The organism is Listeria aquatica, from assembly GCF_014223975.1.
Lineage (GTDB): Bacteria > Bacillota > Bacilli > Lactobacillales > Listeriaceae > Listeria > Listeria aquatica.
Genome location: NZ_JAARRM010000003.1, coordinates 57,247 through 172,589, shown reverse-complemented (window position 1 = coordinate 172,589; position 115,343 = coordinate 57,247). Strand labels below are relative to the sequence as shown.

107 protein-coding genes and 1 tRNA gene (2 of these 108 only partly in view) are annotated in these 115,343 nt (G+C 39.9%); 100 read left to right on the top strand and 8 right to left on the bottom strand.

Annotated elements, in window-relative coordinates:
* The 35 genes from fba to HB912_RS09320 form a co-directional block, all read left to right on the top strand.
* Positions 1-102, top strand: partial view of a class II fructose-1,6-bisphosphate aldolase gene (fba, locus tag HB912_RS09490; protein WP_036073218.1) — the 3' portion only. 753 nt of this gene lie to the left of the window's left edge; the window shows 102 of its 855 coding nt (coding positions 754-855); its start codon lies off the left edge, out of view; its stop codon occupies positions 100-102.
* A 327-nt stretch (positions 103-429) separates the two neighbouring features.
* Positions 430-1,707 (top strand): glycosyltransferase family 4 protein, encoded by a 1,278-nt coding sequence (locus HB912_RS09485; protein ID WP_036073216.1) that lies wholly within the window; start codon positions 430-432, stop codon positions 1,705-1,707.
* Complete coding sequence (locus HB912_RS09480) at positions 1,700-2,722, top strand: glycosyltransferase (protein WP_185374077.1); 1,023 nt, start codon at positions 1,700-1,702, stop codon at positions 2,720-2,722. The genes HB912_RS09485 and HB912_RS09480 overlap by 8 nt, the downstream gene beginning before the upstream one ends.
* Before the next feature lie 8 nt (positions 2,723-2,730).
* Positions 2,731-3,795: a lysylphosphatidylglycerol synthase transmembrane domain-containing protein gene (locus tag HB912_RS09475; protein WP_185374075.1), complete on the top strand. Its 1,065-nt coding sequence runs from the start codon at positions 2,731-2,733 to the stop codon at positions 3,793-3,795.
* Positions 3,796-3,887: 92 nt separating this feature from the next.
* Positions 3,888-5,159 (top strand): UDP-N-acetylglucosamine 1-carboxyvinyltransferase, encoded by a 1,272-nt coding sequence (locus HB912_RS09470; RefSeq protein ID WP_185374073.1) that lies wholly within the window; start codon positions 3,888-3,890, stop codon positions 5,157-5,159.
* A gap of 62 nt (positions 5,160-5,221) precedes the next feature.
* On the top strand, positions 5,222-6,493 hold the full coding sequence (gene rho, locus HB912_RS09465; protein ID WP_036073213.1) for a transcription termination factor Rho: 1,272 nt from the start codon (positions 5,222-5,224) through the stop codon (positions 6,491-6,493).
* Between the two features lie 103 nt (positions 6,494-6,596).
* The gene (locus tag HB912_RS09460; RefSeq protein ID WP_036073211.1) at positions 6,597-6,839 is read left to right on the top strand and encodes a type B 50S ribosomal protein L31; all 243 of its coding nucleotides are present in this window, start codon (positions 6,597-6,599) and stop codon (positions 6,837-6,839) included.
* Between the two features lie 196 nt (positions 6,840-7,035).
* Positions 7,036-8,322, top strand: coding sequence for a homoserine dehydrogenase (locus tag HB912_RS09455; protein WP_185374071.1), 1,287 nt, complete (start codon positions 7,036-7,038; stop codon positions 8,320-8,322).
* Between the two features lie 2 nt (positions 8,323-8,324).
* Complete coding sequence (gene thrC, locus HB912_RS09450; protein ID WP_185374069.1) at positions 8,325-9,380, top strand: threonine synthase; 1,056 nt, start codon at positions 8,325-8,327, stop codon at positions 9,378-9,380.
* Positions 9,380-10,246, top strand: a complete 867-nt coding sequence (gene thrB / locus HB912_RS09445; RefSeq protein ID WP_185374067.1) for a homoserine kinase — start codon at positions 9,380-9,382, stop codon at positions 10,244-10,246. Before thrC ends, thrB begins: the two co-directional genes overlap by 1 nt.
* A 142-nt stretch (positions 10,247-10,388) precedes the next feature.
* Entirely contained in the window at positions 10,389-10,967 is a 579-nt protein-coding gene (locus HB912_RS09440) for a thymidine kinase (protein WP_036073204.1), read from the top strand.
* A 19-nt stretch (positions 10,968-10,986) separates the two neighbouring features.
* Positions 10,987-12,063 carry a peptide chain release factor 1 gene (gene prfA, locus HB912_RS09435; protein ID WP_185374065.1) on the top strand — a complete coding sequence of 359 codons (1,077 nt, stop codon included), beginning with the start codon at positions 10,987-10,989 and terminating at the stop codon, positions 12,061-12,063.
* Positions 12,053-12,913: a peptide chain release factor N(5)-glutamine methyltransferase gene (gene prmC, locus HB912_RS09430; protein ID WP_185374063.1), complete on the top strand. Its 861-nt coding sequence runs from the start codon at positions 12,053-12,055 to the stop codon at positions 12,911-12,913. The genes prfA and prmC overlap by 11 nt, the downstream gene beginning before the upstream one ends.
* 276 nt (positions 12,914-13,189) lie before the next feature.
* A complete protein-coding gene (locus tag HB912_RS09425) occupies positions 13,190-14,236 on the top strand; it encodes an L-threonylcarbamoyladenylate synthase (protein WP_185374061.1) in 1,047 nt (348 codons plus the stop codon).
* Complete coding sequence (locus HB912_RS09420; RefSeq protein ID WP_185374059.1) at positions 14,233-14,640, top strand: arsenate reductase/protein-tyrosine-phosphatase family protein; 408 nt, start codon at positions 14,233-14,235, stop codon at positions 14,638-14,640. Before HB912_RS09425 ends, HB912_RS09420 begins: the two co-directional genes overlap by 4 nt.
* 133 nt (positions 14,641-14,773) lie before the next feature.
* Entirely contained in the window at positions 14,774-16,015 is a 1,242-nt protein-coding gene (glyA, locus tag HB912_RS09415; protein ID WP_185374057.1) for a serine hydroxymethyltransferase, read from the top strand.
* A 133-nt stretch (positions 16,016-16,148) separates the two neighbouring features.
* Positions 16,149-16,778, top strand: a complete 630-nt coding sequence (gene upp, locus HB912_RS09410) for a uracil phosphoribosyltransferase (RefSeq protein WP_036073198.1) — start codon at positions 16,149-16,151, stop codon at positions 16,776-16,778.
* A 15-nt stretch (positions 16,779-16,793) separates the two neighbouring features.
* A complete protein-coding gene (gene wecB / locus HB912_RS09405; RefSeq protein WP_185374055.1) occupies positions 16,794-17,936 on the top strand; it encodes a non-hydrolyzing UDP-N-acetylglucosamine 2-epimerase in 1,143 nt (380 codons plus the stop codon).
* Positions 17,937-18,704: 768 nt separating this feature from the next.
* Positions 18,705-19,103, top strand: coding sequence for an ATP synthase subunit I (locus HB912_RS09400; protein ID WP_036073192.1), 399 nt, complete (start codon positions 18,705-18,707; stop codon positions 19,101-19,103).
* Between the two features lie 6 nt (positions 19,104-19,109).
* Entirely contained in the window at positions 19,110-19,826 is a 717-nt protein-coding gene (gene atpB, locus HB912_RS09395) for a F0F1 ATP synthase subunit A (RefSeq protein ID WP_036073190.1), read from the top strand.
* Between the two features lie 52 nt (positions 19,827-19,878).
* Positions 19,879-20,097 (top strand): F0F1 ATP synthase subunit C, encoded by a 219-nt coding sequence (atpE, locus tag HB912_RS09390; RefSeq protein ID WP_003723467.1) that lies wholly within the window; start codon positions 19,879-19,881, stop codon positions 20,095-20,097.
* 94 nt (positions 20,098-20,191) lie between these two features.
* Positions 20,192-20,704, top strand: coding sequence for a F0F1 ATP synthase subunit B (atpF, locus tag HB912_RS09385; protein ID WP_185374053.1), 513 nt, complete (start codon positions 20,192-20,194; stop codon positions 20,702-20,704).
* Positions 20,701-21,240 (top strand): F0F1 ATP synthase subunit delta, encoded by a 540-nt coding sequence (locus HB912_RS09380; RefSeq protein ID WP_185374051.1) that lies wholly within the window; start codon positions 20,701-20,703, stop codon positions 21,238-21,240. Before atpF ends, HB912_RS09380 begins: the two co-directional genes overlap by 4 nt.
* A 27-nt stretch (positions 21,241-21,267) precedes the next feature.
* On the top strand, positions 21,268-22,782 hold the full coding sequence (atpA, locus tag HB912_RS09375; protein ID WP_185374049.1) for a F0F1 ATP synthase subunit alpha: 1,515 nt from the start codon (positions 21,268-21,270) through the stop codon (positions 22,780-22,782).
* A 40-nt stretch (positions 22,783-22,822) separates the two neighbouring features.
* Positions 22,823-23,695: a F0F1 ATP synthase subunit gamma gene (locus HB912_RS09370; protein ID WP_185374047.1), complete on the top strand. Its 873-nt coding sequence runs from the start codon at positions 22,823-22,825 to the stop codon at positions 23,693-23,695.
* Positions 23,696-23,770: 75 nt separating this feature from the next.
* Positions 23,771-25,192, top strand: a complete 1,422-nt coding sequence (atpD, locus tag HB912_RS09365; RefSeq protein WP_185374045.1) for a F0F1 ATP synthase subunit beta — start codon at positions 23,771-23,773, stop codon at positions 25,190-25,192.
* Between the two features lie 21 nt (positions 25,193-25,213).
* Positions 25,214-25,615, top strand: a complete 402-nt coding sequence (locus tag HB912_RS09360; protein ID WP_185374043.1) for a F0F1 ATP synthase subunit epsilon — start codon at positions 25,214-25,216, stop codon at positions 25,613-25,615.
* 114 nt (positions 25,616-25,729) lie between these two features.
* On the top strand, positions 25,730-25,957 hold the full coding sequence (locus tag HB912_RS09355) for a DUF1146 family protein (RefSeq protein ID WP_036073178.1): 228 nt from the start codon (positions 25,730-25,732) through the stop codon (positions 25,955-25,957).
* A 218-nt stretch (positions 25,958-26,175) separates the two neighbouring features.
* Positions 26,176-27,477: a UDP-N-acetylglucosamine 1-carboxyvinyltransferase gene (murA, locus tag HB912_RS09350; protein ID WP_036073176.1), complete on the top strand. Its 1,302-nt coding sequence runs from the start codon at positions 26,176-26,178 to the stop codon at positions 27,475-27,477.
* A gap of 157 nt (positions 27,478-27,634) precedes the next feature.
* Positions 27,635-28,630 carry a rod shape-determining protein MreB gene (mreB, locus tag HB912_RS09345; protein WP_185374041.1) on the top strand — a complete coding sequence of 332 codons (996 nt, stop codon included), beginning with the start codon at positions 27,635-27,637 and terminating at the stop codon, positions 28,628-28,630.
* A gap of 25 nt (positions 28,631-28,655) precedes the next feature.
* Positions 28,656-29,087, top strand: a complete 432-nt coding sequence (fabZ, locus tag HB912_RS09340; protein WP_185374039.1) for a 3-hydroxyacyl-ACP dehydratase FabZ — start codon at positions 28,656-28,658, stop codon at positions 29,085-29,087.
* Positions 29,088-29,330: 243 nt separating this feature from the next.
* Positions 29,331-29,729, top strand: a complete 399-nt coding sequence (locus HB912_RS09335) for a single-stranded DNA-binding protein (RefSeq protein WP_185374037.1) — start codon at positions 29,331-29,333, stop codon at positions 29,727-29,729.
* Between the two features lie 95 nt (positions 29,730-29,824).
* On the top strand, positions 29,825-30,574 hold the full coding sequence (locus tag HB912_RS09330) for a WecB/TagA/CpsF family glycosyltransferase (RefSeq protein WP_185374035.1): 750 nt from the start codon (positions 29,825-29,827) through the stop codon (positions 30,572-30,574).
* Complete coding sequence (gene menC / locus HB912_RS09325; RefSeq protein ID WP_185374033.1) at positions 30,571-31,686, top strand: o-succinylbenzoate synthase; 1,116 nt, start codon at positions 30,571-30,573, stop codon at positions 31,684-31,686. Before HB912_RS09330 ends, menC begins: the two co-directional genes overlap by 4 nt.
* A 20-nt stretch (positions 31,687-31,706) precedes the next feature.
* Positions 31,707-32,756: a glycosyltransferase family 4 protein gene (locus HB912_RS09320; protein ID WP_185374031.1), complete on the top strand. Its 1,050-nt coding sequence runs from the start codon at positions 31,707-31,709 to the stop codon at positions 32,754-32,756.
* A 46-nt stretch (positions 32,757-32,802) separates the two neighbouring features.
* Here HB912_RS09320 and HB912_RS09315 read toward each other — a convergent pair whose 3' ends face one another.
* The 3 genes from HB912_RS09315 to HB912_RS09305 form a co-directional block, all read right to left on the bottom strand.
* Complete coding sequence (locus HB912_RS09315; RefSeq protein ID WP_185374029.1) at positions 32,803-33,858, bottom strand: LCP family protein; 1,056 nt, start codon at positions 33,856-33,858, stop codon at positions 32,803-32,805.
* 218 nt (positions 33,859-34,076) lie between these two features.
* On the bottom strand, positions 34,077-34,628 hold the full coding sequence (locus HB912_RS09310; protein WP_185374027.1) for a GNAT family N-acetyltransferase: 552 nt from the start codon (positions 34,626-34,628) through the stop codon (positions 34,077-34,079).
* Positions 34,625-35,263, bottom strand: a complete 639-nt coding sequence (locus tag HB912_RS09305) for a YigZ family protein (RefSeq protein WP_185374025.1) — start codon at positions 35,261-35,263, stop codon at positions 34,625-34,627. Before HB912_RS09305 ends, HB912_RS09310 begins: the two co-directional genes overlap by 4 nt.
* A gap of 350 nt (positions 35,264-35,613) precedes the next feature.
* On the opposite strand from HB912_RS09305, the gene HB912_RS09300 reads away from it, so the two are divergent.
* The 48 genes from HB912_RS09300 (at position 35,614) to namA (ending at position 88,497) form a co-directional block, all read left to right on the top strand.
* Positions 35,614-36,300, top strand: a complete 687-nt coding sequence (locus HB912_RS09300; RefSeq protein ID WP_036073168.1) for a response regulator transcription factor — start codon at positions 35,614-35,616, stop codon at positions 36,298-36,300.
* A 19-nt stretch (positions 36,301-36,319) separates the two neighbouring features.
* On the top strand, positions 36,320-37,174 hold the full coding sequence (locus HB912_RS09295) for a DegV family protein (RefSeq protein ID WP_185374023.1): 855 nt from the start codon (positions 36,320-36,322) through the stop codon (positions 37,172-37,174).
* A gap of 164 nt (positions 37,175-37,338) precedes the next feature.
* Entirely contained in the window at positions 37,339-38,652 is a 1,314-nt protein-coding gene (locus tag HB912_RS09290; protein ID WP_185374021.1) for an ATP-dependent helicase ComFA, read from the top strand.
* Positions 38,645-39,121, top strand: coding sequence for a hypothetical protein (locus tag HB912_RS09285; protein ID WP_185374019.1), 477 nt, complete (start codon positions 38,645-38,647; stop codon positions 39,119-39,121). Before HB912_RS09290 ends, HB912_RS09285 begins: the two co-directional genes overlap by 8 nt.
* 184 nt (positions 39,122-39,305) lie before the next feature.
* Positions 39,306-39,860 carry a ribosome hibernation-promoting factor, HPF/YfiA family gene (gene hpf, locus HB912_RS09280; RefSeq protein ID WP_185374017.1) on the top strand — a complete coding sequence of 185 codons (555 nt, stop codon included), beginning with the start codon at positions 39,306-39,308 and terminating at the stop codon, positions 39,858-39,860.
* Positions 39,861-40,124: 264 nt separating this feature from the next.
* The gene (gene secA / locus HB912_RS09275; RefSeq protein WP_185374016.1) at positions 40,125-42,638 is read left to right on the top strand and encodes a preprotein translocase subunit SecA; all 2,514 of its coding nucleotides are present in this window, start codon (positions 40,125-40,127) and stop codon (positions 42,636-42,638) included.
* A 114-nt stretch (positions 42,639-42,752) separates the two neighbouring features.
* Positions 42,753-43,854 (top strand): peptide chain release factor 2 gene (gene prfB, locus HB912_RS09270; RefSeq protein WP_185374014.1). Its coding sequence is split into 2 segments (ribosomal slippage): positions 42,753-42,824 and positions 42,826-43,854, totalling 1,101 coding nucleotides; the frame shifts between segments, so codons are not numbered across the junction.
* Positions 43,855-43,868: 14 nt separating this feature from the next.
* The gene (locus HB912_RS09265) at positions 43,869-44,720 is read left to right on the top strand and encodes a YitT family protein (RefSeq protein WP_185374012.1); all 852 of its coding nucleotides are present in this window, start codon (positions 43,869-43,871) and stop codon (positions 44,718-44,720) included.
* A gap of 485 nt (positions 44,721-45,205) precedes the next feature.
* Complete coding sequence (gene ftsE, locus HB912_RS09260) at positions 45,206-45,892, top strand: cell division ATP-binding protein FtsE (protein ID WP_036073158.1); 687 nt, start codon at positions 45,206-45,208, stop codon at positions 45,890-45,892.
* Entirely contained in the window at positions 45,882-46,766 is an 885-nt protein-coding gene (gene ftsX / locus HB912_RS09255; RefSeq protein ID WP_036073156.1) for a permease-like cell division protein FtsX, read from the top strand. The genes ftsE and ftsX overlap by 11 nt, the downstream gene beginning before the upstream one ends.
* An 89-nt stretch (positions 46,767-46,855) precedes the next feature.
* A complete protein-coding gene (locus HB912_RS09250; RefSeq protein ID WP_185374010.1) occupies positions 46,856-48,142 on the top strand; it encodes an NlpC/P60 family protein in 1,287 nt (428 codons plus the stop codon).
* A 131-nt stretch (positions 48,143-48,273) separates the two neighbouring features.
* Entirely contained in the window at positions 48,274-49,632 is a 1,359-nt protein-coding gene (locus tag HB912_RS09245; RefSeq protein ID WP_185374008.1) for a murein hydrolase activator EnvC family protein, read from the top strand.
* 122 nt (positions 49,633-49,754) lie between these two features.
* Positions 49,755-51,203, top strand: coding sequence for a cardiolipin synthase (cls, locus tag HB912_RS09240; protein ID WP_185374006.1), 1,449 nt, complete (start codon positions 49,755-49,757; stop codon positions 51,201-51,203).
* A gap of 35 nt (positions 51,204-51,238) precedes the next feature.
* Positions 51,239-52,414: a PDZ domain-containing protein gene (locus HB912_RS09235; RefSeq protein ID WP_185374004.1), complete on the top strand. Its 1,176-nt coding sequence runs from the start codon at positions 51,239-51,241 to the stop codon at positions 52,412-52,414.
* Positions 52,415-52,556: 142 nt separating this feature from the next.
* Positions 52,557-53,273, top strand: a complete 717-nt coding sequence (locus HB912_RS09230) for a response regulator transcription factor (protein ID WP_036073289.1) — start codon at positions 52,557-52,559, stop codon at positions 53,271-53,273.
* A gap of 4 nt (positions 53,274-53,277) precedes the next feature.
* A complete protein-coding gene (pnpS, locus tag HB912_RS09225) occupies positions 53,278-55,053 on the top strand; it encodes a two-component system histidine kinase PnpS (protein ID WP_185374002.1) in 1,776 nt (591 codons plus the stop codon).
* Between the two features lie 261 nt (positions 55,054-55,314).
* On the top strand, positions 55,315-56,208 hold the full coding sequence (locus tag HB912_RS09220) for a phosphate ABC transporter substrate-binding protein (RefSeq protein WP_185374000.1): 894 nt from the start codon (positions 55,315-55,317) through the stop codon (positions 56,206-56,208).
* A 104-nt stretch (positions 56,209-56,312) separates the two neighbouring features.
* Positions 56,313-57,227: a phosphate ABC transporter permease subunit PstC gene (pstC, locus tag HB912_RS09215; protein WP_425324772.1), complete on the top strand. Its 915-nt coding sequence runs from the start codon at positions 56,313-56,315 to the stop codon at positions 57,225-57,227.
* Positions 57,224-58,111, top strand: coding sequence for a phosphate ABC transporter permease PstA (pstA, locus tag HB912_RS09210; protein ID WP_185373996.1), 888 nt, complete (start codon positions 57,224-57,226; stop codon positions 58,109-58,111). The genes pstC and pstA overlap by 4 nt, the downstream gene beginning before the upstream one ends.
* 123 nt (positions 58,112-58,234) lie before the next feature.
* On the top strand, positions 58,235-58,978 hold the full coding sequence (gene pstB, locus HB912_RS09205; RefSeq protein ID WP_221635699.1) for a phosphate ABC transporter ATP-binding protein PstB: 744 nt from the start codon (positions 58,235-58,237) through the stop codon (positions 58,976-58,978).
* A 21-nt stretch (positions 58,979-58,999) separates the two neighbouring features.
* On the top strand, positions 59,000-59,770 hold the full coding sequence (gene pstB, locus HB912_RS09200) for a phosphate ABC transporter ATP-binding protein PstB (RefSeq protein WP_185374148.1): 771 nt from the start codon (positions 59,000-59,002) through the stop codon (positions 59,768-59,770).
* A gap of 14 nt (positions 59,771-59,784) precedes the next feature.
* Positions 59,785-60,444 (top strand): phosphate signaling complex protein PhoU, encoded by a 660-nt coding sequence (phoU, locus tag HB912_RS09195; protein ID WP_185373994.1) that lies wholly within the window; start codon positions 59,785-59,787, stop codon positions 60,442-60,444.
* 307 nt (positions 60,445-60,751) lie between these two features.
* A complete protein-coding gene (locus HB912_RS09190; protein WP_036073138.1) occupies positions 60,752-61,054 on the top strand; it encodes an ArsR/SmtB family transcription factor in 303 nt (100 codons plus the stop codon).
* 32 nt (positions 61,055-61,086) lie between these two features.
* Entirely contained in the window at positions 61,087-63,189 is a 2,103-nt protein-coding gene (locus HB912_RS09185; RefSeq protein ID WP_185373992.1) for a heavy metal translocating P-type ATPase, read from the top strand.
* Positions 63,190-63,351: 162 nt separating this feature from the next.
* Positions 63,352-63,687 carry a hypothetical protein gene (locus HB912_RS09180; RefSeq protein ID WP_052008549.1) on the top strand — a complete coding sequence of 112 codons (336 nt, stop codon included), beginning with the start codon at positions 63,352-63,354 and terminating at the stop codon, positions 63,685-63,687.
* Between the two features lie 18 nt (positions 63,688-63,705).
* Positions 63,706-64,359: an HD domain-containing protein gene (locus tag HB912_RS09175; protein WP_036073130.1), complete on the top strand. Its 654-nt coding sequence runs from the start codon at positions 63,706-63,708 to the stop codon at positions 64,357-64,359.
* Between the two features lie 17 nt (positions 64,360-64,376).
* On the top strand, positions 64,377-64,622 hold the full coding sequence (locus HB912_RS09170) for a CsbA family protein (protein WP_036073285.1): 246 nt from the start codon (positions 64,377-64,379) through the stop codon (positions 64,620-64,622).
* A gap of 186 nt (positions 64,623-64,808) precedes the next feature.
* Positions 64,809-66,782, top strand: a complete 1,974-nt coding sequence (gene uvrB / locus HB912_RS09165) for an excinuclease ABC subunit UvrB (RefSeq protein ID WP_185373990.1) — start codon at positions 64,809-64,811, stop codon at positions 66,780-66,782.
* A gap of 7 nt (positions 66,783-66,789) precedes the next feature.
* Positions 66,790-69,654 (top strand): excinuclease ABC subunit UvrA, encoded by a 2,865-nt coding sequence (gene uvrA / locus HB912_RS09160; protein ID WP_185373988.1) that lies wholly within the window; start codon positions 66,790-66,792, stop codon positions 69,652-69,654.
* A 189-nt stretch (positions 69,655-69,843) separates the two neighbouring features.
* Complete coding sequence (locus tag HB912_RS09155; RefSeq protein WP_185373986.1) at positions 69,844-71,100, top strand: DUF4097 family beta strand repeat-containing protein; 1,257 nt, start codon at positions 69,844-69,846, stop codon at positions 71,098-71,100.
* A 75-nt stretch (positions 71,101-71,175) separates the two neighbouring features.
* The gene (locus HB912_RS09150; protein WP_185373984.1) at positions 71,176-72,417 is read left to right on the top strand and encodes a PspC domain-containing protein; all 1,242 of its coding nucleotides are present in this window, start codon (positions 71,176-71,178) and stop codon (positions 72,415-72,417) included.
* Positions 72,418-72,443: 26 nt separating this feature from the next.
* Complete coding sequence (locus HB912_RS09145) at positions 72,444-72,641, top strand: PspC domain-containing protein (protein WP_185373982.1); 198 nt, start codon at positions 72,444-72,446, stop codon at positions 72,639-72,641.
* 10 nt (positions 72,642-72,651) lie between these two features.
* A complete protein-coding gene (locus tag HB912_RS09140; RefSeq protein ID WP_036073117.1) occupies positions 72,652-73,002 on the top strand; it encodes a phage holin family protein in 351 nt (116 codons plus the stop codon).
* Between the two features lie 130 nt (positions 73,003-73,132).
* Positions 73,133-74,068 carry an HPr(Ser) kinase/phosphatase gene (gene hprK / locus HB912_RS09135; protein ID WP_036073113.1) on the top strand — a complete coding sequence of 312 codons (936 nt, stop codon included), beginning with the start codon at positions 73,133-73,135 and terminating at the stop codon, positions 74,066-74,068.
* A gap of 117 nt (positions 74,069-74,185) precedes the next feature.
* Positions 74,186-75,019, top strand: a complete 834-nt coding sequence (gene lgt, locus HB912_RS09130; protein ID WP_185373980.1) for a prolipoprotein diacylglyceryl transferase — start codon at positions 74,186-74,188, stop codon at positions 75,017-75,019.
* Between the two features lie 24 nt (positions 75,020-75,043).
* Positions 75,044-75,700 carry a pyrophosphatase PpaX gene (gene ppaX / locus HB912_RS09125; protein WP_185373978.1) on the top strand — a complete coding sequence of 219 codons (657 nt, stop codon included), beginning with the start codon at positions 75,044-75,046 and terminating at the stop codon, positions 75,698-75,700.
* 2 nt (positions 75,701-75,702) lie between these two features.
* Positions 75,703-76,209, top strand: coding sequence for an acyltransferase (locus tag HB912_RS09120; RefSeq protein WP_185373976.1), 507 nt, complete (start codon positions 75,703-75,705; stop codon positions 76,207-76,209).
* A 110-nt stretch (positions 76,210-76,319) separates the two neighbouring features.
* A complete protein-coding gene (locus HB912_RS09115) occupies positions 76,320-77,780 on the top strand; it encodes a tetratricopeptide repeat protein (RefSeq protein ID WP_185373974.1) in 1,461 nt (486 codons plus the stop codon).
* An 84-nt stretch (positions 77,781-77,864) separates the two neighbouring features.
* Positions 77,865-78,827, top strand: a complete 963-nt coding sequence (gene trxB, locus HB912_RS09110; protein ID WP_185373972.1) for a thioredoxin-disulfide reductase — start codon at positions 77,865-77,867, stop codon at positions 78,825-78,827.
* A gap of 219 nt (positions 78,828-79,046) precedes the next feature.
* A complete protein-coding gene (locus tag HB912_RS09105) occupies positions 79,047-80,309 on the top strand; it encodes a M20/M25/M40 family metallo-hydrolase (protein WP_185373970.1) in 1,263 nt (420 codons plus the stop codon).
* 12 nt (positions 80,310-80,321) lie between these two features.
* Positions 80,322-81,122, top strand: a complete 801-nt coding sequence (locus HB912_RS09100) for a DUF3100 domain-containing protein (RefSeq protein ID WP_185373968.1) — start codon at positions 80,322-80,324, stop codon at positions 81,120-81,122.
* A complete protein-coding gene (locus tag HB912_RS09095) occupies positions 81,115-81,609 on the top strand; it encodes a hypothetical protein (protein ID WP_036073103.1) in 495 nt (164 codons plus the stop codon). Before HB912_RS09100 ends, HB912_RS09095 begins: the two co-directional genes overlap by 8 nt.
* A gap of 172 nt (positions 81,610-81,781) precedes the next feature.
* The gene (gene galE / locus HB912_RS09090) at positions 81,782-82,783 is read left to right on the top strand and encodes a UDP-glucose 4-epimerase GalE (protein ID WP_185373966.1); all 1,002 of its coding nucleotides are present in this window, start codon (positions 81,782-81,784) and stop codon (positions 82,781-82,783) included.
* Positions 82,784-82,810: 27 nt separating this feature from the next.
* On the top strand, positions 82,811-84,538 hold the full coding sequence (locus tag HB912_RS09085) for a phospho-sugar mutase (protein ID WP_185373964.1): 1,728 nt from the start codon (positions 82,811-82,813) through the stop codon (positions 84,536-84,538).
* Positions 84,539-84,640: 102 nt separating this feature from the next.
* A complete protein-coding gene (rapZ, locus tag HB912_RS09080; RefSeq protein WP_185373962.1) occupies positions 84,641-85,516 on the top strand; it encodes an RNase adapter RapZ in 876 nt (291 codons plus the stop codon).
* Position 85,517: 1 nt separating this feature from the next.
* Positions 85,518-86,483, top strand: coding sequence for a YvcK family protein (locus HB912_RS09075; RefSeq protein WP_185373960.1), 966 nt, complete (start codon positions 85,518-85,520; stop codon positions 86,481-86,483).
* A 5-nt stretch (positions 86,484-86,488) separates the two neighbouring features.
* Positions 86,489-87,460: a DNA-binding protein WhiA gene (gene whiA / locus HB912_RS09070; RefSeq protein WP_185373958.1), complete on the top strand. Its 972-nt coding sequence runs from the start codon at positions 86,489-86,491 to the stop codon at positions 87,458-87,460.
* 26 nt (positions 87,461-87,486) lie between these two features.
* The gene (namA, locus tag HB912_RS09065; RefSeq protein ID WP_185373956.1) at positions 87,487-88,497 is read left to right on the top strand and encodes an NADPH dehydrogenase NamA; all 1,011 of its coding nucleotides are present in this window, start codon (positions 87,487-87,489) and stop codon (positions 88,495-88,497) included.
* A gap of 41 nt (positions 88,498-88,538) precedes the next feature.
* On the opposite strand, the gene HB912_RS09060 is transcribed toward namA, so the two are convergent.
* From HB912_RS09060 to clpP, 3 genes are all read right to left on the bottom strand, one after another.
* Positions 88,539-89,720, bottom strand: coding sequence for a metal-dependent hydrolase family protein (locus HB912_RS09060; protein ID WP_185373955.1), 1,182 nt, complete (start codon positions 89,718-89,720; stop codon positions 88,539-88,541).
* Between the two features lie 15 nt (positions 89,721-89,735).
* On the bottom strand, positions 89,736-90,911 hold the full coding sequence (locus HB912_RS09055; RefSeq protein WP_185373953.1) for a hypothetical protein: 1,176 nt from the start codon (positions 90,909-90,911) through the stop codon (positions 89,736-89,738).
* A gap of 182 nt (positions 90,912-91,093) precedes the next feature.
* Entirely contained in the window at positions 91,094-91,687 is a 594-nt protein-coding gene (gene clpP / locus HB912_RS09050; RefSeq protein WP_036073092.1) for an ATP-dependent Clp endopeptidase proteolytic subunit ClpP, read from the bottom strand.
* 177 nt (positions 91,688-91,864) lie between these two features.
* Between clpP and HB912_RS09045 the strand changes: the two genes are divergently transcribed.
* From HB912_RS09045 to HB912_RS09035, 3 genes are all read left to right on the top strand, one after another.
* A tRNA-Arg gene (locus HB912_RS09045) sits at positions 91,865-91,936 on the top strand.
* A 1,351-nt stretch (positions 91,937-93,287) separates the two neighbouring features.
* A complete protein-coding gene (locus tag HB912_RS09040) occupies positions 93,288-93,851 on the top strand; it encodes a hypothetical protein (RefSeq protein WP_185373951.1) in 564 nt (187 codons plus the stop codon).
* A gap of 12 nt (positions 93,852-93,863) precedes the next feature.
* Positions 93,864-94,064: a hypothetical protein gene (locus HB912_RS09035; RefSeq protein WP_185373949.1), complete on the top strand. Its 201-nt coding sequence runs from the start codon at positions 93,864-93,866 to the stop codon at positions 94,062-94,064.
* A gap of 371 nt (positions 94,065-94,435) precedes the next feature.
* Here the strand turns inward: HB912_RS09035 and HB912_RS09030 are convergent, their stop codons facing one another.
* The gene (locus HB912_RS09030) at positions 94,436-95,320 is read right to left on the bottom strand and encodes an ROK family protein (protein WP_185373947.1); all 885 of its coding nucleotides are present in this window, start codon (positions 95,318-95,320) and stop codon (positions 94,436-94,438) included.
* A gap of 179 nt (positions 95,321-95,499) precedes the next feature.
* Here HB912_RS09030 and celB point away from each other — a divergent pair, with 179 nt between their 5' ends.
* Entirely contained in the window at positions 95,500-96,768 is a 1,269-nt protein-coding gene (celB, locus tag HB912_RS09025; RefSeq protein WP_185373945.1) for a PTS cellobiose transporter subunit IIC, read from the top strand.
* A gap of 55 nt (positions 96,769-96,823) precedes the next feature.
* Here celB and HB912_RS09020 read toward each other — a convergent pair whose 3' ends face one another.
* Positions 96,824-97,720, bottom strand: a complete 897-nt coding sequence (locus HB912_RS09020; RefSeq protein ID WP_185373943.1) for a tyrosine-protein phosphatase — start codon at positions 97,718-97,720, stop codon at positions 96,824-96,826.
* 199 nt (positions 97,721-97,919) lie between these two features.
* Here HB912_RS09020 and HB912_RS09015 point away from each other — a divergent pair, with 199 nt between their 5' ends.
* The 13 genes from HB912_RS09015 to HB912_RS08955 all read left to right on the top strand — a co-directional run.
* Complete coding sequence (locus HB912_RS09015; RefSeq protein ID WP_185373941.1) at positions 97,920-98,639, top strand: UTRA domain-containing protein; 720 nt, start codon at positions 97,920-97,922, stop codon at positions 98,637-98,639.
* 58 nt (positions 98,640-98,697) lie between these two features.
* Positions 98,698-99,099: a hypothetical protein gene (locus HB912_RS09010; protein ID WP_036073082.1), complete on the top strand. Its 402-nt coding sequence runs from the start codon at positions 98,698-98,700 to the stop codon at positions 99,097-99,099.
* A gap of 11 nt (positions 99,100-99,110) precedes the next feature.
* Positions 99,111-100,022, top strand: coding sequence for a dipeptidase (locus tag HB912_RS09005; protein ID WP_221635697.1), 912 nt, complete (start codon positions 99,111-99,113; stop codon positions 100,020-100,022).
* 407 nt (positions 100,023-100,429) lie between these two features.
* Positions 100,430-103,222 carry a CDP-glycerol glycerophosphotransferase family protein gene (locus HB912_RS13370; protein ID WP_185373937.1) on the top strand — a complete coding sequence of 931 codons (2,793 nt, stop codon included), beginning with the start codon at positions 100,430-100,432 and terminating at the stop codon, positions 103,220-103,222.
* 264 nt (positions 103,223-103,486) lie between these two features.
* On the top strand, positions 103,487-104,830 hold the full coding sequence (gene rpoN / locus HB912_RS08995) for an RNA polymerase factor sigma-54 (protein WP_185373935.1): 1,344 nt from the start codon (positions 103,487-103,489) through the stop codon (positions 104,828-104,830).
* 398 nt (positions 104,831-105,228) lie between these two features.
* A complete protein-coding gene (locus HB912_RS08990; protein ID WP_185373933.1) occupies positions 105,229-106,275 on the top strand; it encodes a sugar-binding transcriptional regulator in 1,047 nt (348 codons plus the stop codon).
* A gap of 37 nt (positions 106,276-106,312) precedes the next feature.
* Positions 106,313-107,323, top strand: a complete 1,011-nt coding sequence (gene gap, locus HB912_RS08985) for a type I glyceraldehyde-3-phosphate dehydrogenase (RefSeq protein WP_036073070.1) — start codon at positions 106,313-106,315, stop codon at positions 107,321-107,323.
* A 111-nt stretch (positions 107,324-107,434) separates the two neighbouring features.
* Positions 107,435-108,625 carry a phosphoglycerate kinase gene (locus HB912_RS08980; RefSeq protein ID WP_036073067.1) on the top strand — a complete coding sequence of 397 codons (1,191 nt, stop codon included), beginning with the start codon at positions 107,435-107,437 and terminating at the stop codon, positions 108,623-108,625.
* A 29-nt stretch (positions 108,626-108,654) separates the two neighbouring features.
* Positions 108,655-109,410: a triose-phosphate isomerase gene (gene tpiA / locus HB912_RS08975; RefSeq protein ID WP_185373931.1), complete on the top strand. Its 756-nt coding sequence runs from the start codon at positions 108,655-108,657 to the stop codon at positions 109,408-109,410.
* Complete coding sequence (gene gpmI / locus HB912_RS08970; RefSeq protein WP_185373929.1) at positions 109,411-110,943, top strand: 2,3-bisphosphoglycerate-independent phosphoglycerate mutase; 1,533 nt, start codon at positions 109,411-109,413, stop codon at positions 110,941-110,943.
* Positions 110,944-111,355: 412 nt separating this feature from the next.
* Positions 111,356-112,648 (top strand): phosphopyruvate hydratase, encoded by a 1,293-nt coding sequence (gene eno / locus HB912_RS08965; RefSeq protein ID WP_185373927.1) that lies wholly within the window; start codon positions 111,356-111,358, stop codon positions 112,646-112,648.
* 212 nt (positions 112,649-112,860) lie between these two features.
* Entirely contained in the window at positions 112,861-115,014 is a 2,154-nt protein-coding gene (locus tag HB912_RS08960) for a glycosyltransferase family 39 protein (protein ID WP_185373925.1), read from the top strand.
* A gap of 233 nt (positions 115,015-115,247) precedes the next feature.
* Positions 115,248-115,343, top strand: partial view of an alpha/beta hydrolase gene (locus HB912_RS08955; RefSeq protein WP_185373923.1) — the 5' end (the start) only. The gene runs 648 nt beyond the window's last position; the window shows 96 of its 744 coding nt (coding positions 1-96); it begins with the start codon at positions 115,248-115,250; its stop codon lies beyond the right edge, outside the window.

The following is a 115,343-nucleotide window of genomic DNA, read 5'->3' as shown; positions in this document are numbered from 1 at the left end:
GATGTTTATGATCCACGTAAAGTTATCGGCCCTGGTGTCGATGCGATCATTAAAACAGTTACAGAAAAAATTCAAGAATTCGGTTCTAACGGAAAAGCGTAAGAACAATTTTAAATTTTTTAGGGAGAGGCGTTTGTACGTCTCTCCTTTTTTGTTTGCCTTGATTTAGGGAATTGTTTAACGGCCTGGAATAATGGTTATTGTGTTATATCGAAAAGGGTTGTAAAATAAAGCAGTTGGAAAAAAGTGATAGACACTTTAATTAAAGATTTAGATAAAAATCATTCTGAGGGCGTATGAAAAAGTGAGGATATGGCTTCATAATAGAGATATCCGAACAATAGGCTTTGGGATACATATATCGTGAATTATGCTATAATAATGAAACAGATATCCAGAGAACCAACATGGAGAGAGTAGGCGATAGTAATGAATATAGGGATCTTTACCGATACCTACAGTCCGCAAATCAGTGGGGTAGCGACTTCAATTGCCACCTTGGAAGAAGAGCTGAGACGAAGAGGACACAACGTATATATTTTTACGACGACCGATCCTAATGCTGATAGAGCAAGCGAAGAGGGACGTGTATTTCGTTTGCCAAGCATTCCTTTTGTGTTCTTTCCAGAGCGAAGAATCGCTATTGCAGGCATGAGTAAGTTTATTCGTCTTGTCGGAGAATTGAATTTAGATATTATTCATACACATACTGAATTTTCGCTAGGACTTTTAGGTAAAAAAATTGCGAAGAAATATTCGATTCCAATCATTCATACCTACCACACGATGTATGTGGATTATCTGCATTACATTGCTAAAGGCAAAATCTTAAAGCCAAATATGGTAAAGAGAATGACACGTTCTTTTTGTGAAAGTTATCAGGCACTCATTGCGCCAACGCAAAAGGTGCGTCATCATTTGGAAGATTGTGGTTTAAATAAATTAATTTACACAATTCCAACGGGTACAGATTTGCATTCGTTCGAACGTGCAGACGATGAAACCTTAGATGCGATCCGTTCTGAACTTGGCATTTCAAAAGAAGATCCGGTTATTTTGTCGCTAGGTCGTGTCGCTTATGAGAAAAATATTGATGCAATTCTAGAAGCTTTCCCGAAGGTTTTACAAGAGATTCCTAACGCGAAACTGGTGATTGTAGGAGATGGACCAATTAAGGCGGAACTCGAAGAAAAATCTGTAGAACTTGGGTTAGCCGATTCTGTGATTTTTACGGGTGCTGTTGAGTGGACCAAAGTTGGGAATTATTACCAGCTAGGCCATTTGTTTGTCAGTGCTTCGACAAGTGAAACACAAGGTTTGACTTATATCGAAGCTATGGCTTCAGGACTTCCAGTTGTTGCTAAACGTGATGAGAGCATTGAAGATTTTCTAATAGATGAAAAAACAGGCTTTTTATTTGATTCTGATGAAGAGTTAGCGCCCCGTTTACTGTTTGTTTTGAAAAACCCGGGAAGGGCCAAACAAATTGCTCAAAATGGACGGAGCGAAGTCCTATGTTATTCGGCAGAGAACTTTGGTAAAACGGTTGAAGCTGCCTATATGGAAGTGATTGCGACCTACCAGTCGACAGAGAGAAAGCCAATTGATTTGAAGCCGACCCTTTTAAGAAGTAAGATGGCTTCGCAGGTTTTCTCATTAACATCAAACCCACACATCAGGAAAGGTAGGTCTAGTAGACGTGATTAAACTAACTATGCTGTCGTCTGCGGAAAAAGTTAAGGGACAAGGAGTTGCCTCTGCCTATCGTGAGCTAGTTAACCTTGTGTCCGAACACTTAAATGATAAGTTTGATCTTTCAATTAATACCTTTCATAAAAGCGACATTACGCATTACCATACGGTAGATTTTCATTTCTATCTTTCGACATTTTTCAAGAAAAAGCGCGGAGTTCGGGTTGGCTATGTCCACTTTCTGCCAGAAACTTTGGAAGGAAGTTTAAAGCTACCTAAAATTGCCCGCGCTGTTTTTTATAAATATTTGATTTCTTTTTATAATCGAATGGATCAAATTGTAGTGGTCAATTCGTCGTTTATACCGAAGCTTGAACAACACGGGATTGCTCGCGAAAAAATTCATTATATCCCTAATTTTGTCTCCAAAAAAACATTTTATCCAATGAAGAGCGAAGCGAAACAAGAAATTAGGAAAAAATATCAGATTGCCCCTGACAAATTTGTTGTGCTTGGAGTTGGACAAGTGCAGCATCGAAAGGGCGTACTAGATTTCATCGAAGTCGCACGTGCGCTCCCTGAAATTGAATTTGTTTGGGCAGGAGGATTTTCTTTCGGGAAAATCACGGCTGGTTACGAGGAACTCAAAGAAATTTATGACCATCCTCCAAAGAATGTAAAGTTTATTGGAATTGTCGATCGAACAGAAATGAATGATTGCTTTAACATGGCAGATGTCTTTTTCATGCCTTCTTATAATGAACTTTTCCCGATGGCGATACTCGAAGCGATGAGCGCGGATGTTCCAGTGCTTGTTCGGGATCTTGACTTATATAAGGATATTTTAACGGGATATTATGATGCTGCAAGTGACAATCAGGGATTCATTCAAAAACTGAGTGAATTAAAAGAGAATCGTTCTGATTATGACCGGCTTGTTCAAATGGCGAGAGCAGGTGCTGAATACTATTCAGAGGAGAGGTTGACTAAAATTTGGGATGACTTTTACCATCAATTAGTGAAGGAGTGAAAAGAGGCATGAGCAAAACTGCAAAACGAAACTGGCTCAATATTTTTTTGATTCTTGTGATTAGCATTGGTTTTTTAGTTTGGCAGTTTCGCGATGTCGATTTGAGAAAATTCTTCGAAGAGATGGATCGAGTTAACTTATGGTGGATTTTAGTAGCGTTCTTATTCATGTTTTTGTATTGGCTATTCGAGGGCGTCGTTCTCCATAAAAGTGTAAAACCAAGTTTTAAGAAACAAAAATTTTTTTCGTCTTTTCGTATTACAATGATCGGGCAATTTTTCAATACCATTACACCTATGCAGGCGGGCGGTCAGCCTGCACAGCTATACGCGCTGATCAAAAAAGGCATGGATATTGGATCTGCAAGCTCAGTTTTGCTATTTAAATTTATTATCTATCAAGCGATGATAGTTGTTAACTTTTTACTGGTTTTGATTTTTGGTTTTCACTATTTGATGACTGGAGCAGTTCCGCAAGTGAAATATCTTGTAGTAGTAGGTTTTTTGGTTCATCTTTTAGTGATCATCGCTTTAGTTCTTGTCAGCAAGAGTCGTGGCTTTACGACCAGATTGGTACATACACTTTTAAAGCCGGTCGGTTGGTTTTTGAAAAAAGAGCGGATGCTTAAAATAGAGGAAAGCATCGATGAAAAAATTGATACATTTCATGAAGAAAGTGGTCGAATCAGTAAGGATTGGCGACTCATATTATCAGCTAGTTTTTATACAACATTACAGTTATGGGTATATTTTGCGATTCCTTACTTTGTAATGCTAGGGTTAGGTGTTACAACTATGGGACTCTATATGGTGATTACATTTCATGCTTTCATCATGATGTTTGCAACAGTGATGCCAACCCCTGGCGGAAGTGGTGGAGCGGAATACACGTTTACGCTTTTGTTTGCTCCGTTTCTTGGATCCGCTAAGTTACTTGCAGCTCTGATCTTATGGCGTATTGTCACGTATTATAGTTGTATCGTATTTGGGGCGGTTGCGTTAATGGTTCGAGATAAGCGGCCTGAAACGAAAAAAAAAACGGCGAGCGTTCAATTTAAAGAAAAGCTGTCCTAGAGGAGGATGGCTTTTTTACGGAGCAGAGTCTTGCATAAAAAACGGGTTTCAGCGATAATGAAGGAAGAAATTGAAAAGAAAGAAGGTTAGTCATGGCGAATCGATTGGTGATACAAGGCGGCAAAAAGCTTTCAGGGACTGTAACGATTGACGGGGCTAAAAATAGTGCTGTCGCTTTAATCCCAGCTGCAATCATGGCAGACTCAGAAGTTGTACTAGAGGGATTGCCAAATATTTCAGATGTTCATACACTCTATCAAATTATAGGGGAACTCGGTGGAAACGTTCGATATGATGAAAATCAAGCAATTATCGATCCAAGTGAGATTGTCGATATGCCACTTCCAAATGGCAATGTAAAAAAACTTCGTGCTTCTTATTATTTAATGGGGGCACTTCTTGGTAAATTTAAAAAAGCAGTAGTGGGACTTCCAGGCGGTTGTTATCTTGGCCCTCGTCCAATTGACCAGCATATTAAAGGTTTTGAAGCACTTGGCGCAACAGTAACAAATGAACAAGGTGCTATTTATTTGCGAGCAGAAAAGCTTCGCGGAGCAAGAATTTATTTGGATGTCGTTAGCGTCGGGGCGACGATTAATATTATGCTCGCGGCAGTTTTAGCTGAAGGAAAAACGGTGATTGAAAATGCGGCAAAAGAGCCAGAAATTATTGATGTTGCCACTCTTTTGAATAATATGGGTGCAAATATCAAAGGAGCTGGGACAGATACAATTCGCATTCAAGGTGTCGAAAAGCTTTCGGGTTGCAAACACGCGATTATCCCAGACCGGATTGAAGCTGGGACATATATGATTGTTGCGGCAGCTGCTGGAAGTGGAGTTAAAATTCAAAACGTTATTCCAGACCACTTAGAAGGGATTACAGCCAAATTAAGTGAAATGGGGGTACCCATTGACGTTTCGGATGATTCTATTTATATTGGTGAAGCTAAGCAGTTGAGCAAGGTTGATGTGAAGACGTATGCGTATCCAGGATTTGCGACAGATTTGCAACAACCGATGACGGCGCTCCTTACCCAAGCAGAAGGAAGCGGTATCGTGACGGATACGGTTTATTCTGATCGCTTTAAGCAAATCGCTGAGTTGGAACGAATGGGTGGTAAATTTAAGCAAAGTGGTCGAAGTGTTGTGATTTATGGAAAAACACCACTAAAAGGGACAAAAGTGACAGCGACAGACTTACGCGCGGGAGCAGCTCTAATTATTGCGGGCCTTGTTGCAGAAGGAACGACAGAGATCCTTGAAATCGAACATATTGAACGCGGATATGGTAATATCGTTGAAAAATTGACAGCACTTGGTGCAGATATTCGTAAAGAATCGGGCGAGCCATCTATTTCTTGATAAATAAACGTTCGAGTCATCGACTTCTTGTGAACTATTTTAAACATAAAGGTGGTTAATTAATGGCAAATTTGTCCATGTCTTATCTAGAGAGTTTAACGATCAAAGAGATTTATGCGCTCGCTAAAGAACATAAAATTGCATATTACAGCAAACTGACTAAAAAAGAACTAAGTTTTGCATTGCTTAAATCAAATGCAGAAAAAGAAGGGTTCTTTTTCATGGAAGGTGTGCTGGATATTATTCCGCAAGAAGGCTTTGGCTTTTTGCGACCAATCAACTATTCTGCTAGTTCAGAAGATATTTACATTTCTGCTTCGCAAATTCGACGATTTGACTTGCGCACGGGGGATAAAGTTTCTGGAAAGGTGAGACCACCTAAAGAAAATGAACGCTACTTTGGTCTGCTACATGTGGAAGCAGTAAATGGCGAGAACCCTGAGGTGGCAAAAGAACGAGTTCATTTCCCTGGGCTCACGCCACTTTATCCGAACCGACAAATTGATTTGGAAACTGGTCAGTACCCGCTTTCTATGCGAATGGTGGATATGATTTCTCCCATTGGATTTGGGCAACGTGGGCTGATCGTAGCTCCTCCAAAAGCTGGGAAGACGATTTTACTAAAAGAAATTGCCAATTCCATCACGGAAAATCATCCAGAAGCAGAATTGATTGTACTCTTAATTGATGAACGACCTGAAGAAGTAACAGACATTGAACGTTCAGTTTCTGCGGATGTGGCAAGTTCAACATTTGATGAAGTACCTGAAAATCATATTAAAGTGGCAGAACTTGTTTTGGAACGGGCGATGCGGCTTGCTGAACAAAAACGAGACGTCATTATTTTGATGGATAGCATTACTCGGCTTGCGAGAGCGTATAATCTTGTGATTCCTCCAAGTGGACGGACGCTTTCTGGTGGGATCGATCCAGCTGCTTTTCATAGACCTAAACGTTTCTTTGGCGCGGCGCGAAACATCGAAGAAGGCGGGAGCTTAACGATTCTTGCTACAGCGTTGATCGATACGGGTTCAAGAATGGATGATGTGATATACGAAGAATTTAAAGGCACAGGAAACATGGAACTACATCTTGATCGTACACTTGCTGAAAGAAGATTGTTCCCGGCGATTGATATTAGACGTTCTGGAACACGAAAAGAAGAATTACTGCTTGCAAAAGAACGACTAGATCAACTTTGGAAAATCCGGAAAGTTTTGCCTGTGCAAGGCGATGCACTTGATATGTCAGAACGATTCATTCGCTATATGAAAAAGACGAAAACCAATCAAGAATTTCATGAATTATTGAATGAAGAAATGTTTAAAAAATAACTATTGCTTGTTTGCGCATCAGTTGTTATAATTATCATACTGTGTGTTTCTTGCAGTGAATTTCTCTGTTTCAGATGATTCAGGGCGAAGGAGTTGAAAAGAAATGAAGACTGGAATTCATCCTGATTACCGTCCAGTTGTTTTCGTTGATACTAGTACTGATTTTAAATTTTTGTCGGGTTCTACAAAACCGTCAAATGACACAATCACTTGGGAAGATGGTAACGAATATCCGTTACTACGTGTCGAAATCTCTTCTGATTCGCACCCTTTCTATACTGGTAAACAAAAACATGCGACTGCAGACGGCCGTGTGGACCGCTTCAACAAAAAGTACGGACTCTAAAAAGTTCGCGCAAACGAAGCCTAATCATGAAGGAACAAATACATCTCTTCTTAGAGGTGTATTTTTTTTGATGTTTTAAAGCAGAATAGTCAGTAAAGTGGAAGAAATGTGAAGGTTCGAATAAGAGGGTTTACATCCTTGAATAATCGTGCGTATAATAAAGAAGAGATCAATACTTTTCAAAGGAGGTTTTCATGTGAAAGCAAAATTACAAGTAGGTGTGTTAGGATTTGGTACCGTGGGAAGCGGCGTTATTCGTATTCTAAAAGAACACCAAGAAAAAATCAGCCAAGTGACGGGCTATGATATCACCGTAAAGAAAGTACTTGTACGCGATTTAGAAAAGAATCGCCGTTACGAGGCAGAAGGTTTTACCTTAACAACCGAACCAAAAGACGTGCTAGATGATCCAGAAATCGCTGTTATTGTAGAAGTAATGGGCAGCATTACAACCGCACATCATTACATTTTGCATGCACTGAAAGCAGGGAAAAGTGTTGTAACCGCAAATAAAGATTTAATTGCTATTCACGGAGATGAACTCGTAGCAGTGGCGCAAGAAAACCACTGCGATTTATTTTATGAAGCTAGTGTAGCAGGTGGGATCCCCATTTTGAGGACGATTGTGAATAGCCTAGCTGCGGATAGAATTAAAAAAGTTTTAGGGATCGTAAACGGGACGACAAACTACATGTTAACGCAAATGACAGCCTCCAATAAAAGTTATGAGGAAGCTTTGCAAGAAGCGCAGGATCTGGGTTTTGCTGAGTCTGATCCAACGAGTGACGTAGACGGAATTGATGCGGCCCGCAAGATGGTTATTTTAACGAGACTAGCCTTTGGAATGAATGTAAACCTGGACGATGTGAAAACTAAAGGGATTCGTGGCATTTCCCAAAAAGACATTGCAATCGCTTCGCAGCTTGGCTATAGAGTGAAATTAGTTGGACAAGCCGAGGAAATTGATAATACAGTTGATGTTGCGGTCGGTCCAGTACTTCTTCCAAAGGCGCACCCACTTTCTGGCGTAAGTGATGAAAATAATGCCGTTTTTGTAACTGGAGCAGCTGTTGGAGAAACAATGTTTTATGGGCCCGGGGCTGGCGAAATGCCAACTGCAACGAGTGTCGTAAGCGATTTAATCACAGTGGCTAAAAATACCAAACTTGGAACGATCGGGAACGTGTTTAATCGTTTTGTCCATGAAACAAAGTATACACCGGCAGAGAAAGTTTTTTCGAAATATTACTTCCGGATGCAAATGAATGATAAAACAGGGACATTTTTAAAGTTAACGAAAATATTTGTTGATGCAGGTGTTAGCTTTGATAAAATCTTGCAGGAACCAAATGATAAACATACGGCAACGGTAGTGATTATTAGTCATGCTGCAAGCCGCAATCAAATTGACGAAGCTGTACGCGGCGTGAATGCGGAACCTGAGATGCGCCTTATTACACAGTACGCGGTCGTGGAGGGATAAAGATGTACAAAGGTTTACTAGAGACATATAAAGATAATCTGCCAATTACAGAAGCGACACCTCTCCTCTCGCTATCAGAGGGAAATACGCCTCTCATTCCACTTCTTCACTTGTCAGAAGAGCTGGGCGTTGAACTTTACGGCAAATTTGAAGGGCTGAATCCGACCGGCTCGTTTAAAGATCGGGGAATGGTAATGGCTGTTGCAAAAGCGAAAGAAGCGGGAGCAGAAGCAGTTATTTGCGCATCGACAGGAAACACATCGGCTTCTGCTGCAGCTTATGCGGCACGTGCAGGCATGAAAGCTTATATTGTAATTCCAGACGGCAAAGTAGCTCTTGGAAAATTAGCACAAGCTGTCATGTATGGTGCAGATATTATTGCGATTGCAGGAAACTTCGATCAAGCCTTAGACGCCGTGCGAGAACTTGCGGAAACAGAAGCTGTTACCCTTGTCAATTCAGTAAACCCATTCCGTCTTGAAGGGCAAAAAACGGCGGCTTTTGAAATTTGTGAAGATCTGGGAAAAGCCCCTGACATACTTGCTATCCCAGTAGGTAATGCTGGAAATATTTCCGCTTACTGGAAAGGCTTCAAAGAATGGAATGACAAACATGGAACTGGTCTTCCAGAAATGCACGGCTTTGAAGCAGAAGGAGCAGCGGCCATCGTGAAAGGTGAGCGAATCGAAGCGCCTGAAACGATCGCAACGGCCATCCGGATTGGGAATCCGGCCAGCTGGAAGCTGGCCGAGGCGGCACGTGATGAATCGGGTGGCGCCATCACGGCTGTTTCGGATGAAGAAATTATTGAGGCATACAAGCTTGCGGCCGCACGCGATGGTGTCTTCATTGAACCGGGATCGGCCGCTTCACTTGCAGGTGTTATCAAGAGTTTGAAGGAAGGGCGCATCAAGCAGGGCTCGAAAGTGGTTTGTGTCTTCACTGGGAATGGCTTGAAAGATCCAGATACAGCTATGAATGTGCATGCTTTTGATATTGCGCATATCGAAACAATTGATGCGATGCGAGATCATTTGCGAAACGGAGTGAGAGTCTAATGCGCATCCGAGTCCCAGCAACAACAGCGAATCTTGGACCTGGTTTTGATTCTTGCGGACTTGCGCTTGATTTATATTTGACGCTTATTGTTGGTGAAGAAAGTAAAGCTTGGCGGATTGAGCACCAACTTCCGGATGAAATTCCGACAGATGAAACCAATATGGTCATTCAAGTGGCTAAAAAGGTGGCACCTAATCTTAAGCCTCACAACTTGATTATGGAATCGGATATCCCGCCAGCAAGGGGGCTTGGCAGCAGTTCAGCTGCAATTGTTGCTGGAATTGAGCTGGCTAATCAACTTGCAAAACTTGGTCTTTCGAGTGAAGCAAAAGTGAGGCTTGCTGCAGAATTTGAAGGTCATCCTGATAATGTTGTCCCCGCTATTTTGGGAGGGCTCGTCGTTTGTAGCAAGCAGCCAGATCGAGATTATTATGTGCAGCATGCTTTTCCAGATGCGGCGATCTTGGTTGTTATCCCAAAAGTAGCTTTGCTTACAAGTGAAAGTCGCGCGGTGCTACCACGCGTGCTTTCGTATGCGAATGCGGTTCGAGCGAGTAGTGTAGCTAATGTGATGGTTGCAGCTCTTATGGCAGGCGATTTACGACTTGCTGGTAAAATGATGGAACGCGACTCGTTTCATGAGAAATACCGGGAGAAGCTTGTCCCACACTTAAGTGTGATTCGGAGTAAAGTAGCCGAGTTTCATGGATATGCGGCGGTTCTTAGTGGGGCGGGACCAACTGTGCTCGTGCTTGCGCCACATGATGTGAGTGAAACGCTAAGGCGAGAACTGCGCGAGCTTGATTTGGAAGCGGAAGTGGAGGCGCTTCGCACGGAGCATAATGGGGTGCGCGTTTTTGAGTGAAATAAAGTGATAAAGGAAGCCCGGCCAAAAGTAGCCGAGCTTCTTTCTTTAAGCAAAATCGAAATTTCTTGCTTCCCTATCCAATTTTTTTAGGGACTGTGGTAGAATAGGAAAAGAGTTTTAGAAAAGAGGGTATGGATTTATGGCACAGTTATTTTTTCGTTATGGTGTGATGAACAGTGGGAAAACGATTGAAATTTTGAAAGTAGCACATAATTATGAGGAACAAAATAAGCCGGTTGTGATTTTTACGTCTGGTATTGATAATCGTGACCAGGTGGGTGTTGTTTCAAGTCGAATTGGCTTAAAACGGGATGCGATTCCGGTTTTTTCTGATACGAATATTTTTGAACAGGTAAAGGCAATTGAACCACGCCCTAGTTGTGTTCTGCTAGATGAATCACAATTTCTTGAGAAACACCATGTCTTTCAACTTGCGCATATTGTGGATGAGCTTGGGATTCCTGTTATTGCTTATGGGCTAAAAAATGATTTCAGGAATGAGTTGTTTGAAGGATCGAAATATCTGTTGCTGTATGCAGATAAAATTGAAGAAATGAAGACTATTTGTTGGTTTTGCGCGAAAAAAGCAACAATGGTTTTGCGTGTTGATGAAGAAGGAAAGCCTGTCTATACAGGAGAACAAATTTTAATTGGCGGAAATGACCAGTATTATCCGGTTTGCAGAAAGTGTCATGCGCATCCGCCAATCGATCAATGAAAGGTGAGGGATGAAATCAATGTATGATCGTTTGCAAGCGGTTGAAAACCGCTATGATGAACTAAATGAGTTATTAAGTGACCCGGAAGTAGTTGCGGATGCAAAAAAATTGCGTGATTTATCAAAAGAACAATCTAGTATTGCAGAAACAGTGGAAACGTATCGTCACTATAAAGAAGTAACCTCTGGTATTGACGAAACGAAGGAGCTTTTGTCTGAAAAACTGGATGATGAGATGCGTGAACTTGCGAAAGAAGAGCTAAGTGGTCTGCAAGAAGAAAAAGCGGAGCTGGAAGAAAAATTAAAATTGCTTCTTGTACCGAAAGATCCCAATGATGATAAAAATGTTATCATGGAAATTCGTGGTGCAGCAGGCGGCGATGAAGCCGCTCTTTTTGCGGGAGATTTGTTCCGGATGTACAGTCGATATGCAGAGTCACGTGGCTGGAAGGTTGATGTGATGGATGCGAGCCCAACGGGAATCGGTGGTTACAAAGAAATTATCGTGATGATAAATGGAGCGGGGGCGTTTTCGCGCTTGAAATATGAGAATGGAGCTCACCGTGTGCAGCGGGTTCCAGAAACGGAATCGGGCGGACGGATTCACACGTCTACGGCAACGGTTGCTATTTTGCCAGAAGCAGAAGATGTAGAAGTGGATTTACAGGATAAAGATATTCGTGTGGATACTTTTGCTTCAACTGGTGCTGGCGGACAAAGTGTTAATACGACGATGTCGGCTGTAAGGCTTACGCACATTCCAACGGGGATTGTTGTCTCGATGCAAGATGAGCGTTCCCAAATCAAGAATAAAGAAAAAGCGATGAAAGTCTTGCGTGCTCGGGTTTATGATAAATTTGAGACAGAAGCACGCGAAGAGTATGATGCAAACCGGAAATCGGCAGTTGGGACGGGTGACCGTTCTGAGCGAATTCGGACATACAACTATCCTCAAAACCGAGTGACCGATCACCGGATTGGTTTGACGATTCAAAAACTCGATCAAATTATGGAAGGCAAGTTGGATGAAATCATCGATGCGCTTATTTTAGAAGATCAGACAAGTAAATTGGAGCACTTAAACGATGCCGAATAAGCAAACAATTGGTTCAATTCTTCATGAAGCGGCTCAAATTTTAAAAGCGCGGAACTTGGATTTGAATGCAGCAGAGATTTTACTTGAAACAAGGCTCGGGCTAAAAAGAACAGAACTTTGGTCGAGCTTTGACCGCATTTTAGAGGAAAAGCATGAGCTTCAGTTTAAGGCAGACTTTGATCGTTACTTAAATGGCGAACCTGTGCAGTACATTTTGAACATTGCCCCGTTTTATGGGTACGACTTTTATGTGGATCAAAATGTATTAATCCCGCGACCTGAAACAGAGGAACTTGTCTTGCTGTGCGAGCAGTTTCTAAAGAAAAATAAACAAAAAACAGTACTTGATGTTTGCACAGGAAGTGGCATCATTGCGATTTCTTTAAAGAAACTTTTTCCAGAGCTGGAGGTTTTTGCTTCGGACATTTCAGCTGGCGCACTGGCTGTTGCACGAAAAAACAGTTTAGCACTTGATGCCCCGGTGACTTTGGTTGAGACTGATTTGCTGGATGCTTTTAAGCACGAGGGACAAACTTTTGATATCGTTGTCGCGAATCCCCCTTATATTGCTGAACGCGAGAAACAAGAGATGTCGGCTTACGTTCTTGCGAACGAACCAGAGCTAGCTCTCTTTGCGGAAAAAAATGGCTTAGCAATTTATGAGCGCCTTATAAAGGACTTGCCTCATGTGCTGAATGATAGATTCTTAGTGGCGGTTGAAATTGGTTATACGCAAGGGGAAGCGGTGCAAGCCTTATTTACATCGACCTTTCCAGAAGCGAAGACCTATATTCACCGAGATATCAATCAAAAAGATCGCATTGTAGTTTGTTCGAATTTGTTAAATTGAGACATTGACTGAGGAGTCGTGTCTTTTTTTGTAGCGTACCACGCATCAGTTTGTGGATAACTTCTTGGGGAAAGGGGTTCAAAAATGTAAATTATTCTTTGTTAAGGCAGTCTGAAACAGGGTTTGGGACAGATATCCACAAATCCACATTAAGTTATCCCCAGGGAACAAGTTATTATCCACAATCTGGGGATAACTTTTTAGCCACAAAAGATTGTAAAACGAGTGGGAAAGAAGTTAGAATAAGACAAGAAGGCGAAAAAAGGAGTATAAAAGATGGAAACAAAACTTTGGAATATTGATCAAGGAAAAGAAATCTATCAGGAAGCAGCAGAATTGCTTCGTTCTGGAGAGACAGTGGCCTTTCCAACAGAAACAGTTTACGGTCTTGGTGCTGATGCGACAAATCCAGATGCGGTCAAGCAAATTTATGAAGCGAAAGGTCGTCCATCCGATAATCCATTAATTGTTCATATTGCGGATGCTAAGCAAATGCAGGAGTTTATCGCCGAGGTTCCTGAAAAGGCGGAGAAACTAATGGAAGCCTTTTGGCCAGGACCGCTTACGCTGATTTTACCAATTAAACCCGGAGTGCTTGCAGAAAGTGTCACGGCGGGCCTAAAGACAGTTGGGGTTCGGATGCCCGTTCATCCTGTTGGCTTGGAGCTACTACGGATTACGAATCGGCCGGTTGCTGCTCCCAGTGCCAATCGCTCCGGACGTCCAAGTCCGACAACTGCTCGACACGTAGAAGAAGATTTGAGTGGACGAATTTCGGCGATCATTGATGGAGGAAGCACTGGTGTTGGTCTCGAATCAACTGTGCTAGATGTGACTTCTGATACACCAGTGATTTTGCGGCCAGGTGGTGTTTCAACGGAGCAAATTGAGGAAGTTATTGGAGAAGTTCGTTCTGCTCGAAACATCCCGCAAAAAGAAGAAGTTCCGAAGGCGCCGGGAATGAAATATACACATTATGCACCTCTTGCGCCGGTTTATCTCGTTGAAGGGGGAGCTGCCTTTTGGGATAAACAAATCAAGCGTGGTCTTGACCGAGGCGAAAAAGTAGGATTGCTACTTTCGGATGAGCTCGCGGCGGAAATTCGAGAGCCGGTAATGAAAATTAAAATTGGGAGCCGGGCTCAGATGGACGAAATCGCAAGGCGTTTGTATGATGGATTGCGATTGTTTGACCACACAGATACGACTTTGATACTCGCAGAAACGTTCTCAAAAGATGGAATTGGGGATGCGGTGATGAACCGACTTGAGAAAGCCGCGGGAAATAAATATTTAAATGAAACAAGTGAATTACCGCGATGAATGTGTTGCTAATTTGTACGGGGAATACTTGTCGCAGTCCAATGGCAGAAGGAATTCTTCGAGCGGCTAGGCCAGATATCTTGGTTCGTTCGAGAGGACTGAGTGCGGAAGAAGGAGCTCCGCTTTCAACTGGAGCGAGGCAAATTTTACAGGATAAGGGGCTTTTGTTTTCTCATGAAGCCCATTTACTTCACCAAGAAGACTTAATGTGGGCGGACAAAATTTTTGTGATGACTTCGGCTCAGTTAGCCTTACTTCGGTCGATTTTTCCTGCAGAAGAAAAGAAAATGGCGCTTATTTCACCAGATGGCGTGGATGTTTTTGACCCGTTTTCTGGTGGAGTAGCGGAGTACCGAGCTGCTTTTAATGCCTTAGAAACGGCTATTTCCGAACGCTTTCTATAAGTGAAAGTGTTCACTTTCTAAATTTACTAAAAAGTCTTACAAAACGCTTGCTTTTTATTTTTTTTTGCGTAATGATAGAGATAATTGAAATGAAGAATTCGACAAAAAACAAAAAAATAGGAGGTTGGGTGTATTGGTTTATCTGCAAAAAGGAGATACTGAGGTTTTTAATGCAATTCACTTGGAACTCGGAAGACAAAGAAATAACATTGAGCTAATCGCATCGGAAAACTTTGTAAGTGAACAAGTTCTTGCAGCTATGGGATCTGTCTTGACCAACAAATATGCGGAAGGGTATCCGGGACGGCGATATTATGGCGGGTGCGAATATGTTGATATTGTTGAAAACTTGGCAAGGGACCGAGCAAAAGAGCTTTTTCATGCGGATTATGCCAATGTTCAGCCTCACTCAGGAGCGCAAGCTAATATGGCTGTTTATCAGGCGGTGCTTTCGCCTGGGGATAAAGTTCTCGGCATGAATTTAGCGCATGGAGGGCATTTGACGCACGGGAGTCCTGTGAATTTTAGCGGTGTGCTATATCATTTTGAGGAATATGGCGTTGACCCTGAATCGAAGCAAATTGATTATGATGAAGTTCGGAAAGTAGCGCTTCAAACGAAGCCAAAATTAATTGTAGCGGGAGCAAGTGCTTATCCACGGGCAATTGATTTTGCGAAGTTTCGCGAAATTGCTGATGAGGTGGGTGCGCTTTTCATGGTTGATATGGCTCATATTGCCGGACTTGTTGCTGCGGGTCTTCATCAAAACCCTGTAGAGTACGCAGATTTTGTCACAACGACAACGCATAAAACGCTTCGAGGTCCTCGAGGCGGAATGATTCTTGCGAAAGAAAAATGGGGACAAAAAATTGATAAAGCTGTCTTTCCGGGAATCCAAGGTGGACCACTCATGCACATTATTGCGGCAAAAGCAGTAGCCTTTGGTGAAGCCTTACAACCTGAATTCAAGGAATATCAAGCTCAAATTATTAAAAATGCGAAACAGTTAGCTGCGACTTTACAAGAAAATGGGGTTGATGTGTTAACGAATGGAACAGATAATCATTTGCTATTGATTGATTTAAAAGCGTTAGGCATTACGGGGAAAGATGCAGAAATAGCGCTTGATTCTGTTGGTATTACAGTGAACAAGAATTCTATTCCGTTTGAAACGGAAAGTCCGTTTGTAACAAGTGGGATTCGTGTTGGGACAGCGGCCGTAACAACACGAGGATTCGACGAGGAAGCAATGGTTAAGGTTGGGGAACTTATTGCTAAAGTGCTGCATCATTTGAATGAGCAAGCTATTTTAGATGAGGTACAAGCAGAAGTGATAAGCTTTATGCAAAATTATCCGTTATATGAAGATATGTAAAAAGAGAAACAAGGTAGAGAAGTTTATTTTCTATCTTGTTTTTCTATGAAGACGATTTTTTCTGTTGCACTTGAGCTGTCTTCTGATACAATTAAGAAGAGAAATTTCGATATGAAAAAGGAGCGGAACGGAAATGTCAGAAGTACATGTAACAAGTCATCCATTAATTCAACACAAGCTAACTATTCTTCGCGATAAAGAAACAGGGACGAAAGCATTTCGTGAACTTGTCGATGAAGTGGCCACTTTAATGGCGTATGAAATTACTCGTGATATGGAACTCGAAGAAACAATGGTCGAAACACCTATTCAAAAAACAAAAGCGAAGTCACTTGCAGGGAAAAAGGTCGGTGTTGTTCCTATTTTGCGTGCAGGTCTTGGAATGACAGACGGAATCTTAAAATTGATTCCTGCGGCAAAAGTTGGACATGTTGGGTTATACCGAGATCATGAAACGCTTGAACCTGTCGAGTACTTTGTGAAACTTCCTTCTGACGTTGAAGAAAGACTTTTCATTGTTGTTGACCCCATGCTTGCAACGGGTGGTTCAGCAATTATGGCGATCGATTCACTTAAAAAACGCGGTGCGAAAAATATGAAATTTATGTGCCTAGTAGCGGCTCCAGAAGGTGTTAAAGCCCTTCAAGAAGCACATCCAGATGTAGATATTTATATTGCAGCGCTTGATGAAAAACTAAACGAAGACGGATATATTATCCCCGGCTTGGGAGATGCGGGCGATCGTTTATTCGGAACAAAATAGAAGAGGTTGAGGGATATGGCAAAAATTAAAGTGATGAGTGTTTTTGGGACAAGGCCTGAAGCAATTAAAATGGCACCACTCGTCCATGCACTTAAGGAAAATTCGGATCGGTTCGAGTCGGTTGTAGTCGTAACGGCGCAGCATCGAGAAATGCTTGATCAGGTTATGCAGATTTTTAATATCGAAGCAGATGTAGATTTAGATATTATGAAAGCGGGTCAAACGCTAAGTGATATAACATCACGAGTTTTATCTGGTCTAGTCGAAACAATCAAGCAGGAACAACCTGACATTGTGCTTGTCCATGGAGATACGACAACAAGCTTTGCTGCTGGTTTAGCTTCGTTTTATGAACAAACAGCAATCGGGCATGTGGAAGCAGGGCTAAGAACATGGAATAAGTACTCACCGTTTCCTGAAGAAATGAACCGCGAACTTACAGGGGTTTTAGCTGATCTGCACTTTGCACCAACGGATACGGCAAAAGAAAATTTACTGCGTGAAAATAAGAAGGCGGAGACCGTTTTTGTAACGGGAAATACAGCAATTGATGCATTAAAAACAACAGTACAGGAAGACTATTCACATCCGATTTTAGATGCCTTGGGGGATCATCGTTTGATTTTAATGACAGCTCACAGACGGGAAAACCTCGGCGAACCGATGCAAGGAATGTTCGAAGGTGTGCGTAAGATTGTTGAAGAGCGCCCGGATGTTGAACTCGTTTACCCGATGCATAAAAATCCTGCTGTAAGAGAAAAGGCTCTCAGCATTCTTGGCGGACACGATCGAATTCATTTGATTGAGCCATTAGATGCGATTGACTTCCATAATTTCTTGAAAAAATCTTACTTAGTTTTTACCGATTCAGGCGGTGTACAAGAAGAAGCGCCAGGAATGGGGGTTCCGGTCTTGGTTTTACGTGACACAACTGAACGGCCGGAAGGTGTGGAAGCTGGGACGTTAAAATTAATTGGTACTCAAAAAGAAGCTCTAATTAGCGAAGCTTTATTGCTACTTGATAACCCAGCAGAGCATCAGAAAATGAGTCAAGCAAGTAACCCATATGGAGACGGAGAAGCGTCTAAGCGAATCCTTGAAGCGATTTCTTCTTATTTTAACGATACAGAACGACCAGCGGATTTTAAAACAAATTGATGTAAACAGGCAGTTATCCAGTAAGGAGACTGTCTGTTTCTTTTTCGGTTAAATGAAAACGCCTTATTATTACATGTTTATTACATAAGGGATTAAGGGTAGAGCTTTTTTGTAACATGTGATAATATGTTCAATGTTATCAATCAAATGGACCTAGAAACGTACTTTCATTCATCAAGGGATAGAGCGCTGCAATGCATTCTTTTATTCCCGCCGGCAAAAATTGCTGACAGAAATAGAGTTGCGGCTTTGAAGGGGACTATCAATCGGGGAGTGAAAGAACTGCTTTTGTGTTCTTTTTCAGTAGAAAAGTGCTTTCAAATTCTCGATTTTAAAGAAATGAGAGCCTTTTACAATTGTGAAAGGCTTTTTATTTTCTTAAGTTTGTGAAATCATATACTTGTTTTTTGAGTAGGCTTTTCTAAGTATCGGAGGTGTTTATGGAAACGAACTTGAGCTATGGATTTCATGCGATAAGCCTTTACAAAAAAGTAAACAAAAAAACAATCAAATGTTTTCTGAACACCTGAGAAATGTGATACTATAAGAACGTAGGCGCAGAATGAAATGTGGTACGATATTGACTTTTATCTTTTCACTGTTGTATTCTAGAAAGGACACGGTGTTAAGGCTTTCATTAGTGGAAGAAGAGGGATAGAAGGTTCTAGGTGTGTCGTATTTCACAAAGTTTAGCTGCTCACTCCGATTAAGTTTGCAATTTTGCAAGTGAGACGATTGACATGCATGAAAAAGAAAGGACGGCATCAAATGTTAGAGTCGCTAATAGGAATGTATCATCGCCATCAAAAGTATCTCATGGTATTTATTGGAGTTTGTCTTGTAGGCTGGTTTCTTACGCCATATGTACATATCTTCTTAGGTCTGAAACTTGGTCTAATCGTAGGCTGGTTTAATTACTGGCTACTTATGAGACGAACGCAAGCGATGACAAAGGCTCTTGCAGAAAACCGAAACTTTTACGGTATCGGGACTGTTGCAAGAATGGGAAGTGTCCTACTTGCGACAATTATTGCCACTCAGCTCCCTGAGTACTTTCATGTTTACAGTATGCTTACTGGCTTAGGAATTGCTTATGCTGTTATTTTCTTGGACTTTATACTGTATTCCTTATATCGGAGAAAAAAGTTAACAAAAAGAGAGGGGTGAACCAAATTGGAAGAAAACTTTCCCATAGTCCATTTTCTAGGCTTGGATTTTAACCTTTCCAATCTAGTGATGATTACTGTTACATGTGTGATCGTACTTTTGATCGCTATTCTTTGTACCCGCAATTTAAAACGCCGCCCGGCTGGGAAGCAAAATTTTATTGAATGGGTCATGGACTTTGTTCGAGGTATCATTGGTAGTAATATGGACTGGAAAACTGGAGGAAGATTTCATGTTTTAGGGATTACGCTAATTATGTATATTTTCGTAGCGAACATGCTCGGTGTTGTTACATCTGTTGCAGTTCACGATGAAGTTTGGTGGCGTTCACCCACAGCGGATCCGATTGTAACATTAACACTTGCCATTATGATACTTGCGCTTACTCATTATTATGGTGTCAAGATGCGCGGATTCAAACATTATTTCATGGGCACATATTTGAGTCCAATGAAATTCTTATTCCCGTTAAAAGTAGTTGAGGAGTTTGCTAATACGCTAACACTTGGCTTACGGCTTTACGGAAACATCTTTGCTGGTGAAGTTTTACTTTCTATTATTGCGACTCAGCTTGCACACATCAACATTTTTACAGGTGTACTCGCAATCATTCCAGCACTCTTATGGCAAGGGTTCTCCGTATTCATCGGTGCTATCCAAGCATATATTTTTACCATGTTGACAATGGTTTATATGTCACACAAAGTTAGTGATGAACATTAAGCTTTAATAAATGAAACAAATTAAACAGGAATTTTAAGGAGGATATTAAATTATGTCTTTAGGTGTTATTGCAGCTGCAATCGCAGTAGGATTAGGTGCACTTGGTGCAGGTATTGGTAATGGTCTTATTGTTTCAAAAACTGTTGAAGGTGTTGCTCGTCAACCAGAAGCTCGTTCGATGCTACAAACGATTATGTTTATTGGTATTGGTTTAGTTGAAGCCCTTCCAATCATCGCTGTTGTTATCGCGTTCATGGTTCTAAATAAGTAATTAAAACCACGAATCGCGAAGTGATCGGGGTTTTTCCCCGTTTCTTGAAATATAATTTAGTTTTAGCGAATGTTTGGAAAGGAGTGAAACAGGCGTGTTACAACCACATTTAGTAGTAGGTTCTGCTTTTACAATAGGCGATAGTCTATTTACACTCTTTACTTTCGCGCTTTTATTAGTACTGATCCGCATTTTTGCTTGGAAGCCACTAATGAATGTTATGAAAGAACGTGAAGAGCATATTGCTTCTGAAATTGATTCGGCTGAAGAAAGCCGTTCACAAGCTGAAAAACTTCTTGATGAACAACGTGAAGTTTTGAAACAAGCTCGTGTAGAAGCACAAACAATGATTGAAAATGCTAAACAGCTTGGTGAAAAAGAGCGTGAAGAAATTATTAAACAAGCACGTTCCGAATCAGAACGCCAAAAAGAAGAAGCGAAAAACGAGATTGTTCGCGAAAAAGAAGAAGCTATTTCGGCTCTTCGCGAGCAAGTCGGCTCCTTATCTGTTCTGATTGCCTCTAAAGTAATCGAAAAAAATCTGGATGAAAAAGCACAAAACGATCTCATTCAAGATTATATCGAAAGGCTAGGCGATGAAAAATGAGTAAAGATTTAGAAGTCGCAAGCCGTTACGCTACAGCCATTTTCCAAGTGGCTGAGGAGAAAAACCAAATTCATGAATTTGGTGAAGAACTCTCCGCAATTAAACAAGCTTTAATTGAAAATGAGGATTTTGTAAAACTACTTGAAAATCCAACTCTTACAACAGAGCAAAAAAAGAATCTTGCTGGTTCTGTGTTTAAAGATGTAAATGAAACGCTTCGGGACTTTATCTTCTTACTGATTGACCGCGGGCGTGAAGATTACTTGATAGCTATTGCTGATCTTTATAAAGAACGAGTGAATGATTTGGAAGGAATTGCTGAGGCAGATGTTTACTCAGTTATTCCACTTTCAGATCAAGAAAAAGAATCGCTTTCTGCTGTATTTGCCAAGAAGTTGGACAAGAAGAAGCTTCATATTCACAATCATGTCGATAAATCGCTTATTGGCGGAGTTCGTGTCGTGATTGGGACTCGCATTTACGATGACAGTTTAAAAACGAAATTAAAGAACATGGAACGGCAAATTAAAGCTTAGTTCCCGTTTTTTCAAGGGGTGAAATTGATGAGCATTAAGGCTGAAGAAATCAGTTCCATTATAAAGCAGCAGATCGAAAACTATCAAAGCGATTTGGAAGTAAGTGAAGTAGGTACAGTTACTTATATCGGTGATGGGATCGCGCGTGCACATGGACTTGATAATGCAATGGCCGGAGAATTGTTAGAGTTCTCAAATGGTGTAATGGGAATGGCACAAAACCTAGAAACAAATGATGTAGGTATCATCATCTTAGGCCCTTACACGGAAATTCGTGAAGGCGATGAAGTTCGTCGTACTGGAAAAATTATGGAAGTACCTGTTGGTGACGCGCTTATCGGACGTGTTGTTGATCCACTTGGTCGACCAGTTGACGGTCTGGGCTCAGTTGAAACAACTAAAACGCGCCCTATTGAAGCAGTGGCGCCTGGCGTAATGCAACGGCAATCTGTTTCTGAACCGTTACAAACAGGAATTAAGGCAATTGATGCTTTAGTACCAATTGGTCGTGGACAACGTGAGTTGATCATTGGAGACCGGCAAACAGGTAAAACATCTGTTGCGATTGATACAATTTTGAATCAAGCTGACCAAGATATGATTTGTATTTATGTTGCGATCGGCCAAAAAGAATCAACCGTTCGTACAGCAGTTGAAACGCTCCGTAAATATGGTGCGCTGGATTATACAATCGTTGTAACAGCAGCAGCTTCACAGCCAGCACCTCTACTTTATCTTGCACCATATGCTGGTGTAGCAATGGGCGAAGAATTTATGTATAACGGAAAACACGTTTTAATCGTTTATGATGATCTATCGAAACAAGCGGCTGCATACCGCGAACTTTCCTTGCTTCTTCGTCGTCCTCCAGGTCGTGAAGCTTATCCGGGGGATGTTTTCTACTTGCATTCGCGTCTTTTAGAACGTGCTGCCAAACTAAGTGATGCACTTGGCGGGGGATCGATTACAGCACTTCCATTTGTTGAAACACAAGCAGGCGATATCTCTGCTTATATCCCAACAAATGTAATCTCCATAACTGACGGACAGATTTTCTTACAGTCTGATTTGTTCTTCTCTGGGGTTCGTCCAGCGATTAATGCTGGTTTATCTGTATCACGTGTTGGTGGTTCTGCGCAAATCAAAGCAATGAAGAAAGTGGCTGGTACACTACGGCTTGATCTTGCTGCATATCGTGAACTTGAATCATTCTCACAATTTGGATCTGATTTAGACGCGGCGACACGTGCAAAACTCGAAAGAGGGAAACGCACGGTTGAAGTGTTAAAACAAGATTTACACAAACCTTTAAAAGTTGAAAAACAAGTACTCATTCTTTATGCGCTTGTTCACAACTATTTAGATGACATCCCAGTTCATGATGTCTTACGCTTTGAATCTGAAATGAATACGTGGTTTGATCATAATCATGCAGAATTACTAGACGAAATTCGGACTACAAAATCTCTTCCAGATGAAGCAAAATTGAACAGCGCACTGGATGAATTCAAAAATACTTTTGTTCCTAGTGAGGAAAAATAATTTCTTCTAAGGGTTGCAAGAAATAAGGTGGTGAAAATCTGTGGCATCTTTAATTGATATTAAACAGCGAATTACTTCGACAAGGAAAACCAGTCAGATCACAAAAGCCATGCAGATGGTTTCTGCGTCTAAACTGGGGCGTGCTGAAGCGAATGCAAAAGCTTACGCACCTTATGTTTCGAAGATTCGTGATGTCGTTACGAATGTTGCGGCAACAGGGAATAGCTCAGATCACCCAATGCTCGTTTCGAGACCTGTAAAACGGACAGGTTATATCGTGATTACTTCTGACACTGGACTTGCTGGTTCATATAACAGCTCTGTCATTAAAGAAGTTTATCAGGATATCACAACGAAGCATAATTCAAGTGATGAGTATGCACTCATTGTTGTAGGGCGAACTGCACGAGATTTTTTCAAAGCTCGTGGTATGAATATTGTTCTAGAAATTGAAGGGCTTTCTGATCACCCGGCTTTCGCCGAAATTAAAGACATTGCGAGCAATGCTGTGCAAATGTTTGAAGATGGTGTTTATGATGAGTTGTTCATTCATTACATTCATCATATCAACTCGATTTCAAATGAACTTCGAAATGAACAGCTTCTTCCGCTTACAGAGTTTCATGAAGCGGGGGAAGAAAACGAGCATGATATGACTGTGTATGAATTTGAACCATCCGAACAAGAAATTTTAGAAGTTTTACTTCCGCAATATGTGGAAAGCTTAATTTTTGGTGCGTTATTAGATGCCAAAGCTGCTGAACATGCTGCCCGAATGACAGCGATGCGTAGCGCGACAGATAATGCATCTGATTTAATTAGTGACTTATCGCTTCAATATAACCGTGCTCGCCAAGCGGCGATCACGCAAGAAATTACCGAAATCGTTGGTGGTGCGGCCGCACTCGAATAGCCTATTGGTGCTATTTGAAGCAGACTTCAGCCCATGCGAACCCTTTTGGGAAGGTAAGTGAGGAGGAATAATCGCATGACGAAAGGACGAGTAATCCAAGTAATGGGACCAGTAGTCGATGTGAAATTTGATGGCGGCGATCTGCCTGAAATTTACAATGCCCTTACTGTGGAGTATCCAGCTCAGTCAGAAGAAAAAACTACAAGAAGTCTTACCTTAGAAGTAGCTATTCAGTTGGGTGATGATGTTGTTCGTACAATTGCGATGGCATCCACTGATGGTGTACAAAGAGGTATGGATGTAATTGATACAGGAAGTCCAATAACAGTTCCTGTTGGACAAGTGACACTTGGACGTGTATTTAACGTTTTAGGTGATACTATTGATTTAGATGCACCAATTGAAGGTGACGTGAAACGAAATAAAATCCACCGTTCCGCTCCTACATTTGATGAGCTATCGACAACAACTGAAATTCTAGAAACGGGTATTAAAGTCGTTGATTTGCTAGCACCATATGTTAAAGGTGGTAAAATTGGTCTATTTGGTGGTGCGGGTGTAGGAAAAACCGTCCTTATTCAAGAACTGATCAATAATATTGCACAAGAACACGGCGGGATTTCTGTATTTGCTGGTGTTGGTGAACGTACACGTGAAGGTAATGACCTTTATTTTGAAATGAAAGAATCTGGTGTTATTGAAAAAACGGCGATGGTGTTTGGTCAAATGAATGAGCCGCCAGGTGCTCGGATGCGTGTAGCGCTAACTGGTTTGACTATTGCAGAATATTTCCGTGATGTAGAGCATCAAGATGTACTACTTTTCATTGATAACATTTTCCGGTTTACTCAAGCTGGTTCAGAAGTATCTGCCTTACTTGGCCGTATGCCTTCTGCCGTTGGTTACCAACCAACGCTTGCAACAGAAATGGGACAATTGCAAGAACGGATTACATCGACAAATGTTGGTTCTGTTACATCTATTCAAGCAATTTATGTGCCTGCCGATGACTATACGGATCCGGCTCCAGCCACTACGTTTGCTCACTTGGATGCAACGACTAACCTTGAACGTAAATTGACAGAACAAGGGATTTATCCAGCGGTTGATCCGCTAGCGTCTACTTCTCGTGCACTTTCCCCTGAAATTGTGGGAGAAGAACACTATGAAGTCGCTACACAGGTGCAACAATTATTGCAACGTTATCGTGAGCTACAAGATATTATTGCTATCCTAGGTATGGATGAACTTTCTGATGATGACAAACAAGCTGTTGCACGTGCACGTCGCGTACAGTTCTTCTTGTCACAGAATTTCCACGTAGCTGAACAATTTACTGGACAACCTGGTTCTTATGTCCCTGTTAAAGAAACAATTAAAGGGTTTAAAGACATTCTAGCTGGTAAATATGACCATATTCCAGAGGATACTTTCCGTTCTGTAGGTCGTATTGAAGAAGTCCTAGAAAAAGCAAAAAGCCAAGGAATCGAAGTCTGATAAAAACAGGAGGAGATACGTATGAGCGAATTAAAAGTAAGTGTCGTTACTCCAGATGGCCCTGTTTTTGAAGGTAATGCAAATATGGTGATTGCCAGAACAAAAGCTGGCGAGCTTGGTATCTTGCATGGACACGTTCCGCTTGTAGCTCCGCTTAAAATTGATATTGTTCGTTTGAAACAAGATTCAGGAGAAGAGTGGATTGCTGTAAATGGAGGATTCATGGAAGTAAACGGTGAAGAAGTAAATATTTTGGCGGATACAGCTGAGCGTGAGCAAGATATTGATATTGACCGCGCTGAGCGTGCGAAAGAACATGCTGAACAACGATTGAAAGAAGCCAAAGAGCAGAAGGTTGATGCCATTACGGCACAAGTTGCTCTTCAAAAAGCAATCAATCGAATTCACACAAAAAATCATTAAAACAGACAAACTCTCAACCACAAAGGTTGAGAGTTTTTTTCAGGACAAGAAAATGTATTTCCAATTCTTTTTTTGATAGAATGGAAAAGAACGTTTTGAGGAGAGTGAATAGATTTGTACAATATCGTTATGGAACAGCCTCTTACAGTAATTCTTTCACATTTAATTTTTATAATAATCACGTTTTGGGCACTTCAATCAATTAACTATGAAAAATTTTTACGAAAAAACCACGTGATACAAGCAAGACTGCTTTTCGCAATTCTTGCTATAGTAATCGGTTATTTTTTGAGTAGCTTTTTCATTGATTTTTTAGCCGTTTTTAGACAATTGTTACATTAATTTTTAATTAATGTGTTTAAAAAAAGCGTTTTCCGTGAATAATTATAAAGATAAATATTTAATATAATTTGAAAGGCTAATTGTCCGGGAAAAGAAAGTTGAATGTAATACGTAATGATGGTAAAATAATCAAGGTGCTTATATTTTACGAAATGATGACAAAGATAAATAGTTGACATAAAAATTATTAGAAGTTTGAGTAGTACGGAGGGATAACGTTGGAAAAGATAATAGTTCGTGGCGGAAAACAGTTGAACGGCAGCGTGAAGATTGAAGGAGCAAAGAATGCGGTTTTACCTGTGATTGCTGCTACGCTTTTAGCAAGCAAAGGAACGAGTGTACTTAGTAATGTACCAAGATTATCAGATGTCTATACGATCAATGAAGTGCTAAAATACTTGCAAGCTGATGTTCATTTTAAGGATGATATTGTAACAGTGGATGCAACGGGTGAAATTTCATCGGATGCGCCTTTTGAATATGTTCGAAAAATGAGAGCTTCAATTGTAGTAATGGGACCATTACTAGCTCGTACTGGTAAAGCTCGCGTTGCTCTTCCTGGTGGATGCGCGATTGGTTCAAGACCCGTTGATTTACACTTAAAAGGTTTTGAAGCAATGGGGGCAACAGTCAAAATAGAAAATGGTTATATTGAAGCTACGGCTGAAAAACTGCAAGGAGCAAAAATTTATCTTGATTTCCCAAGCGTTGGTGCTACTCAAAATATTATGATGGCTGCGACTCTTGCTGAAGGAACGACTGTCATCGAAAACGTTGCACGTGAACCTGAAATAGTTGATTTAGCAAACTTCTTAAACCAAATGGGCGCGCGCGTCATTGGTGCAGGAACGGAAGTTATTCGAATTGAAGGTGTGAAGGAACTAACAGCTACAGAACATTCTATCATTCCAGACCGCATCGAAGCTGGTACTTTTATGATTGCAGCTGCTATCACAAAAGGAAATGTTCTCGTAGAAGATGCTGTTCCTGAACATATAAGCTCACTAATTGCAAAATTAGAAGAAATGGGTGTTCAAATTATTGAAGAAGCAAACGGACTACGTGTCATCGGTCCTGATAAGCTAAAACCGGTAGATGTAAAAACCATGCCGCACCCAGGATTTCCAACTGATATGCAATCTCAAATGATGGTTATTCAGATGCTTAGTGAGGGCACAAGTGTAATGACGGAAACAGTTTTTGAAAATCGTTTCATGCATGTAGAGGAAATGCGACGTATGAATGCGGATATGAAAATTGAAGGAAATTCTGTTATTATTAATGGTCCTGCTAAACTGCAAGGAGCTGAAGTAGCTGCAACTGACTTGCGTGCAGCAGCGGCTCTGATTCTTGCAGGATTAGAAGCAGATGGATATACACAGGTTACCGAATTGAAATACTTAGATCGTGGTTATACAGATTTCCATTTAAAACTTAGAGCGCTTGGTGCTGATATTGAACGTGTAGATGATCAAGTAGTCAAAGAAAAAGGTCTTGAAGCTGTTTTTGAAATGAAATAATAAGTTGGTTTTTAGTTTGAAAGAGTGCCTTGTTTTAAGGCCTCTTTTTTTGTAGCTAAATTAAGTCAAGAAAAGCATTTCAGCGAGATATAAATTGTGCTATAATTCAAAATGAGATGTGAAGAAAGATCGAATCACCGAAGAAAGGGGAATAATTTTGGCAAAAGACGTAGGGATTGACTTAGGAACAGCAAATGTATTAATTCATGTAAAAGGACAAGGAATTGTCGTAAATGAACCCTCAGTTGTTGCAATTAATAATAAAACAGGACGTGTGCTAGCTGTTGGTGAAGAAGCATACAATATGGTCGGAAGAACTCCAGGAGATATAACAGCGATTCGGCCAATGAAAGATGGGGTTATTGCTGATTTTGATATGGTTCAAGAAATGCTTCATTTTTTCTTACAGAAATTGAACTTGAGAACATTTTTCTCGCGACCTCGAGTATTAATTTGTTGCCCAACAAATATTACTTCTGTGGAGCAAAAAGCAATTCGCGAAGTAGCTGAGAAAAGTGGAGGAAAGCAAATTTTTTTAGAAGAAGAACCAAAAGTTGCTGCAATTGGTGCCGGGATGGAAATTTTTGAGCCGAGTGGTAATATGGTGATCGATATTGGAGGTGGAACGGCAGATATTGCTGTTTTATCCATGGGTGAAATTGTAACTAGCCAATCTGTTAAAGTTGCTGGTACACAGTGGGATCAAGACATTTTACAATACATAAAGAGAAAGTATAAACTTCTAATTGGTGAACGTACAGCTGAAACATTGAAAATGACGATTGGAACCGCCGTTACAGGATTTAGAACGGAAACAATGGAAATTCGTGGACGTGATTTAGTAAGCGGACTACCTAAAACGATCACAATCTCTAGTGACGAAATTGAAGAAGCGCTTCATGAGTCGTTAGAAAATATTGTACATTCAGCTCGACAAGTGTTGGAAAAAACACCTCCTGAACTTTCAGCTGATATCATTGACCGAGGAATTATTATGACTGGTGGTGGTTCGCTTCTTCATGGACTTACAGATTTGATGGCTGAGCGATTGAAAGTACCCGTGCTAATCACTGAACGCCCACTTGATGTGGTGGCTTTAGGGACTGGTGTTTTACTAGAGTCGCTTGGAAGTAAAAAACGAAGCTGGCTTTAATTTCTAAATGAAGTGAGGGATAGATTTGTTAGATATCAAACAAATTAAAGAGCTGTTGCCGCATCGATATCCATTTTTATTGGTTGATCGAGTAATTGAACTAGAGGAAGGAAAACGTGTTGTAGCTATTAAAAATGTGACTGCCAATGAACCGTTTTTTAATGGACACTTTCCAGAATATCCAGTTATGCCAGGAGTTTTGGTTGTAGAAGCGCTGGCGCAGGCATGTGGATTAGCAGTGGTTCAAGATCCAGCAAATCAAGGAAAAATTGGACTTTTTGCAGGGATTGATAAATGTCGGTTTAAAAGACAAGTAGTTCCAGGAGATCAACTTCGTCTAGAAGCTGAAATTACAAGATTTAGAGCTTCAATTGCAAAAGCAAATGTAAAAGCAACTGTTGATGGTGAAACGGTTTGCGAAGCAGAGATAATGGTTGCTTTAAGTGAAGCTGAATAGAATGTCAAAACTCGATTCAATACTGGATCGAGTTTTTGTATAGTACCATGCTCTTGTAACTTGTTCAATATACTAAAAAAAGTTTTTGGACCAGTTTATGAATAGAAAAAACAAATTTTATTCAGGCGGAAAATAATTTTTTGACGAGGGATAAGTCTGCTGAAAAGAAATTTTCAGCTTTTTACAAAGGAATAAATTATAGCTAAACTAGCATCTAAAACTAAGAAAGAGGTGCTAGAAATTATGATTAATCAAGTAACTTTAGTTGGAAGGCTCACCAAAGATCCTGAATTACAATTTACTGCTGATGATAAGACAGTACTAAACTTTACACTAGCGTTAAATCGCTTTGGGAAAGCTAAACGACACGAACAAGATGCAGACTTTATCCCTTGTGTTACTTGGGGAAAGCGAGCTGAAGAAATGTCTCATTACTGTGATAAAGGAACGCTTATAGGAGTTGTGGGAGAACTACAAACAAGAAGTTATCTTAATAAAGAAGAAAAACGTGTATTTGTAGTAGAAGTTCTGGTGAGGAAAATCCGCTATCTGAGCTCAAATAGAGGGAATTTAAAAGAAAAAGAATCCAGTATGCAAGGAAATAATGAGGATGAGACGAATGAAACTACAAATGATTTATGATGATCCGATTTTCTAGTGGTTTTTATTGAACTTGGAATAGGAAGCTGATTACTTTTATGATAAACTGGATATATAGATTTTTTTAGGAGTTAATTATGGAAAAGAAAACAGTGGAAATCCTAGGAGTTCCGTTTTATCGTACTACACAGCAGCAATTTATTGATGAGTTGCTCCAAAAAGCGGAAAATCAGGAAAAAAAATTTGTAGTAACGGCAAACCCTGAAATCGTGATGAGTGCGAAAAAAAATTCTCAATTTAAAGAAACGATTTTGCAAGCGGATTATATTACTGCTGATGGAATTGGAATTATATTAGCTGCAGAAAAATTTGGGCTTCCGCTGAATGAACGTGTGACAGGATTTGACACGATGGTTGGAATTTTGGAACATGCTGCTCAGAAAAATTTAAAAATCTTTTTTCTTGGGGCTAAGCCGGAAGTCAGCCAAGCTCTCCAATTAGTACTGAAAGAAAATTATCCGCAACTTCAAGTTGCAGGTTGCAGGCATGGCTACTTTTCTGACGGAGAAAGTGAACAGATTGTTCAAGAGATTCAGAAATGCGAACCGGACTTTATATTTGTTGCATTAGGCTCGCCTGCTCAAGAAAATTGGATTGTTTCACATTACCGCTCTTTCTCGAAAGGAATATTTATGGGAGTTGGCGGTTCATTTGATATCTTATCAGGGACAGCGAAGCGCGCGCCAAAGATCATGATCAAGATGCGTCTTGAATGGTTATATCGAATCGCAACGAATCCAACAAGGTGGCGCAGGTTTTTAGCACTCCCACAATTTCTACATGTGGTTAATCGAGAAAGAAAAAGGAAAGAAAGTGTAAATAAATGAAGCTAAATAAAGCTTATTTATACAAAGTGCATCTGCCACTTGTGAGCCCGTTTCGAACTAGCTACGGGATATTGCATCAAAAGAGTTTTTACTTGATTGGACTAGAGGACGAGTTGGGAAATATTGGTTACGGGGAACTTGAAGCTTTCCCGTTACCTGATTATACAGAAGAGACACTTGAGGGGGCTAAGCAGGTAGTTACAGATTTCCTGCTAGAAGAACTTAGTGGGAAAGAGATTGAACAGCCGGAACAAGTTAGCCAAATATTCGCTTGGATTAGAGGGAATGAGATGGCTAAGGCTTCCGTCGAATCTGCTTGTTACGATTTATTTGCTAAAAGGCAAAAAACAAGCTTAGCTCATTTTATCGGGGCAAAGAAAAAGGAAATTTCTGTAGGCGTTAGTATTGGAATTCAGAAAAATAAACGATCACTTGTAGAGAAAGTTCGTTCTTATGTTTCAGCAGGGTATGGCAGAGTAAAAGTTAAAATTCAACCAGGTGCAGATTTTTCTTATCTTAAAGCGGTTCGTGATGAATTTCCTGAATTACCACTTTTAGCGGATGCTAATTCTGCTTATAAAGAAGAGGATTTAAACGATCTTTTGAGGTTGGATCAATTAAATATCACGATGCTTGAGCAGCCTTTTGGTGTGCGAGACTTGTGGCTTCATGCTGAGTTACAAAAAAGATTAGAAAGAATGGCTGTTTGTCTAGATGAAAACATACGAAGCTTAGAAGATGTTAAACAAGCGTTTGCGTTTGGAAGCTGTCGGGCAATTAATTTGAAAATGGCTAGAGTTGGGGGCTTGCATGAAGCTCTTCGGATTGCGGAGTTTTGCAAGCAAAGAGAAATGATCGTTTGGTGTGGTGGAATGCTTGAGGCTGGGGTTGGTAGAGCGTATAATGTTGCGCTTGCTGCACGAAACGAATTTCAGTTTCCAGGTGATATTTCTGCAACTGATCGATATTTTGAACAGGATATAATTAAACAGAATTTTGAACTGATAAATGGAAAAATTTATGTGCCAGAAGGATTAGGAATCGGTGTTGAAATTGATGAACAAGCGTTAAGTCGTTTTGCAGAGTCATTTGAAACCATTTTGCTAGATTAAAGATCGGAGCTGAAATCAGTTTGTATATTTGGATCATTTTGGCGTTTGGGCTTGGAGTTCTTCTTATTCCTATCGTTCGAAGATTTGCGAATGCTGTAGGTGCCGTGGACGCCCCTCGTGAACGACACAATCATAAACGGATTACACCAACGCTTGGTGGACTAGCCATATTTATTAGTTTTTCTGTAGCCTTTTTTTTGGCTCCAATTGACCGAACGGGTTTTATTCCTGTGTATATTGGAGCTTTGATTGTGGTTGCGACAGGGGTAGTCGATGACATTATCGAACTGTCGCCTAAAATTAAACTGATTGGACAAATTGTAGCGGCGCTTTGTGTGACGGTTTGGGGGCATGTGACTATTGAATTTATTAATGTCCCGTTTTATGGGCAGCTTGATTTTGGTTTGTTGTCTATTCCGTTATCCATTATTTGGATTACTGCTATTATCAATGCTGTGAATTTGATTGATGGTCTAGACGGATTAGCTGGTGGCGTGTCAATCATTGCACTTACAACGATTGCTGGTATGGCATTGCTTTTGAAGGATGCTTTTGTTGCTCCTGTGGCCATTCTTTTAGTGGCTTCTGTTTTTGCTTTTTTAATCTTTAACTTTCCGCCAGCTTCTATTTTTATGGGGGACACGGGATCACTATTTCTTGGGTATATGATAGCAATCCTCTCGCTGATGGGCTTTAAGAATGTCACGTTTATATCGTTGCTTGTTCCGCTTATTATCCTTGGAGTCCCGGTGTCAGATACATTTTTTGCGATCGTCCGTCGTTTGAAAAAGAAAATGCCGATTTCTTCAGCTGATCGTTCTCATATTCATCATCGTTTGATGGCGCTTGGGTTCACTGAAAGGCAAACTGTGCTGTTAATTTATAGTATGGCATTATTGTTTTCCTTAACAGCATTTGTATTCTCTGTTTCAACTGCTTGGGGATCCATCATATTGCTTCTTTTGATGATTATCTGTGTTGAGGTGATTGTTGAATTTATTGGGCTTGTGGGAGAAGATTATCGTCCGATTTTGAATGTTTTACAGAAGATTCATCGAAAACGAAAATAGAGTAATCTAAAAAGCGAGTCAACCTTCGAAGGTTGACTCGCTTTTTTTATTCAGAATCTGCGGTTGATGAAGATTTAGAATCTTCATATGGTAAGGCATTTGGGAAGGGCTTCGAGATATTCAGCTCGGAAGCAAATTTGTTTGCCACGCTTTCAACTGAATTTTCATCAAGTTGATAGTAATAGACTCCATTTTGTGGAGCGTCACTCCCTTTTAAGCTGAGTGATTTCATTTTAATATCATTGGTCATTGAAAATTTAGCAATTGAGATCATCTGATTGAAAGACAAGTTTGTTTTCATATTATCTCCAACAGCATCAATAATACTAGAGTACTTATTGATAGAAGTGATTTTAGTCGCCTCATCAACAATGGCTTTAATGATAAGTTGCTGTCTTTTACCACGTTCAATATCATTATCAATATGTCTGGTTCGTGCAAGAGCTAGAGCTTCTTCTGCATCCAGTCGCTGTTTCCCTTTTTTCAAGCTGATAGCATCTGCTTCGTCTTTAGAATTTTGCTCTGTAAAAGAAACAGGAACATCAACGTCAATCCCATCTAGCGCGTTTACAATTTTTAAGAACGCATCAAAATCGAAACGAACGTAATAATCAATCGGGATTTGGAATTTTTCTTCCACAGTTTTCATGGTTAGTTCTGGACCACCATAAGCATGAGCGGCATTGATCTTCGTATAAGTATCTATATTTTTTTTCGGGTAATCAATATGAACGTATGAATCTCGTGGGATGCTTGTCATTTCGACACGAGCGTCTTTCACGTTGAATGTGGCTAAAATTAATGAGTCACTACGTGGTCTCCCGTCAGACGAGCGTTTTTCACTCGTATCTACACCGATAACTAAAACAGAAAAACTATCTTTAATGGGTTCAATATCCTTGGTTCTAAGCGTTGAAGCTTGGCCATTTCGTACGTCGTCAAAAGAGTTATCAGCCGCAAGCTTTGTCTTGCTGAAAAGATAGGTTCCATAACCCACTCCTACAAGAATTAAAAGTAAAAACGGAATTAAAATCCAGTAAAGAATTCTGCGGCGGCGTTTATATTTGGACGCTCGATTTCGTCCATTAAAGCCATTTTCCATATAATATTTTCTCCTTAATTGTCGTTTTCGATTTGCTAACAACAAACACAACAAGGTTAATTGTATCATTTTACACGGAACTTTTTGTTACGTGAAAATTACGATTTCTTTAATTTTGTAAGGGAATCATCATCAGGTAATACAATAGCCATCTTTTCATTATACTCGAAACTTATTAAAAAGAAATAAAAAACTGGCAACCTTTCAAAATTGTAACCTTAAAACGTAGAAGCTTTTTCGAAACTGTGCTCGAAAATCAGTACCTTGCTTAGTTGTTTGTTGTCTTGATCCCATTCGTGTGCTTCGCCAGATATTTCAAAACCAAGTTTTTTCAGCAGAATAGTAGAAGCTGTGTTTTCAGGAATTACTTTAGCATAAACACCAGAAAGATGGAGTTTGTCTTGTAGAAAAGGTAAAAAATCACGAAGAAGCTCGGTCATGATTCCTTTACGCCAATACTTTTGTGCGAGTTCATAACCAATTTCAGCAGTATTATTGGCCACATTGACTTCATTAATTCCAAAAGATCCAATCACTTGTTCTTGGCTAAAGATCGTATATCGAATAGCATCAGGCTCGGCTGTGATCGCTTTAATCATTTCTTCAGCCTGGTAAACGGAAGAAAATTTTTCGATATTCATAAATTCAGCGACCGCGCTGTCCGACCAAATTTGAAAAAGCGGGAAGGCATCTTGGAGTGTCGTTTTTTTGAGTACAAATCGACTAGTTGTTAGTTCGTCGGGCAAAGCGCTTAAAAAATGAGCATTCATTGTGATACATCCCTTTCATAGTATTTTTTTTCACCAAGTGTGCAGTGAATCTGACCATTTGAAACTTCTGTCATCCATGCGAGAAAGGGATCAATGTCGTCTTCATCAACAAACACGGAAAGAGTTACAACGTCAGTGAATTGTTTATCTGCAATGCTGTAATTTTTTTGAGCAAGTGCGTTTTCGAATTTCCCAAGTTGACTGTAACTTACAGTAAATGAGACCAGTGTAGCTAAAATTCGCTCCACAATGCCGATTTCGTGACAAGCTTCACTTACAGCACTTCCATAAGCACGAATTAGTCCACCAGCTCCGAGCTTTGTACCACCAAAATAACGTGTAACAAGAACCACGATGTTTTGCAAATTCTTCTTTTTTAAAACTTCAAGCATCGGGATTCCAGCTGTACCAATCGGTTCGCCGTCGTCGCTTGCTTTTTGAAATTCTGAACGGTCGCCAATTAAATAGGCTGAACAATTATGAGTAGCGTTCCAGTATTCCTTTTTTATTTTAGCAATAAAGCTCTGGGCTTCTTCTTCCGAGTAAGCACGAGCAATTGTGCAGATGAACCGTGATTTTTGAACATTAATTTCATGCTGACCCTCTTCGCGGATTGTTAAATAATGATCTAGCATAGTAGCCTCCTCAGTTGAAAAGCTAAGTTATGCTTCTATTTTAGCGGAAATTACTGGGGATGTATATATAAGATTTTTTAAAGACACTTCCGTTCTAAGTGAAGTAGGAGCAAATTCATGTTATAATGAAAATTACTATTACTTTAGATAGATAAAAAAACATCTCTACTCTTTTATATAGGCAAAATGAATTATATTTTTTCGCTTATTTGGTTTAATTTTAAGAGAACAGGTAATAGTTTGGGGAAGAGTAAAAAAGGTATGAAATTGCCGAATAAAGGGACGGCAAATTGCTACTTTGAAAATACAAAAAATTAAGAAGGAAACTTATACGAGGAGGAATCGTTAGTATGACTCTCAAAATTATGATTGTTGATGATCATCAACTATTCCGTGAAGGAATTAAGCGGATTTTAGAACTTGAAGATTCATTTGATGTAGTAGCTGAAGCAGAAAATGGAAAAAATATTGTTGCAAAAGTTAGGGAATACAAGCCCGATATTGTTTTGATGGACATTAATATGCCTACTGTAAATGGTTTGGATGCAACGGAAATGTTAGTCCGTCAATTCCCAAGCATTAAAGTGGTTATCTTGACGATTCATGATTCAGACGAATATGTAACGGAAGCGCTTCGTTCCGGTGCAGTTGGGTTCTTATTGAAAGAAATGGACGCAAAAGAACTCGTTGGTGCAATCAAGATTGTTGATGAAGGGGGAGCTTACATTCATCCAAAAGCGGCGATTAAGTTGATTCGCGAATATCGTCATCTTGCAAGCACGAATACCGCACAAGGAGCTTATGGTTACCAACAGCCAGAGGTGAAAATGCCGTTACACATTTTAACTCATAGAGAGTGTGAAGTGTTGCAACTCTTAACAGATGGAAAAAGCAATCGTGGAATCGGAGAAACTTTATTTATTAGTGAAAAAACAGTAAAGAATCATGTTAGTAGCATTTTACAAAAAATGAAAGTAAACGACCGAACTCAGGCAGTTGTAACAGCGATTAAGAACGGTTGGGTGTATATTCGCTAAGGGGTGTAGGGAGAATAAAATGGTTGAAGAAAAAATTGCAGTTGTTGTAGATAGTACGGCTTATTTGCCGCAGGAGGCCATCAACAAGTATAAAATTCGCGTGGTTCCGCTCTCGGTCATTATTGATGGAAAGTCTTATAAAGAAGAAGTGGATCTTTCGACAGACGATTTTTATAAAAAAATCAAAGAAAGTAAAGATTTTCCAACTTCTTCGCAACCAGCACCTGGAGATTTTGTTCAAATATTTGAAGAGCTCAAGCAAGAAGGGTTTAATACAGTCGTTTCCGTTCATTTAACAAGCGGAATCAGTGGAACATTTCAAAATGCTGTTTCTGCAGGAGAAATGGTAGAGGATTTGAACGTTTTTGCTGTGGATTCTGGGCTTGCTTGTATGGCGCAAGGATCACTTGCTTTAAAAGCAGCGATGCTTGTAGAAGAGGGAAAGAATGTCGATGAAATAGTAGCATACTTAGAAAAAATGAAGCAAAATATGGATGCTTATTTTGTGGTGGATGATTTAAATAACCTGCAACGTGGCGGGCGACTAACAGGTGCGCAAGCGATGATTGGAAGTTTGCTTCAAATTAAACCGATTCTCCATTTTGAAGATAAACATATCGTTCTTTTCGAAAAAGTTCGCACGCAGAAAAAAGCTCTAAAGCGAATTGAAGAAATCCTTGATCAAGCCGTGCAAAACGGTGAGGCGGAGCAGGCTTATGTGATTCATGGCAACGTTCCGGCAAGAGGGCAAGCGTGGCTAGACGAATTAAAAGCGAAGTTTCCTGCAGTTGAGTTTCACCTTAGCTATTTTGGACCAGTTATCGGTACCCATCTTGGAGAAGGTGCATTAGGACTAACTTGGTCGATTAAATAAAAAAAGCATAAAATAGTGGATTACCTAAATAAAACGTGATTTTCGGAATCGAAAATCACGTTTTTCTTATGGGGATTTTCCTAGTTTTTGAATCACAAAACAGTATTTTTGCTTCTGCAAAAAAATATAAAATCAGGTATAACTAAATCAGACGAGGTGAAGAAATGTATCCGGGAATTTTATATTTAGATGGTGAACAAAGTACATGTCCGGACAGGGTGCAAAGTAGGCAAGCGATTGCGGGGGATGAGAAAAAGCCATTTTGCTTTCGCTGTGGGAACAACACTCCCTATTTATTCGCAAAAACTTTCAGTGGAATTCTTTATTGCCGGAATTGTCTTATGATGAAACGAGTGGAGAAGTCGGCGTGTCTCCATTATTTAGAAGCTAGGGAAGATGATCGGATTTTCTTTACTCGACCTCTAAAATGGGCGGGAAAGCTTTCGGTGGCGCAGCGAAAGGGTTCGGATGCTGTAGTTTCGGCAGTTGAGCGGCTAGAGCCTTTACTTCTTTGGGCGGTAGCAGGTTCTGGGAAAACGGAGATGACATTTCGAGGTCTTGAAGTGGCTTTTGAGCACGGAATGCGGGTTTGTTTTGCTTCGCCGCGTGTGGATGTCTGCATCGAGCTATTGCCAAGGTTTCAAGAAGTTTTTCCAGATGTGCCGCTTGTTTGCTTATACGGAGATTCAGAGGATAGGTTTCAAGGTGAGCAATTTGTGGTTGCAACGACACACCAATTGATCCGCTTTTATCACTATTTTGATGTGATTTTTATTGATGAAGTGGATGCTTTTCCTTACGCAAAAGATCCTTTTTTGGAATATGCTGTTCGAAAAGCAAAGACGGAAAATGGGACAGAGATTTATATCACTGCAACACCAGAGAAGGCCTGGCAAGATGAGTGTATGAAAGGGATCAGGCAACACGTGAAGATTCCGGCGCGTTATCACGGGCATAAATTGCCAGTTCCAGAGGCTGTTTGGATTGGGGACTGGGCAAAGCGACTGAAGAAAAAACAAATTTGTAAAAAAGTGCTCAACTGGATTCAGAAGCATCGACAAAATGATAAACCTATCTTGCTGTTTTTCCCAAAAATTGAAGTTATGTATGAAGTGAAAGAGGCACTTGAACAAGCCGGTTATTTGAAGATAGAAACTGTGCATTCGGCTGATAAGGAACGGAAAGAAAAGGTGGAACGATTTCGAGCGCGCGAAACATCGATTTTGCTTTCTACGACCATTTTAGAGCGAGGGGTGACTTTTACGGATGTTCAAGTGGCAGTTTTCGGGAGCGAAGGAGTTGTTTTTACAGAAGCTGCTCTTGTCCAAATTGCCGGACGTGCTGGAAGAAAAGCTACACATCCAACAGGCGAAGTCACTTTTTTTCATTACGGTCAAACACGGGAAATGAAACGCGCTACTAGGCATATCAAAATGATGAACGCGCTTGGTTTGAAAGAAGGATTGCTAAGTGAATAACTGTTTATTGTGCGGAAATCAAATTCGAATTCCGATTCATTTTACGAACCTTTTTGGTGCTACAACAGAGTCGCGGCTTTGTACATTATGCAGGTCAGGCTTTTTGAGCGTGGAAGGCGAGCGAAATGAGCGAAGAGAGGCGATTTTTAAATGGAATGAGCAAGCGGAGAACTTTGTGGATCGCTATCTTAAAATGCAGGATGATGAACTTGCGAAATGTTTTTGTGTGGATGTTCGCAAGAAAGTGTGCCCGAAATTAGCTTACTTAGCTTTAACTGACGCTACCAAACAGATTTTGATAGCTGCATCGGTTCCGTGTGTAACGCTTGATGAGCTTCCAAAGCAAACAAAAATCGGCGTATTTTTGATGCAAGTAGCGGAAGAAACAAAGCTTAGCAGACTGGAGTGTGTTAGTAGTAAAATAGTTCATGTTTTATCACTTTTTGAAGAAGAGGTGAATGATGGATAAGTTAGGTTTGTTTCTTAAGTATTGTGGAAAAAGAAGGGAAAGAATTAAAAAACAAAATTGTAAGGAAATCTCACCCCGAAAACCGTGTAAATGTTTGCAAAAAAGGGCGTATTCCCTTAGACTAGAGATAAGGAGATAAACTCCTTATTAAAAGATTTTGTTTTATCCCAAAGGAGGAATTACAATGCTTAAGTACAACATTCGTGGTGAAAACATTGAAGTAACCGATGCAATTCGAAGTTATATCGAGAAAAAGATTGATAAATTAGAAAGGTATTTTACTGAAACACCTGATGCTAATGTGCATGTTAATCTTAAAGTGTATTCGGATAAAAATGCGAAAGTTGAAATTACAATTCCCCTTCCGAATTTGGTGCTTCGTGCTGAAGAAACAAGCGGTGATCTGTATGCAAGTATAGATTTGATTGCTGATAAGCTAGAGCGACAAATTCGTAAACACAAAACAAAAGTAAACCGGAAATTCCGTGATAAAGGTGCTGTTCAGGATTTCTTTGCTTCGGCTGATACTGGTGTTGAGCCAGGAGAAGAAGTGGATAGCGATCTAGAAATCGTACGAACAAAACAATTTGATCTTAAACCAATGGACAGTGAAGAAGCAGTTCTACAAATGAACATGCTTGGACATGACTTTTATGTTTATACAGATGCGGAATCGAATGAAACCAATATTGTTTACCGTCGTAAAGATGGAAAATATGGTTTGATTGAAACAAATTAAGTGAACGGACAAAGCGCCTTGCCACATCGAGCAAGGCGCTTTTTTTGAAAAATTTCACATGAAATACGAGAATTCACACAAAATACATATTTATATGGCGAATTAAATGGTATAATGGTGGGTGACTTATCGAAAAATAAACTTCCTATTATCATTTTTTCGGAATAAGTGATAAAATTAAGTAGTGTACCTTATTTGATTGATAATATCCGGAATTCATATAGAATAGCGAGTTTTAGTTAAATTTAGTAGAGGAGAATTAGTATGGCAGGATTATTAAAAAAGATGTTTGAATCCGGCAAAAAGGATATCAAATATCTTGAAAAAAAAGCAGATCAAATTGAAGCTCTTGCAGATGAAACTGCGCAACTTTCGGATGATGGTTTGCGTGAAAAGACAGCTGAGTTTAAAGAGCGTGTTCAAAACGGCGAAACGCTAGATGATATTTTAGTTGAGGCGTTTGCTGTAGCAAGAGAGGGTGCTAAACGTGCTTTAGGACTCTATCCTTTCCGTGTGCAATTAATGGGGGGCGTTGTTCTCCATGAAGGGAATATCGCGGAAATGAAAACTGGGGAAGGTAAAACTCTTACGGCTACTCTTCCTGTTTATTTAAATGCTCTTTCTGGTGAAGGTGTTCACGTTGTAACTGTCAATGAATACTTGGCGCAACGGGATGCTGAAGAGATGGGTGTGCTTTATGAGTTTCTTGGACTTAGAGTAGGTCTCAATTTAAATGAGCTTTCTAGTGAAGAGAAACGTGAACAATATGCGTGTGATATTACTTATAGCACGAACAATGAGCTCGGGTTTGACTATTTGCGTGACAACATGGTTGTTTATAAAGAACAAATGGTTCAGCGCCCACTTTCATTTGCTATCATCGATGAAGTTGACTCGATTTTAGTTGATGAAGCACGGACACCGTTAATTATTTCTGGCGAAGCTGAGAAATCCAATCTTTTGTATGTGCGTGCTAATACATTTGTTACGACACTTACGGAAGAAAAAGACTATACAGTCGATATTAAAACAAAATCTGTCAACCTAACTGAAGAAGGTATGGCACGTGGAGAAAAATATTTCGATGTGGACAATCTTTATGATTTGGAAAACACGGTATTACTTCACCACATTGCACAAGCTCTAAAAGCTAATTATACAATGGCTCGCGACGTGGATTATGTTGTTCAAGAAGATGAAGTGCTAATTGTCGATCAGTTCACGGGTCGGATTATGAAAGGTCGTCGTTTTAGCGAGGGGCTTCACCAAGCGCTTGAAGCGAAAGAAAATGTGACGATTCAAAATGAATCGAAAACCATGGCGACGATTACGTTCCAAAACTACTTCCGGATGTATAAGAAATTAGCTGGGATGACTGGTACGGCGAAAACGGAAGAAGAGGAATTCCGCGATATTTATAATATGCGTGTTATTGAAATTCCGACAAACCGTCCGATCGTTCGGGATGACCGTCCTGATTTGATTTATACAACGATTGATGCAAAATTTGATGCTGTTGCAAATGATATTGCAGAACGACATGCGAAGGGGCAACCAGTTCTTGTTGGTACTGTGGCGATTGAAACGTCAGAACTCATTTCAAGTAAATTGAAGCGCAAGGGCATTCCGCATGATGTTTTGAATGCGAAACAGCATGAGCGTGAAGCCAATATTATTGAAACTGCCGGAAAACATGGCGCTGTTACGATTGCAACCAATATGGCTGGTCGTGGTACGGATATTAAATTAGATAGTGAAGCACTCGATGCAGGTGGTCTTGCTGTTATTGGTACAGAGCGTCATGAATCACGCCGGATTGATAATCAGCTTCGTGGTCGTTCTGGTCGTCAAGGGGATCCAGGTGTAACGCAATTTTATCTTTCAATGGAAGATGAACTAATGCGTCGCTTTGGCTCGGATAATATGAAGAGCATGATGGAACGCTTTGGCATGAGCGAAGAAGCGATTCAAAGTAAGATGGTTAGTCGTGCTGTTGAATCTGCGCAAAAACGGGTTGAAGGAAATAACTTTGATTCGCGGAAACAAGTCTTACAGTATGATGATGTTCTTCGCCAACAACGTGAAGTGATTTATAAACAACGTTATGATGTTATTACAGCTGAAAATGGCTTGCGTGAAATTATTGAGCCAATGATTAAACGGACGCTCAATTTCATCGTTTCGGCAAATGCCTCTTCTCATGATCCAGAGGAAAGCTGGAACTTGCAAGCGATCGTTGATTATCTTGATGCAAACTTGCTTCCTGAGGGAACGGTAACAGTCGAAGATTTACAAGGCTTAGATTCAGAAGGCATTGAAGACTTCGTTTACGAAAAAATTACGGAAGTTTACGATGAAAAAGAAAATCTTCTTCCAGAAGAGGACTTCAATGAGTTCCAAAAAGTGGTCTTGCTTCGTGTTGTAGATACGAAATGGGTTGACCATATTGACGCAATGGATCATTTGCGTGATGGGATCCACTTACGTGCTTATGGTCAAATTGATCCGCTTCGTGAATATCAATCAGAAGGCTTTGAGATGTTTGAAACAATGGTTTCTTCCATCGATGAAGAAGTTGCGAAATATATCATGAAGGCTGAAATAAGACAAAATCTTGAACGTGAGCAAGTTGCGAAAGGTGAAGCAGTCGATCCTGCTGAAGGGAAACCAGAAGCGAAGAAAAGACCGATTGTGAAAGATAACCATATCGGTAGAAATGACCTTTGTCCTTGTGGCAGTGGTAAAAAATACAAAAACTGTCACGGAAAAGAAGCTTAAATCTCGGGGCGCCACTTTTGGCGCCTTTTCTTGTGGAAAAAGCGATAGATTTCTCTAGAAAATTTCGTTATACTAGGAATAGCTTTTGAATAAATCGAAAAAGGTGGAAAAACAATGGAATTAGCAGAAATTCGGAATATGCTGGAAAAAACGGCCAGCCAAATAAAAGATTTTAGGGGGTCTCTTTGACTTAGAAAGCATGGAGGCACGTATTGCTGAATTGGAAGATCAAATGCTTGATCCAAACTTTTGGAATGATCAGCAAGCGGCACAAAAAGTGATTAATGAGTCAAACGGGCTGAAAGATACTTTCAATGCTTTTCACAAGCTGGAAGAAGAACAAGAAAATCTTGAAGTGAGCTTGGAATTGTTGCGTGAGGAAAATGATGCGGATTTGCAAGCGGAACTGGAAGAGGAGCTAGGCGGTTTTGTGAAAGAGCTAGATGAATTTGAACTAAAATTAATGTTGAGCGATCCATATGATGCGAATAATGCGATTATAGAATTGCATCCTGGTGCTGGTGGTACGGAATCACAAGATTGGGGTTCCATGTTACTACGGATGTATCAACGCTTCGCTGAGAAAAAAGGGTTTAAAGTGGAAACGCTGGATTATCAGGCGGGCGATGAAGCAGGAATAAAAAGTGTTACGCTTCTTATTAAGGGACATAACGCTTATGGGTATTTTAAGGCTGAAAAAGGAGTGCACAGATTGGTGCGGATTTCTCCTTTTGATTCTTCAGGAAGACGTCATACTTCCTTTGTTTCAATTGATGTGATGCCAGAGATGGATAATGATATTGAAATTGATGTTCGACCAGAAGATCTGAAAATTGATACTTACCGGGCAACGGGTGCCGGTGGACAGCATATTAATACAACGGATTCCGCGGTTAGGATGACGCACATTCCGACGGGGATTGTTGTAACTTGTCAATCAGAACGTTCGCAACTGAAAAACCGGGAACAAGCGATGAAGATGCTCAAGGCGAAGCTTTATCAAAAAGAACAGGAAGAAAAAGAAGCTGAACTTGCTGAAATTCGTGGTGAGCAGAAGGAAATTGGCTGGGGTAGTCAAATTCGTTCTTATGTCTTCCATCCTTATTCGATGGTGAAAGATCACCGCACGAACGTTGAAACGGGAAATATTCAAGCTGTTATGGACGGCGATTTAGACGAATTTATTAACGCTTATTTACGTTCACGTATCAACTGATTCGGAGGGAAACTATGGGGAAAAACTTTCATTCGTCCTTTGCACGTCAATCGCGCGATTATTTATTTGTCATTTTAGGAGCCGCTATTATTGCGCTTGCCTTTAATGTCCTGCTTTTGCCTAACCATATTGCATCTGGTGGTGTAAGTGGTATTAGTACAATCCTTCACTATTTAACGGGGTGGACGCCGGCGTTTATTCAGTGGGCTTTAAATATTCCGCTGTTTATTGCGGGGATCATTTTTCTTGGCTATCAGTTTGGCTTGAAAACGTTTGTTGGGACAATGGCTGTTCCGCTGTTTGTTTATTTATCTCAAGGGTTAGATCCGTGGACCAAGGAACCGTTAATTGGTGCGCTATTTGGTGGTGTTTTAGTTGGGATTGGTCTTGGAATTGTGTTCCGGGGAAAAGCATCCACTGGAGGAACAGATGTAATCGCACAAATTTTGCATAAATACACACATCAATCGTTGGGGATTTGTGTAGCTTTGATTGATGGAACGGTTGTTTTGCTTGCCATGATCGCGTTTGACATCGAGTCAGGTTTGTTTGCTTTGATTGGCTTATTTGCTACGAGTAAGACAATTGATTTGGTTCAAGTGGGTTTGGATCAATCAAAAACGGTGCTTATTATTTCGGAGCGCCAGGAGGCAATCCGTGAAGCTGTTTTGTTTCAAATTGGGCGAGGAATCACACGTCTTGAGGCAAAAGGTGGTTACACGGATGATGAAAAACAAATTCTTTTGTGTGTGATCCAACAACGAGGTTTCCAAAAATTGAAAGAAGTGATTAAGGAAATGGATCCAGATGCCTTTGTTGTTGTAATGAGTGCAAGCGAGGTAATGGGAGAAGGTTTTAACCGTTAATAAAAAGCAGTCGTTCTAAAGGGAGCGATTGCTTTTTTTATATAACAGTTTGATGACAAAAAATAATGTGACAGACTACACAGGTGTGAACTGAAGGGATAATTGGTATATGCCTTTGCTTGAAAACTGTAAAGATTTTTAATATCACTGTAATGTTATTTTACCTAGAAAAACGATACAATAGGTTCATCGGGAAATTTGAAGTTTAGTAAATTGCATTTCCTGAAAGAAAAATGTTGAAGTTGAATTTATGTAAAACGAAAAAGAGAACATCCATTTTGCAACTGTGTATTACAACAAGACACAGATTGTCATGTGCTGAAATATAACTGTAATGCAATTAACCTAAAGTTGAAAAACTAGAATGTTATAATATACTCTGTTGTGACAGAAACATCGTCACGTAAGTAACAGTTTTATATCGAAGGTTATCATTGCATTACCTTTAAACCGAAGCTATTAAGAAAGGCAAGTAAGGTGATTAAATGATAGTTATGGAAGACGTTTATAAGAAGTACCCAAACGGCATTACTGCTGCTAATGGTCTGAATGTTAACATTGATCAAGGGGAATTCGTCTATGTTGTTGGTCCAAGTGGAGCTGGTAAATCCACTTTTATTAAAATGATCTACCGAGAGGAAAGAGCAACTAAGGGAAACATACAAGTTGATCGGTTTGATCTTATCAACATGAAAAACAAGGAAGTTCCTTACTTGAGACGAGATGTTGGCGTCGTTTTCCAAGATTTTAAGTTACTTCAAAGTAAAACTGTTTATGAAAATATCGCTTATGCGATGGAAGTCGTGGAAAAAGATCCAGCTGAAATTAAAGATCGTGTCATGGAAGTTCTTGATTTGGTTAATCTAAAACACAAGGTCAGAATGATGCCCGACGAACTCTCGGGAGGAGAACAACAGCGGATTTCGATTGCAAGATCAATCGCAAATACGCCAAAAGTTCTGATTGCCGACGAACCAACCGGAAATCTCGATCCAGATACTTCATGGGAAATCATGAATATCCTTGAGGAAATCAACAAAAACGGGACAACGATTGTAATGGCGACTCACAATAAAGAAATTGTGAACACGCTAAAACATCGAGTTATTGCTATCGAAAATGGTAGAATTGCCCGTGATGAAGAGCAAGGAGAATATGGATATGAAATTTAGAACAGTTGGACGGCATATTAAAGAGAGTTTTAGGAGTCTTTATCGAAATGGATGGATGACTTTCGCGGCAGCAAGTGCTGTAACAGTTACATTGATTCTTGTGAGTGTATTCTTCTCTATTTTGATCAACATGAACAAACTTGCTTCTGATGTTGAAAATGACGTACAAATTAATGTACATATTTCGCTTGGAGCCAATCAAAAACAAGAAGATGAACTAAAAGCGGAAATCGAAAAAGTGAGTGGCGTTGCAGATGTGACGTTCTCCTCGAAAGACCAACAGCTTAAAAAACTTGTTGGGGCTTACGGAAAAAACTTCGAACTGTTTAAACAGGATAACCCGCTCCACGATGTGTTTGTTGTTCAGGCCAAAGAGCCAGAACAAACCAAGAAAGTGGCAACTAAAATTGAAAAACTAAAACATGTAGATGACGCTGAATATGGCGAGAAAACGGTAGACAATTTATTTAATACATTGAAATGGGCAAGATATGCTGGTGTAGTTCTAAGTATTGGATTACTTCTTACAGCGATGTTCCTCATCTCAAATACCATTAAGATTGCTATCTTCTCACGTCGCAGGGAAATCGAAATTATGAAACTGGTCGGAGCGACTAACTGGTTTATCCGCTGGCCTTTCATTCTAGAAGGTGCTTGGCTTGGATTAATCGGTTCGATCATTCCAGTTATCTTAACTTTTGTAGGTTATATTAACACTTACAATCTGGTGAATCCGAAATTGGCGACAACGTCACTTTCACTCTTATCACCAACACCATTTGCTTATGAATTAAGTGCACTCATCATCTTGATAGGCGTTCTAATTGGTATTTGGGGAAGTGCTATCTCAATTAGAAGATTCTTGAAAGTGTAAAAAGGTGTACAGAAGTATATACCCGAATTAGTCAAAAATAATCTAAAAAATAAAAGGAAAGCTAGGGAGCTTTTTAGGAGGTAAATTCTTTGAAAAAAAATGCGTTTATTGCAGTCTCACTTGCAGCAGTTATGAGTTTAACACCGGCTTTTACGACAGATGTTTTCGCGGACGTAAATAAGGATATCCAATCGCAAGACAAAAAAATTAGTGATTTAAAATCCAAGAAAGGCGATTTACAATCGGAACTATCAAAACTAGTTTCTGATATGGATTCTGCTCAAAAGAAAGCGAAAGATTTGCAAGCAGACTTTGACAAAACAGGAAAAGAACTTAAACAGTTAAACAAAGAAATCCAAGAAATCAATGAACGTATTAAAGAACGTGAAGAAGTTTTGAAAGAACGCGCACGCGCTATGCAAAAAACTTCAAATTCAAATGCTTACCTTGATGTTATTCTAGGGGCTGACAATTTCTCTGATTTAGTAAGTCGTGTTTCAGCTGTTAACGAACTTGTTAACTCTGATAAATCGATCTTAGATGATCAACAAAGTGATGAAGCTGCACTTAAATCGAAACAAACTGCAGTGAAGAAAACACAAGACAAACAACGTCAAGCTATTGCAGACTTCGAAGCTCAACAAAATAAAATTGAAGCTCAAAAAGCTGAAAAAGAAGCGGTTGTTGCTAAACTTGCACTTGAACAAGCAGGTGCCGAAAAAGCAAAATCTAATCTTGTAAGCGAACGTGATAAACAAGCAGCAGCAGCGGCTGAACGTGCTCGTGCTTTAGCAGCAGCGGCTGAACCAACTGCTGGAGAAACTGTTAAATCAACAAATGATACTAATAGCGCGTCATCATCAAGTTCAAACCGTACTGCATCTGCTGCAAGCAATGTTTCTTCTAGCAGTAATAGCGGCGGTAGTAAAGCTTCTTCTGCAGGAAGTAGCTCAAGCTCTTCTTCAAACAGTGGATCATCTGCTGGAAGCAACACGCCAGCTCCAAGTGGTAGCGGCTACTCTGCAATGATCGCAGCAGCTCGTGCACAACTTGGTAAACCTTATTCTCTAGGGGCTTCTGGTCCAAGCGCTTTTGACTGCTCAGGATTTACTTCTTATGCATTCAGAGCTGCTGGAATTAGCCTTCCAAGAACTTCTGGCGGGCAATATGCTTCTGCAACTAAAGTAAGTGCAAGCCAAGCAAAACCTGGTGATTTAGTATTCTTTAACTATGGTGGCGGAATTGCACACGTTGGGATCTATGTTGGCGGAGGTCAAATGATCAACGCACAAAATGACGGTGTTAAGTATGATAATATCTCGAGCGGATACTGGGCTCGTTATCTTGTAGGCTATGGTCGTGTAGCAAACTTCTAAAGAATGGAAAACGAAAATTTGAAAATCGAAGAAGTACCTTTATCTCAACTTGATGAAGGTACTTTTTTTATAAAAAAACGGAAATATGACAGTGAAAGTAGTAAAAAATGAAGTGGGGTAAAGAAGTAAGAATGAAAAAAAATAAAAGAATTGGCTTTGCTGCAACAGTTGCTGCTGCAGTATTAATTTTACAGCCGGTGAATGTATTCGCGTCAAATATTTCTGACATGGAAAAGCAAAAGCAAGGAATTACCGAACAACGGTCATCGGTTGAAAAAGGGATTGAAACTAAACAATCCGAATTAAACCAAATAGAATCAGATACGGCTTCAGTTAAAGCTACACTAGAGCGTGTTTCCAAGGAAATTAATGAAACAAATGCGAAATTGAAGCAACAAGTTGAGAAAGTTAACTCGGAGCAAAAACAAATTCAAAAGCTTAAACAAGAAATTGCAGTACTCAAAGAGGAAATTAAACAACGTCAAAAAGTGCTTGAGAAACGTGCTCGTGCTATTCAAACAAGCGGAAGTGGGAAAAGCTATCTCACTATTTTGATGCAAGCGGAAGACTTTAGTGATTTCATTGATCGTGCGAATCTTGTGCAAGTGATCGTGAAATCAGACCAAGAAATTATGGAAAAACAAAAAAGCGATCAAAAATTATTGAATGATAAACAAACGGCGTCTGAAAAAAAGTTAGCTGAATTAAATAAGTTGAAAGACCAAATTATGCTAACGAAAAACAACTTGGAAAGTCAAAAAGCAGAACAAAATGATTTGATCAGTACGCTTGCTGCTAAGAAAAACAAAACAGCACAGGAAACGGCGCTTCTTGAATCACAAAAGAGTAAACTTTCTAGCCAAGAACAAACGCTTCTTTCTAACATTTCTGCTGCCTATGCAGAGGAACAACGCAAGAAAGAAGAAGCAGCAAAACGAGCAATGGAAGAAAAACGGAGACAAGCGGCAGCGAATTCTGCAGCGTCAGCAAGAGCTGTTTCGCCAAGTCCAAGCAAGTCTGCTCCTGCTACAAGCTCCGCGGTCGCACAAGCACCATCGACAGGTAGCTCATCTAGTTCAGCTGGCGGTATGTTCATCAAACCTGCTCAAGGAATTCTAACTTCTGGCTTTAGTGATCGGACAAACCCAGTAACGGGACAACATGAATCTCATAAAGGCCAAGATATTGCAGCTGGGGGTACGGTTCAAGTTGTGGCAGCAGCATCCGGTCGCGTAGTGTTTGCGGGATATGGAGCACCAGGTAGTGGCTATGGCGGTTACGGGTATGTCGTTGAAATTGACCATGGAAATGGCTATCAAACATTATACGGACATATGCGTGCTGGGAGCTTAAATGTAGTCGCTGGTCAAAATGTCATGCAAGGACAGGCGATTGGAATTATGGGCTCAACAGGTCAATCCACAGGGCAGCATTTACACTTTGAGATTCATAAAAATGGTGTACCTGTAGACCCGACACCATATTTATAAAAATTTTGAAAGCATCTCTCTTTTCTTGGAATAGGAAAGAGGGATGTTTTTTTTAGGAAAATAGGCGAAAACTTATTTTTATGATATGATGTTCTAGAGTAAGTGAAAAAGGAGAGTGCTAAGTGGGAATTTTGACAGCTATTTTAGTCATCTTGTTAGTGCTAAATGTGTTTTTCGCGGCCGTTACAGTCTTTTTAGAACGAAGAGACACATCTGCTACTTGGGCCTGGCTTCTTGTCTTAACTTTTGTTCCTATTTTAGGATTCATTATTTATTTGATTTTTGGGAGAAAACTTTCTAAGAAAAAGATTTTTGACTGGAAAGGACAAGAAAAAATTGGGATTAAAGAATCGACAGCAAATCAAATTGAGTTGATTCGACAAAATGAATTTCCGTTTAGTGATCCGAATGTGCAGCATTATCGGGATCTGGTTTATCTTTTACTGGTTAACGACGGGGCAATTTTAACACAAGATAATGAAGTAGAAGTATATGTGGATGGACACGAAAAGTTTGAAGCACTCATAAAGGATATTGAAGCAGCGACAGATCATATACATATTATTTATTATATTTTCCACTCGGATGAGCTAGGGAAAAAAATGATTCACTTGCTTGAAAAGAAAGCTAAAGAAGGCGTTAACGTCAAGGTGATCTATGATGCAATGGGATCGAGAACTACCAAGAAATCCTTTTTTCGAGAACTGGAGAAAAGCGGAGGGATTGTGAGGCCGTTTTTCCCGTCTAAGCTCCCCTTAATCAATTTTAGGCTAAATTACCGGAATCACAGAAAGTTAGCGATCATTGATGGCAAGGTTGGTTATATCGGTGGGTTTAATATTGGGGATGAATACCTTGGGCTTTCGAAGAAATTCGGATATTGGCGCGACACGCATTTACGAGTACATGGAAAGGCCGTCTATGCGATGCAAACACGCTATATTATGGATTGGAATTCGGCGGCGCCAAATCATAAGATTGATTATAAGGCGCGTTATTTCCCAACTTTTCATGGGAAAGGGCAAACTTCGATGCAAATTGTGTCAAGTGGGCCAGATTCAGAGTGGCAACAAATTAAGAATGGCTATATTAAGATGATTAATTCGGCGAAACGGTCGATTTATTTGCAATCACCGTATTTTATCCCAGATGCAAGTTTGTTTGAGGCGCTTAAGATTGCCTCGCTTTCAGGGATTGATGTTCGGATCATGATTCCAAATAAACCGGATCATCCGTTTGTTTACCGGGCAACGACCAGCTACGCGGGGGAACTTATGGAAACCGGCGCTAAATTTTTTATTTATGATAATGGGTTTATTCATGCGAAAATGCTCGTTATTGATGGGGAAATTGCCTCGGTTGGGACGGCGAATATGGATTTCCGGAGTTTTCGTTTGAATTTTGAAGTGAATGCATTTATCTATGAAAAAGCGCTTGCGGCAAAGCTTGAAGATATTTTCTTGGAGGATATTTTGAAGTCGTATCAGCTGACGCCAGAACTTTATAGTGAACGTTCACTTTGGATTAAGTTTAAAGAAGCAGTAAGCCGATTGCTTGCACCCATATTATAAGAAAGAATCGGTTTTTTTAGGGGGCTTTTGTTGAGATGGATGTCATAGAGATTATTTTAAAAGGAATACTGAGTTTATTGCTCCAGCCGGTTTTTTACTTATCTATTTTGTTTGCAATACTAGCTGGTTATAACCGAGTGAAATGGGAGCGACGTTCGTTTAGCGTTCGGATTTATTCGCCGTTTCTCGAATTGAAAAATTTCTTTTCGCTCGGGATTGGCATTGCGATTGTTCTTTCCATTGTTTCTTTTTTCATCGGATTCGGTGTTATGGAAGTATGGATTGTCATTTTTAACGTTGTAACTATTTTAGTACTGATCGTAGCAATGTTTAGGCTCAGCTCAACGGCAATCACGATTGGGATTTCGAGTTTAGTCTTTTATTTCTGCTATTATTATGATATTCAGTTTGGACCATTTCAAGACAGCTTACTCTCATATGATGCGCTTTATATTGATAACTTCATGATTGCGATGACGTTCCTGCTTGCGATTTTATTGTTTGTTGAAGCCTGGTTAATCCATTATACTAGTGCAAAGTCGCCGTCACCTTCACTTAGGAAAAGCGGTCGCGGTAAGCTTGTCGGCGGGTTCCAGCTTAGAAAGTTTTGGTTTATTCCTTTAATTGCTTTTGTTCCTGGAACTGAAATTACGCATTTATTTGATTTTTGGCCCGTGTTTAATATCGGCTCCGAGTCTTATACGCTCGTGTTGTTGCCGCTTGTCATTGGCTTTCAGCAAAAAACACGCTCTGAGTTACCGGAAGATTTAAGCCGGAAAATTGCTATGCAAGTTACGACGCTTGCGGTGATTGTTGCTGCTATTGGCTTAATTAGTATCGTTTCGCCGGTCATGACTTTGTTTGCGTTTGTACTTGCGATTATTTCCAGATTTTGGATTTCGTGGCGTTTTTACCGGATAGATAAAAATGCACCGCTACGCTATAAACCCGAGCCAGATGGAATTGTGATTTTAGGTGCGCGTGAAAATACGCCATCGTCGCGGATGCACTTAGTTGCTGGTGAGAAAATCACAGAAGTGAACAGTGTACCCGTGAAAAACCGGACGGAGCTTTATGAAGCGTTAAATAAAAACCGAGCTTTTTGCAAGTTGAAAGTGGTGGGGTTAAATGGAGAGCCTCGTTTTGAACAGACCGCTCTTTATGAGAATGATTCATTTGAACTGGGCTTGCTACTAGTCGAACCAAGATGATATTTACAAGTCCGCTTCGTAGAGCGGACTTGTTTTTTGTTTAAGTTTTTGTAAAAAAACCGTGGATTGCTATCCGGTAACGTTAAATCCATGCTATATTTAGGTTAATAAATAGAGGAAGTTGGAAGAGAGGGAAGGCATTGTGACAAAAATTTTAGTTGTGGATGACGAATCATCCATTGTTACGCTTCTAGAATTCAATATTAAAAAAGCTGGTTACGAGGTGATCACGGCTTTTGATGGTGCAGAAGGTTATGACCTCGCTATCTCGGAACGGCCAGATTTAATTGTGCTTGATTTGATGTTGCCTAAAATGGATGGGATTGAGGTGACGAAAAAATTACGACAAAGTAAAGTGGATGTGCCAATTTTGATGCTTACAGCAAAAGATGAGGAATTAGATAAAATTATTGGCCTCGAACTTGGGGCGGATGATTATTTAACAAAACCCTTTAGCCCGCGCGAAGTTGTGGCTCGAATTAAAGCGATATTGAGACGCGCTGCGAAGGGAGACAAGTTTAGTGAAGAGGCATCAGGAAGCGGAGAGGAAAACAAACTCATCATCGGTGAACTAGAAATTCTTCCAGAAAGTTATCAAGCTTTTTTGCGCGGCGAGGCGCTTGAACTTACGCCGAAAGAGTTTGAATTGCTACTTTATCTGGCGAAACATCGCGGGAAAGTGTTCTCACGCGACCAGTTGCTCGATGCGGTGTGGAACTATGATTATATTGGAGAGACGCGAATTGTCGATGTTCATGTGAGTCATTTGCGTGATAAAATCGAGACGGATACGAAACAACCGCAATATATCAAAACGGTGCGCGGGTTTGGCTATAAAATGGAAAGCGTAAAGGAATAGACGAATGAATAAATTATGGCTAAAGATCGGTGTTTCCTTTTTCGTTTTATTTTTTATCACGATTGTTGTGGTGGGGTTCTTTTCAGGAGAACTTATGAAATCGACTTACATGAAAATGAAGGAGAATCAGTTAAAAGATGAAGCGCAAATTTTGGTGCACACACTTAATCTAAGCAACCAGGATTTAGATGGACGTGAAAAAGAGCTTGAAAAGGCGCTTGCGCCGCTTGGGCGAGAAGTGGATGCGCGGATTACAATTATTGACCGGCCGGGAAAAGTGATCATGGATTCAAAAGAAAATCGTGAACAGCTCGGGAATCATGCGAGTCGACCAGAATTTAAAACAGTACTTCAAAATGGGAAATCTGTTGGGATAGCGACAAGAAAAAGCGCTACAGTTGGCTACAGTATGCTCTATGTGGCGGTACCTATTTTGCACGATGGAAAAGTGGATGGAGCCCTCCGAATTTCTGTTTCACTTGAATCTATTGAAAAAGCAGTTAATAAGTTATGGGGAAATCTTCTCTTGATTTTAATCCCAATTTTACTTATTATCGCAGCGATTAGTATAATCCTTGCACGACGGATTACACGCCCTGTACAAGAAATTATTGAGGTCTCAAATGACTTGGCTTCGCGTAACTACAGTAGCCGAATTTACGGGAAATCAAGTGGAGAACTCCAAGAAATTTCAGTGTCCGTCAATAAGCTAGCGGAAAGTTTAGAACAACAAATGTATGAAATTCGTGAAAATTCACAGCGGTTATCTGCGATTGTGGAGAATCTTGTGAGTGGTGTTATGTTGATTAATTACGATAAAGAAATTATCATGACGAATAAAGCGATGTATCAAATTCTAGGCGAACAAGAAATTACTGGCAAAACATTTTATGAAGTCATTAAAAGTTTTAGTGTCAGTAAGTTGATTGAAAGAGGCTTTCAAGAGAAACAGCGTGCGCAAGAAGAAGTGGCGATTTATTTCCCTAGAGAAATGATACTAGATGCCAGTGTTACACCGATTCTGATGGAAGACGGAGAAATTTCTGGTATCGTGCTTTTATTGCATGATATCACGCAAATTCGCCACCTCGAAAACGTTCGCTCTGAGTTCGTTGCTAATGTGTCACATGAGCTAAAAACCCCGATAACGGCAGTTAAAGGTTTTGCGGAAACATTACTGGATGGGGCTATGGATGATGAAAAGCTACTAAAACAATTCTTGACCATTATTAAAGACGAAAGTGAGCGCTTGAACCGCTTAATTTTAGATATTCTAGCACTCTCGAAAATTGAGCAAAAAGCACTCCCTGTACACATGGAACAAGTTAATTTAGATGATGTGATCCGGCAATCCGTAGAAATGGTAAGTGAACTGGCGAGCGTGAAGGCCATTCAGCTTGAAATTCCTGAAAAAAAACAGCCACCCCTTGAAATTACGGCGGAGAGGGATCGAATCCAGCAGATTCTTGTAAATTTATTGTCGAATGCCATTCAATATACGCAGACAGAAGGGAGAGTTCGCTTAAGTTTGGATGATGCAGGGGATTACGTTGTGATAAAGGTAATGGACAATGGGATCGGTATTCCGGAAAAAGATTTGGACCGGATTTTTGAACGATTCTACCGAGTGGATAAGGCAAGAAGCCGCCATTCTGGCGGAACGGGACTAGGTCTCTCAATTGTGAAACACTTAGTTGAAAGTATGGATGGCGAAATTCTTGTTATGAGCAAAGAAAATGAGGGAACAACTTTTGAAATTAAATTGCCTAAGATAAAGTAATCTCGTTGTCTAAATCACTACACGAAAGATGAGATATTTTAACCATTTCAAATTAGAAGAAGCAAATCTTAACACGCCTAGGCGAAAACTTTCGCTTAGGCGTGTTTTTTTATCCAAAAAATTCATTTTCCTGTCATTTTTTTAACGGGATTTAAAGATTTACACGATCTTAACATTAGCTAAATAACGGCTTAATGGTTTCTGGTTATAGTAGGTATTGTAAGGATAACCAATTTATCAAAATAAGGTGGGTAATAAAAAATGAAAAAAAAGGTTTTGGGTATAGCGACAATTTTATCAGCATTAATGCTTGTTCTTGCGGCTTGTGGAAGTGGAAGTTCTTCAAATGGCTCAGGCGGTGATTCTGATGAAACATCTGGATCCCTTACTGCTGTTGGATCAACAGCACTACAACCTCTTGTTGAAGCTGCAGGAAAACAATTTCAATCGGAAAATCCTAAAGCACAAATTAACGTACAAGGTGGCGGCTCTGGAACAGGACTAACACAAGTGCAACAAGGTGCGGTAGATATTGGGAACTCAGATGTGTTTGCTGAAGAAAAAGACGGTGTGGACGCTTCAAAACTTGTTGATCATAAAGTTGCAGTTGTCGGCATGGCTCCGGTTGTGAATAAAGATGTTGGCGTTGATAACTTAACTCAACAACAATTGATTGACATCTTTACTGGAAAAGTAACGAACTGGAAAGATGTTGGCGGAAAAGACGAAAAAGTAACGGTGATTAACCGAGCTGAAGGAAGCGGAACTCGTGCCACATTCGAACAATGGGCGCTAAAAGGGGAAACGCCTATCAAAGCACAAGAGCAAGACTCTTCTGGAACCGTTCGTAAAATCGTAAGTGAAACACCAGGAGCGATCAGTTACTTAGCTTTTTCTTACATTAATAAATCAGTAGTTGGTCTCTCTGTCGACGGTGTAAAACCAGATGAGAAAAACGTCGCAACGAACGATTGGAAAATCTGGTCTTATGAACATATGTATACAAATGGTAAGCCAAAAGGTCTTACAAAGAGCTTCCTAGATTATATGACGAGTGATGCCGTTCAAAAGGATATTGTTCCGCAACTTGGCTACCAGTCAATTAAAGAAATGAAAGTAGAACGTAGCGCAGATGGAAAAATTACAAACCTTTAAATAAAAGATGAGAGAAATAATGAAAATGGGAAGTCTATCCTTTGAGATCAGGATAGACTTGCCCGCATGTTGGGGAACGGAAGGAGTTTTACGTTTTGGAAATCATGAATGAAGAAAAACTAACACGCACATCCAAAAAAGCACGCCTTGAATCAAGAGGGAAAATTATTACCTTTATCTGTATTGCCGTGATGGTCATTGCGGCAGTTTCTATCCTTTATTTTGTCATTTCAAAGGGATTATCCACCTTTTTTATTAATAAAGTATCATTTTGGGATTTCATTTCTGGAAAGGACTGGAATCCAACGAAAACAGATGCGGCAGGCAATGCTCTTGTCGGCGCACTTCCAATGATTATAGGTTCATTCGCCGTGACTTTGCTTGCCGCTTGTATCTCGGCGCCACTTGCGATCGGAGCAGCCATCTTCATGGTCGAAATTTCTCCGCGCTTTGGGAAAAAGGTATTGCAACCAGTCATTGAACTACTTGTTGGGATTCCATCGGTTGTTTATGGCTTTATCGGGTTAAGTGTTATCGTCCCGTTTATTCGAGAACATATCTCAGGGAGCGGTTTTGGGATTGCCGCTGCAACCGTTGTTTTAACTGTAATGATATTACCAACTGTAACGTCACTTTCAGTTGATGCGATTAAAGCAGTGCCACGCCATTACCGGGAAGCTTCGCTCGCGCTCGGAGCAACTCGTTTTCAAACAATTTGGCGTGTTGTGCTTCGTTCTTCGCGCGCAGGGATATTGACAGCCGTAGTGTTCGGTATGGCGCGTGCCTTTGGTGAGGCGCTCGCAGTTCAGATGGTTATCGGAAACTCAGCAGTCATTCCGACGTCTCTTTTCGAGCCGGCATCTACCCTAACAAGCATTTTGACGATGGGGATGGGGAATACAGTCATGGGAACACTCGACAACAATATTCTCTGGTCGCTTGCAATGGTTCTACTGGCGATGTCACTCTTTTTCATCATTATTATCCGATTCATCGGCCGTAGGAGGAAAGCGAAATGAATGTAAAAACAAAAGATAAAATTGCCACAGGCGTCTTTTATTTCATAGCCGTCCTCATTACGCTCATACTTGCAAGTTTGCTTGGTTATATTCTTGTGAAAGGCGTGCCGAAACTTAGCCTCGATTTCTTGACGAATCCTCCGCAAGCATTTAAAGCGGGTGGTGGAATCGGACCTGAAATCTGGAACTCCTTTTACATGCTAATTATTACAATGCTCATCTCAATCCCAATTGCTCTTGGTGCAGGGATTTATATGGCAGAATATGCACGGAAAAATTGGGTGACCGACTTAATCCGGACAACGATCGAAGTCTTAAGCTCCTTGCCATCTATCGTAGTTGGACTATTTGGATTCCTTGTTTTCGTCATCCAAATGGGCTGGAGTTTCTCAGTATTATCCGGAGCTTTAACACTAACCATTTTCAACTTGCCGCTTTTAATCCGCGTTGTTGAAGATGCGCTTCGAGCGATTCCAGATACACAACGTGAAGCAGGTTTAGCTCTTGGAATCTCCAGATGGGAGACTATCACACGGGTTCTGATTCCAGCCGCTCTCCCGGCGATCATAACCGGCATCATTCTTGCGGCAGGACGTGTATTTGGTGAAGCCGCAGCACTTATTTTCACAGCAGGACAAAGCACGCCGATTCTTGACTTTACAAACTGGAATCCAGCAGATGTCACCTCGCCACTCAATATTTTCCGTCCCGCTGAAACACTTGCCGTACACATTTGGAAAATCAACGGGGAAGGCATTATGCCAGATGCGCGCGCTGTTTCAGATGGAGCTTCCGCTGTATTAATTCTATCGGTGTTACTTTTCAATATCTTGGCTCGTTTACTCGGAAAATTAGTATTCAAAAAAATGACGTCTTCGTCTTAAAACAAAGGAGTTTTGAAGATGCTGTTAACGAAAAATCAAACCAGCGCAGGGATGCTTGATAAGCAAGAAACAAAAACTAGGGCTTTGACAAATGAATCTAGCTTAGCGGCAAGCCGAAACGCGATGGCAACAGAAGACCTCCATGTTTACTACGGAGATAATCATGCAATCAAAGGAGTAAGTCTAGCCTTTCCTGAAAATCAAGTTACCGCGCTAATTGGACCATCGGGATGTGGAAAATCTACCTATTTGCGGGCGCTTAATCGTATGAATGAAGAAATTGATGGATGCCGGATGGAAGGCAAGATTCTCTACGATGATATTAATATCAACCGGAAAGAGATTGATCTTTACCGCATTCGACAAGAAATTGGCATGGTTTTCCAAAAGCCGAATCCATTTTCGAAATCCATCTATGAAAATATTGCATTTGGACTAAAGCGTCACGGAATGCGTGGTAAAAAAGAATTGATGGAACGTGTTGAGAAAAGTTTACGCGGAGCTGCACTTTGGGATGAAGTAAAAGACGACTTAAATAAAAGTGCGCTTTCGCTTTCTGGTGGGCAACAGCAAAGGCTTTGTATCGCAAGAGCTATCGCGATGCAACCGAAAGTCTTGCTCCTTGATGAACCGGCTTCTGCACTTGACCCGATTTCAACCAGTAAAATTGAAGATTTAATTAATGAACTAAAAGAGAAATACACGATTGTCATTGTGACGCATAACATGCAACAAGCCGCTCGTGTATCTGACTTTACCGCCTTTTTCTATCTAGGCGAAGTAGTAGAATTCAAGGAAACAACAGAACTTTTCACGAACCCATCAGAAAAACGAACGGAAGACTATATTTCTGGGAACTTTGGTTAAAGGAGAGGGAATAGGATGGAAATGACGACCGAAAAAACCAAATTTATGATTGAAACAACAGATGTCGATTTATTTTATGGGGCCAAACAAGCTCTTAAAAAAGTTTCGCTTTCAATTAAAGAAAATCAAGTCACCGCATTAATTGGCCCATCTGGATGTGGAAAATCTACATTTTTGCGAACACTCAATCGGATGAATGACTTGATTCCTAATGTAAAAACGACTGGCAACATAAAAATCTCAAATGAGGAGATCAATCAAGCAAAAGTAGATCTCGTAGGGCTTAGAAAGCGTGTTGGGATGGTCTTTCAGCAACCCAATCCTTTTCCATTCTCAATTTATGACAATGTCGCATACGGGCCACGGATGCATGGCGTAACGAATCGGAAAGAATTGGATGCGATTGTGGAGCGAAGTCTTCGCCAAGCCGCACTTTGGGATGAAGTCAGTGATAGGCTCGACAAACCCGCAACAGGAATGTCGGGCGGGCAGCAGCAGCGCCTCTGCATTGCGCGAGTTCTTGCCGTAAAACCCGAAGTCATTTTGATGGACGAACCAACCTCGGCGCTTGATCCAATTTCAACGGCCAAAGTCGAAGATTTAATTTTGGAATTGAAAAAGGATTATACGATCGTCATCGTGACACACAACATGCAACAAGCATCTAGGATCTCCGATGAAACAGCCTTTTTCTTAAATGGTGAGATCATTGAATTTGCGGATACCACCTCTATTTTTACCAATCCAGCAAAACAAAAAACAGAAGATTATATTTCTGGTCGATTTGGATAAGGAGTGAAAACACTATGGTAGTGAGAAAGTTATTTACGGAGCAATTGAATGATTTACATCAACATTTATTAGAAATGGGCATGTTAGTAAACGAAGCAATTTTTAAAGCGATGAAGTCACTTTCAGAACGTGATATCAAGCTTGCCGACCAAGTAGTTGCAGAAGACAAAGCTATTAATAACATGGAATTATCACTTGAGCAGGGCTCTTTTGAGCTCATTGCCTTGCAACAACCTGTTGGGACGGACTTGCGAAAAATTGTCACAGTTTTAAAAGCGAGCTCTGATTTGGAGCGAATGGGGGATCATGCAGTCAGCATTGCGAAAGCGACTATTCGCTTAGGGGACAGCAAAGTGCTAAAGCCCATCCCTGAGATTCCTGAAATGGGAGAACTTGTTAAATCCATGCTTCACGACGTGTTGAACGCTTATTTAGCAGGGGATGCGGTGGCAGCGCGCGAAATTGCAGCGCGTGATAATGATGTCGATAAGCTACACCGAATTGTGTCACATAAGTGTATTGAGCAGATGCAAGAAAATGCAGAACATCTGGAGGAAATCTCGCATTTACTGCTTGTTGCTCAAAATTTGGAACGAATTGGAGACTACATCACCAATATTTCTGAGTGGATCGTGTATTTGGATAGCGGTGAAATTGAGGAATTGAATAACTAAAAATAGCCTCCGGCATACCCGGAGGCTATTTTTACAGTGGAACATTTTCTCGGATTGAAAAAAACAAAATGATGAAAAAGCTTCAGGAACTGCTAGTGTAGACTTGTTACTAATTAACTTTGTTTTTGGTAAAAGAAGGTCAAACAAAATTGGGAATTCACTTGCCTTTTTAAAAGTTATATATTATTATATGTGTATATTGACATATAATAATATATAACTTTTAAATTCACTAAAGTTGCACAAACCCGTGCGAACACGCTATCATATGATTATATGAACATATAATAATGGAGTGTGAACGGATATGGAAAATCATTCGGGTTTAGACGAAGAGACATTGCTAAATGTCACACAAATTTTTAAGGCGCTTTCGGATCCAACACGTGTCCAAATTTTGAATCTCTTGCAAGAGCGAGAGTATTCCGTGAATGAAATTGCGCGAACGCTCTCTTTCAACCAAACGACGGTTTCTCATCAATTACGGTTTCTGAAAAATTTACGACTTGTGAAATCGCGGAGAGAGGGTACAACCATTTATTATTCGCAAGATGACCACCATGTGCTTGAATTGCTTAAACAAGCGATTCATCACGTTGAACACAGATGATTTAAGGGCGCCTATGCTAGGAGCGGATCATGATGACAGAGTATCGACTAACAGGACTTTCTTGTGCCCACTGTTCTGAAAAACTGGAGCGGGAAATTCGGAATTTAGACCATGGAAGTGAAGCTAAAATTTTTTATAATACATCCAAGCTTATTCTTCCAGATAAAGTACCACTTACTGCTGTTGAAAAAATCTTAAAAACAGAAAATGTAGCGATTGTAAATTCTGATAGCTCGCATTCAGAAGACGAGCATGCGCACAGCCATGAACATGGCAACGATAAAAAACTTTTGATTCAGTTAGGCATTTCAACGGTATTGTTTCTAGCCGCATTTATTCTTGGAGACAAAATTCCTTGGGGAGCTTCTTTTGCTATTTATTTTGTGGCAGCGGGACTGAGCGGCTATCAAACTTTCTTTAAAGGGCTTAAAAACCTTTTTCGGTTGAAATTTACAATTGATACACTCATGACAGTGGCTTTAATTGGTGCTTTTGCAATAGGTGATTATAAAGAAGGTACAGTTGTAGCGATTTTGTTTGGCTTAAACGAATATCTGGAAGGTTTCGGCATGCGTCAAGCGAGAAAATCCATGTCTGAACTTTTAAAAGTCGCCCCTAAAACAGCCAATATTCTGGTGAACGGTGAAGTGAGTCAAATCCCAATCTCCAAACTTCAATTAAAAGACGTAGTTTTAATCCGCGCTGGAGAGAAAGTCCCATCGGATGCGACGGTTATTGAAGGCGCAAGTTCCTTCAATGAAGCAGCAATCACCGGGGAATCCATGCCAGTTGAAAAACAAATTGGGGATCCCCTGTTTGGCGGTTCGATTAATAATGAAGGAACCATAAAAGCTGAAATTTCAGCGCTATATGAAGATTCTTCCCTTGCAAAAATTCTTCACCTTGTGGAAGAAGCGCAAGAAACGAAGACGCCAACTGAACTCTTTATTGATAAATTTGCACGTTACTACACGCCAGCGATCATGCTTTTTGCAGTAATGATTGCGTTTTTGCCACCACTTCTTTTCGGTGCAGATTTTTCAAAATGGCTTTATGAAGGGTTAGCCGTTCTAATTATCGGCTGTCCATGTGCGTTAATCCTTTCTTCGCCAGTTGCGATTGTTTCGGGGATCACTCGTAGCGCGAAAAATGGCGTTTTAATCAAGGGTGGCGTTTTTCTTGAACAGCTTGGAAAAATAAAGCAAATTGCATTCGATAAAACAGGAACACTGACAAGTGGAAAGCCAGTTGTAGCAGAAATGATCAAGTACAATGATCACTTCATGGACATTGCGGCGCGGATGGAAAGTGATTCCTTACATCCGATTGCATCGGCAATTACTCAAAAAGCGAAAAGCGACGGTGTGAAAATCGGCAAGATGGACTCGATGGAAACCATCGCTGGAAAAGGCCTTGTAGGAAGCCTTGCTGGTGTATCCTACTTTATGGGAAATGAAAGTCAAATCCCGGATGGGGCTTGGGATGAGAGAGCACGCTCAGATGTGCAAAGTTTGAAGCAAGCTGGCTATACGGTCGTTGTGACAGCATCTGAATCGCAAATCCTCGGGATGTTCGGTATCCGAGATGCACTCCGGCCAGAAAGTCGGGAACTCATTTCAGATTTACATCAAATTGGCGTGACGAATACCATTATGCTCACTGGAGACCATGTGAAAACAGCTGAAAAGGTTGCATCCGAAATTGGCATGGATACTTATTATGCCGACTTGCTTCCAGAGCAAAAACTGGACCAAATCCAGAAGATTCAATCTGAAACGGGGAAAGTGATGATGGTTGGAGATGGCATCAATGATTCGCCTGCACTTGCCACGGCAGATCTTGGGATTGCTATGGGAAAAGGCACCGATAGCGCGATTGAAGTGGCGGATGTTGTCTTGATGCAAGATCATTTGCTTAAGCTTCCAATCACCATCCGGATTGCTAAAAAGGTGCGCAAAATTATTGGCTTTAACATTGCGTTTGCGCTAGGCCTTAAAATTTTGGCACTTTTGCTGACGTTACCAGGGTTACTCACACTTTGGATGGCCATTATGGCAGATATGGGAGCAACGATTATTGTGACGCTTCTTAGTTTGACAATTTTGATCCGGACGAAAGAAGAAAAAATTTTATAACTAGAAAGGACGTCTTTTCGTTTCCTGCAAAGGGAAAAAGGCGTCTTTTTGTCGAAAAATTTGGCTTTCTGTGGTAAAGTAAAGGACAAATAAGATTTTGGAGGGAAAGGTTTGAAACTCACGTCAAAGCAAAAAACGGCGGTCATTACAGGTTTTATTTTGATGTTTGCGATCGCGATCCTCGGTTTGTTGTTTAATCAGTCGCTTGCTCTTGTTTGGATACTTGGAATCTTGCAATTTATTTTGATTCAAGTCACTTGTTTTATTTGGATTTATGCGCCGATTCAGGCAGATCAAGCACGAAAACGCAAACTTTTCAGCTGGGGCGTGCTGCTCACTGCTTTAGTTTTGCTTATTCTTGCACTCGTTGTGCCGGATAACTTTCGCTCTTATTCAGGTTTCATGATTGCGCTTGTTGGCTATGCGGCTGCGGTTGTGATGCGTGAAGTGGAAAATACGAATCCAGCGAACAAAAAGCAGCAAAGTCATAAAAAATAATTAAGAAGGAGTGTTAAGATGGGAATTCATCAATATTTTCAAAGTTTATCGGATCTTGAGAACATTTATCGTTGTCCGGGAAAGTTTAAATATCAGGAGCATTCCGTCGCTGAACATTCTTTCAAAGTGACAAGTATCGCTCAATTTTTTGGAAATGTAGAGGAGAAAGCTGGAAATGAGGTCGATTGGCGGGCGCTTTATGAAAAAGCGCTGAATCACGATTATTCTGAGCTTTTTATTGGCGATATTAAAACGCCTGTAAAATATGCGACAGCAGAGCTTCGGGAAATGCTTTCAGAAGTGGAAGAAAGCATGACACAAAATTTTATTGAGCGGGAAATTCCAAGTGAATTTCAAAATATCTATCGCCATCTACTAAAAGAAGGTAAAGATGAAACGCTTGAAGGCAAAATTTTGGCGATTGCAGATAAAGTGGATTTACTGTATGAGTCCTTTGGTGAGATCCAAAAGGGGAATCCAGAAAATGTCTTTGTTGAAATTTACAGTGAGGCGCTTGCAACGATTTATAAATATCGGGAGATGGCAAGTGTGAAATATTTTCTGGCAGAAATTCTGCCAGATATGCTACATGAAAAAGGCATCCGCAAAACTGAGCTTCCTGAATTAACGAATGATATTACAGCTCAGGCTTTAAAAGACGATTCCAAGTAAAGGAGAGGAGAAACATGATTGATCAAATGCTTTCGGCTATTTTCTTTCCTGGACTTTTGGTCATCATGTTTGCGCGAATTACTTATAATCGCTATATTGCGCTTCTTTTGATGGTCATTTTAATTGCGGCGAGTGTGAAGCTTGGTTACACGGGAACATACTGGTTGATGGTCCTAGACGCGTTATCCATGACGGTGGGATTTGCTGTTGCAACGGTCATGCTGAAACGGCTCAAGGCAAAAGGAAAGCACATGGATAGGTGAAAAATAAGAAAAGTGATAAAATAAAGAGAGAAAAAACGTGATCCGTCGAGATGACGTTTTTTCGTTCTCTTTAAAAGCGAAAATATGTTCGCTTTTTGCTAGGCGAATAGAATACTTTATGGTAAAATGAAAGAATCTTATGTATTGGTAGAAAAAATTTAACGAGCTGGAATGGAGGAAGAGACATTGACTGATAAATTTGAACTCGTTTCAGAATATAAACCGTCTGGTGATCAGCCAAGAGCGATTGAACAACTGGTTGCGGGCCTTAATAAGGGTGTGAAGCACCAAACTTTACTTGGGGCAACGGGAACCGGGAAGACGTTCACGGTGTCTAATGTCATTCAGGAAATTAATAAGCCGACGCTTGTTATGGCTCATAATAAGACGCTAGCGGGACAACTCTATAGTGAATTTAAAGAGTTCTTTCCAGAGAATGCTGTCGAATATTTTGTGAGTTATTATGATTATTATCAACCTGAAGCCTATGTTCCGCAAAGTGACACTTATATAGAAAAAGATGCGAGTATTAATGATGAAATTGATAAATTACGACACTCGGCAACGGCCGCTTTATTTGAACGACGTGATGTCATCATCATCGCTAGTGTGTCTTGCATATATGGTTTAGGGGCACCAGAAGAATATGGGAAATTACTTGTTTCACTAAGGACTGGAATGGAACTTGGGCGGGATGAGTTACTTCGTCGTTTAGTGGCTATTCAGTACGACCGAAATGATATTGATTTTCAGCGTGGTCGTTTTCGCGTACGTGGCGACGTTGTTGAAATTTTTCCAGCTTCTCGAGATGAACACTGTATTCGGGTCGAGTTTTTTGGTGATGAAATTGAACGAATTCGCGAAGTAGATGCGTTAACGGGCGAAATTATTGGTGACCGGGAACATGTTTCGATTTTTCCGGCTTCTCACTTTGTGACGAGCCCAGATATTATGAAAATTGCCATTCAAAACATTAAACTTGAGCTAGCTGAACGTTTAAAAGAGTTGCGCAGTCAAGATAAGCTATTAGAAGCGCAACGCCTTGAACAACGAACGAATTATGATATTGAAATGATGGAAGAAATGGGGTACTGCTCGGGGATTGAAAACTATTCAAGACACCTAGCGCTTCGAGAACCAGGTTCGACGCCTTATACGTTGCTTGATTATTTCCCAGATGACTTCCAAATTGTGATTGATGAGTCACACGTTACAATGCCTCAAATTCGGGGGATGTATAACGGGGACCAAGCGCGAAAACAAATGCTTGTAGATCACGGGTTTAGACTTCCATCAGCGCTTGACAACCGGCCGCTACGACTAGAAGAATTTGAAAAACATGTCAATCAAATTGTTTACATTTCCGCAACGCCAGGTCCTTATGAACTAGAGCACAATCCGGATGTAGTGGAGCAAATTATTCGTCCAACAGGGCTGCTTGATCCAATTATTGAAGTTCGTCCAATTGAAGGACAAATTGATGATTTGATTGACGAAATTAATGATCGGACTGGAAAAGATGAACGGGTTCTGGTTACGACTTTAACGAAAAAAATGGCGGAAGATTTAACGGATTATTTGAAAGAAGCTGGTATCAAAGTCCAGTATCTGCACTCTGAGATTAAAACTCTTGAACGGATTGAAATTATTCGGGATTTGCGGCTAGGGGTGTTCGATGTGTTAGTCGGCATCAACTTATTGCGTGAAGGGATCGATTTACCGGAAGTATCATTAGTTGCGATTCTAGATGCCGATAAAGAAGGATTTCTTCGTTCAGAGCGCTCGCTTATTCAAACGATGGGGCGTGCGGCACGGAATGAACACGGAAAGGTTATCATGTATGCGGATAATATGACAGATTCCATGAAGAAATCCATTGATGAAACGGAACGTCGTCGTAAAATCCAAGAGGAATATAATGAAAAACACGGTATTGTGCCGAAAACAATTCGGAAAGAAATTCGTGGCGTGATTTCTGCGACAACAGCTTCTGAAGAGGAAAACGAGAAATTGCAAGACTTGAGTAAGCTAACGAAACAAGAACGTGGTCAATTAATTGAAGATATGGAACATGAAATGAAAGCTGCGGCGAAAGCACTTGACTTTGAGCGGGCGGCTGAACTTCGTGATGCACTTTTAGAACTTAAAGCGGAAGGATGAGTCAGATTTGAAAAAAGATAAGATCGTAATCCAAGGAGCAAGAGCGCATAACTTGAAAAACGTTGATGTGGAAATCCCACGCGATAAGCTAGTTGTCATGACTGGCTTATCTGGTTCCGGGAAGTCTTCGCTTGCTTTTGATACGATTTATGCCGAAGGACAAAGGCGTTACGTGGAATCCTTGTCCGCATATGCTAGGCAGTTCCTTGGTCAAATGGATAAACCTGATGTGGACTTAATTGAAGGTTTAAGTCCAGCTATTTCGATTGACCAAAAAACGACAAGTCGAAATCCACGTTCCACGGTCGGAACGGTAACAGAAATTCACGATTATTTGCGCTTGCTTTATGCTCGCGTTGGTCATCCTATTTGTCCCAATCATGGAATTGAAATTACTTCGCAGACGATCGAACAGATGGTAGATCGTGTTTTTGAATATCCTGAAAAAACTCGGATTCAAATTATGGCTCCGATTGTTTCTGGAAAAAAAGGCACGCACAAGAAAACGTTTGAGGAAATTAAAAAGCAAGGTTACGTGCGGATTCGTGTTGATGGTGAAGTATATGATGTTAATGATGAGATTGAACTTGAAAAAAATAAGAAACATTCTATTGAAATTATTATTGACCGAATTGTCATCAAGGAGGGTGTACATTCACGTCTATACGATTCACTTGAATCGGCACTTAAGCTCGCAGATGGCTATGCGATTGTAGATGTGATTGGTGAAAAAGAACTCCTATTTAGTGAACACTATGCATGTCCATATTGTGGCTTTACTGTTGGAGAATTAGAACCGCGGATGTTTTCTTTTAATAGTCCGTTTGGAGCTTGTCCAACTTGTGATGGTCTTGGAACAAAGCTTGAAGTGGATGTAGAAACAGTTATTCCGGATCCATCACTTTCACTAAATGAAGGTGCCATTGTACCTTGGAAACCGATTAGTTCACAGTATTATCCACAAATGCTTGCTTCTGCTTGTGAAGAGTTTGGGATCGACTTGGATACACCATTTGAAAAACTTCCGAAGGAACATCAAAATATTGTTTTAAGGGGTTCTGGTGAAAAAGAATTTTTCTTCAAATATAAAAATGATTTCGGGATGACACGAGAAACTTGGATCCCATTTGAAGGTGTTCTACCAAATATTGAGCGGCGTTACCGGGAAACAAATTCGGACTTTACGCGAGATCAAATGGCACAATATATGACTAATTTGCCTTGTCCAACTTGTCATGGCTATCGTTTGAAAGAAGAAGCGCTCGCTGTGAAAGTTGACGGAAAGCATCTCGGTGAAGTGAGCGATTACTCGATTACGGAAGGCTTTGATTTCTTTGAAGGCCTTGATTTATCGGAAAAGGAATCACAAATTGCTGCTCCTATTTTGAAAGAAGTTCGAAATCGATTAGGTTTTCTCAAAAATGTTGGATTGAATTATTTAACGCTGAGCCGGGCAGCTGGAACGCTTTCTGGCGGTGAGGCACAGCGGATTCGACTGGCGACGCAAATTGGCTCAAAACTAACCGGTGTGCTTTATATTTTGGATGAGCCTTCGATTGGCTTGCATCAGCGAGATAATGACCGACTTGTAAATACTCTTCAGGGAATGCGAGATATTGGAAATACGCTTATTGTTGTTGAGCATGATGAGGACACTATGATGGCAGCGGACTATTTGATTGACATTGGTCCTGGAGCTGGAGAACATGGCGGGGAAATTGTTGCAGCAGGAAGTCCAGAAGAAGTTGCGAATAACGCCGATTCAATCACGGGTGCTTATCTGTCTGGTAAGAAGTTTATTCCGGTTCCAACGAAGCGTCGTAAAGGAAATGGAAATAAGCTTGAAATTATCGGAGCGAAGGCAAACAATTTAAAAAATGTATCGGCGGATATTCCGCTTGGAACTTTCACGTGTGTTACAGGTGTTTCAGGTTCAGGGAAGAGCTCGCTTGTGAATGAAGTCCTTCGGAAGGCACTTTCACGAAAGTTAAACCGGGCCAATGCTAAGCCGGGTCCACACAAGGAAATTAAGGGGATTCAGCACCTTGAAAAAATCATCGATATTGATCAGTCGCCAATTGGACGGACACCAAGGTCAAATCCGGCAACGTATACTGGGGCTTTTGATGATATTCGGGATTTGTTTGCTGCAACAAATGAAGCAAAAGTTCGCGGATATCAAAAGGGGCGGTTTAGCTTCAATGTAAAAGGTGGACGGTGTGAAGCTTGTAAAGGTGACGGCATTATCAAAATTGAGATGCACTTTTTGCCGGATGTCTATGTTCCTTGTGAAGTTTGCGGTGGGAAACGCTATAATAGTGAAACACTCGATATTCATTATAAAGGAAAGAATATTGCGGAAGTGCTTGATATGACAGTTGAAGAAGGACTGGACTTCTTCCAAAACCAACCGAAGATTGCTCGGAAATTGCAAACTATTGTGGATGTGGGTCTTGGATATATTCGTCTCGGTCAGCCAGCTACAACGCTTTCTGGTGGAGAAGCGCAACGTGTGAAGCTGGCTTCGGAACTGCACAAACGTAGTAACGGGAAGTCGTTCTACATTTTGGATGAGCCAACAACGGGATTACATGTTGATGATATCGGGCGGTTGCTGGATGTTTTGCAACGGCTTGTTGAAAATGGAGATACGGTGCTTGTGATTGAACATAATTTGGATGTGATCAAGCAGGCGGATTATTTAATTGATCTTGGTCCAGAAGGTGGCGATGGTGGTGGACAAATTGTCGCTAAGGGGACACCTGAGAAGGTCGCATCATCGAAAAAATCGTATACAGGACATTATTTGAAACCGATTCTGGAACGCGATAAGAAACGTATGAAGGAAAAGGTTGCAGAAAAGCAAAAATAAATTGATAAGCTTGATCTGGAGGAAAGTCGCCAGATCAGGCTTTTTCTTTTCCCCAAAAGTCTAAAGAAAGAATCGTTCTTAGGTTGTATGACAGATTTTCTGTGATGCGTCATAATAGAACTATAATAAATGAGACACTAAATCAACTGGAATTTTTGAATAAATGATGAATTTTTGGAGGGGAAAAGCATGGAAAATGAACGTAAACGTATTTTGGAACTCGTGAAGCAAGGCGTGATCTCAACTGAGGAAGCTTTAATGTTGCTTGAAAATATTTCGAAAAAAGAAGGAAAGAGTGCAGCTTCTGAAAATATGCGTCAAGCTGATCGCTCGGAAGCCCGTCAAGAAGAAGTAGAGCAAGAAGAAACGGGCTATGATTATTCACAAGGCTGGAACACTAAAGATAATCCGTATCGTGGTGGAGAAGCCAAAAAAACGCGGCCTCGTCCTGAAAGCGGCTCAAATAAAGAAGAAAAGGCAAAACTAGAAAGAGAAAAACAAGCGAAGCGAGAAGAAACGCTTAAAAATGTGATGAGTGATCTTTCGCAAGCTGGTGAAAAAATTGGTTCTTTCTTAGGAAGTGCGATTAATCAAGTGAAGGATATGCCGTTTCCGTTTTTGACCTCAACGAAGCTAGAACGTGAATTTGTTTATCATGACACGACACTTTCTATTTTAGAGTTTGATGTGGCACTCGGAAACATTGAATTTAAGCCTTCGGAAAATGAAGATATTCGCGTGAAAGCCGCAATTAAGCTCTTTAAGGAATATCCAGAAGAAGAAGCGATGAAAATTTTCTTTGATCGGACAACGCTTCGGGTTGATGAGGAAACACTTCGATTCGAATCTAAATCTAAACAAATTGTGACAAACTTAACGGTCTATTTACCACGTCGTGAATATGATTATGTTTCGATCAAAATTTTAAATGGGAACTTCCATATCGATGAGCTCGTTGGTCGTGATTTATTTGCCAAAACAACAAACGGAAATATCAGTGTCGGTACGCTTCAAGCAACACTTGCCGAAGTTGAATCGATCAATGGTAATGTTCGTGTTCAAAATGGGAAGGTGCGAGATGTTTCACTGAAAACGTTAAATGGAAATGTTGCTGTAAAAGGTGAATTTTACTCAAGCAATTTAACGACTAAAAACGGTAATGTTCGTTATCAATTAGAAAATCCAAATGCGGTTTATCTTAAGGCAAAAGCTGGCGCTGGGAACATTGAAGTCATTGTACCGAAGGAATCAGGTTTGGATGGACGCGTTCATACTAATCTAGGTAAGATACTGCTTGATGTGAAGGATGCGGAAGTTTTGGATTCGAAAACGGAATCAGTGAATAAAATGATGGTATTTACTAAAGTTTCAAGCACGGACTCGGAAGCGCTAAAAGTTGAAGCAGAAGCAACGACGGGTAATGTGAAAATTAGAGACTTTAAATAAATTAAATTGGTGGGAAGCAGTTCTCCTGTTTCCTGCATGATTGGTTAAGATTTAGAAAGAAAGGAAGCAGAAGCTATGGAGAAAAAGTTGAGAAGGTCAAGAGTAGATCGTAAGGTGGGCGGTGTTTTCGGCGGTATTGCGGAGTACTCAGGAATTGATGCGACAATTTTGCGGCTCGTCTTTATTGCTTTTGCGATTTTTACAATGAAGACCGGAATTGCGATTATTGCTTACATTATTGCTTTGTTTGTGATTCCTTCAAGTAAAATGAACAATGATGAGGTAAGAGCGGAGTTCAGACGCAGACAAGATGAAAAGCGTCGCTATGTGAGTGAAAGACGTGAGCAGCGTTTTGACCGGATAGATGAAAGAGTTGCAAGGAAACAAGCTCATGTGGAGCGTCGCATGAGGCATATAGATAAAGTGCGCTCTTTGCATACACCTGAACCGGCCATTCACCGCGGCGAAGCAAGACCCCGCCCGACTCGAGAATTTACGTTTGATGCGACTACATTTAAGGCATTTAAAATTCAAATCGCGACTGGAGATGTTCGCTTGCGTGTTTGGGAAAAAGATGAGCTGAAAATGCGTGTTGTGCTTGCGGTACATGAAAAAGCACGGTCGATTCGTCAAATGAGCGAAGACAAGCTATGGGATTATTTCTTTAGTGAAACGATGTTAGAGATTGATCCTGCGCAGTTTACTTTTGAATCGAGAAAAGATATTTTGAAGACGGATGTTGTTTTAACGGTTCCGAAAAGACTTTATGAGCAAGCTAAAATTCAATTGCTTAACGGGAACTTAAAGTTTGATGATATTTCGGCAGAGGATACGATTATTAAGATCCATCATGGGGATCTTCGTTCTTCAGCGGCAAGTGGTAAGTTTTTAAGTGCCGATTTACAAGATGGCGAAATTTACTTCAAGCGAGCAAACATCGAAAACTTGGATCTTGCTACGCAAAAAGGTGATGTTGTCGTAGATGGTAATTTTATTACAACCGTTGCTAAATCTGCCAAGGGCGATGTTGAGTATAGTTTGAACAATGATTCAGCCACATCAGCCGATTTACAAGCTCCACATGGTGATATTCGCATCCAGATTCCCGCATCGTGGAATGTGGATGGAACACTTGGAACTAAACGAGAAAAAATTTACTTTGATTTAAAAAATGCTAAAGTCTGGGATGATTCAAGCCAAGCACTTGTTTTCACACAAAATGCTGAAGAAATAAGTACGGCGACTTTGCAAGCTAAAGTAGACAATGGAATTATTAAAGTAACTGAACTGGAAGAAAAACAGGAAGATGTTTTATAATCATTAAAAGAAGGGAAGAAAATACGATGAAAAAACTAACGAAGTCATCAGAACACAAAATGCTAGCTGGAGTTTGCGGCGGTTTCGCAGAATACTTAGGATTTGATGTCACTTGGATACGCCTTGCTTGGGTGATTCTAACCTTAATCGGTGGATCGGGTATCTTGCTTTACATCATTGCTGCGATTATTATGCCAAGTGCTCCAGAGTCAGAGTGGGAGTGAATTTTCGAAAATGCGCTGGTTAATAGGAGTAATCATTAATGCTGTTTTATTTGTCGCGATGTCTGGTTTCTTTTCCAGCTTTCATGTCGACGGATTTATGACAGCCGTTATTGCAAGCTTTATTTTAGCAATCTTAAACATGTTGATTCGTCCGATTTTGTTTATTCTAACGCTCCCAATTAATATTTTGACGCTCGGCTTATTTACCTTTGTTGTGAATGCGCTGATGCTTGAACTAACAACTTATTTCATGGGAAGCTCGTTTAGTATTGATGGATTCGGAATGGCAATGTTGATTGCTGCGATTATGGCATTTGCCAATATGATTATTAATTCCGTATTATGGGATGATAAGAAGTAACAAAGACAGCTCCATTCACGTGGGGCTGTTTTTGTTTGGGAAGTATTTCAGGAGAAGTTTATGATTTAACTACTCGAAAAGCGTGAGAAATGGTAAAATAAAGAAAACAAAACCTGATGGAGGTAATTTGATGACAAAATCTGTTCCGGTAAAAGAATTAATGGAGCGGCTTAATTTAGAAGTGCTTTGTTCAGATAACGGATTAGATCGCCCAATCGTAACAAGTGATTTATCAAGACCAGGCCTTGAACTGACGGGCTTTTTCTCTTATTATCCTGAAGACCGTGTACAACTATTCGGAATGACGGAGATTTCGTTTTCAAAGGGGATGGAACCACAGGAACGCTTGAAGCGCTATAGACAAATGTGCACGCGCCGCACACCCGCTTTTGTAATCTCACGTAGCCTAGAAGCACCAGATGAGCTCCTTCAAGCCGCAAAAGAAGCTGGGATTCCTGTCCTCAGGTCTCGCCTTAAAACAACACGGCTGTCAGTTTATATCACGAATTATTTAGAGAGTAAACTCGCGCCAGTTATTTCAAAACATGGGGTTTTAGTAGATATTTATGGGCTTGGTGTTTTGATTACGGGAAATAGTGGAGTCGGAAAAAGTGAAACAGCGCTCGAGCTTGTGAAACGCGGGCACCGACTTGTAGCAGATGATAACGTTGAAATTCGGAAAGAAGATGAACTGTCATTAATCGGTTCTTCGCCAGAAATTATTGAACATTTACTGGAAATCCGCGGGTTAGGTATTATTAATGTAATGACACTTTTCGGAGCGGGTGCGGTTCGGTCGAGTAAAAAGATTACGCTCGTTGTACATTTAGAAAATTGGGATCCAGAAAAACATTATGATCGTGTGGGGCTGGATGAAGAAAAAACTCAAATTTTCGATATGGATGTTCCCATGATTACAGTCCCTGTCCGTCCGGGGAGAAACTTATCAGTTATTATTGAAGTTGCTGCTATGAACTTCAGACTGAAAAACATGGGTTACAATGCAGCTGAACGCTTTACAAGCGATCTTAATCATTTGATTAGTCACAATAGCATGAACGATTAAAACGTTGAAAACGGGGCCCTTTTGAGCGAATGGAAAAGTAGAGATTCGGGCTCCTTTTCTTTTTACGTAAAAAAAGGTACAATCAATACGAACAAAGTGAATGAAAGTAGGTTAGACATGGAGAATCAAATTAAACCGCTTGATCCAGTTGCGATCGATCTTGGCGGGCTCTCAATCAAATGGTATGGTGTTATTATTGCGATCGGTGTTGTTGTTGCTCTTTTACTTGCCCTCAGAGAGTCTAGCAAGCGCGGGCTAGATAAGGAATTATATATTGATCTTTTGATTTGGGCGATTCCCATCTCGATTATTTGTGCACGAATTTACTATGTGGTATTCCAGTGGGATTTTTATAGAAACAACTTAGGAGAAATTATCAAAATTTGGCACGGTGGCATTGCTATTTATGGAGCATTAATTGGAGCGGTTGCAACGGCCATTGTTTTTGCACGCGTTAAGAAAATTTCATTTTGGCAGTTGGCTGATATAGCTGCGCCAAGTTTGATCATCGCTCAAGCTATCGGGCGTTGGGGCAACTTTATGAATCAAGAGGCGCACGGCGCAGAAACAACGCGAAGTTTCTTAGAAAGTTTGCATTTACCCGACTTTATCATCAATCAAATGTATATCGAGGGTACATATTACCAACCAACCTTTCTGTATGAAAGTCTTTGGAATGTTTTAGGTTTTGTCGTTTTACTCATCTTGCGTCGAACAAAAATCAGGCGTGGTGAGCTCTTCTTGAGTTATGTTATCTGGTACTCTTTCGGTCGGTTCTTTGTCGAAGGGATGCGGACAGATAGTTTAATGTGGGGAGATTTCCGCGTTTCTCAAGTGCTTGCGATACTACTTATTGTCGTTTCTCTTGCAATAATTGCTTACAGACGAATGAAACAAAATCCGCCTTACTATATGGCTGACAAGTTCGGGGACGTACCAAAAAGGAAATAACTTTAATCAGGAAAGGGTGTAGACATGACTAGAGAAATCACAACCCTGCTTTTCGATTTAGATGGGACTTTGATCAATACCAATGAACTCATTATCACTTCTTTTCAAGCGACTTTAAAAGAATTTTTACCTGAAAAAGAATTTTCTCGTGAAGAGATTCTGCCTTTTATTGGCCCGCCGATTTCCGAAACCTTTGGAAATTTGTTGCCAGAACGAGCAGAAGAAATGATCACCTTTTACCGGGCGTTTACAAATGAACATCATGATGAGCTTATTTTGGAATATGACGGCGTTTATGAAGCCATTCGAGCTCTTTATGAAGAAGATTATAAGCTTGCTATCGTCTCAACGAAGATTTATGATACAGTGATGCGTGGCCTTAAAGTAATGGGACTTGATAAATTTTTCCAAGTGGTCATCGGTTTTGATCAAGTGAAAACAGCAAAGCCAGATCCAGAAGGTATTAATATGGCGCTGACACTTTTGAATGCTTCTCAAGAGGAAGCTATTATGATAGGAGATAACTATCATGACATTCTAGCTGGGAAAAATGCTGGTGTAAAAACGGCTGGTGTTGCATGGAGCATTAAAGGTGAGGAAACACTTCTAACCTATGAGCCTGATTATATGTTGCACAAAATGGGAGATTTGCTAAAAATTGTTCACGATGAGGAAAAGTAACGATGCGTCGCTTGAATCGTTTTAAGCCGAGCAGAGAAAAAGAAAATCCGCTATTTCGGGTGTATCAAACAGTCTCCTTTTGGCGAACTTTAAAGAATACACTCGTGATAGAGTTTTGTCGCTATTTCCCGTGGATTTCTGGCAAGCGGAAATTGTACCGAAAACTACTGCGAATGGAAATCGGTGAAAATACGTCCATTGCTTTTAAAGTGACATTTGATTTGTTTTACCCAGAAAAAATTAAAATTGGTCGGAATTCGATCATTGGGTTCCATACGACTATTTTGACCCATGAATACTTGGTTGAAGAATATCGCACGGGAGATGTTCAAATTGGTGATGATACTATGATTGGAGCTAATGTAACGATTCTTCCGGGAGTGCTGATTGGAAACCGAGTAAAAGTGGGCGCTGGAGCGGTTGTGAATCGGGATATTCCAGATGACCATTTGGCATTTGGAAATCCGCTAATTGTACGCCCGCTTGATCTGGAAGATAAAAGGGACTGAAATAAAGAGTATCGTATAAACGTCGCTCTTTATTTCGGTCTTTTTGCCACTTGCGGAACAAAAAATCTGTGATATACTTCAACTAAGAAACGAGGAATGGAGGGGAGAAGTTGAAAAAAAGAGAATCAAGAGACGCGAAAGTGATTCACTTTTTCCCAAATAGTTATTTCTATTTTGAACGGGGGATTGCGGCTTTTCGCGAAGAAAAGATCAAAGAAGCAATCGAATATTTAGAACGAGCACACGAATTAGAACCACGTGAACCCGTGGTGATGTGCCAACTCGCTATTTGCTACACGGAAATAGGGCAATTTCGCAAGTCTAATCAGTTTTTACGCTATATTTTGGAGAATTTGGATGAGAATATGGTGTATTGCTATTATTTTATTGCCAATAATTTTGCTTATATGAAAGATTTTAGGCGTGCACTTCAATATGCTAAGCGGTATCAGGAACTTGACTCGTCTGGTGAGTATAAAGAAGAAGCAGAGGATCTGATTCAGCTTTTACTTGAGGAAACTCCGATCGGCGTAGCGCTTGAAAATAATTTTGCTAAGGCTGAACAGGAGTTTTACCAGTACAAGCGGGAGCTGAATCGTTATTTGGCGGAGGAAGATAGTGCTTCGGCATGTCAGGTGCTTGAGAAGGTGATTGATGAGAAGCCTAATTTTTGGCCAGCCTATAACCAATTGGCGCTGCTTTATTTTGAAGACTTGCGAGAAGAGGAAGGCTTGAAGATTCTATACCGTCTACTTGATCGCTCTCCAGGGAACTTGCTCGGACTGGCGGATCTATTTGTGTACCACTATTTTAAAGCCCATAAGGATGAAGCGGAGGCGCTATACGAGGAGCTAAAGAAAGTGGTTCCGATTCTTACGCATCATAAAGAACGTTTGGCTGTTTTACACGCGATGATGGAAAATTACACGCTGGCGGAGAATTTATTCATGGATATTGTCGACCTTGAAGTGACTGATCGTCCGTGTTTTTATTATTACCGGGCAAAAACATCCTTTTACCTTGGACAGGAGGAAAATGCGCGGGAATACTGGCAACAGTTCTTGAATTGTGATGTTTACGAGCGAGAAACGTTTCCTTTTTCAAGAAAAGGGGAGATGGCTCACGAAGCTCCGCAAATTTTGATGGAACTTTGCAGAGAAGATGTGCTCGATCATTTTATTGGCGTTTATGCACTCTCGATTTCTTCTGTGCGTGCGGAACTGCTCTTGTTTAATCCGCTGTTTGAGATGAGCAATTGGAGCTATCTAGAACATTTAGTATTCACAGATTTCGAATATTTACCGGAAGGCATTTTGGAACGAAATTGCAAATGCTTGATCCAGATTTGGAACAAATTGGGGGATGATATTTTGCCACTTTCTATTTCAAATCTTGCTTTTTATAAAGAAACACTTGCAACAATTTTCCACTTGAGCGAAGCCGAGATGGTGCTTGATGAGGAGCGCTTGATGGGGATTTCCGCTTGTTTTTTAGTTCGTTTTGGTGGGAAAACGGCAAGTGAGGCTACACAAATTTGTGGGGAAGAACCGTTTGAACTTCCTTTTCCGTGACTACGTGAGCAGAAAAATAGACGAAAACAGGTTTTCGTATTAAGCTGTTGATAGATTTAGAACTGGGAACTAGGAGGAATAAAAATGGCAAATGAAGAAAAAATTTATGATGTCATTATTATCGGTGCGGGACCAGCTGGTATGACAGCAGCGCTTTATACGTCTCGGGCAGATTTAGATACACTAATGATTGAACGCGGAGTTCCCGGCGGCCAAATGGTGAATACGGCCGAAGTCGAAAATTATCCCGGCTTTGATAGTATTCTTGGTCCTGAACTATCCGATAAAATGCTGAGCGGTGCTAAACAATTTGGTGCAGAATACGCTTATGGCGACATTAAAGGAATTGAAGATCATAATAGTTATAAACTAGTTACGGCTGGTTCAAAAAGTTACAAGGCGCGTGCTGTAATCATCGCTTCCGGTGCTGAACATAAAAAACTTGGTGTAACAGGCGAAGAAGAGTTATCCGGTCGCGGTGTTTCTTATTGTGCGGTTTGTGACGGGGCTTTCTTCAAAAATCAAGAACTACTAGTTGTTGGTGGCGGTGATTCAGCCGTTGAAGAAGGAACTTATTTAACGCGTTATGCAGATAAAGTAACGGTGATTCATCGTCGCGATAAATTGCGGGCGCAACAAATTTTACAAGATCGCGCATTTAAGAATGACAAAGTGGATTTTATTTGGAATTCCGAAGTTGAAGAAATTCTTGGTGATGGAAAGAAAGTGACAGGGGTTCGCCTTGTTTCTACACAAGATGGCTCAAAACGAGAGGTTCCTGCAGCTGGTGTTTTCATCTATGTTGGACTAGTTCCGCTTACTGAACCTTTCCGTGGCTTAGGTATCACGGATGAAGCGGGCTATGTTGTAACGAATGAAGAAATGGAAACAACGATTCCTGGGATTTTTGCGGCTGGTGATGTGCGAGCGAAAACACTTCGGCAAATCGTTACAGCAACCGGCGACGGTGGTATTGCTGGACAAAATGCACAAAAATTTGTGGAAGAGTTGAAGGAAACTTTGGCGCTTGAAGAAGTGAATAAATAATGGATGTAAAACCCTCACCTTTTGTTAGGTGGGGGTTTTATTTAGCGTAAAATGATTTTGCAAATATTAGAAAAATCCGATAGGATGCTATATCTATGTCGGAAATGTTATGTTAAAATAATTCCATGAAAGTTTTCCAGCTGTATTTTTTAGCAGCAACAAATATTCTGTAGAACTTTTGCCAGTTGGTTTAAAAAATAATGAAAAGGTGGCTTGAAAATGTTTTTTCGTGAACGCTTTGAAGAAATGTCAAAAATTGCACATGATTTGTTCGATCATCCAGAATTAGGATACAAAGAAGTGTACACCAAAAAAGTGGTGGAAGACTTTCTATTGAAGGAAAATCCGGATGCGGAGTTGGAACATTTTAGTGCGACGGGGATTAAGACGTGGCTTTCGACGGATAAGGAAGTGACGATGGCATTTATTGCTGAACTAGATGCGGTTTATGCGCCGACGCATTTTAATGCTGATCCAGAAACAGGGGCGGCTCATAATTGTGGGCATTTTACACAAATTACGACAGCGCTCGCTTTGTATGCCTACTTGGTAAGCTCTAAAGCTTATGAAAAATTTGATTTCAATATCGTTTTTGTATTCGTTCCTGCAGAGGAATTTTTAGACCTTGAGTATCGTGAAAAGTTACGTGCACGAGGAGAAATTACATATTATGGTGGAAAACCAGAAGCGATGAAACTGGGCGTTTTTGACGACATCGACTTTGCGATGTGTGTGCATGCAATCGGTGAAACGTTCGATAAGCCGACGATCGAAATTAATTGTGACTTGGCAGGATTCTTGTATAAGTACTATGATTTTGAAGGAAAAGCTGCGCATGCGGGTTTTGATCCGTTTAGTGGGGTTAATGCCTATAGTATGTCTAATTTATTTAATGTTGCTCTCGGCTTCATGAGGCAACAAATGGACGACACGATGCTCGTGCGCTTTAATCCCATTTTGATGAATTCGAACATGTCAACGAATGTCATCCCGAATAAAGTGCGTGTAGGAACGGATCTTCGTACGAGAACGCTCGATTACATGAAGCAAACAGCGGTGAAGCTTGACAAGGCTGCGCTTGGGAGTGCGATGAGTTTAGGTGGCGAAGTAGACAGTCAAACACAAATGGGGTATTTGCCATTTATTCAAAATCGTTATTTGAATGAATTTGTGAAAAAAGCTTATTTGAAAAATGAGGCTGTGGAAGCGATTATTGAAGACCGTGGTGGTATTGCAGCAGCTGGGGATATTGGTGATTTATCCTTTATGATGCCTTGTATTCAAATCAGCTACGGTGGGTTTACGGGATCTATTCACGGCGATGACTTTAAAATGATTGATGAACCATTTGTGCTTGAAACACTGCCAGGATTTATTGCAGATGTGCTTGAAGAGATGAATGGATCCATTGATCGTAAGGAATTATATAAGCGCAGCTACAAAGAATATGAAGAACAAATCTTGAGTATAATCGAATCATAAAAGGGAGGACCAATGAAAAAGAATTTTATTTATTTGTTAGCGACTGTTTTAGTGATCATTACGATTTCGGAATTAATAGGAATCGTGCCAGTGAAAATGGGGAAAGTAACGATTACGATTCTTCCACTCGTTTTTGCTGTCATAATCGGGATGATTCTCGGCATTCCTTATTTTAGAAAAGGGATTTTAAAACGAATTTATAGCAAGGAAAATGTTGGGTTTTCTGGAAAGTACTTAATTTATATTATGTTGCCGTTAATGGCACGTTACGGGGCAGATGTAGCTCCAAATATCAAAGAAATTTTCAGCATTGGTTGGGTTTTTATCTTCCAAGAGCTTGGAAATTTGGGAACTGTTTTGCTCGGTCTTCCGATCGCGCTAATGCTTGGTCTTCGCCGTGAAGCGATTGGGGCAACACTTGGTCTTGGGCGTGAAGGGGAACTCGCTTATATCTCTGAGAAATATACACTCAATTCGCCAGAAGGCCGTGGTGTTTTGTCGATTTATTTAATTGGGACTCTTTTTGGAGCGATCTTTTTCAGTGTTTTTGCACCGTTCTTACTTTATCTTGGCTTCGATGTACGAGCGCTTGCGATGAGCTCTGGGGTCGGTTCAGCCAGCATGATGACCGCAGCTTCTTCAACTCTTGCAGCTCAAGTTCCTGATCAAAGCAGCACGATTTTATCTTTTGCTGCGGCAAGTCAGCTTTTAACAAGCTTTTTGGGAACTTATACGATGGTCTTTTTGGCGGTTCCGCTACAAAGATTCATGTACCGAGTTTTAACAAGGAAAGGGGAGAAGCAAGGTGTCTAACAAAGCGCTTCAGCATAAATACATTAAATTTGGTTTAGTTTTACTTTTGAGTATTGCTCTAATTTTATTTACACAACAAGTGAAGTTATGGAAAAATCCTGAAGGAACGCCAATTTCAATGAATACGATCATTGGACTCCTTGTTTTATGGGGCTTTTCATTTATTGGGATTCTTGTTTCGGATATTATGAAAAAAGTACCCGTTAATATTTTGAAGAGTTTCCCGGTGCTTGGTTGGGTTTCACTTGTTTCACTTATTTTCTGCTTGTCATCGAACTTCTTCGTTCAAGCGATTGCGGCTGTTGATTTCTTGTCAATTACGACACCGATTTTGGCGTTTGCTGGAATTTCAGTTGCGGATCACTTGATTGATTTATCGAAGACTTCTTGGAAAGTAGCAATTGTTGCGATTTTCGTTTTTATTGGTACTTACCTTGGAAGCGCCATTTTATCGCAACTCGGATTATGGGTAACTGGGAAGTTGTGATTGGAAGAGGAAAAGCTGGAATCGAAGGATTCCAGCTTTTTTTGCTGAGCAAAAGCGAAAGATAAATGACGAATTTGTGAACAAAGTGGCATTCTTAGCGAATTCACATGACGAAGCGCACGATTTGTTGTAAAATGGATATAAATGTAAAAAAGTACGAGGAGGAAATGAGATGAGTATTCTTGTTCTTGGTGGGGCTGGCTACATTGGCTCACACGCAGTAGATCAGTTGATAACGGATAACTATGATGTGGTTATTGTTGATAATTTAAAAACGGGACACCGACAAGCGGTACATGAAAAAGCTACTTTTTATGAGGGGGACATTCGCAACAAAGTGTTCTTGCAAGAGGTATTTCGTAAGGAGAAAATTGACGGGGTGATTCATTTTGCGGCAAGTTCGCTTGTCGGGGAATCGATGGAAATCCCGCTAGACTATTTGAATAATAACGTTTATGGGACGCAAATTTTGCTTGAAGTGATGGAAGAGTTTGGCGTGAAGCATATTGTATTTTCTTCAACAGCTGCTACTTACGGGGAGCCGGAGAAGGTACCGCTTACAGAGGAGATGCGTACGGAGCCGGAAAGTACATACGGCGATTCGAAATTGATGATGGAGAAGATGATGCACTGGTGTGATCTTGCTTATGGAACACGTTATGTGGCGCTACGCTATTTTAATGTAGCAGGAGCGAAAGAAGATGGTTCGATTGGTGAGGATCATAATCCGGAATCTCATCTTGTGCCGATTATTTTGCAAGTGGCTCTTGGACAGCGCGAGAAGTTGATGATTTATGGGGATGATTATCCGACAGAAGACGGGACTTGCATCCGGGATTATGTCCATGTTGTCGATTTAGTGAAAGCTCATATTTTAGCGCTTGAATATCTGAAAAATGGTGGGGAAAGTAATATCTTTAACCTTGGAAGTAATAAGGGATATTCAGTGAAGGAAATGCTTGAAGTTGCGCGTGAAGTAACTGGAAAAGCTATTCCAGATGAAATCGTAGCACGGCGTCCTGGGGATCCAAGTACGCTCATTGCATCAAGCGAGAAGGCAAAACGAGTTTTAGGATGGGAACCGGAGCATACGGATATGCGAGATATTATTGGCGCGGCTTGGAGATGGCATTCGGCGCATCCAAACGGCTATGATGATAAAAATGAAAAGTAAACGAGGGTTTTTGAGAGGAGATTAGTTATGAACTGGCAAGTTGAATATCAGAAATGGCTCGATAATTCGGATTTAGATGAAAAACTTCGAAAAGAATTAGATGAAGAAGCTCAGAACGAAAAAGTTCTTGAAGATAGTTTTTACCGAGATATGGAATTTGGTACAGCCGGCATGCGTGGTGTGCTTGGGCCAGGAACAAACCGGATGAACATTTATACGATTCGAAAGGCATCGGAAGGTTTGGCTCGTTTTGTTGCTGAAAATGGGGAAGATGCGAAGAAACGTGGTGTTGTAATTGCCTATGATCCGCGCTATATGTCACGTGAATTTGCATTTGAAAGTGCAGCTGTTCTCGGGAAACATGGTGTTAAAAGTTATGTGTTTGAGGCGCTCCGCCCGACTCCAGAACTTTCTTTTGCAGTACGCTATTTAAACTGTTTTAGTGGAATTGTGATCACGGCAAGTCACAATCCGCCAGAATATAATGGCTACAAGGTTTACGGAGAAGATGGTGGACAAATGCCTCCTGAAGGTGCAAATGCAGTTACGGAATATATGAATGCTATTCAAGATGTTTTTTCAGTTCAAATTGAAGATTTGGAAATACTGAAAACAAAAGGCTTGTTAGAAGTGATTAGTGAAGAAGTGGATCGTCCATATCTTGATAAACTAAAAGAAGTGATTGTGAATCAAGCGCTTGTTCGTGAAAAGGGAAACGATATTAAGATTGTTTTTACACCGCTTCATGGGACAGGTGGAATTCTAGGTGTGCCAGCGCTTCAAAGTGTTGGGTTTACAAATATTGTGAAAGTAGAAGAACAATTTATTAATGATCCTGATTTTTCAACGGTCAAGTCACCTAATCCAGAAAATCGTGAAGCTTTCCATCTTGCGATCGATTATGGTGAAAAAACGGATGCTGATATTCTCGTTGGAACGGATCCAGATGCTGACAGACTTGGTGTGGCTGTTCGGACGAAGACAGGTGAGTTTGATGTGCTTTCAGGGAATCAAATTGGTGCGTTAATTTTAAACTATTTGTTGAAACAAAAGAAAAAGCAAGGTGAGTTGTCACAAAATGCAGCAGTATTAAAATCTATTGTGACAAGTGATCTTGGCCGAGATATCGCTGAATTTTATGGTGCAGAGATGATTGAAGTTTTAACCGGCTTTAAATTCATTGCGGAACAAATTAAACGCTTTGAAGAAACGGGTTCAAACGAATTTGAATTTGGCTATGAAGAAAGCAATGGTTACATGGTGAAGGCTTTTACACGAGATAAAGATGCCATTCAGGCAGTTCTTGCCATCTCTGAGGTGATGCTCGATGCCAAAGAACGAGGGCTTACGCTGTTTGATGAGTTAGAAGAGCTTTACGAGCAATTTGGCTACTATAAGGATGATCTTGTGTCACTCACATTAAGTGGGAAAGATGGTTCAGAACAAATTAAAGCACTGATGTCACGTTTTCGTGAACAGTTGCCAACAAGTATGGGCAGTGAAAAAATCAGTCGAACGGAAGATTATTTACGCAGTGAGACGACGTATGCCACTGGTGAAACGGCTGCGATTGCACTACCGCGTGCTGATGTTCTGAAATTTTATTTAGAAGATGGTTCTTGGTTCTGTCTTCGTCCATCTGGAACGGAACCGAAAATCAAATTCTATTTCAGCATTAAAGGAAAAACAGCGGAAGAAAGCTTGGATAAATTGACGCGTGTTCGTGATGCGCTTTTAGAGCAAGTGGAAGGATAAGATAAGGAAAGAAGCTTCGGATTTTGGAGCTTCTTTTTCATTCTTTCTTCATCACAATGTGGTACAATAAAAGAATAGCTAAAATGGAAAGGGCGTGGAATTTTGGCTTCTAATCAATTACAATTAGTCATTATTACTGGGATGAGTGGGGCAGGAAAAACGGTTGCCATGCAGTCGTTAGAAGATTTAGGATACTTTTGTGTCGATAATTTGCCGCCTTCGCTTCTTCCTAAATTTTGGGAACTGATGAAAGAATCAGGGAAGATGAATAAAATTGCGCTCGTTATGGATCTTAGGAGCCGCGATTTCTTTGATTCGATTGACTCGGCGCTCGATGATCTTGATAATACATCTTTTATTACAACAAAAATTTTATTTTTAGAAGCGGACGACCAAGTGCTCGTTTCGCGTTATAAAGAATCAAGACGGCATCATCCGCTTGAACCAAATGGATCGGTCCTTGAAGGGATTCGATCTGAACGTGAACTTTTAAGCGACTTGAAAGGCCGTGCGCAACTCGTTATTAATACTTCGCGCTTGTCACCACGCGAATTGCGTGACCGAATTAACCAAGAATTTAAGGCGGAAGACAGAGATATTTTTAACGTCCAAGTGATGTCATTTGGATTTAAATATGGATTGCCGCTTGATGCCGACGTAGTGTTTGATGTTCGCTTCTTGCCAAATCCGCATTACATTGACAAGATGCGTCCTTTAACAGGAAAAGATAAAGAAGTTTATGATTATGTCATGAAATGGCCAGAAACGGAAACGTTTCTTGATAAAACACTTGATTTGCTTAATTTCACGTTGCCGTTTTATAAGCGGGAAGGAAAAACGCAACTTATTGTCGCGATTGGATGTACAGGTGGACAACACCGCTCTGTAGCGCTTACTGAATATATTGGTAAGGCCTTGAAGCCTAAATACGAAACGATTATTTCACACCGTGATATGAAGCGCAGAAAGGAAAGTTAAAATGAGTAGGGATGCAATGCCGAAAGTAGTCGTGATTGGCGGAGGTACAGGAATTCCTGTTGTTTTAAAAGGATTAAAAAAGAAAAAAATTGATCTGACTGCGCTCGTTACGGTTGCTGATGATGGCGGAAGCTCGGGGAAAATTAGACAGCAGATGGACGTTTTGCCGCCTGGGGATATTCGGAATGTCATGATTGCTCTTTCAAACGCGGATCAGCGCTTGACGGATTTGTTTCAGTACCGGTTTACGGTGGACGGTGATCTCTCGGGTCATGTGGTTGGAAATTTAATTTTAACTGCACTTTCACAATTAAACGAAAGTTATGTGGATGCGATTGATGTTTTAGCTAAGGTACTAAGAATTCGTGGGAAAGTGATTCCTGTTACGGATAAACCGCTTATTCTCAAAGCTGAAATGGAAGATGGGGATATTGTTACAGGCGAATCGCTTATTCCACTACAAAAAAAGCCGATCAAACGCGCTTTTATCGAGCCAGAAGATGTGGAACCACTTGAGACGGCGACGCAGGCGATTCGGGAAGCAGATTTGATTGTAATTGGTCCGGGTAGTTTGTATACGAGTATTTTACCGAATTTGCTTGTAAAAGGAATTGCTCAGGCTGTTATAAATTCAAAAGCTGAAAAAGTTTATATAACCAATATTTTAACGCAAATAGGAGAGACCGATTATTTTAGCGATGCGGATCATATTCGTGTGATTCAGGAACATGTCGGCGAGCCGTTTATCACAAAAACATTGATCAACACGGAGAAAGTGCCACATGAGTTGCTATTTCCTGATGAAGTTGCACAAGTCGTACATGACGCTGCAGGAATCAGCAAGTTGGGTGTTGAGGCCATTTATCATGATTTTCTCTCGACCGAGGATGGACTTGTTCGCCATGACGGAGAAAAGGTGGCTACAGCACTTCTAAATTTGCTACCGAATTATAAAGAAAAGGAGTGAGTGAAGTGTCATTTGCTTCAGAAACAAAAAAAGAATTAACGCATTTCGAAGTGACGGATGATGAAGCGAAGCCGGAACTTGCTGCTTTTATCCGCATGAATGGGGCAGTTTCCATTTCAAATGGCGCTCTAGTTGCAGATGTTCAGACTGAAAATGCCGCAACTGCAAGACGGATGTATCAGCTACTGAAAAGGCTTTACGATATTCCGATCGAGCTTTTAGTACGAAGAAAAATGAAATTGAAAAAAAATAATGTTTATATTGTTCGCTTAAAAGTGAAAACACGTGAAATTTTAGAAGATCTGCATATTTTAAAGGATTCTTTCACATTTATTAAAACAATTGACAGAGGCTTTGTGAAAAAAAGAAGTGCGAAGCGGGCCTATCTTCGTGGTGCATTTCTTGCAAGTGGATCAGTAAATAATCCGGAAACTTCTTCGTATCATTTGGAAATTTTTTCGGTTTATTCGGAGCATAATGAAGCGATTTGTGACTTGATGAATCAATTTGGGCTCCATGCACGGACGCTGGAACGAAAAAATGGCTCCATTACGTATTTAAAAGAGGCGGAAAAAATTACAGAGTTTCTTAGTATCATTGGTGCCACTTCTGCACTTTTACATTTCGAAGATGTGCGTATTATGCGAGATATGCGAAATTCAGTAAATCGGTTGGTGAATTGTGAGACGGCTAATTTGAACAAAACGATTAGTGCAGCAGTCCGCCAAATTGAAAATATTAAATTTATTCAAGCGGAAGTGGGGCTAGATGCTCTCCCAGAGCGGTTACGTGAAATTGCTGAACTGCGAGTGACAAATGAAGATGTTTCACTTAAAGAACTCGGGGAAATGATCAGTGCGGGGCCCATTTCAAAATCAGGAATCAATCATAGATTACGCAAGATTGACCAGATAGCTGAGAGAATGCGAAATGGGGAAACGCCATCGCAAGTAGGGCTCCACGTTGTTGAACATTAAAAAATAAGGAAAAGGATGCGAGTTTAATGTCGAAATTATTTTCTAGCTACAAATTACAAGATGTAACACTTAAAAATCGGATTGTAATGTCGCCAATGTGCATGTATTCTGTTGAAAAAGAAGATGGAATTGCAACAGATTTTCATTTAACTCATTACATGTCACGTGCTGCTGGTGGAACAGGTCTTGTTTTTACTGAGGCAACAGCAGTACAAGCCATTGGACGAATTTCAGCAAATGATCTTGGAATTTGGAATGATGAGCAAATCCCGATGCTTAAGCGAATTACTGACGGCATTCACTATCATGATGCAAAAGCAGGCATCCAACTTGCGCATGCAGGTAGGAAATCAGAACTTGAAGGTCGAATTGTTGCACCTTCAGCAATTCCTTTTAGCGAGAAATATGGTACGCCAGAAGAGCTTTCTGGTGAAGAAATTAAGGAATTAGTAGCTGACTTTAAACGAGCAGCTTACAGGGCAGCAGAAGCAGGATTTGATGTTATTGAGATTCATGCTGCACATGGTTACTTGCTTCATGAGTTTCTTTCGCCGCTTACAAATCGGCGTGAAGATACTTATGGCGGTCCAGCAGGGAATCGTTACCGGATTTTAAGTGATATAATTAAAGCGATTCGCGAGGTTTGGGATGGTCCTGTCATTGTCCGGATTTCGGCTGATGATTACGCACATGGCGGCTTAACAGCAACAGATTATATTCCATTTGCAAAATGGATGAAAGCAGATGGAGTAGATCTTATTGATACTTCTAGTGGCGGGTTAGTTCCTGTTGCACCAAAAAGTTATCCTGGCTATCAGGTTCCATTTGCTGAACAAATTCGAGCAGGCGCTGGGATTGCTACTGGAGCAGTGGGACTTATTACGAATGCTGTTCAAGCAGAAGAGATTCTTGGAAATGGACGTGCAGATTTAATTTTTCTTGGACGCGAGTTGCTTCGTAATCCATATTTTGCGAGGGAAGCAGCTATTCAACTTGGCGAGGAAATAGCTGGACCTGTTCAATATAGTCGTGCTTAAAAAGAAAACCCCCTGATGCATTAGCATTGGGGGGTTCTTTTTTAAACAAGTCTTCCTTTTTTATAAACATCTTTTTCACCTTGGACAGCTCGGATATCTTCTAGAGGATTTTCTTTTAGAACAAGGAAATCTGCTAGTTTGCCATCTTCAAGAGTTCCAGTTTCTTGATTAATTTTCAAGAGTTCTGCTGCATTTCTGGAAGATGCTTGAAGGGCTTGAAGTGGTGTAACACCTGCTTGAACCATCAGCTCCATTTCGAAGGCAGCGCTGTTTTCAAAGTCATTATAAGCGGTGCCTGAGTCAGTTCCAAGTGCTAGTTTGACACCTGCCTTTGCAGCTTTTCCGATGCTTTCAAAGTGAGCTTCCGATATTTCTACGGATTTAGCAACCATGAATTCAGGTAGTACATCTGGATGTTGATTGATAGCGTAAGGTGCAATCAATGTTGGAACCACAAAGGTGCCATGTGCAAGAAGCATTTGGATAGCTTCATCATCGAGGTAAACGCCGTGTTCAATGGAGTCTACCCCTGCTCGAATCGCATTTTTGATACCTTCCGTGCCTTGGGCATGCGCACAAGCTGTATAACCTTTGTGATGAGCCTCTTCAACGGCTACGCGCATTTCTTCTTCGCTAAGTTGGACATCGGTTGGCTTTTCACCATCCACACTTACACCACCTGTAGCCATCATTTTGATATTTCTTGCGCCGTTTTTGATATTTCTCCGCGCATTTCTTCTCATTTCATCAGGACCATCTGTTTCAAGTCCAAGTTCAACGCCGTGACCGCCAGTCATGACAAGTGCTGGACCAGAACCAATGATTCCCGGAGCAAATAAATGACCTTCTTTTTCAAGTTGAGAAAGCTTCAAGTCGATATCGAATGAAGAACCACAATCACGAAGGTAGGTAACACCATGTTTTAAAGATTTTTGAATGTTATCTAGGGCGATAAAGGTTCCACGAACAGCCTCAGCTTCTTTACTTGAAACGGTTGAAAGGCCGCCGATTTTGAAGAATGGATCAAGAACCACGTGAGTGTGGCAATTGATTAAGCCAGGCATTACAAAGTGACCGCTTAAGTCTTTTTCGGCGTCGAAGCTGTGGTTTTCAAGATCGAAAAAGAGACGTCCGGTTGATTCGTCAACGCCAAAATCAATTTGTTCAAATTGTTCCCCGTTTCCTGTAAAAACTTGTGCATTTTTGAATTTTGTTTTTGTCATGTTTCATCCTACTTTCTATATAAATTTTATGAAAACTGATGCGATAATAATTGAAGCGATCGAAACGGTAGTGAACCCGCCGACAAGCATCGGAGGAAGCATGTTTTGGGTCAAGTAATCGACTTCATTTGGATCTTTCGACACGTCCTTAATCACGTCGTTAGTTAAGATATAGTCGGCTGGAAAGCCAAGCAGTGAAGTGAGTGCTACGGCAAAACCCATTTCTTTCGAAAGCTTCAAATATTTTGACAATAAAAGTGAAACAAGATACATTCCGATGACACCTAGGACAAGCAAAACGATAATCTCAGGAATGTAGGAGATAAATCCTTTTGGAGTAGAAGTACTGAGCTGCATGAATATGTAAGCAATTAAGCCATAAATTAGCCAATTGAAAACCCCAGCTTTGTGAAGCGCATTTTTTTCTAGGAAACCGAGTTCGCAGAAAATAACGCCGAAAAGTAAACATAAGATATTGAAATTAATAAAATTATGAATTAACTGACTTGTCGCAAAAGCGATTAATGCTACTAGTATAACACGTGCTAAAATAAATGCACCTGTTTTATAGTCGTTTGGCAGTTTTTCAATGAATTTTTTGGGATTTTCCTCATCAATTTCTTCTAAGGAATCTGTTTGACTAATATTACCACTTTGGAAATTAGTTTGTAAACGTCGTGCTTCTTTTTTAAGCATGATTGAAGTGATTGGATAGCCAAAAATACCGTGGAACATAATCATATAGACCGGCAATGTAGCAAGTGAAGTTAAGCCGATTTGGTTTAAACTGTCACTCATTAGGAGGGCCGATACGATTCCACCAACCATGGCGGGAACAGCGGCTAAAACAGTATGAAGATCGAAAATAAAGCTCCCGATCGTAAGCGTCAGCAGAAGTGTTCCACAAACTCCAAGGAGACTAATGGCAACTGCTTTCCACTGTCTTGCAAGTTGTCTTAAATTCATGCTGGTACCTAAGTGGACTAATAGAAGCGGTACGCAAATACTCGCAAAGTTGACGCCGAAACTAGCTTTTTCGACAAGATCTTTCGGAAAAATGGTCCAATAACCAATGATGAAAATAACCGAAGTGATGAAAAGTGACGGGATGAGTGCCTTCGTCCAAGTGGAAACCCACTCACCAACGAAGATAGCGACCATGACCGCCAGGAATGCTGCGATTGTTGCCATAAAATCTCTCCTTTTTATTTAATTTTAGAAGTTATTATACAGCAAATTTTTTAAAAAGAAAGACTAATTTAAAAATATTAAAAAATTTGTGACATTTACAAAAAAGAAGTGATACATAGTCACATAATTGTGCATAAAAACAACCTTGCATCTGTATAAGATGCAAGGTCAAAACGAATAACTTATTTTAAAGCAGCTTTATTAACGACAATATCATCAATTAAGCCGTATTCTTTAGCTTGTTCTGCGGTCATGAAGTTATCACGATCTGTGTCTCGTGCAATGACTTCTAGTGGTTGACCTGTTTTATCAGATAAAATTTGATTCATACGTTCTTTGATTTTCAAAATATGACGAGCAGCAATTTCAATTTCAGTCGCTTGACCTTGAGCGCCACCAAGTGGTTGGTGAATCATAATTTCTGAGTTTGGAAGGGCAAATCGTTTTCCTTTTTCACCAGCTGCAAGAAGGAACGAACCCATTGAAGCTGCCATGCCCATTCCGATTGTTTGAACATCTGCTTTGACGAAATTCATAGTGTCATAAATCGCCATTCCAGCAGAGATGCTTCCACCAGGCGAGTTAATATAAAGGAAAATATCTTTTTCAGGGTCTTGTGCATCAAGAAATAGTAGCTGAGATACAATAGAGTTAGCCACATTGTCATCAATTGGAGAGCCAAGCATGATAATGCGATCTTTTAAAAGGCGAGAATAGATATCATAAGCACGTTCGCCGCGGCTTGTTTGTTCAATAACTGTAGGGATTAAATTCATATCAAGATTCCTCCTGTGAATAACAATAATTTAGAACGAGAGAAAGACTCTCCCTCATGTAATGATTATATCATATAACAAAGGTCAAAGTAGGTCAAATGAAAGGCTTTGAAATTGGAATAAAACTTGTAAAAAGCAGGTTTTTCGGCTATAATAATTAATCGTACGGTAAAAATTGCCCTCGTGGTGCAACGGATAGCACGTGAGATTCCGGTTCTTAAAATGGGGGTTCGATTCCCTCCGAGGGCGTTAGAAACATTTTTAAAAACATCTTATAAACGGTCATAAATCAAGCTGTATCAAGCGTTGAGGCCATCTATAAGATGTTTTTTTATACCTTGCAATGTCTTATTTTACCATTATTTTTGTGGCAGTATAAAAGTAAAGAGGACGATCTTGCTTACGTGGAATTCTGTAAATAATAAGAAACTTGATTGCCTGTATGAAGAAAGAGGTGTTATATAATGTTATTAGGCGAGGCACTTACTATTTGGGACTCTCTTTTTACCCTAGGTGTTTTTTTAGTAATAATTGGCGGTCCTCTAGTCTTAATTATCTGGTTATATAAATTTTTGAGAAAAAGCGAATAAATAATAGTATTTAATTATTATAGATTCTTTATTATTTATGATTTTTTCGCAAAGCGGAGAAAAGGACGGAGTGGAAAGTCTATAAGTATGCATGCCCTTTTGTGGAATAACCAAAAACTAGATTAAACAATAAAGCGCTGAAAAAATGAGTCCCCCTTCCAAAATCGGGGCTTTTATTTTTCTAGGAGATAATTCAGAAGTTTTGGAGTAAAAAAAGAAAGGGTTCTAACTCTTTCTCCAAAAAAATTAAATCAGTAAAGCAAGCTCTTGATTTTTCTTCGCTTATGAGTCACTTGGAAAGTAATGTTTAATTACATGCGAAATAATGGGAACACAGAAAATAATAGGGATTATAATGAGCGGTGTTTTTAATAAAATATACTTATCAACATAACCTGAGATTACAGCTTGATCGACCAATAACCAGTTAATATAGCTTAACAATTGGAGAATGAAAAAAAGGAATAAACCTGTAAAAAATAGTCTTAATGCAGTTTGAACATTCATGATTGCCTAACCCCACTTTTTTTATTTATGCTTATCATAGCAAAAATTCTTATCGTCGTATAGTACATTTGGTGGGATAAGAGAGAGTAATTTTGTATCAATAAATAATAGCTTGTTTTTTAGAAGTTTGAGATTTACTTATAGGGATAAGAGAAATTCGGAATTTAATTAAAAAAGAACCAGCAAAAGGGAAGTTCTGCTAGGAATGAGTACTGCTATTACGAAGCCTTGAGAAGTTCTGCGAGGTTTTAGAGATATGTTATTTCGAATAGTTTGAAATCCTCGTCCTTTCAGGCGAGGTTATTTTTGTGTCTAAAGTATGAAAATTAGAACAAATAAAAATTGAACATTCTTACTAAAGTCCTGAAAAACATAAAATCTATTGATTTTTAGTGATTCGCGATGATAATCAGACATTTTACGACATTTTTGGTTTTTCAGAATACTTTCATGCTATATTTTTTTTGTAACAAAACATAAAACAACGAAAAGAGGAAATTAGCATGAAAGAAAACAAACAAAGTAACGTATTTAAGCTGATTATACCACTGCTAGTATCTACTGTAATATTTACATCATTTGCTCCAACTGCCTTTGCTAGCGATAAAGAAAAAATGGAAAATGATAATACCACTCAAATTCAGAATGGTGAGGATGGTTCTATTATAGATAGCGATTCTTCTAAAGAATTAGAAGAACTAGAAGTGAATATGGAAGTAGATGATGATTTAATTGTTCAAAAATATGATGGATTAGCACGTGCTAAAGTAGTTAAATGGGGAAAATGGAGTTATACTCATATTGCGGTTTTAACAGGAGTAGCTGCAGGTGCCATTAATACGCTGTTTTATATGGGATTAGATGGATCTGTAGGGATGTTTGGAATTCCTGGCTGGGCAATAGGTGGCTTATTGACGGGTGCTCAGTGGACGAAACTTGCTTCTAAACCAGGAAAAGCGGTAGCCAGAAAATGGGACCAAAACAAAAATGGGTGGATCGGTTTTTATAAACGTTGGGGATATGACGGAGCAGGGAGAAGAGTAGCAAGTTCGTATACTACTAAATAAGGGGGAGTATCTTTGTATAGGAAATGGGAAAGGTTTTATAAAAGTTACCCTATTTGGAGTGTTTTGATAGTAGCTATTGTGGCGAGTATAGTGGGGATTACAATTGAATTTATAATAAATGGTGACTTTATAGGATCAGCTATTTATGCAGTAATATTTATTACTGTTATCCAAATAATTATAGTTTTAAATAAAAAAAGAAAGAGAAAGTAAACCTATAGTCTTGACTCTTTTTTCAGTGTTTTTTATAGAGCCCTAAATTGGCTTAGTTTTTACACAGCTAAGCTTTATGATGAAGGTAAGAGGGAATCGGAATTTAATAAAAAAAACCATCAGAATGAAAGTTCTGCTAGGAACTAGTACTGCGATTACGAAGCCTTGAGAAGTTCTCCGAGGTTTTAGAGGTATGTTATTTTGAATGGTTCCAAAATAAAGGATATCGATTAGGTGTCTCGTGATGGTCAATGAAAAAGTAAAATAAGAAAATAAAGCCCCGACAAAAGTCAGGGCTTATTTTTATATGAAAATGAACATAAAGCAAGCAAAACGGTAGATAGTATTCTTATCGATATTTGAGCTAGTAGTTAATCAGTTCTTCTATCCATTGATTTTAACGCTTCCTCAGCAAGCGCCAAGCAGCCCACAATTCCAGCATTATCCTGCAAGGCGCAAGGGACAATGTACTGATCTACTTGCTTAATTGGCAAGTAATTGTTTAGTAGCTCCGTGAACTTGTCTCGTATAAGCGGAAATAAATGTGCTTGTTTCATAACCCCGCCCCCGAAAATAATTTTTTCAGGCGAGAACGAAAGGGTGTAGTTGACACAAGCCTCAGCCAGATAATGAGCTTCCAGTTCCCAAGCAGGATCATCGGCTGCTATATTTTGTGCGGGTTTGCCAGCGCGCGCTTCAATTGCGGGGCCGGCTGCTAGACCCTCTAAGCAATTCTTGTGGTAAGGACAATGGCCATCAAAAGGGTCACTTGCTAATTGATTAATATAGATGTGTCCAATTTCAGGATGCCCTTTCCCTTCTATTACTTTCCCATTTAAAACAACGCCACCGCCAATTCCTGTTCCAACGGTTATGTAGATACAATTTTCATTTCCAGTAGCCGCGCCGTATTTTAATTCACCAAAAGCGGCTGCATTGACATCTGTTGTCCAAAAATAAGGAACATCAAATGTTTGTTTCATCGTGCCAAGAAAATCAAAGTTTTTCCAAGCAAGCTTTGGTGTATTGGTAATGAATCCATATGTAGGAGAATTTGGATCAACATCTATTGGTCCAAATGACCCTATTCCAATAGCTTCGACTTCGTAGTTTTTAAAAAAAGCAATGATCTTAGGTAAGGTTTCTTGTGGCGTACCTGTTGGGATGCTAATGCGTTCCACAATTTGTGTGATGGAGTTTTTCGAAGCTACTGCACAAACTATTTTTGTTCCTCCTGCTTCAATTGCACCTAACATGTCTGTTCTTCCTTCCGCTAGAAGTGAAAAGTCACTTCTTTTTTATTTAATGCTCTTCTTACTACTTATCATAACGACCTTTTTACTAAAAATCAATCCTTTTTACTAAATGACTGGACATTTAAAAATAATGATGATACATTTTAAATGTAATCGATTTCAAAAAATGGGGTGAAGGTATGAATGGATTTATGGATAAGTTGTCGGAGAAGATATTGCCACTTGCGAATGCACTCGGGAAAAATCGTTATTTATCAGTGCTTCGGGATGCTTTCATGTTGGCGTTTCCGCTCACAATGTTTGGTTCTATTGTTGTTGTCATTACAAATTTGCCATTTCTAAGTGATAGCACAAAGACGATGTTAACGGAGCTTTTGGGAAATGGACAAAATGCAACAATGAGTATTATGACGCTTTTTGTGACATTTGGTATTGGCTATTATTTATCTAAATCTTATGATGTAGAGGGGATTTTTGGTGGGGCAGTTTCATTTGCCAGTTTTTTAATCTTGACACCTTTTGTAGCTACTGCGGCAGGTGGGGAGGAAGTCTCCGGGGTTCTTGCCCTCGATCGGCTCGGCGCGAAAGGAATGTTTATCGGCATGATTGCAGCGTTTCTTGCGGCTGAAATTTATTGTCGGGTAACTAAGCGAGGATGGCAAATCAAAATGCCAGAAGGAGTGCCGCCGGCTGTTATGAAGTCATTTTCTGCGCTGATTCCAGCTGTTTTGACTTTGTCTGTTTTTCTCATTATTAATGCAGTCATGACGGGTATCTTCCATGCGAACTTGCATGATGTTGTGTATGAAATCATCCAAAAACCATTAACCGGTCTTGGAAGCAGTTTACCAGCAACTTTATTGGCATTGTTTTTGGTTCAATTCTTATGGTTTTTCGGATTGCATGGTCAAATTATTGTTAACTCGGTCATGGACCCGATTTGGAATACATTGATGCTTGATAATTTAGAAGCTTATCAACACGGACGAGAGCTTCCGCATATCATTACAAAACCATTTATGGAGACTTTTACTGTCGGTTTGGGTGGTTCAGGTATGACTCTTGCCGTAGTTGTATTACTCGCTTTTGTTCTTAAGAAAAAGCAGTACAAGGATATTGGTCGACTCGCACTTGCTCCCGGTATTTTTAACGTCAATGAACCAGTTATTTTTGGCTTGCCGATTGTACTTAATGCGACGATTCTTATCCCGTGGGTGCTCGCACCGCTTGTTGTGACTACTCTTAATTATCTTGTCATGGCTGCAGGAATTGTACCACCGCCTACGGGAGTGTCTGTTCCGTGGACAGTGCCGATCGTCGCAAGTGGTGTACTTGCAACAAACTCTTGGCTTGGCGGAGCTCTTCAAGTTGTCGACTTTTTCATCGTCGCACTCATTTGGTATCCGTTCTTGCGTGCACTTGATCGTCAAAAAGAAAACCCGATTTAAAAATAAAAACAAGGCAAGAACCTGAAAGCGAGGTTTAACTGTCTTGTTTTCTTTTTTAGCTCAAATATTTACTTTTCAATTTTATGAGGTCAGCATTCGTGAGACCGAGTCCATTCTTTAGGAAGCGTTCCATTGAGCCATACTGCTCATTGATTTCCGTGAAGGCAGCATTTAAATAGTTTTCGCGCACATCCATGATAGCTTTCATTCCGTTAATCACTTTGGGATCATCGGTTTGCTTGGAAATTTCCTCGATCGCTGCTTTGTTTTCAGCAGCACGATACTTATTGGAAAGTAAATAATCTTTCATAATCGTTTTCTCGGGAACCCCAAGCGCTGAAAGAACGAGTGCGGTTCCAAATCCGGCTCTATCTTTTCCGGCCGTGCAATGCCATAAAACGGCGCCTTTATCGTTTTTAAGCAAGATATTGAAAAACTCTTTATAGGCCTGTCGAGCATGTTCATCCGTTACAAAACTTTGATTAGCTTGAATTAAAAAGGTTTCAGGATTGTTCATTTTTGATAAGCTAGCTGTTAAATCAGCCATGCTTGTTGAAGCGCCATTGTCTTTCATAATCGAGTCATGTGTATAGCGAACTCCTTGGATAGGTGGATCAGGCTTTTCTTTCAACTCACTATTTGTCCGGAAATCTACAATTTGATGCAGTCGATAAGTGCCTTTTAATTTGCGAATGTCTTCCCCGGTTAACTTGTAAAGTTCTGCTGAACGAATTAGTCTATGCGATTTGATCCTCTTGCCATCAGTGGTTTTGTAGCCTCCTAAGTCGCGGACATTAACGGCGCCATCTAGTTTGATTTGTTCGCCAGCTATCATCTGCGCTGAGGTTATGGTTTTTTCGCTTGTTCTCGCTTTTTTATCTGACTGGCAGCCTGTGAGTAGTAAGCTGGTTCCAACAACTGCAATTCCTGTTACTTTCACCCATTTTTTCATATGTAATCCCTCCTTGTTTTTTAGTATAGTAGGTGAGTTTTAGGCTTTATTGAAGAATGTGTTAACTTCGTGTAAATGGTTCATGAAGTTTTCATTGTTACAAAAAAGTAAGGCTGAATCAGGAGAGAAGCGATTTTCTTTACTATTTTAGATTGAGGAAATTGGCGGATTCAGTTATACTCAAATGGAGGTGAAGAAGGTGCCAAAATATGAAGAAATCGCGAATATATTACGAGAACGCATCCAAAACGGCGAATATCCAGCTGATAGTTTCATGCCAAACCAAGTTGATTTAGTGGATGAGTTTGGTGTGAGCAGAATGACGATCAAAAAAGCGATCAATATTTTGACGATGGAAGGTTTGGTGTATTCACAGCGCGGATCGGGAACTAAAATTTTAAATCATCCGTTTCTTAAAGACAAAAATCTATCTTATTTAAAAGATTACCAGGGTCTTAGTAATGATTTTGAAAACACGAGCCATAATCTTGTGAGTGAACCCATTCAGTTTACCGTGGAATTCCCGGATGAAGTAATCCAAGAAAGGCTAATGGTAAGTGACAGTCAACCGGTTTACAATATTCTCAGGCTCCGGATTTTGGACGGAGAACCATTCATTTTAGAGCATACTTATATGCCAGTAGATCTGGTTCCCGGGCTTACAAAAAATCACATTTGCCACTCGATCTATTCTTATTTGAAAAAAGAACTAGGAATTAAATTTGCGGGCGCTTACCGAACGATTTCTGCAGATAAAAGTTCTGCGTATGACGAGAAATATTTAAATTGCGGAGAACATGACCCAATTCTTGAAATTAAACAAGTTATTTATCAAAAAGATGGTAGGCCGATTGAGTTTTCGCGCAGCCGTAACCGTTTTGATGTTCGAGCTTATTCTTATTTGGATATTCAGGTTTAAAAAACTATTTTTGAAGAAAAGTGTTAAATATGTGTGAACGAGAAAAAGGTGGTAAGATTTGGGCTTAAAAGAACGACTTGAAAAAGAAATTTATGACTTTGCTAGGGAAAATGAGCTTGTAGTGAACGACATCGATTTACTTTATGCAGGGCCAACTATGCGAACGCGACATACGCTCGTTCTTGCATTTACGGATGTGGGTATGTTTACTTTCCAGTTTAAAATGGGAGAAGCAGAAATGCATTACTTAGCCAAAGAAAAGCTACACAAGGTGGAAATTGGCAAGAAAAACCTTGTTTATCAGCTGAAAATTCAAGCGCTCACAGAAGAACAGTCGCTTGAAGCTGGGACATATTTGGTCAGTAAGCACGTTTTTGGAAGGAAATGGCACCGAGCAACATTAAATAAATTGTTGGGACTTGAAGGGAAATCGCTGTTTGAAGGAGGAAATAACAAGTGAAAATTGTGGATATGCACTGCGATGTGCTTTATAAGTTGCAACAAGCTAAAGGACGAATTACATTTCAAGATTCTCCAGAACTTGATGTGAATTTTGAGCGGATGATGGAAGGGGAAATGCTTCTGCAAAGTTTTGCCATTTTCTTAGATCCAGAGGTTCCGGTTGAGCAGAAATGGAAAAAAGCGGTGGAACAAAGCAATATTTTTAAGCAACATGTATTGCATCGAAATGGTGTCATCAAGCCACTTAAAAAATGGAAGGATTTAGAAACACTTCCAGAAGGGAAAATTGCAGCTGCTTTGACTCTTGAAGGAGTTGAACCAATTGGGCAAGATATTGAACGGTTGGAGCAACTGCTAAATGGCGGCGTTCTGTCAGTAGGCTTAACGTGGAATAATGCCAATCTTGCAGCAGATGGGATTGAAGAGACACGCGGTGCAGGATTAACTCGCTTTGGAAAAGAAATTGTAAAACGTTTAAATGCGCACCGAGCTTTTACAGATGTTTCCCATTTAAGTGAGAAGAGTTTTTGGGATGTCATGGATATTTCTGAATTTCCAATCGCTAGTCATTCAAGTGCAAAAGCAATTTGTTCGCATAAACGTAATTTAAATGATGACCAAATTAAAGCAATGATTGAAAAAGATGCTATGATTCATGTGATTTTCCATCCACTTTTCACAACGGAAAGTGGCACGGCGGATATGGAAGATGTGGTACGGCATATTGAACATATCGCAGAACTTGGTGGGATTCAAAATATTGGATTTGGATCAGATTTTGATGGAATTCCATCACATGTAAAAGGCCTTGAAAATGCTTCGGATTTTCAAGATTTCATTGCTGTTTTGGAACATCATTTTGGCAAGCAAGAAGTTGAAGGATTTGCTTACCAAAATTTTATGAACCATTTACCGCGCTAAAGAATAAAGTAGGTACTTTAACCTTAAGAAGATAAGGAAGTAGGAATAAAGAAATGAAATTTCTAAGCTCCTACTTCTTTTTTGTATGCTCTAAATTTTCAAAAGCTGTATATTGACAAAAAAATGCCTTGAAAATAGTTTGTAAATGAAACAAAGTCACAGATGAAAAAAAGTGGTTGTTGCTAAAATGAGTATGGAAGTTGGGAGAAAGAAGGTTAGATAGAATTGGAAAAGTAGGGAATATAGACTACTGCTAAATTTATTTTTCGTAAATCTAAGGTTTTTGCAACAAATCGGTTTAGAAAATATCTTTAGCTTAAAAACAAAATGCTTTGGATGTATGTGGATGTCAGATGGTTTGTGAATAATTTTTTAACAACTGAGAAAAACAAAAAGGAGAGAAAAATGTGGAGAAGGAAATCACGATAATTGTCCCTGTGTATAATGTTGAAAAATACATTTCCTCTTGTATTGAATCTTTAGCTAACCAGTCAATTTATGAGAACCTAGAGATTATTTTAATTGATGATCATTCTGAAGATAAAAGTTACGATATTTGTGTAAAGGCGAGCAAGAGTTATCCGAATATCCATGTTTATAAAAACAAAGGAAAAGGAGTTGCCGCTGCTCGGAACATGGGAATTCAACTAACAGTGACCCCATTTCTTATGTTTGTGGATTCTGATGATCAACTATATCCTTACACATGTTTCAAAATGTTGAACTTTATCAATAAACATTCCTTGAACATTGTAATGGGGGATATTGAGATGTTTCCGGCTCAAACCCCAAATTATGTGTGGAAAAGTCTATTTGGTTCTGGAGACTATATCCTTGATCTTGAAACAAACGGTATGAAAGCTATTCATTGTCCTTCCCCATGTAATAAATTATTTCGAACGGAGTGGCTAAAAAATCAGCAGTTTTCTTTTCCTGAGGGGATGACTTTTGAAGATGCTTTTGCAATTATTCCTTTAATGTTAAAGGCCAAGAAAATTGGGCTTATAGATAAGGTGGTTTACAGATATAGAAAAAGAGAGGAGTCCTCTTCAATCATGGATCAATTATTTCTTAACCCGCAAAATTTCTTGGATCATTTAACTGTAAATGAGCATTTATTAGAAATTCAAGTAGCGACACCTAAAATGAAAGAAGAAATTTGTCAATTTGTCGCAAGAACATATAATGGCTTTTTAATTGCTTTTGAAAGAAACTTTAGTCAGTTCACGGAAAAGCAAAAAAAAGAATTATTTGATCGCTTGACCACTCTGTATCAACAGGTTCCTTTTCCTCTTATCTCATCATTCATTACAACCAAGAATAAATGGCTATATTATAGCCTTTATGAAGAAGATTGGGAAACTTTTAAGGCTGGATACTTTACAACAGAGTTTCTACGTGTGAAAAACCAGAAAATTATGATTCCAATAAGAAGAACGAGAGTAACTGCAAAGCTAGAAAGCAATCCTTTCTCTATTTGGATTGATTTTATTGAAAATAAAGACACTGCTCTTCGCCTCATTGGAGAGATCGTTTTACCACATGTACATTTTGATAAATTGAAAAATCAGCTGGACCTGGTACTGAAAATTGATGAGAAAGAAGTTTTAATTGAAGCAAAAACCTTTCCTCGTTATGATAGTTTGCACACTGTTGGAAAGGAAGCTGTACTAGGTGTGTTTTTTGATCTACCTCATGAAATTCTTATGAAGTTGAATAAAAATAACATTTCATCATTATCTTATCGATTAAAAGATGAGAGTACTTCGGAAACTGTCACGTTACCCCTGCGTTTTTCAGGCATGATTGGAAAATTTCAAGGGGTTTATCCAGCTGCAAAAGGGAGTTTTCGTTTAGTTTGGGAAAAAGAGCATAAGCAGTTACTTATATATGCGACAACAGTACGGGATTCCTTTAAATATCAATTTAACAAAATTTTCAAAGGAAGGAAGCTGCGAGTTGGTGGAAAACTGCGCCTAGCCTATTGGTTGACTAAGCCATATTTTTTCTTTCGAAAAAACATTGTGCTTATTGGGGAACGGGGAGATACGTTTCAAGATAATGCAGCGCACTTTTTTAAATATGTGGCTTCTCAAGATAAGCACCATTATTATATTGGGCAAGCAGGTAGCCCTGGTTATGAGCAAGCGGCACTTTATGGAAAAGTTATCAAAAAGGATTCCATTAAGCATTATTTATATTTGTTAAATGCCTGTCAACTTGTTAACGCTTATGATATTGATGCTTATATGAAACCAACTAACTATACAAAAGAAGCCTACTATAATATTTTTGGCGATCTGATAAATTATCAAAGGATTTTCATTCAGCATGGGATTACGTACAATGATGTTTACTACCCGCTTTCAAAATATAAGACAAATTATGCAAAAGTACTAATTTCAAATCATTATGAAAAGGAACGCTTTATGCGTAAAGGAAACTACCAAGAATCGGATTTACTAGCTGCGGGCTTATCTCGCTTTGATAAACTTCTGGAACCAAACATCAAGAAGGATGAGAAGAAAACTATTCTTATTATGCCAACATGGCGAGTAGGCTTAGCTGGGAAATCTTACCTTCAGCATTCTGAAGAAACTGCATCTACAATGAATACTTTTAAACAATCTGCGTATTTTCGGTTTTTCAACACATTAATTAATGATCCGAAATTCCTACGCTTTTTAAAACAACATCAACTTCAATGCAAATTTTATTTACATTATGAATTTCAAGGTTTTTTGGAATGCTTTGATAGGAATGAACAAATTCAATTTGTCCAAAAAGAACCTATACAAAAATTGTTGAAGCAAAGTGATTTGTTGATTACAGATTATTCGAGTGTGTTTTTTGACTTTTTATATATGAAGAAGCCCGTTATTTTCACACAATTTGATCAGAGTGATTTCTTCGCAACGCATTATAAAAGGGATTATATTGATTTTCAAAGTATCTTTATTGGAGATGTTGCTTTTGATCAGAATGAAGTTTTGATGGCGCTAGAAAGCTTAGCGCAACGCAATTTTGAAAGTAAAGTAGATCACCAACAAATTCATCGTGAGTTTTTCACTTATTGTTCCGAAAATAATCGATCTACACTTTGGGATATGCTCAACCAAATAATAGGAGTTCGTGCTAAATCTTCAAAGAGAAGAAGAGATAATGAGGAAGCTCCGCAAAGAAAAGTGATGTCCGAATAAATTGTCTAGTGGGAAGGGAGTATGCAAGTTAATTTACATCGTATGCTGTTGCTAATAGAAAATTGATTATGAACTCTCAATAAACCACTTACCACGCTAAATAACAAGACCCTCTAAGCAGAAAGAGGGTCTTTTATAATGGAAGAAGAAAAATCCTTTCGTTTCAAAAAAGCATTACAAAAAAGAAGTGAGGGTGATATAATGGAGCAAAGGTAAATTTGTAATTTGCCGCTAAGGGGAATTTGAACACGGGAGGGATATTTTGTGAGGCTTGAATCGAGTTTTGTCCAAAAACAGGCGCAAAAGCAAACGATGAAACTGGCAATGACACAGCAATTGTCGCAGTCGATTGCAATGCTTCAATTCACTGCCGCAGACCTTACCGCGTTTTTAGAAGAAAAAGCGCTTGAAAATCCTTTAATTGAAGTAACGTCGGGCGCAGATATTGCAACCGATTATTCTTATAAAAAACGTAAAAATACAGCACAAGCGGGGAATGATTTTCTTGAACAAGTAGTGAGCCGCTCTGAAACACTTTCAGAACACTTACAAGACCAGATCATGCTTCTTGACTTATCACAAACTGAAAAGAAAATAGCTCTCTATTTAATTGAAAGTTTATCGCCGTCGGGTTATTTGACGATTGACTTGAAAACGATTGCTCATAATTTAAAGCGAGAAGAAACAGAGATTTTTCAAGTACTTCAAGTGCTTCAAAGTCTAGAACCAGCCGGTGTAGCTGCGCGGAATTTGCAGGAATGTATTTTGCTGCAAATTGATAGATCAAGTGATGCACCCTATATTGCGTATGATCTGCTTAATGAGTATTTTGAGGATTTTGCAAATAAAAAATGGAAAAATATTGCGAAAGCCTTTGATGTGGAGTTGTCAGACATTCAAGAAGTTGCAGATTATGTGCGGACATTGCAGCCAAAGCCAGGGTCCGAATTTGAAACAGAAACGGTTCAGTATGTAGTTCCGGATTTGATTTTGCAACAAGAAGGTAGAGAATTGATCGTTTCTATAGCAAAAAACTTCTTGCCGCAAATTCGATTCCAGGAACAATACTATAAACAATTGAACGATAACAAAGAAAAAGAAGTATCCGAGTTTCTAAAACAAAAAACAGGGGAATATGATTGGCTGAAAAAAGGGATGGAACAGCGCGAGGATACGCTTGAACGAGTCGGGAAAGCGATTGTTCGACATCAACAAGACCATTTTACAGATTCCCAAAAACCACTTATTCCGCTCACCTTAAAAGAAATTGCTGAAGAAATAGGTGTGCATGAATCAACCGTTTCGCGTGCTGTAAATGGAAAATATCTTGAAACAGCAAATGGAGTTTTTGAATTAAAATCTTTCTTTTCCTCGGCTTTACCAAAGAAAAATGATGATTCAGAAGATGCTGGTGGTGTTTCTAGCACGAGCATTAAAGAATGGATTAATGAGTACATTGAACAAGAAGACAAGAAAAAGCCGTTATCTGATCAAAAAATCGTTGAACTATTAGAAGGAAAGAATATCGAAATTTCTAGAAGGGCAGTGGCTAAATATCGATTAGAGCTTTCCATCCCTTCTTCATCTAAACGTAAGCGGTTTGATTAAATTAGTCATTAAAAGTCTCTTTTAGGGGCTTTTTTTGTCCTTTTATTGAACCGGGAATTCAAATGAAAAACTTTTAAAAAGAAATTAAGATACTCTGAACAAGATGAGGTATAAAGAGATTGTAAATTTTCTATTGTTTTTATATAAATTCCCTACTTATTACTTGAAGTATTTGCTCCTGCCTGTTACAATGTTTTCGTAGGGTAATGAAAGAGAATGAATAACTTTATAAGGCTACAAACAAAGCGAAAAAAGGTTTCAAATGGGGAGTCTCATTTAAATAATCCGATCCATATTTTGAATTGTGATAACCTTTACCGCTACTTTTTTTAATTCTGATGGGACGTTTCGTGGCTATGTGGGTCTATGATTGTCCAGATCGACGAGGAGTAATAACTATGTCAGATTTAATAAGCATCCAAAAAAAATTATTACCCGATGTGCTGGCCGTTATGCAAAAACGCTATCAGATTTTGCGCTCCATTTATTTTGCAGAACCTGTTGGTAGACGGACGTTAGCTGGAATGCTTGGCATGAGCGAGCGAGTTCTTCGCGGCGAAGTTGAGTTTTTGAAAACACAAGGATTGATCGATATCAGGTCATCCGGAATGACAGTCACCGAGGAAGGGCTTGTTGTTTTTCGCGATTTAGAAAGCGCGATGAATCAGCTCTCGGGGTTACATTCAATCGAAAATCAGCTTTCAGAAGTCCTAAACATTCAAAAGTGTTTAGTCGTTCAAGGTGACAGCGATGTTACACCTTGGGTTCGTGAAGAAATGGGACGAGTTGCCGTCAAACAACTTGATTTGGCGCTAACTAAAAAGCGAAACATCATCGCGATTATGGGCGGCTCTACAATGGCTGCTTTTGCCGATACGATGCCAAGTGATTTTGCCAAAGGGCGAGAATTACTGTTTGTTCCTGGACGGGGCGGAATCGGAGAGGATTTGGATAATCAAGCCAATACGATTTGCGACCGAATAGCAACAAAAACAGGAACGAAACATGGGGTGCTTTATGTCCCAGAACAACTCGGTGAAGAAGCCTACCGTTCTCTTTTAAAAGAACCTGCGATTCAAGAAGGTTTACGCCTTGTACAATCTGCTAATGCAATCGTTCATGGAGTGGGCGATGCGCTTACGATGGCGAAAAGACGCCATACTAGTGAAGAAGTGATCCAGAAAATCACTGAGCGAAAAGCAGTGGGTGAAGCTTTCGGTTATTACTTCAATGAACAAGGGGAAGTTGTTCATAAAGTATCAACTTTCGGCTTGCAGTTTGAAGATTTAGCAAAGATTCCACACATCATTGCGATTGCTGGTGGCTCATCAAAGGCTAAAGCAATCAAATCCTACATGAAGAGCGCTCCGAAAAACACGATTCTCGTGACTGATGAAGGAGCAGCAAATATGCTTTTAAAAGGGAGTAATACCCTTTTGAAATAAAAAATTTCACTTATTTTTCTAAGGAGGAAAATGACTTATGACAGTTAAAGTTGGTATTAATGGTTTTGGACGTATTGGACGTTTAGCATTTCGTCGTATCCAAGAAGTAGAAGGAATCGAAGTAGTCGCGATCAATGATTTAACAGATGCTAAAATGTTAGCTCATCTTTTAAAATATGATACAACGCAAGGTAGATTCGATGGCGATGTTGAAGTACATGATGGTTTCTTCAAAGTAAATGGTAAAGAAGTAAAAGTTCTTGCTAACCGTAACCCAGAAGAACTTCCTTGGGGCGATCTAGGTGTTGAAATCGTTCTTGAATGTACTGGTTTCTTCACAACTCAAGAAAAAGCTGAACTTCACCTTAAAGCTGGTGCTAAAAAAGTTGTTATCTCTGCACCTGCAACTGGTAACATGAAAACAATCGTTTACAATGTTAACCATGAAACACTTGACGGAACTGAAACAGTTATTTCAGGTGCAAGTTGTACAACAAACTGCTTAGCTCCAATGGCTAAAGCTCTAGATGAAAAATTTGGTATCGTTGAAGGTCTTATGACTACAATCCACGCATACACTGGTGACCAAATGACTCTTGATGGTCCACACCCTAAAGGTGACTTCCGTCGTGCTCGTGCAGCAGCTGAAAACATTGTTCCTAACTCCACTGGTGCTGCTAAAGCAATTGGTGAAGTACTTCCAAGCCTTAAAGGTAAATTGGATGGAGCTGCTCAACGTGTTCCAGTTCCAACTGGTTCATTAACTGAACTTGTAACAGTTCTTGACAAAACAGTTTCTGTTGAAGATGTAAACAAAGCAATGAAAGATGCAAGCGATCCTGATACATTTGGTTACACAGCTGATCAAATCGTTTCTTCTGACATTAAAGGTATGACTTACGGTTCACTATTTGACGAAACTCAAACAAAAGTAATGACTGTTGGCGACAAACAACTTGTTAAAACAGTTTCTTGGTACGATAACGAAATGAGCTACACTGCTCAACTAGTTCGTACACTTGAATACTTCGCTAAAATTGCTAAATAATTTAAGTAGGAACTAAATAGTTTTAACCGAATAAGCGGAGACAAAGAAGTTTGTTTCCGCTTGTTTGTTAAAACGACTTAAAAATCTTTTAAGTAATGGAGGAAATGTGAAATGGCTAAAAAAGTAATCACTGATTTAGACTTGAATGACAAAAAAGTTCTTGTCCGCGTTGACTTTAATGTTCCGATGCAAGATGGCAAAATTACAAACGATAACCGTATTGTTGCTGCCCTTCCAACGATCAAGTACATTATTGAAAATCATGGGAAAGCAATTCTATTTTCCCACCTTGGAAAAGTGAAAACCGAAGAAGATAAAAAAGACAAAACTCTTCGCCCAGTTGCTGAACGTTTAAGCGAATTACTAGGCAAAGCAGTGAAATTTGTTCCTGTGACTCGTGGTCCAGAACTTGAAAATGCAATCAATGAAATGAAAGACGGCGACGTCCTTCTATTTGAAAATACACGTTTTGAAGATATTGATGGTAAAAAAGAAAGTGGAAATGATCCAGAACTTGGTAAATACTGGGCTAGCCTTGGGGACGTATTTGTAAACGATGCTTTTGGTACGGCTCATCGTGCTCACGCATCCAATGTTGGGATTGCTTCTCATCTTGACACAGCAGCTGGTTTCTTAATGGAAAAAGAAATCAAATTTATTGGTGGCGTTGTTGAAAACCCAGATCGTCCATTTGTTGCCATTCTTGGTGGTGCAAAAGTTTCTGATAAAATCGGTGTTATTGAAAACTTGCTAAAAGTTGCCGATAAGTTACTAATTGGTGGCGGTATGGCTTATACTTTCATGAAAGCAAAAGGCTATGAAGTTGGGATTTCACTTCTTGAAGAAGATAAAGTGGATCTTGCAAAAAGCCTAATGGAAAAAGCTGGCGACAAGCTAGTGCTTCCAATTGATACAGTTGTTGCAAAAGAATTCAGTAATGACGTGCCTTTCCATACTGTTGCATCAGATGAAATTCCTGCTGATGAAGAAGGTCTTGATATTGGCGAGAAAACTATTGAACTCTTCACAAAAGAGCTTCAAGGTGCGAAAACTGTTGTTTGGAACGGACCAATGGGCGTATTTGAAATGAGCAATTTCGCGAAGGGAACAATTGGTGTTTGCGAAGCGATTGCAAACTTGAAAGATGCGACAACAATCATCGGTGGTGGCGACTCTGCAGCAGCAGCAATGCAACTTGGTTATGCGGATAAATTCACGCATATCTCAACTGGTGGCGGAGCTTCACTAGAGTACTTAGAAGGAAAAGAACTTCCTGGCGTTTCAGCCATTAGTGATAAATAATAAAAATAAAGTGCGAAAGGATGTTTTTCATGCGTAAACCAATTATTGCAGGAAACTGGAAGATGAACAAAACGGCCGCAAAAGCAGCTGAATTTGTTGAAGAAGTAAAAGGTAAAGTTCCTGGAAGAGAAGCTGTAGACTCTGTAATTGCTTCTCCAGCACTTTTCTTACGTGACTTAACTCGTCTTACTGAAGGTACAAATTTGCAAATTTCAGCGCAAAATTGTTACTTCGAAGATGAAGGTGCATTCACCGGAGAAACAAGTCCATTTGCTCTTGCCGATCTTGGTGTTTCTTATGTTGTAATCGGCCACTCTGAACGTCGTGAGTATTTCCATGAAACAGACGAAGACATCAATAAAAAAGCACATGCTATTTTAAAACATGGCATGTTACCAATCATTTGCTGCGGCGAAACTTTAGAGCAAAGAGAAGCTGGACAAACAAACGACTGGGTAAGTGGTCAAATTAAAGCTTCACTTAAAGGCTTGACTGAAGAGCAAGTATCTAAATCCATTATTGCTTATGAACCAATCTGGGCAATTGGAACAGGTAAATCTTCAACAAGCAAAGATGCAAATGAAACTTGTGCTGTGATTCGTAAAACTGTTGCGGAAGCTGTTTCTGAAAAAGCAGCGGAAGCAGTTCGTATTCAATACGGCGGCAGTGTTAAACCTGAAAATATTGCAGAATACATGGCTGAATCGGATATCGATGGAGCTCTTGTAGGAGGCGCAAGCTTAGAACCTAAATCGTTCTTGGCATTATTGGAGGCAGTAAAATAAATGAGTAAATCTCCTGTAGCAATTATTATTTTGGATGGATTTGGTAAACGAGATGAAACAGTTGGTAATGCTGTTGCACAAGCAAAAAAACCAAATTTCGATAAATATTGGGCTGAATTTCCGCATAGTACGCTAAAAGCTTCTGGACTTGACGTTGGTCTTCCAGATGGTCAAATGGGGAACTCGGAAGTAGGACACACTAATATCGGAGCTGGACGCATTGTTTATCAAAGTTTAACTAGAATCGATAAAGCAATCGAAGAAGGCGAATTCCAAGAGAATAAAGCTCTTAATAACGCATTTAGCCACACAAAAGAAAACAATTCTGATTTACATTTGTTTGGTCTTTTATCTGATGGTGGTGTGCATAGCCATATCAATCATTTAACAGCTTTACTTGAAACTGCAAAAGAAAAAGGTGTCAAAAACACTTATATTCATGCGTTTCTTGATGGTCGCGACGTGGCGCCACAATCAGCAATTGAGTATTTAGAACAACTTCAAGCGGAAATCGATAAACTTGGTTATGGTCAAATTGCTACTGTTTCTGGACGTTTTTATGCGATGGATCGTGATAAACGTTGGGAACGTGTTGAAAAAGCATACAAAGCCATTGTTTATGGGGAAGGCGAAAAGTTTGTAGATCCAGTCAAATTAGTTGAAACTTCTTATGAAAATGGGAAGAATGATGAATTTGTGGTTCCTGCAATTATTGAAAAAGACGGCAGACCAGTTGCTACTGTTAAAGACAACGATGCTGTTATTTTCTTCAACTTCCGTCCTGACCGTGCGATTCAGCTTTCTAACGCGTTTACGGATAAGGAATGGGAACATTTCGACCGTGGCGCGAAACATCCGAAAAATGTTAAATTTGTGACGATGACGCTTTATAATCCAAGTGTGGATGCTGAGGTTGCATTTGAACCGATTGAAATGAAAAATGTAATCGGGGAAGTTTTATCGAATGAAGGGCTATCGCAACTTCGTATCGCTGAAACTGAAAAATATCCGCATGTTACCTTCTTTATGAATGGTGGTCGTAATGAAGAATTCCCAGGTGAAAATCGAATTTTGATCAATTCGCCAAAAGTGGAAACTTATGATTTACAACCTGAAATGAGTGCGTATGAAGTTACGGATGCACTTGTTGCCGATATTCAAAATGATAAACATGATGCGATTATCTTGAATTTTGCCAACCCCGATATGGTTGGACACTCTGGGATGCTTGAACCGACAATCAAAGCGATTGAAGCGGTAGATGAAAATCTTGGACGTGTCGTTGACTTGATTCTTGAAAAAGGCGGTTCGGCTGTGATTTTCGCCGATCATGGTAACTCGGAAACAATGGTGACACCGGAAGGTAAACCACATACGGCTCATACTACGGTCCCTGTTCCTGTTATTGTAACGAAAAAAGGTGCTACTTTGCGTACGGATGGTCGTCTTGCGGATGTTGCACCAACTATGCTTGACCTTTTAGGTGTTAAAAAACCTGCTGAAATGACTGGTGAAAGCTTGATTGAAAAATAAACATAGTTTTTACTTTTGTTTTTTAGTAAACAAAGCTACAATAAAAATGTAATTAAATTGTGGGGATGAGTTTTGCGGTTTCCCAATATGTATGTTGAATTTTGCTTGTATGGTTTTTTGAGGGTTTGGATGCTAGCCTTTTATGGTCAGCTGTTCGTGAGAACCTTTTAAGGATTGGAGCTCAGGCTGTTGTCTTAGTTCCTTGCTCATAAGAGCCTTTTGAGGATTAGAGCTCGGATTGTTGTCTTGGCTCGTTGCTCATAAGAGCCTTTTGAGGATTGGAGCTCCGGCCGTTGTCTTAGTTCCTTGCTCATAAGAGCCTTTTGAGGATTACATGCTCGCTTTGCTCGCATGCATATTGGGGCTCTAATTCGCTTTGCTCATAAGAGCCCCAACAAAGGAGAGAATTTAAATGTCCATTATTACTGAAGTTTACGCACGTGAGGTCCTTGATTCCCGTGGTAACCCTACTATCGAAGTTGAAGTTTATACAGAAGCTGGTGCGTTTGGTCGCGCTCTTGTTCCTAGTGGTGCTTCTACTGGTGAATACGAAGCTGTTGAACTTCGTGACGGCGACAAATCTCGCTACCTTGGTAAAGGTGTCTTGAAAGCTGTCGAAAATGTTAACGATATTATTGCTGAAAAAATTATCGGTTTTGATGTGACGGATCAAATTGGTATTGATAAGGCTATGATTACTCTTGATGGTACTCCTAATAAAGGTAAATTAGGTGCGAATGCTATTCTTGGTGTTTCTCTTGCTGCTGCTCGTGCTGCTGCTGATGAACTTGGTGTTCATCTTTATGAATATATCGGCGGTACAAATGCAAAAGTTCTTCCTGTTCCTATGATGAATATCTTAAATGGTGGAGAACATGCTGATAATAATGTTGATATTCAAGAATTTATGGTTATGCCTGTAGGTGCTCCTAACTTTAAAGAAGCACTTCGTATGGGTGCTGAAATTGTTCATGCGCTTAAAGGTGTTCTTAAAAATAAAGGTCTTAACACTGGTGTTGGTGATGAAGGTGGATTTGCTCCTAACCTTGAATCGAATGAAGAAGCGATCGAAGCTATCATCGAAGCTATTGAAGCTGCTGGTTATAAACCAGGTGAACAAGTTAAGATTGCAATGGATGCTGCAAGCTCTGAATTCTATAACCGTGATTCTGGTAACTATGAACTTAAAGGGGAAGGCGTAACTCGTACTTCTGAAGAAATGGTTGCTTGGTACGAAGAAATGATCAATAAATACCCTATCATCTCAATCGAAGATGGATTGGATGAAAACGACTGGAAAGGTTTCAAACTTCTTACTGAACGTATTGGTAAAAAAGTTCAACTTGTTGGTGATGACTTGTTCGTTACTAATACTGAAAAACTTGAAAGAGGTATTGAAGAAGGTATCGCTAACTCAATCCTTATCAAAGTTAACCAAATCGGTACGCTTACTGAAACTCTAGATGCTATTGAAATGGCTAAAGAAGCTGGCTATACTGCAGTTGTTTCTCATCGTTCTGGTGAAACAGAAGATTCTACAATTGCTGATATCGCAGTTGCTACAAACGCTGGTCAAATCAAAACTGGTGCGCCAGTTCGTACTGACCGTGTTGCTAAATATAACCAATTGCTTCGCATCGAAGACAATCTTCAAGACCTTGCTCAGTACCGCGGTCTTAAAGCCTTCTACAACTTGAAAAAATAAGTTTGTTTTGATGACTTATTCGCAAAAACAGCTGTTTCTGAGAGGAAACGGCTGTTTTTTTATGAGTTCACTTTCCAAAAAGAGTAGTTTTTGCTAGAATAAATAGAGTTGTTGCAGATTTTCACTGCTTTTTATTTATCGGATGAATTTTTTATACATAAAAAAGAAGAAAAGTATTATTTGTAATTAGTAAGGAAGGATGTATCAAAAAAATGTTTAGAAGAGTAATTGGCTATAGTTTTACATCTGCTTTCGTAATAGTTATTGCCTATTTAGCCTATCTAAGTATTGCTTATCCGTTTATGGAGGTTATTGGCAATTCTTTTAACTTGTTTCTCTTTGCTTTAGCGGCTATTTTTTTGTTTATTGCCATTTTCAAAGGGTTTACATTGTTAAACCAAAAGGCAAATAGATTGATTTTTATTGCATTAGTCACGGTTGTTATCGTCTTCCAGCTGTTTTTAGCACTTACAATGAAGATGAATATGTACGTGGATAGTTTTGTTGTAAAGCAGCAGGTGCTTACAATGCTCGCAAATGGCGGACATTTTCAAGATTATACATATTTCCAAACCTACTTAAATAATATTTTTGTTACAATCTTGCGCTATGGAATTTATAATTTTGGCTCGCATATTGGGATTGAGAATTTCTATTTGCTTGATAATCTTTGGGTTATGTTATCTATGCTCGTTACCATTTTTTCCTTGGTCTATGTAGTAAAAGATTCACTGGGAATTCGAATGGCTAACTTATTCTTACTTGTGGTACTAACCTGTGTTTCACTTTTTACTTATACGCTTTATTTTTATACGGATACGATTGCTTTGCCATTTGTTTCGCTTATTATCTTAGTCTACTATCGGTATCTGAAGAAGGGAAGCTGGTGGTTGCTACTTGTGATCGGCTTGTTATTTGCCATAGGCTATCAAGCTAAACCAAATTTGATCATTTTACTTCCTGCTCTACTTATTCACGTTTGGCTTGCTAAAAACTACAAAAAGTTTTTACTGAGCCTTGCTTCTATTGGCATTATGTTTTTACTTGTCACCTCAGTTGCTATGCCCTTTTATTCGTTATTTGGTTTCGAAAAAAATGATCGTTACGAGGTTCCGCCGACACATTTTGTGATGATGGGGCTTTCTGAGCCTGCTGGTCGCTATAGTACCAATGAATTTCAGTATACGTCATCTTTTCATAGCAAAGAAGCTAAAAAAGAAGCAAATATAAAGGTGATTAAAGAGCGTTTGCAAAATTATTCAGCTAAGGAACTTTTGACACTTTATAACAACAAGTTAAAGAATACATGGACAGATGGGTCACGTGCTTATGCTTGGTATATTAATTCAACCAACGAGTTTACGCCAACATTCAATTATTTATTTGGCGATCGAAAAATTCTAATTTATACGTTTGCGCAGATTTTTCATATTATGAGTTTATTATGTATCGCAATTGGTGCGCTTCGCTTTTTCAAATGCAAGAAGTTTGATTTCGCATTTTTCTTAAATGTCACGCTCGTTGGTGTCATATTGTTCCACTTGATTTGGGAAGCAAACCAGCGCTATATTCTTTTATTCACACCGCTAATGCTTCTTTCAGCTCTTTATGGCATTAAATTCTTGGTAGAGCTCCTAGCGAATCGTACAACGAATAATTGGCGGACAAGTTTACATCGTCCGTTTCTTGTTGGAAGTGCTGTTGTTTTTGCTACTGCTATTGTCTGTTTTGGACTTCAATTCAATACGCTTGCGCAAGAAAAAAGGCCATTTCATGTTTATCAAGTGAAACAAGACTATGCATATCTAGGAACTCCTATTACATCAGACAGTGTTGTAGCGGAGACGTTTATCGCTAATGAACCTTTTAATCAGTTAACATTCAAAGTGATCCAAGAACCAGATGCGTCACGAGAATACCGAATTGCTCTTTATGATGACACGAGTGGAAAGAAACTACGGCAGTTTGATATGAAGGGTAGCGAGTTTAATGCACCCAACCAAGTCATTAATCTACCCAAACCAGTTCATACCAATGGTGGACGTTATAAGTTGAAATTCACGGAAATTACAAAGGGAGATGCTGGACATGGGCATGCGCTTAGTCTCGGCAGGTATAATTCTAAGAATTTCTCGCTTTATCCGGCAGGCAAGCTTTATGTGAATGGCAAAGTTATGGAACACACGAATATTGGCTTTACGGTTAGCACGTTTCGGGAACAGCCTTTGATGAGTGTTGCGGCATTTTGGATACTATTTACGGCGTTTACGAGTATTTTGATCGGTTTGTGGCTCTGCTTGCTAAAGGTTTCTCCAGCTGGGCGGATTTTCACCGGGCAGGAAGATGCGAAGGAAGGCTTATTTTAAAAGGAAGTTCTAGCTCGTCAAATTGACTTTGGCGGGCTTTTAATTTGGTGAAAGCTTCCTCTTTTGGAAGAGGGAAGATTAGGCGGGAAGCCTTGTTTCGTGGTTCTTGTTAAAAGTGCAAAAAAAGTCGGAATTTAGGTGTTGACAGGCGTCTTGGTTCGCGTTATGATATGGCTATTGCATTTGCGATTTTTTCGCGGAATGATCTATTTTTTTAGGAGGACTGCTTACAAATGAGTGCGGATCGTAGCTTTATGATTAAAGCAGGAAATCGTGCTGTTTTGCTCCTGCATGGGTTTGCGGGAACGACAGAAGATGTGAGGAGTTTA

What these genes read in the sequence shown, in the direction of transcription:
- HB912_RS09120 (WP_185373976.1), top strand. Translation starts at nt 75,703, where the DNA reads ATGCGTCGCTTGAATCGTTTTAAGCCGAGCAGAGAAAAAGAAAATCCG.
- HB912_RS09305 (WP_185374025.1), bottom strand. Translation starts at nt 35,263, where the DNA reads ATGCTAGATCATTATTTAACAATCCGCGAAGAGGGTCAGCATGAAATT.
- prfA (WP_185374065.1), top strand. Translation starts at nt 10,987, where the DNA reads ATGTATGATCGTTTGCAAGCGGTTGAAAACCGCTATGATGAACTAAAT.
- upp (WP_036073198.1), top strand. Translation starts at nt 16,149, where the DNA reads ATGTCAGAAGTACATGTAACAAGTCATCCATTAATTCAACACAAGCTA.
- HB912_RS09420 (WP_185374059.1), top strand. Translation starts at nt 14,233, where the DNA reads ATGAATGTGTTGCTAATTTGTACGGGGAATACTTGTCGCAGTCCAATG.
- ppaX (WP_185373978.1), top strand. Translation starts at nt 75,044, where the DNA reads ATGACTAGAGAAATCACAACCCTGCTTTTCGATTTAGATGGGACTTTG.
- eno (WP_185373927.1), top strand. Translation starts at nt 111,356, where the DNA reads ATGTCCATTATTACTGAAGTTTACGCACGTGAGGTCCTTGATTCCCGT.
- celB (WP_185373945.1), top strand. Translation starts at nt 95,500, where the DNA reads ATGAATGGATTTATGGATAAGTTGTCGGAGAAGATATTGCCACTTGCG.
- thrB (WP_185374067.1), top strand. Translation starts at nt 9,380, where the DNA reads ATGCGCATCCGAGTCCCAGCAACAACAGCGAATCTTGGACCTGGTTTT.
- HB912_RS09105 (WP_185373970.1), top strand. Translation starts at nt 79,047, where the DNA reads ATGTTTTTTCGTGAACGCTTTGAAGAAATGTCAAAAATTGCACATGAT.
- HB912_RS09030 (WP_185373947.1), bottom strand. Translation starts at nt 95,320, where the DNA reads ATGTTAGGTGCAATTGAAGCAGGAGGAACAAAAATAGTTTGTGCAGTA.
- namA (WP_185373956.1), top strand. Translation starts at nt 87,487, where the DNA reads ATGTCGAAATTATTTTCTAGCTACAAATTACAAGATGTAACACTTAAA.
- gap (WP_036073070.1), top strand. Translation starts at nt 106,313, where the DNA reads ATGACAGTTAAAGTTGGTATTAATGGTTTTGGACGTATTGGACGTTTA.
- hpf (WP_185374017.1), top strand. Translation starts at nt 39,306, where the DNA reads ATGCTTAAGTACAACATTCGTGGTGAAAACATTGAAGTAACCGATGCA.
- atpD (WP_185374045.1), top strand. Translation starts at nt 23,771, where the DNA reads ATGACGAAAGGACGAGTAATCCAAGTAATGGGACCAGTAGTCGATGTG.
- HB912_RS09300 (WP_036073168.1), top strand. Translation starts at nt 35,614, where the DNA reads ATGACTCTCAAAATTATGATTGTTGATGATCATCAACTATTCCGTGAA.
- pstC (WP_425324772.1), top strand. Translation starts at nt 56,313, where the DNA reads ATGAATGAAGAAAAACTAACACGCACATCCAAAAAAGCACGCCTTGAA.
- HB912_RS08980 (WP_036073067.1), top strand. Translation starts at nt 107,435, where the DNA reads ATGGCTAAAAAAGTAATCACTGATTTAGACTTGAATGACAAAAAAGTT.
- HB912_RS09290 (WP_185374021.1), top strand. Translation starts at nt 37,339, where the DNA reads ATGTATCCGGGAATTTTATATTTAGATGGTGAACAAAGTACATGTCCG.
- tpiA (WP_185373931.1), top strand. Translation starts at nt 108,655, where the DNA reads ATGCGTAAACCAATTATTGCAGGAAACTGGAAGATGAACAAAACGGCC.
- HB912_RS09175 (WP_036073130.1), top strand. Translation starts at nt 63,706, where the DNA reads ATGGGAATTCATCAATATTTTCAAAGTTTATCGGATCTTGAGAACATT.
- atpA (WP_185374049.1), top strand. Translation starts at nt 21,268, where the DNA reads ATGAGCATTAAGGCTGAAGAAATCAGTTCCATTATAAAGCAGCAGATC.
- HB912_RS09475 (WP_185374075.1), top strand. Translation starts at nt 2,731, where the DNA reads ATGAGCAAAACTGCAAAACGAAACTGGCTCAATATTTTTTTGATTCTT.
- HB912_RS09295 (WP_185374023.1), top strand. Translation starts at nt 36,320, where the DNA reads ATGGTTGAAGAAAAAATTGCAGTTGTTGTAGATAGTACGGCTTATTTG.
- prmC (WP_185374063.1), top strand. Translation starts at nt 12,053, where the DNA reads ATGCCGAATAAGCAAACAATTGGTTCAATTCTTCATGAAGCGGCTCAA.
- trxB (WP_185373972.1), top strand. Translation starts at nt 77,865, where the DNA reads ATGGCAAATGAAGAAAAAATTTATGATGTCATTATTATCGGTGCGGGA.
- HB912_RS09180 (WP_052008549.1), top strand. Translation starts at nt 63,352, where the DNA reads ATGTTTGCGATCGCGATCCTCGGTTTGTTGTTTAATCAGTCGCTTGCT.
- HB912_RS09470 (WP_185374073.1), top strand. Translation starts at nt 3,888, where the DNA reads ATGGCGAATCGATTGGTGATACAAGGCGGCAAAAAGCTTTCAGGGACT.
- HB912_RS09400 (WP_036073192.1), top strand. Translation starts at nt 18,705, where the DNA reads ATGTTAGAGTCGCTAATAGGAATGTATCATCGCCATCAAAAGTATCTC.
- phoU (WP_185373994.1), top strand. Translation starts at nt 59,785, where the DNA reads ATGGTAGTGAGAAAGTTATTTACGGAGCAATTGAATGATTTACATCAA.
- galE (WP_185373966.1), top strand. Translation starts at nt 81,782, where the DNA reads ATGAGTATTCTTGTTCTTGGTGGGGCTGGCTACATTGGCTCACACGCA.
- HB912_RS09235 (WP_185374004.1), top strand. Translation starts at nt 51,239, where the DNA reads ATGGATGTCATAGAGATTATTTTAAAAGGAATACTGAGTTTATTGCTC.
- HB912_RS09335 (WP_185374037.1), top strand. Translation starts at nt 29,331, where the DNA reads ATGATTAATCAAGTAACTTTAGTTGGAAGGCTCACCAAAGATCCTGAA.
- HB912_RS09005 (WP_221635697.1), top strand. Translation starts at nt 99,111, where the DNA reads ATGCACTGCGATGTGCTTTATAAGTTGCAACAAGCTAAAGGACGAATT.
- pstB (WP_221635699.1), top strand. Translation starts at nt 58,235, where the DNA reads ATGGCAACAGAAGACCTCCATGTTTACTACGGAGATAATCATGCAATC.
- HB912_RS09020 (WP_185373943.1), bottom strand. Translation starts at nt 97,720, where the DNA reads ATGAAAAAATGGGTGAAAGTAACAGGAATTGCAGTTGTTGGAACCAGC.
- ftsE (WP_036073158.1), top strand. Translation starts at nt 45,206, where the DNA reads ATGATAGTTATGGAAGACGTTTATAAGAAGTACCCAAACGGCATTACT.
- HB912_RS09310 (WP_185374027.1), bottom strand. Translation starts at nt 34,628, where the DNA reads ATGAATGCTCATTTTTTAAGCGCTTTGCCCGACGAACTAACAACTAGT.
- HB912_RS09460 (WP_036073211.1), top strand. Translation starts at nt 6,597, where the DNA reads ATGAAGACTGGAATTCATCCTGATTACCGTCCAGTTGTTTTCGTTGAT.
- HB912_RS09060 (WP_185373955.1), bottom strand. Translation starts at nt 89,720, where the DNA reads ATGACAAAAACAAAATTCAAAAATGCACAAGTTTTTACAGGAAACGGG.
- HB912_RS09380 (WP_185374051.1), top strand. Translation starts at nt 20,701, where the DNA reads ATGAGTAAAGATTTAGAAGTCGCAAGCCGTTACGCTACAGCCATTTTC.
- HB912_RS09185 (WP_185373992.1), top strand. Translation starts at nt 61,087, where the DNA reads ATGACAGAGTATCGACTAACAGGACTTTCTTGTGCCCACTGTTCTGAA.
- HB912_RS08960 (WP_185373925.1), top strand. Translation starts at nt 112,861, where the DNA reads ATGTTTAGAAGAGTAATTGGCTATAGTTTTACATCTGCTTTCGTAATA.
- thrC (WP_185374069.1), top strand. Translation starts at nt 8,325, where the DNA reads ATGTACAAAGGTTTACTAGAGACATATAAAGATAATCTGCCAATTACA.
- rho (WP_036073213.1), top strand. Translation starts at nt 5,222, where the DNA reads ATGGCAAATTTGTCCATGTCTTATCTAGAGAGTTTAACGATCAAAGAG.
- wecB (WP_185374055.1), top strand. Translation starts at nt 16,794, where the DNA reads ATGGCAAAAATTAAAGTGATGAGTGTTTTTGGGACAAGGCCTGAAGCA.
- HB912_RS09145 (WP_185373982.1), top strand. Translation starts at nt 72,444, where the DNA reads ATGAAAAAACTAACGAAGTCATCAGAACACAAAATGCTAGCTGGAGTT.
- HB912_RS09245 (WP_185374008.1), top strand. Translation starts at nt 48,274, where the DNA reads ATGAAAAAAAATAAAAGAATTGGCTTTGCTGCAACAGTTGCTGCTGCA.
- HB912_RS09055 (WP_185373953.1), bottom strand. Translation starts at nt 90,911, where the DNA reads ATGGCAACAATCGCAGCATTCCTGGCGGTCATGGTCGCTATCTTCGTT.
- hprK (WP_036073113.1), top strand. Translation starts at nt 73,133, where the DNA reads ATGACAAAATCTGTTCCGGTAAAAGAATTAATGGAGCGGCTTAATTTA.
- menC (WP_185374033.1), top strand. Translation starts at nt 30,571, where the DNA reads ATGAAGCTAAATAAAGCTTATTTATACAAAGTGCATCTGCCACTTGTG.
- HB912_RS09485 (WP_036073216.1), top strand. Translation starts at nt 430, where the DNA reads ATGAATATAGGGATCTTTACCGATACCTACAGTCCGCAAATCAGTGGG.
- gpmI (WP_185373929.1), top strand. Translation starts at nt 109,411, where the DNA reads ATGAGTAAATCTCCTGTAGCAATTATTATTTTGGATGGATTTGGTAAA.
- HB912_RS09360 (WP_185374043.1), top strand. Translation starts at nt 25,214, where the DNA reads ATGAGCGAATTAAAAGTAAGTGTCGTTACTCCAGATGGCCCTGTTTTT.
- lgt (WP_185373980.1), top strand. Translation starts at nt 74,186, where the DNA reads ATGGAGAATCAAATTAAACCGCTTGATCCAGTTGCGATCGATCTTGGC.
- HB912_RS09220 (WP_185374000.1), top strand. Translation starts at nt 55,315, where the DNA reads ATGAAAAAAAAGGTTTTGGGTATAGCGACAATTTTATCAGCATTAATG.
- HB912_RS09150 (WP_185373984.1), top strand. Translation starts at nt 71,176, where the DNA reads ATGGAGAAAAAGTTGAGAAGGTCAAGAGTAGATCGTAAGGTGGGCGGT.
- HB912_RS09315 (WP_185374029.1), bottom strand. Translation starts at nt 33,858, where the DNA reads ATGGAAAATGGCTTTAATGGACGAAATCGAGCGTCCAAATATAAACGC.
- HB912_RS09190 (WP_036073138.1), top strand. Translation starts at nt 60,752, where the DNA reads ATGGAAAATCATTCGGGTTTAGACGAAGAGACATTGCTAAATGTCACA.
- HB912_RS09100 (WP_185373968.1), top strand. Translation starts at nt 80,322, where the DNA reads ATGAAAAAGAATTTTATTTATTTGTTAGCGACTGTTTTAGTGATCATT.
- pstB (WP_185374148.1), top strand. Translation starts at nt 59,000, where the DNA reads ATGACGACCGAAAAAACCAAATTTATGATTGAAACAACAGATGTCGAT.
- HB912_RS09440 (WP_036073204.1), top strand. Translation starts at nt 10,389, where the DNA reads ATGGCACAGTTATTTTTTCGTTATGGTGTGATGAACAGTGGGAAAACG.
- pnpS (WP_185374002.1), top strand. Translation starts at nt 53,278, where the DNA reads ATGAATAAATTATGGCTAAAGATCGGTGTTTCCTTTTTCGTTTTATTT.
- clpP (WP_036073092.1), bottom strand. Translation starts at nt 91,687, where the DNA reads ATGAATTTAATCCCTACAGTTATTGAACAAACAAGCCGCGGCGAACGT.
- secA (WP_185374016.1), top strand. Translation starts at nt 40,125, where the DNA reads ATGGCAGGATTATTAAAAAAGATGTTTGAATCCGGCAAAAAGGATATC.
- HB912_RS09155 (WP_185373986.1), top strand. Translation starts at nt 69,844, where the DNA reads ATGGAAAATGAACGTAAACGTATTTTGGAACTCGTGAAGCAAGGCGTG.
- HB912_RS09075 (WP_185373960.1), top strand. Translation starts at nt 85,518, where the DNA reads ATGAGTAGGGATGCAATGCCGAAAGTAGTCGTGATTGGCGGAGGTACA.
- HB912_RS08990 (WP_185373933.1), top strand. Translation starts at nt 105,229, where the DNA reads ATGTCAGATTTAATAAGCATCCAAAAAAAATTATTACCCGATGTGCTG.
- HB912_RS09085 (WP_185373964.1), top strand. Translation starts at nt 82,811, where the DNA reads ATGAACTGGCAAGTTGAATATCAGAAATGGCTCGATAATTCGGATTTA.
- atpE (WP_003723467.1), top strand. Translation starts at nt 19,879, where the DNA reads ATGTCTTTAGGTGTTATTGCAGCTGCAATCGCAGTAGGATTAGGTGCA.
- HB912_RS09330 (WP_185374035.1), top strand. Translation starts at nt 29,825, where the DNA reads ATGGAAAAGAAAACAGTGGAAATCCTAGGAGTTCCGTTTTATCGTACT.
- pstA (WP_185373996.1), top strand. Translation starts at nt 57,224, where the DNA reads ATGAATGTAAAAACAAAAGATAAAATTGCCACAGGCGTCTTTTATTTC.
- HB912_RS09265 (WP_185374012.1), top strand. Translation starts at nt 43,869, where the DNA reads ATGGGGAAAAACTTTCATTCGTCCTTTGCACGTCAATCGCGCGATTAT.
- ftsX (WP_036073156.1), top strand. Translation starts at nt 45,882, where the DNA reads ATGAAATTTAGAACAGTTGGACGGCATATTAAAGAGAGTTTTAGGAGT.
- HB912_RS09425 (WP_185374061.1), top strand. Translation starts at nt 13,190, where the DNA reads ATGGAAACAAAACTTTGGAATATTGATCAAGGAAAAGAAATCTATCAG.
- HB912_RS09040 (WP_185373951.1), top strand. Translation starts at nt 93,288, where the DNA reads ATGAAAGAAAACAAACAAAGTAACGTATTTAAGCTGATTATACCACTG.
- HB912_RS09140 (WP_036073117.1), top strand. Translation starts at nt 72,652, where the DNA reads ATGCGCTGGTTAATAGGAGTAATCATTAATGCTGTTTTATTTGTCGCG.